This is a genomic window from Rhizobium sp. GW821-FHT14E12 (assembly GCF_058803745.1).
The window spans coordinates 1-115,343 of record NZ_JBXAPH010000002.1 but is presented as its reverse complement, the minus strand read 5'-3'; the positions used below and the strand labels follow the sequence as shown (position 1 = coordinate 115,343).

At 60.1% G+C, this 115,343-nt stretch carries 105 protein-coding genes (1 of these 105 running past the window's edge); 68 read left to right on the top strand and 37 right to left on the bottom strand.

Translation table 11 applies throughout. From position 1 onward, the window contains the following. A protein-coding gene (locus tag AC1RO0_RS08705) for an NAD(P)-dependent alcohol dehydrogenase (protein WP_498592506.1) crosses the window boundary here: on the bottom strand, window positions 1–251 show its start. Its footprint begins 796 nt before the window's first position; only the first 251 of its 1,047 coding nucleotides appear in the window; it begins with the start codon at window positions 249–251; the stop codon falls past the left edge of the window. Between the two features lie 277 nt (window positions 252–528). Between AC1RO0_RS08705 and AC1RO0_RS08700 the strand changes: the two genes are divergently transcribed. Further along, window positions 529–666 (top strand): hypothetical protein, encoded by a 138-nt coding sequence (locus tag AC1RO0_RS08700; protein WP_007694332.1) that lies wholly within the window; start codon window positions 529–531, stop codon window positions 664–666. A 39-nt stretch (window positions 667–705) separates the two neighbouring features. Here AC1RO0_RS08700 and AC1RO0_RS08695 read toward each other — a convergent pair whose 3' ends face one another. Then, window positions 706–2,169 carry a DHA2 family efflux MFS transporter permease subunit gene (locus tag AC1RO0_RS08695; protein ID WP_498592505.1) on the bottom strand — a complete coding sequence of 488 codons (1,464 nt, stop codon included), beginning with the start codon at window positions 2,167–2,169 and terminating at the stop codon, window positions 706–708. 383 nt (window positions 2,170–2,552) lie between these two features. Here AC1RO0_RS08695 and AC1RO0_RS08690 point away from each other — a divergent pair, with 383 nt between their 5' ends. Beyond that, window positions 2,553–3,347 carry a FadR/GntR family transcriptional regulator gene (locus AC1RO0_RS08690; protein WP_498592504.1) on the top strand — a complete coding sequence of 265 codons (795 nt, stop codon included), beginning with the start codon at window positions 2,553–2,555 and terminating at the stop codon, window positions 3,345–3,347. 42 nt (window positions 3,348–3,389) lie between these two features. Here AC1RO0_RS08690 and AC1RO0_RS08685 read toward each other — a convergent pair whose 3' ends face one another. From AC1RO0_RS08685 to AC1RO0_RS08670, 4 genes are all read right to left on the bottom strand, one after another. Then, window positions 3,390–4,886, bottom strand: coding sequence for an MDR family MFS transporter (locus AC1RO0_RS08685; protein WP_498592503.1), 1,497 nt, complete (start codon window positions 4,884–4,886; stop codon window positions 3,390–3,392). Window positions 4,887–5,133: 247 nt separating this feature from the next. Beyond that, the gene (locus AC1RO0_RS08680) at window positions 5,134–5,610 is read right to left on the bottom strand and encodes a nucleoside deaminase (protein WP_498592502.1); all 477 of its coding nucleotides are present in this window, start codon (window positions 5,608–5,610) and stop codon (window positions 5,134–5,136) included. Between the two features lie 130 nt (window positions 5,611–5,740). Next, complete coding sequence (locus AC1RO0_RS08675; RefSeq protein WP_498592501.1) at window positions 5,741–6,169, bottom strand: SRPBCC family protein; 429 nt, start codon at window positions 6,167–6,169, stop codon at window positions 5,741–5,743. Further along, window positions 6,162–6,497, bottom strand: coding sequence for an ArsR/SmtB family transcription factor (locus tag AC1RO0_RS08670; protein WP_498592500.1), 336 nt, complete (start codon window positions 6,495–6,497; stop codon window positions 6,162–6,164). The genes AC1RO0_RS08675 and AC1RO0_RS08670 overlap by 8 nt, the downstream gene beginning before the upstream one ends. A gap of 258 nt (window positions 6,498–6,755) precedes the next feature. On the opposite strand from AC1RO0_RS08670, the gene AC1RO0_RS08665 reads away from it, so the two are divergent. The 12 genes from AC1RO0_RS08665 (at window position 6,756) to AC1RO0_RS08610 (ending at window position 20,474) form a co-directional block, all read left to right on the top strand. Further along, a complete protein-coding gene (locus AC1RO0_RS08665) occupies window positions 6,756–7,889 on the top strand; it encodes an ROK family protein (protein ID WP_498592499.1) in 1,134 nt (377 codons plus the stop codon). Window positions 7,890–7,898: 9 nt separating this feature from the next. Next, window positions 7,899–9,341: a M81 family metallopeptidase gene (locus AC1RO0_RS08660; protein ID WP_498592498.1), complete on the top strand. Its 1,443-nt coding sequence runs from the start codon at window positions 7,899–7,901 to the stop codon at window positions 9,339–9,341. A 119-nt stretch (window positions 9,342–9,460) separates the two neighbouring features. Further along, entirely contained in the window at window positions 9,461–10,198 is a 738-nt protein-coding gene (locus AC1RO0_RS08655) for a FadR/GntR family transcriptional regulator (RefSeq protein ID WP_498592497.1), read from the top strand. A gap of 92 nt (window positions 10,199–10,290) precedes the next feature. After that, on the top strand, window positions 10,291–11,799 hold the full coding sequence (locus tag AC1RO0_RS08650; RefSeq protein WP_498592496.1) for an ABC transporter substrate-binding protein: 1,509 nt from the start codon (window positions 10,291–10,293) through the stop codon (window positions 11,797–11,799). Between the two features lie 62 nt (window positions 11,800–11,861). Further along, window positions 11,862–12,809: an ABC transporter permease gene (locus AC1RO0_RS08645; protein WP_498592495.1), complete on the top strand. Its 948-nt coding sequence runs from the start codon at window positions 11,862–11,864 to the stop codon at window positions 12,807–12,809. Continuing rightward, window positions 12,806–13,684 carry an ABC transporter permease gene (locus AC1RO0_RS08640; RefSeq protein ID WP_498592494.1) on the top strand — a complete coding sequence of 293 codons (879 nt, stop codon included), beginning with the start codon at window positions 12,806–12,808 and terminating at the stop codon, window positions 13,682–13,684. The genes AC1RO0_RS08645 and AC1RO0_RS08640 overlap by 4 nt, the downstream gene beginning before the upstream one ends. A 22-nt stretch (window positions 13,685–13,706) precedes the next feature. Then, complete coding sequence (locus tag AC1RO0_RS08635; protein WP_498592493.1) at window positions 13,707–15,494, top strand: gamma-glutamyltransferase family protein; 1,788 nt, start codon at window positions 13,707–13,709, stop codon at window positions 15,492–15,494. Between the two features lie 4 nt (window positions 15,495–15,498). Beyond that, window positions 15,499–16,257 (top strand): DUF1028 domain-containing protein, encoded by a 759-nt coding sequence (locus AC1RO0_RS08630; protein ID WP_498592492.1) that lies wholly within the window; start codon window positions 15,499–15,501, stop codon window positions 16,255–16,257. A gap of 48 nt (window positions 16,258–16,305) precedes the next feature. After that, a complete protein-coding gene (locus AC1RO0_RS08625) occupies window positions 16,306–18,156 on the top strand; it encodes an ABC transporter ATP-binding protein (RefSeq protein ID WP_498592491.1) in 1,851 nt (616 codons plus the stop codon). A 78-nt stretch (window positions 18,157–18,234) separates the two neighbouring features. Next, window positions 18,235–18,786 carry a glutathione peroxidase gene (locus tag AC1RO0_RS08620; RefSeq protein ID WP_498592490.1) on the top strand — a complete coding sequence of 184 codons (552 nt, stop codon included), beginning with the start codon at window positions 18,235–18,237 and terminating at the stop codon, window positions 18,784–18,786. Between the two features lie 176 nt (window positions 18,787–18,962). Further along, window positions 18,963–20,024 carry a class I SAM-dependent methyltransferase gene (locus tag AC1RO0_RS08615; RefSeq protein WP_498592489.1) on the top strand — a complete coding sequence of 354 codons (1,062 nt, stop codon included), beginning with the start codon at window positions 18,963–18,965 and terminating at the stop codon, window positions 20,022–20,024. A 300-nt stretch (window positions 20,025–20,324) separates the two neighbouring features. Beyond that, window positions 20,325–20,474, top strand: coding sequence for a hypothetical protein (locus AC1RO0_RS08610; protein ID WP_194291737.1), 150 nt, complete (start codon window positions 20,325–20,327; stop codon window positions 20,472–20,474). Between the two features lie 146 nt (window positions 20,475–20,620). Here the strand turns inward: AC1RO0_RS08610 and AC1RO0_RS08605 are convergent, their stop codons facing one another. Continuing rightward, a complete protein-coding gene (locus tag AC1RO0_RS08605; RefSeq protein WP_498592488.1) occupies window positions 20,621–21,412 on the bottom strand; it encodes an HpcH/HpaI aldolase family protein in 792 nt (263 codons plus the stop codon). 328 nt (window positions 21,413–21,740) lie between these two features. On the opposite strand from AC1RO0_RS08605, the gene AC1RO0_RS08600 reads away from it, so the two are divergent. The 5 genes from AC1RO0_RS08600 to AC1RO0_RS08580 all read left to right on the top strand — a co-directional run bounded on the left by AC1RO0_RS08600 (window position 21,741) and on the right by AC1RO0_RS08580 (window position 26,867). Beyond that, entirely contained in the window at window positions 21,741–22,940 is a 1,200-nt protein-coding gene (locus tag AC1RO0_RS08600) for an ROK family transcriptional regulator (RefSeq protein WP_498592487.1), read from the top strand. A 63-nt stretch (window positions 22,941–23,003) separates the two neighbouring features. Then, window positions 23,004–24,593 (top strand): gamma-glutamyltransferase, encoded by a 1,590-nt coding sequence (gene ggt / locus AC1RO0_RS08595; RefSeq protein ID WP_498592486.1) that lies wholly within the window; start codon window positions 23,004–23,006, stop codon window positions 24,591–24,593. A gap of 671 nt (window positions 24,594–25,264) precedes the next feature. Next, on the top strand, window positions 25,265–25,972 hold the full coding sequence (locus AC1RO0_RS08590; RefSeq protein ID WP_498592485.1) for a Crp/Fnr family transcriptional regulator: 708 nt from the start codon (window positions 25,265–25,267) through the stop codon (window positions 25,970–25,972). A 203-nt stretch (window positions 25,973–26,175) separates the two neighbouring features. After that, the gene (locus tag AC1RO0_RS08585) at window positions 26,176–26,421 is read left to right on the top strand and encodes a type II toxin-antitoxin system Phd/YefM family antitoxin (RefSeq protein WP_498592484.1); all 246 of its coding nucleotides are present in this window, start codon (window positions 26,176–26,178) and stop codon (window positions 26,419–26,421) included. Continuing rightward, complete coding sequence (locus AC1RO0_RS08580) at window positions 26,421–26,867, top strand: type II toxin-antitoxin system VapC family toxin (protein WP_498592483.1); 447 nt, start codon at window positions 26,421–26,423, stop codon at window positions 26,865–26,867. Before AC1RO0_RS08585 ends, AC1RO0_RS08580 begins: the two co-directional genes overlap by 1 nt. A 5-nt stretch (window positions 26,868–26,872) precedes the next feature. Here AC1RO0_RS08580 and rhaI read toward each other — a convergent pair whose 3' ends face one another. Together rhaI and AC1RO0_RS08570 are read right to left on the bottom strand one after the other, a co-directional pair. Further along, complete coding sequence (gene rhaI / locus AC1RO0_RS08575; protein WP_498592482.1) at window positions 26,873–28,165, bottom strand: L-rhamnose catabolism isomerase; 1,293 nt, start codon at window positions 28,163–28,165, stop codon at window positions 26,873–26,875. A 65-nt stretch (window positions 28,166–28,230) separates the two neighbouring features. Beyond that, window positions 28,231–30,327 carry a bifunctional rhamnulose-1-phosphate aldolase/short-chain dehydrogenase gene (locus tag AC1RO0_RS08570; RefSeq protein ID WP_498592481.1) on the bottom strand — a complete coding sequence of 699 codons (2,097 nt, stop codon included), beginning with the start codon at window positions 30,325–30,327 and terminating at the stop codon, window positions 28,231–28,233. Between the two features lie 206 nt (window positions 30,328–30,533). Between AC1RO0_RS08570 and AC1RO0_RS08565 the strand changes: the two genes are divergently transcribed. From AC1RO0_RS08565 to AC1RO0_RS08535, 7 genes are all read left to right on the top strand, one after another. Beyond that, the gene (locus tag AC1RO0_RS08565; protein WP_498592480.1) at window positions 30,534–31,346 is read left to right on the top strand and encodes a DeoR/GlpR family DNA-binding transcription regulator; all 813 of its coding nucleotides are present in this window, start codon (window positions 30,534–30,536) and stop codon (window positions 31,344–31,346) included. Window positions 31,347–31,400: 54 nt separating this feature from the next. Next, entirely contained in the window at window positions 31,401–32,396 is a 996-nt protein-coding gene (gene rhaS / locus AC1RO0_RS08560) for a rhamnose ABC transporter substrate-binding protein (protein ID WP_007694384.1), read from the top strand. Between the two features lie 73 nt (window positions 32,397–32,469). Continuing rightward, the gene (locus AC1RO0_RS08555; protein ID WP_498592479.1) at window positions 32,470–34,005 is read left to right on the top strand and encodes a sugar ABC transporter ATP-binding protein; all 1,536 of its coding nucleotides are present in this window, start codon (window positions 32,470–32,472) and stop codon (window positions 34,003–34,005) included. Between the two features lie 10 nt (window positions 34,006–34,015). Continuing rightward, a complete protein-coding gene (locus tag AC1RO0_RS08550) occupies window positions 34,016–35,020 on the top strand; it encodes an ABC transporter permease (RefSeq protein WP_498592478.1) in 1,005 nt (334 codons plus the stop codon). Next, window positions 35,017–36,030, top strand: a complete 1,014-nt coding sequence (locus AC1RO0_RS08545) for an ABC transporter permease (RefSeq protein ID WP_498592477.1) — start codon at window positions 35,017–35,019, stop codon at window positions 36,028–36,030. Before AC1RO0_RS08550 ends, AC1RO0_RS08545 begins: the two co-directional genes overlap by 4 nt. Next, complete coding sequence (gene rhaM / locus AC1RO0_RS08540; RefSeq protein ID WP_498592476.1) at window positions 36,027–36,353, top strand: L-rhamnose mutarotase; 327 nt, start codon at window positions 36,027–36,029, stop codon at window positions 36,351–36,353. The genes AC1RO0_RS08545 and rhaM overlap by 4 nt, the downstream gene beginning before the upstream one ends. Then, window positions 36,350–37,738: an FGGY-family carbohydrate kinase gene (locus AC1RO0_RS08535; protein WP_498592475.1), complete on the top strand. Its 1,389-nt coding sequence runs from the start codon at window positions 36,350–36,352 to the stop codon at window positions 37,736–37,738. The genes rhaM and AC1RO0_RS08535 overlap by 4 nt, the downstream gene beginning before the upstream one ends. Here AC1RO0_RS08535 and AC1RO0_RS08530 read toward each other — a convergent pair. Then, window positions 37,735–38,631: a LysR family transcriptional regulator gene (locus AC1RO0_RS08530; protein ID WP_498592474.1), complete on the bottom strand. Its 897-nt coding sequence runs from the start codon at window positions 38,629–38,631 to the stop codon at window positions 37,735–37,737. The genes AC1RO0_RS08535 and AC1RO0_RS08530 overlap by 4 nt on opposite strands. Window positions 38,632–38,759: 128 nt before the next feature. Between AC1RO0_RS08530 and AC1RO0_RS08525 the strand changes: the two genes are divergently transcribed. The 3 genes from AC1RO0_RS08525 (at window position 38,760) to AC1RO0_RS08515 (ending at window position 41,786) form a co-directional block, all read left to right on the top strand. After that, the gene (locus tag AC1RO0_RS08525; protein WP_498593354.1) at window positions 38,760–39,377 is read left to right on the top strand and encodes a glutathione S-transferase family protein; all 618 of its coding nucleotides are present in this window, start codon (window positions 38,760–38,762) and stop codon (window positions 39,375–39,377) included. 21 nt (window positions 39,378–39,398) lie between these two features. Next, on the top strand, window positions 39,399–40,391 hold the full coding sequence (locus tag AC1RO0_RS08520) for a flavin-nucleotide-binding protein (protein WP_498592473.1): 993 nt from the start codon (window positions 39,399–39,401) through the stop codon (window positions 40,389–40,391). A gap of 288 nt (window positions 40,392–40,679) precedes the next feature. Then, a complete protein-coding gene (locus AC1RO0_RS08515) occupies window positions 40,680–41,786 on the top strand; it encodes a branched-chain amino acid ABC transporter substrate-binding protein (protein ID WP_498592472.1) in 1,107 nt (368 codons plus the stop codon). Window positions 41,787–41,868: 82 nt separating this feature from the next. On the opposite strand, the gene AC1RO0_RS08510 is transcribed toward AC1RO0_RS08515, so the two are convergent. The 4 genes from AC1RO0_RS08510 to AC1RO0_RS08495 form a co-directional block, all read right to left on the bottom strand. After that, a complete protein-coding gene (locus AC1RO0_RS08510; protein ID WP_498592471.1) occupies window positions 41,869–42,693 on the bottom strand; it encodes a sugar phosphate isomerase/epimerase family protein in 825 nt (274 codons plus the stop codon). A gap of 30 nt (window positions 42,694–42,723) precedes the next feature. Then, window positions 42,724–43,899: a dihydrodipicolinate synthase family protein gene (locus AC1RO0_RS08505; RefSeq protein WP_498592470.1), complete on the bottom strand. Its 1,176-nt coding sequence runs from the start codon at window positions 43,897–43,899 to the stop codon at window positions 42,724–42,726. 12 nt (window positions 43,900–43,911) lie between these two features. After that, window positions 43,912–45,069 carry a Gfo/Idh/MocA family protein gene (locus AC1RO0_RS08500; RefSeq protein ID WP_498592469.1) on the bottom strand — a complete coding sequence of 386 codons (1,158 nt, stop codon included), beginning with the start codon at window positions 45,067–45,069 and terminating at the stop codon, window positions 43,912–43,914. Between the two features lie 128 nt (window positions 45,070–45,197). Further along, the gene (locus AC1RO0_RS08495) at window positions 45,198–45,905 is read right to left on the bottom strand and encodes a TetR family transcriptional regulator (RefSeq protein WP_498592468.1); all 708 of its coding nucleotides are present in this window, start codon (window positions 45,903–45,905) and stop codon (window positions 45,198–45,200) included. A 270-nt stretch (window positions 45,906–46,175) separates the two neighbouring features. Between AC1RO0_RS08495 and AC1RO0_RS08490 the strand changes: the two genes are divergently transcribed. Then, on the top strand, window positions 46,176–47,384 hold the full coding sequence (locus tag AC1RO0_RS08490; protein WP_498592467.1) for a TIGR03862 family flavoprotein: 1,209 nt from the start codon (window positions 46,176–46,178) through the stop codon (window positions 47,382–47,384). Between the two features lie 22 nt (window positions 47,385–47,406). Here the strand turns inward: AC1RO0_RS08490 and AC1RO0_RS08485 are convergent, their stop codons facing one another. The 4 genes from AC1RO0_RS08485 to AC1RO0_RS08470 form a co-directional block, all read right to left on the bottom strand. After that, window positions 47,407–48,360, bottom strand: coding sequence for an NAD-dependent epimerase/dehydratase family protein (locus AC1RO0_RS08485; protein WP_498592466.1), 954 nt, complete (start codon window positions 48,358–48,360; stop codon window positions 47,407–47,409). Window positions 48,361–48,581: 221 nt separating this feature from the next. Beyond that, complete coding sequence (locus AC1RO0_RS08480) at window positions 48,582–49,613, bottom strand: L-idonate 5-dehydrogenase (protein WP_498592465.1); 1,032 nt, start codon at window positions 49,611–49,613, stop codon at window positions 48,582–48,584. Window positions 49,614–49,677: 64 nt separating this feature from the next. Then, complete coding sequence (locus AC1RO0_RS08475; protein WP_498592464.1) at window positions 49,678–50,445, bottom strand: SDR family oxidoreductase; 768 nt, start codon at window positions 50,443–50,445, stop codon at window positions 49,678–49,680. Window positions 50,446–50,454: 9 nt separating this feature from the next. Next, window positions 50,455–51,660, bottom strand: a complete 1,206-nt coding sequence (locus tag AC1RO0_RS08470; RefSeq protein WP_498592463.1) for a mandelate racemase/muconate lactonizing enzyme family protein — start codon at window positions 51,658–51,660, stop codon at window positions 50,455–50,457. A 211-nt stretch (window positions 51,661–51,871) separates the two neighbouring features. Between AC1RO0_RS08470 and AC1RO0_RS08465 the strand changes: the two genes are divergently transcribed. Next, window positions 51,872–52,636 (top strand): GntR family transcriptional regulator, encoded by a 765-nt coding sequence (locus AC1RO0_RS08465; RefSeq protein WP_498592462.1) that lies wholly within the window; start codon window positions 51,872–51,874, stop codon window positions 52,634–52,636. A gap of 23 nt (window positions 52,637–52,659) precedes the next feature. On the opposite strand, the gene AC1RO0_RS08460 is transcribed toward AC1RO0_RS08465, so the two are convergent. From AC1RO0_RS08460 to AC1RO0_RS08445, 4 genes are read right to left on the bottom strand one after another with little or no spacing between them, the layout of a single operon-like run. Next, window positions 52,660–53,811 (bottom strand): ABC transporter ATP-binding protein, encoded by a 1,152-nt coding sequence (locus AC1RO0_RS08460; protein ID WP_498592461.1) that lies wholly within the window; start codon window positions 53,809–53,811, stop codon window positions 52,660–52,662. Window positions 53,812–53,828: 17 nt separating this feature from the next. After that, window positions 53,829–54,659 carry a carbohydrate ABC transporter permease gene (locus AC1RO0_RS08455; protein ID WP_498592460.1) on the bottom strand — a complete coding sequence of 277 codons (831 nt, stop codon included), beginning with the start codon at window positions 54,657–54,659 and terminating at the stop codon, window positions 53,829–53,831. Beyond that, window positions 54,659–55,576, bottom strand: coding sequence for a carbohydrate ABC transporter permease (locus tag AC1RO0_RS08450; RefSeq protein WP_498592459.1), 918 nt, complete (start codon window positions 55,574–55,576; stop codon window positions 54,659–54,661). Before AC1RO0_RS08450 ends, AC1RO0_RS08455 begins: the two co-directional genes overlap by 1 nt. 48 nt (window positions 55,577–55,624) lie before the next feature. Beyond that, window positions 55,625–56,863: an ABC transporter substrate-binding protein gene (locus AC1RO0_RS08445; RefSeq protein WP_498592458.1), complete on the bottom strand. Its 1,239-nt coding sequence runs from the start codon at window positions 56,861–56,863 to the stop codon at window positions 55,625–55,627. Between the two features lie 324 nt (window positions 56,864–57,187). Between AC1RO0_RS08445 and AC1RO0_RS08440 the strand changes: the two genes are divergently transcribed. After that, window positions 57,188–57,448: a hypothetical protein gene (locus tag AC1RO0_RS08440; RefSeq protein WP_498592457.1), complete on the top strand. Its 261-nt coding sequence runs from the start codon at window positions 57,188–57,190 to the stop codon at window positions 57,446–57,448. Between the two features lie 118 nt (window positions 57,449–57,566). Here AC1RO0_RS08440 and AC1RO0_RS08435 read toward each other — a convergent pair whose 3' ends face one another. Further along, window positions 57,567–57,917, bottom strand: coding sequence for a DoxX family protein (locus tag AC1RO0_RS08435; RefSeq protein ID WP_498592456.1), 351 nt, complete (start codon window positions 57,915–57,917; stop codon window positions 57,567–57,569). Between the two features lie 172 nt (window positions 57,918–58,089). Between AC1RO0_RS08435 and AC1RO0_RS08430 the strand changes: the two genes are divergently transcribed. Next, a complete protein-coding gene (locus tag AC1RO0_RS08430; protein ID WP_498592455.1) occupies window positions 58,090–59,199 on the top strand; it encodes an alcohol dehydrogenase catalytic domain-containing protein in 1,110 nt (369 codons plus the stop codon). 208 nt (window positions 59,200–59,407) lie between these two features. On the opposite strand, the gene AC1RO0_RS08425 is transcribed toward AC1RO0_RS08430, so the two are convergent. Genes AC1RO0_RS08425 through AC1RO0_RS08405 form a run of 5 tightly spaced genes read right to left on the bottom strand, consistent with a single transcriptional unit; the run spans window position 59,408 to window position 64,014 of the window. Then, window positions 59,408–60,640, bottom strand: coding sequence for an ABC transporter substrate-binding protein (locus AC1RO0_RS08425; RefSeq protein WP_498592454.1), 1,233 nt, complete (start codon window positions 60,638–60,640; stop codon window positions 59,408–59,410). Next, a complete protein-coding gene (locus tag AC1RO0_RS08420; RefSeq protein ID WP_498592453.1) occupies window positions 60,637–61,635 on the bottom strand; it encodes a branched-chain amino acid ABC transporter permease in 999 nt (332 codons plus the stop codon). The genes AC1RO0_RS08425 and AC1RO0_RS08420 overlap by 4 nt, the downstream gene beginning before the upstream one ends. Then, a complete protein-coding gene (locus AC1RO0_RS08415) occupies window positions 61,632–62,513 on the bottom strand; it encodes a branched-chain amino acid ABC transporter permease (RefSeq protein ID WP_498592452.1) in 882 nt (293 codons plus the stop codon). The genes AC1RO0_RS08420 and AC1RO0_RS08415 overlap by 4 nt, the downstream gene beginning before the upstream one ends. Continuing rightward, a complete protein-coding gene (locus AC1RO0_RS08410; RefSeq protein WP_498592451.1) occupies window positions 62,510–63,226 on the bottom strand; it encodes an ABC transporter ATP-binding protein in 717 nt (238 codons plus the stop codon). The genes AC1RO0_RS08415 and AC1RO0_RS08410 overlap by 4 nt, the downstream gene beginning before the upstream one ends. Further along, window positions 63,223–64,014, bottom strand: coding sequence for an ABC transporter ATP-binding protein (locus tag AC1RO0_RS08405; RefSeq protein ID WP_498592450.1), 792 nt, complete (start codon window positions 64,012–64,014; stop codon window positions 63,223–63,225). The genes AC1RO0_RS08410 and AC1RO0_RS08405 overlap by 4 nt, the downstream gene beginning before the upstream one ends. Before the next feature lie 218 nt (window positions 64,015–64,232). On the opposite strand from AC1RO0_RS08405, the gene AC1RO0_RS08400 reads away from it, so the two are divergent. The 14 genes from AC1RO0_RS08400 (at window position 64,233) to AC1RO0_RS08335 (ending at window position 77,342) form a co-directional block, all read left to right on the top strand. After that, entirely contained in the window at window positions 64,233–65,423 is a 1,191-nt protein-coding gene (locus AC1RO0_RS08400; protein ID WP_498592449.1) for a cytochrome P450, read from the top strand. After that, the gene (locus tag AC1RO0_RS08395; protein WP_498592448.1) at window positions 65,423–66,448 is read left to right on the top strand and encodes an amidohydrolase family protein; all 1,026 of its coding nucleotides are present in this window, start codon (window positions 65,423–65,425) and stop codon (window positions 66,446–66,448) included. Before AC1RO0_RS08400 ends, AC1RO0_RS08395 begins: the two co-directional genes overlap by 1 nt. 36 nt (window positions 66,449–66,484) lie before the next feature. Further along, window positions 66,485–67,393, top strand: a complete 909-nt coding sequence (locus tag AC1RO0_RS08390) for an ABC transporter substrate-binding protein (RefSeq protein WP_498592447.1) — start codon at window positions 66,485–66,487, stop codon at window positions 67,391–67,393. A 40-nt stretch (window positions 67,394–67,433) separates the two neighbouring features. Next, complete coding sequence (locus AC1RO0_RS08385; protein WP_498592446.1) at window positions 67,434–68,105, top strand: 4-carboxy-4-hydroxy-2-oxoadipate aldolase/oxaloacetate decarboxylase; 672 nt, start codon at window positions 67,434–67,436, stop codon at window positions 68,103–68,105. Then, complete coding sequence (locus AC1RO0_RS08380) at window positions 68,098–68,649, top strand: cupin domain-containing protein (RefSeq protein ID WP_498592445.1); 552 nt, start codon at window positions 68,098–68,100, stop codon at window positions 68,647–68,649. Before AC1RO0_RS08385 ends, AC1RO0_RS08380 begins: the two co-directional genes overlap by 8 nt. Before the next feature lie 4 nt (window positions 68,650–68,653). Next, window positions 68,654–69,895, top strand: a complete 1,242-nt coding sequence (locus AC1RO0_RS08375) for an NAD(P)/FAD-dependent oxidoreductase (protein ID WP_498592444.1) — start codon at window positions 68,654–68,656, stop codon at window positions 69,893–69,895. Window positions 69,896–69,938: 43 nt separating this feature from the next. Beyond that, window positions 69,939–70,259, top strand: coding sequence for a 2Fe-2S iron-sulfur cluster-binding protein (locus AC1RO0_RS08370; protein ID WP_498592443.1), 321 nt, complete (start codon window positions 69,939–69,941; stop codon window positions 70,257–70,259). Between the two features lie 100 nt (window positions 70,260–70,359). Then, window positions 70,360–70,638 carry a DUF3861 family protein gene (locus tag AC1RO0_RS08365; RefSeq protein ID WP_498592442.1) on the top strand — a complete coding sequence of 93 codons (279 nt, stop codon included), beginning with the start codon at window positions 70,360–70,362 and terminating at the stop codon, window positions 70,636–70,638. Window positions 70,639–70,836: 198 nt separating this feature from the next. Further along, window positions 70,837–71,460, top strand: coding sequence for a TetR/AcrR family transcriptional regulator (locus AC1RO0_RS08360; RefSeq protein ID WP_498592441.1), 624 nt, complete (start codon window positions 70,837–70,839; stop codon window positions 71,458–71,460). A 683-nt stretch (window positions 71,461–72,143) separates the two neighbouring features. Then, entirely contained in the window at window positions 72,144–72,557 is a 414-nt protein-coding gene (locus AC1RO0_RS08355; RefSeq protein WP_498592440.1) for a DoxX family protein, read from the top strand. 117 nt (window positions 72,558–72,674) lie between these two features. Continuing rightward, window positions 72,675–73,787, top strand: coding sequence for an S-(hydroxymethyl)glutathione dehydrogenase/class III alcohol dehydrogenase (locus tag AC1RO0_RS08350; RefSeq protein ID WP_498592439.1), 1,113 nt, complete (start codon window positions 72,675–72,677; stop codon window positions 73,785–73,787). 83 nt (window positions 73,788–73,870) lie between these two features. Further along, window positions 73,871–74,443 (top strand): S-(hydroxymethyl)glutathione synthase, encoded by a 573-nt coding sequence (gene gfa, locus AC1RO0_RS08345; RefSeq protein WP_498592438.1) that lies wholly within the window; start codon window positions 73,871–73,873, stop codon window positions 74,441–74,443. Window positions 74,444–74,899: 456 nt separating this feature from the next. Continuing rightward, on the top strand, window positions 74,900–76,285 hold the full coding sequence (locus AC1RO0_RS08340; protein ID WP_498592437.1) for an aminomethyl transferase family protein: 1,386 nt from the start codon (window positions 74,900–74,902) through the stop codon (window positions 76,283–76,285). A 166-nt stretch (window positions 76,286–76,451) separates the two neighbouring features. Beyond that, window positions 76,452–77,342 carry a methylenetetrahydrofolate reductase gene (locus AC1RO0_RS08335; protein WP_498592436.1) on the top strand — a complete coding sequence of 297 codons (891 nt, stop codon included), beginning with the start codon at window positions 76,452–76,454 and terminating at the stop codon, window positions 77,340–77,342. Window positions 77,343–77,521: 179 nt separating this feature from the next. On the opposite strand, the gene AC1RO0_RS08330 is transcribed toward AC1RO0_RS08335, so the two are convergent. Then, window positions 77,522–78,250, bottom strand: coding sequence for a GntR family transcriptional regulator (locus tag AC1RO0_RS08330; protein WP_498592435.1), 729 nt, complete (start codon window positions 78,248–78,250; stop codon window positions 77,522–77,524). A 185-nt stretch (window positions 78,251–78,435) separates the two neighbouring features. Between AC1RO0_RS08330 and AC1RO0_RS08325 the strand changes: the two genes are divergently transcribed. The 5 genes from AC1RO0_RS08325 to AC1RO0_RS08305 all read left to right on the top strand — a co-directional run bounded on the left by AC1RO0_RS08325 (window position 78,436) and on the right by AC1RO0_RS08305 (window position 83,336). Beyond that, the gene (locus AC1RO0_RS08325; RefSeq protein WP_498592434.1) at window positions 78,436–79,422 is read left to right on the top strand and encodes an ABC transporter substrate-binding protein; all 987 of its coding nucleotides are present in this window, start codon (window positions 78,436–78,438) and stop codon (window positions 79,420–79,422) included. A gap of 76 nt (window positions 79,423–79,498) precedes the next feature. Then, window positions 79,499–80,278, top strand: coding sequence for an ABC transporter ATP-binding protein (locus AC1RO0_RS08320; protein ID WP_498592433.1), 780 nt, complete (start codon window positions 79,499–79,501; stop codon window positions 80,276–80,278). A 4-nt stretch (window positions 80,279–80,282) separates the two neighbouring features. Next, window positions 80,283–81,206 carry an ABC transporter permease gene (locus tag AC1RO0_RS08315; RefSeq protein ID WP_498592432.1) on the top strand — a complete coding sequence of 308 codons (924 nt, stop codon included), beginning with the start codon at window positions 80,283–80,285 and terminating at the stop codon, window positions 81,204–81,206. Between the two features lie 13 nt (window positions 81,207–81,219). Continuing rightward, on the top strand, window positions 81,220–82,467 hold the full coding sequence (gene kynU, locus AC1RO0_RS08310; RefSeq protein WP_498592431.1) for a kynureninase: 1,248 nt from the start codon (window positions 81,220–81,222) through the stop codon (window positions 82,465–82,467). 38 nt (window positions 82,468–82,505) lie between these two features. Then, on the top strand, window positions 82,506–83,336 hold the full coding sequence (locus tag AC1RO0_RS08305) for a hormone-sensitive lipase (protein ID WP_498592430.1): 831 nt from the start codon (window positions 82,506–82,508) through the stop codon (window positions 83,334–83,336). A gap of 13 nt (window positions 83,337–83,349) precedes the next feature. On the opposite strand, the gene AC1RO0_RS08300 is transcribed toward AC1RO0_RS08305, so the two are convergent. Then, window positions 83,350–83,772, bottom strand: coding sequence for a VOC family protein (locus AC1RO0_RS08300; RefSeq protein WP_498592429.1), 423 nt, complete (start codon window positions 83,770–83,772; stop codon window positions 83,350–83,352). Window positions 83,773–83,928: 156 nt separating this feature from the next. On the opposite strand from AC1RO0_RS08300, the gene AC1RO0_RS08295 reads away from it, so the two are divergent. After that, window positions 83,929–84,306, top strand: a complete 378-nt coding sequence (locus AC1RO0_RS08295) for a hypothetical protein (RefSeq protein WP_498592428.1) — start codon at window positions 83,929–83,931, stop codon at window positions 84,304–84,306. Here the strand turns inward: AC1RO0_RS08295 and AC1RO0_RS08290 are convergent. Beyond that, window positions 84,295–86,370: a putative bifunctional diguanylate cyclase/phosphodiesterase gene (locus AC1RO0_RS08290; protein ID WP_498592427.1), complete on the bottom strand. Its 2,076-nt coding sequence runs from the start codon at window positions 86,368–86,370 to the stop codon at window positions 84,295–84,297. The genes AC1RO0_RS08295 and AC1RO0_RS08290 overlap by 12 nt on opposite strands. Before the next feature lie 273 nt (window positions 86,371–86,643). Between AC1RO0_RS08290 and AC1RO0_RS08285 the strand changes: the two genes are divergently transcribed. Further along, window positions 86,644–87,132 carry a pentapeptide repeat-containing protein gene (locus AC1RO0_RS08285; protein WP_498592426.1) on the top strand — a complete coding sequence of 163 codons (489 nt, stop codon included), beginning with the start codon at window positions 86,644–86,646 and terminating at the stop codon, window positions 87,130–87,132. Window positions 87,133–87,146: 14 nt separating this feature from the next. Here the strand turns inward: AC1RO0_RS08285 and uxuA are convergent, their stop codons facing one another. After that, on the bottom strand, window positions 87,147–88,349 hold the full coding sequence (gene uxuA, locus AC1RO0_RS08280; RefSeq protein ID WP_498592425.1) for a mannonate dehydratase: 1,203 nt from the start codon (window positions 88,347–88,349) through the stop codon (window positions 87,147–87,149). A 123-nt stretch (window positions 88,350–88,472) separates the two neighbouring features. On the opposite strand from uxuA, the gene AC1RO0_RS08275 reads away from it, so the two are divergent. From AC1RO0_RS08275 to AC1RO0_RS08265, 3 genes are all read left to right on the top strand, one after another. Beyond that, window positions 88,473–89,186: a FadR/GntR family transcriptional regulator gene (locus AC1RO0_RS08275; RefSeq protein ID WP_498592424.1), complete on the top strand. Its 714-nt coding sequence runs from the start codon at window positions 88,473–88,475 to the stop codon at window positions 89,184–89,186. Between the two features lie 30 nt (window positions 89,187–89,216). Beyond that, entirely contained in the window at window positions 89,217–91,688 is a 2,472-nt protein-coding gene (locus tag AC1RO0_RS08270; protein WP_498592423.1) for a glycoside hydrolase family 2 protein, read from the top strand. Window positions 91,689–91,771: 83 nt separating this feature from the next. Then, window positions 91,772–95,032 carry a GH36-type glycosyl hydrolase domain-containing protein gene (locus tag AC1RO0_RS08265; protein WP_498592422.1) on the top strand — a complete coding sequence of 1,087 codons (3,261 nt, stop codon included), beginning with the start codon at window positions 91,772–91,774 and terminating at the stop codon, window positions 95,030–95,032. 44 nt (window positions 95,033–95,076) lie between these two features. Here the strand turns inward: AC1RO0_RS08265 and AC1RO0_RS08260 are convergent, their stop codons facing one another. Continuing rightward, window positions 95,077–95,907, bottom strand: a complete 831-nt coding sequence (locus AC1RO0_RS08260) for an aldo/keto reductase (RefSeq protein WP_498592421.1) — start codon at window positions 95,905–95,907, stop codon at window positions 95,077–95,079. Between the two features lie 26 nt (window positions 95,908–95,933). Next, window positions 95,934–97,127 (bottom strand): MFS transporter, encoded by a 1,194-nt coding sequence (locus AC1RO0_RS08255; protein WP_498592420.1) that lies wholly within the window; start codon window positions 97,125–97,127, stop codon window positions 95,934–95,936. A 145-nt stretch (window positions 97,128–97,272) separates the two neighbouring features. Here AC1RO0_RS08255 and AC1RO0_RS08250 point away from each other — a divergent pair, with 145 nt between their 5' ends. From AC1RO0_RS08250 to AC1RO0_RS08225, 6 genes are all read left to right on the top strand, one after another. Next, complete coding sequence (locus AC1RO0_RS08250) at window positions 97,273–98,169, top strand: LysR family transcriptional regulator (RefSeq protein WP_498592419.1); 897 nt, start codon at window positions 97,273–97,275, stop codon at window positions 98,167–98,169. A 35-nt stretch (window positions 98,170–98,204) separates the two neighbouring features. Then, window positions 98,205–98,864, top strand: a complete 660-nt coding sequence (locus tag AC1RO0_RS08245) for a DUF2161 domain-containing phosphodiesterase (RefSeq protein ID WP_498592418.1) — start codon at window positions 98,205–98,207, stop codon at window positions 98,862–98,864. Between the two features lie 273 nt (window positions 98,865–99,137). After that, window positions 99,138–100,640, top strand: a complete 1,503-nt coding sequence (locus AC1RO0_RS08240) for a DegQ family serine endoprotease (protein WP_498592417.1) — start codon at window positions 99,138–99,140, stop codon at window positions 100,638–100,640. 276 nt (window positions 100,641–100,916) lie between these two features. Next, entirely contained in the window at window positions 100,917–101,552 is a 636-nt protein-coding gene (locus AC1RO0_RS08235; RefSeq protein ID WP_498592416.1) for a J domain-containing protein, read from the top strand. Window positions 101,553–101,686: 134 nt separating this feature from the next. Further along, window positions 101,687–102,400 carry a DUF899 family protein gene (locus AC1RO0_RS08230; protein ID WP_498592415.1) on the top strand — a complete coding sequence of 238 codons (714 nt, stop codon included), beginning with the start codon at window positions 101,687–101,689 and terminating at the stop codon, window positions 102,398–102,400. 219 nt (window positions 102,401–102,619) lie between these two features. Then, the gene (locus AC1RO0_RS08225; RefSeq protein WP_498592414.1) at window positions 102,620–104,341 is read left to right on the top strand and encodes an ABC transporter ATP-binding protein; all 1,722 of its coding nucleotides are present in this window, start codon (window positions 102,620–102,622) and stop codon (window positions 104,339–104,341) included. A 20-nt stretch (window positions 104,342–104,361) separates the two neighbouring features. Here the strand turns inward: AC1RO0_RS08225 and AC1RO0_RS08220 are convergent, their stop codons facing one another. After that, entirely contained in the window at window positions 104,362–105,921 is a 1,560-nt protein-coding gene (locus AC1RO0_RS08220; protein WP_498592413.1) for a B12-binding domain-containing radical SAM protein, read from the bottom strand. A 390-nt stretch (window positions 105,922–106,311) separates the two neighbouring features. Between AC1RO0_RS08220 and AC1RO0_RS08215 the strand changes: the two genes are divergently transcribed. Beyond that, window positions 106,312–106,842 carry a nucleoside/nucleotide kinase family protein gene (locus tag AC1RO0_RS08215; RefSeq protein ID WP_498592412.1) on the top strand — a complete coding sequence of 177 codons (531 nt, stop codon included), beginning with the start codon at window positions 106,312–106,314 and terminating at the stop codon, window positions 106,840–106,842. A gap of 172 nt (window positions 106,843–107,014) precedes the next feature. Beyond that, window positions 107,015–107,395 carry a hypothetical protein gene (locus AC1RO0_RS08210; RefSeq protein ID WP_498592411.1) on the top strand — a complete coding sequence of 127 codons (381 nt, stop codon included), beginning with the start codon at window positions 107,015–107,017 and terminating at the stop codon, window positions 107,393–107,395. A gap of 78 nt (window positions 107,396–107,473) precedes the next feature. Here the strand turns inward: AC1RO0_RS08210 and AC1RO0_RS08205 are convergent, their stop codons facing one another. Together AC1RO0_RS08205 and AC1RO0_RS08200 are read right to left on the bottom strand one after the other, a co-directional pair. Further along, window positions 107,474–110,500, bottom strand: coding sequence for an alpha-mannosidase (locus AC1RO0_RS08205; RefSeq protein ID WP_498592410.1), 3,027 nt, complete (start codon window positions 110,498–110,500; stop codon window positions 107,474–107,476). Window positions 110,501–110,839: 339 nt separating this feature from the next. Next, on the bottom strand, window positions 110,840–112,036 hold the full coding sequence (locus tag AC1RO0_RS08200) for an MFS transporter (protein WP_498592409.1): 1,197 nt from the start codon (window positions 112,034–112,036) through the stop codon (window positions 110,840–110,842). A gap of 120 nt (window positions 112,037–112,156) precedes the next feature. On the opposite strand from AC1RO0_RS08200, the gene AC1RO0_RS08195 reads away from it, so the two are divergent. From AC1RO0_RS08195 to AC1RO0_RS08185, 3 genes are all read left to right on the top strand, one after another. Continuing rightward, window positions 112,157–112,987 (top strand): AraC family transcriptional regulator, encoded by an 831-nt coding sequence (locus AC1RO0_RS08195; protein WP_498592408.1) that lies wholly within the window; start codon window positions 112,157–112,159, stop codon window positions 112,985–112,987. A gap of 788 nt (window positions 112,988–113,775) precedes the next feature. After that, a complete protein-coding gene (locus tag AC1RO0_RS08190; RefSeq protein ID WP_498592407.1) occupies window positions 113,776–114,678 on the top strand; it encodes a helix-turn-helix domain-containing protein in 903 nt (300 codons plus the stop codon). A 366-nt stretch (window positions 114,679–115,044) separates the two neighbouring features. Next, window positions 115,045–115,343 (top strand): autoinducer binding domain-containing protein (locus AC1RO0_RS08185; RefSeq protein ID WP_498592406.1); only part of this gene is annotated, 299 nt, incomplete at its 3' end.

Genomic DNA, 115,343 nt, shown 5'->3' with positions numbered 1-115,343 from the left:
ATCTTCAGATGCGAAACACCCGCGCCGATCTCAACCACCGTGCCGGCCGCCTCGTGCCCGAGCACCATCGGCTCATTGACGATGAATGGGCCGATGCGGCCATGGGTGTAATAATGCACATCCGACCCGCAGACGCCGACCGTGTGGATCTTGATCTTCACCTCGCCCGGCCCGACCTCCTGCTGCAGGTCGATATCGCGCAGCGCCAACTCATGCTGACGCTCCAGTACCAGGGCACGCACCTTGCTCATCACGTCTTTCCTCTTTCAGAAGTCAACTTCCGCCCCCGCATGGCCGCAAGGACATCCTCGTTCGTTATATAGCCACGACTGGCATCACAAAATGACCTTTCCGCGAAAACCAGACCAATTTGGCGCAATACAAGGGAAAATGGCGCGAACCGCCCATCAGTATATTAATATTAGAATATCATTTTAAAGAGACGTCCCAGAACTAATCATATTGGCAATATTGACTAGCGCTCCATTTCTTGCCCTTTTAGCAGTTACGGAACAGGAGGACGCTCAGATGGTATATGACTGGACCGGCCAGCGCACCCGCCGGACGAAGGTGCTGCGCGCAGCAAGCATCGCACTATTCCTTCTTTTTTTGATCACAGTTCCCGTTTTACTGCTGCATTACAACTTCATCCAATATCCTTATTGAGTCGCCGGACGGCGATTGCCTTCTGCTAGTCGCTGTTGATCACGCAGCCCTTTTCGCGCTCGGCTTCGGCTTGCGCGAGACGTTATCCCCAGCTTTCGGATCAAGTGGCAGGCAATCGAGAACGGCCAAGAGGGCGATGACGCCGAGCATGAGGAACGCCAGGCGAAATTCGATGGCGGTGATCCCGCCCATGCCGAGCGGCGCGCTGATGGCCTGGCCGATGCGGATGCCGATGGCGCCGACCGCGATCCCCATCCCCATGGTCAATTGAAAGGCCGTGCTGAACAGCGTGTTGGCGCCCGTCATCTGCTTCGGTGGAATGTCCGCGAAGGCGATGGTGTTCAGCGCCGTGAAATGCATCGAGCGGAGCATGCCACCGATGAACAGCACGGGGATGATGAACCAGATCGGCGTATCCGGAGAAAACAACGCACAGGCGGCGATGAAGATCGCATTGAGGATACCGTTGACGATCAACACCGGCTTGAAACCGAAGCGCCGCAGGATCGGCGTCGTACCCGGCTTCATCGCCAGATTGCCGGCAAAGACCGCCAGCGTCAGCATGCCGGCATGAAAAGCGCTCAGCCCGAAGCCGACCTGGAACATCAGCGGCAGCAGGAAAGGCACCGCGCCGATCGCGGTGCGAAACAGCGAGCCGCCCCAGATCGTCACGGCAAAGGTCGGTAGCTTCAATCCGGAGAGATCGATCAGCGGATGCTCGCTTCTGCGGAAATGGACTATAGAGACGGCAAGCAGCACAAAGCCGGTAATGACATAGGCCCAGGCTTCCAGCCAGACCGGATCGGGACGGCCGATCAATTCCAGCCCATACATCAGGCTCGCCAGGCCGAAACCGCTGATGACGAAGCCGATCCAGTCGAAGGGCGGCCTAGCTGCGCTCTTGGTTTCCGGGATCAATATAAGCGCAAAGATGAACGCCACGATGCCAAGTGGCAGGTTGAGGTAGAAAATCCAGCGCCAGCTCGCATGGTCGGTGATGAAGCCACCAAGCGGCGGCCCCAGAATAGGCGCCACCAGCGCCGGCCAGGTGATCGTTGCAATCGCCGAGATCAACTGGTCTTTCGGCGTGTTGTTGAGGACCACGAGCCGGCCGACCGGCACCATCATCGCGCCGCCGATACCCTGCAGGATCCGCATGGCGACGAAAGAACCGACACCGTTGGCCAGACCGCAAAGGACGGAGGCGAGCGTGAAGATGACGACAGCCGTGGTAAACACCAAGCGCGCGCCGAACCGGTCGCTAATCCAGCCGCTGATCGGGATGAAGATGCCGAGCGTCAGGAGATAGGCGCTCATGCCGATATTGAGATCGACCGGCCGGGCGCCAAAGGACGCGGCCATCTGCGGCAGGGCGGTGGCGATAACGGTGCCATCGAGGTTTTCCATGAAGAAGGCGCCGGCCACGAGCAGCGCAATCAGCAGCGGCCGGGAGCCGGACGCCTGCACTGCATCTTCCCGCTTGCGCGTGGACATATCATTCATTCCAAAACTGCTCCGAATCCGCCTCTTACCCCCGATCATCTAAACGGTTTCTCGCCGGTTCCGATAGGCTGAAATCGTCACACCATTCGATGAAGCGATCACATTTCGCTTAATCACCGGATCAGAATTTGATCGCAACGCCCTGCCCCATCGTCCTCGTTTATCGAGCAATCCGGGCATGGCCGTGCCAGTAGGCACGGCCATGCAAGACATGATAGAGTCTTCGTCAAGATATGGCGCAACGAGAACGGCCAAGACAAGGCCGACCAACTATGGAACCACCACGAGCGAGCCTGAACACACCAGCGTGAAGCCAGCTAGAGCCATTATAAGCTGACGATTTCACTCGCACCGCCTTACAATCAGACATAAGAGTCCAACGAATGAAACATGGCATTGATGCAATGATTGCTCCGGCGACCCCGATTTCGAAATTGATCATCACGCAATCGCCATTCGATGCTTATGTCCGCAAATATGGCACGACCCCCCGTCGAGGCGTCTTCGGCTATTTCGTCCATGAACTTGGCCGCCGTATCGTCGGCGGCAGTTACCCGGTCGGCGCGACGCTGCCGAACGAGCCCGATCTGGTGGAGCAGTTCGGCATCAGCCGCACGGTCATCCGCGAGGCGATGAAATGCCTGGCCGGCAAAGGACTGGTGGAAATCAAGACCCGCGTCGGCACCCGCGTCAAGGAACGCGCCAACTGGCATCATCTCGATACCGACGTCATGGTCTGGTACTACGAGACCGGGCCGTCGATCGAGATCATGCGCTCGATCAGAGATCTCCGGCGCGTGCTGGAGCCGGAAGCAACAGCGCGCGCCGCCACGCGCGGCACCGACGAGGATATCGCCGCTATCGCCGCCGCCTATGAGGACATGGTTTCCACTCTCGGCGACATCAACATCAATGCCGATGCCGATCTGCGCTTTCATACCGCGATCTTCGCCGCCACGCACAACATGGTCTACGCGCAGCTCATCGACCTGATCGCCATCGCGATCTACGCCAACCGCACGCTTTCAAGCCACGACGAAGTGGCCGAGGGCCAAAAACGCGCTTTGCCCTACCACAAGGCCATTCTCGACGCGATCGCCGCCCGCGATCCCGAGGCCGCACTCAAGGCCTCGCACCACCTGCTCGATTCCTGGGGCGGCAACGACTACGATTTCTGAGGCGCGACCGCCGCAAGAGCGGCAGCACTCCTCTTCACCTCGTTAGTGCGTCATCGCCTCCCGCGCATCCGTCTTCGGTATCTGCCGACGGCCGGCATCCTGCGCCACCGGAATGAGCCAGGTGGTCGCAAACGCCAGGATGGCGAGCACGACGACGCCCCAGAAGCTCCAGTGCAGCGCCGCGTCAAAGACACCGCGGATCGCCGGATCGGCAGCGAGATCGGAAAGGCCGGTCGGCTGGTTCAGCACCTCATGCAGCCTGGCTGCCAGATCGCCGCTGCCGAAATGAACGATACCGATATTGAGCACGGCGCCGAGGGCGGTCGCACCGAGCGTATTGCCGAGGCTGCGCGAAAAGATGATCGACGCCGTGGCGCTGCCGCGCATCGACCATTCGACGCTTTCCTGCACCAAGACGATACTGGTCAGGCTGATGAGACCCATGCCGAAGCCCATCAGGAACGAGCCGACGCCGGCCAGGATCGGGCTGCTCTCCGGTGTCAGAAACACGAGAAAGATCGCTCCGAAAGGGAACATGAAGCTGCCGGCACGCAGCGTCCTGCGGATGCCGAAGGCGCGGAAGAAACGGCTCGACAGCATCACGGCCAGCGGCCAGCCGACAATCAGCATGGTCAGCGTGAAGCCTGCCACCAATGGTGATCGGCCGAGCACGCCCTGCACATAGATCGGCAGGATGGTCGTCAATCCAATCAGCGCCATGCCGGCCAGAAGCGTGACCGCATTGCTGGTCGCTATCAGCCGTCGGCTCCAAAGTTCGATCGAGATGATCGGCTCCGGCGCGCGCCGCTCCTGCCAGATGAACAGCGCCCCAGTGACGACGAAGACGGCTGCAAGCGGACCGAGGACGCCGAGGCCAGAGTCGGTCTCGGTGAGGATCACCAGCAGCGAGATGATCGCGACGGAAAACAGGATCGTGCCGAGATAGTCGATCTTCGCCTCACGCGGCGTGATCTGCTCATGCAGGAAGAACGTGAAGCCGATGATGGTCAGCACGCCGATCGGCAGGTTGATCCAGAAGATCCAGGCCCAGGAGACATTGTCGACGATGATGCCGCCGACAAGCGGCCCAACGACGGCGGGCACCGCCCATACGCTGGCAAGCGCGCCCTGCACCTTGGCTCGCTCCTCCAGCTTGTAGAGGTCACCGACCACGGTCATCGTTACCGGCTGGATCGCGCCGGCGCCGAGGCCCTGCAGCAGCCGGAAGGCAATCAGTGAGGCCATCGACCAGGCAAAGCCCGCCAGCGCCGAGCCGACCAGAAAGATCAGGATACCACCGATCAGCATCGGCTTGCGGCCGAAAATATCCGACAGCTTGCCGTAGATCACCGTCGTCGTGGACTGCGCCAGAAGAAAGGCGGAGAAGACCCAGCTATAATAGGTAAAGCCACCGAGCTGACCGACGATGTGCGGCATGGCGGTGGCGACAATCGTCGCCTCGATCGCGACCATAAAGGTCGCCAGCATGATCGAGACAATGACCAACGGACGTCTCGAGCGATCGGCCGTGCTGGACATGACATTCCTTTCTGACAAGTCCACCCGACCGCAAACGCGTATAGGCCGTCAATACGGCCATGGGCGAACGATAAATTCTTGAGATCAACGTCGGAGGGTTAAGCAACTACAGGGGCGTTGGCCTGCTGGTTCGTGATGATAAGCATTGCATACTTACACCGGCGGATGTCAACCGTTTAACGAGGTTCGTGCATGATCCGACCGTATCACGTTTTGGGAAGGCATTTGCGCCAATAGAGATCCGGGATCACCAAACGCCGTCGTGCAGCGCCGTTGCTTCTTCGCAAAGCATCGGACCCACCACCTCGACCTTCCGCTGGCCCGCCTCGAAAACCACCCGGCAGGGCAGGTCGAGCGTCGGATTTTCCGGATGATTGCCGGTGATTGCCTTGAGCTGGCTTTCGCTGAGACCATAGACAACGCGGCCGACACCGGCCCAATAAGCGGCGCCGGCGCACATGGCGCAGGGTTCGGCGGAGGTATACATCGCGCATTGCACGAGAAAGCCCGGAGAGTATTGCTGCGACGCCCTGGTCATCAGCACCCGCTCGGCATGGCCGGTCATGTCCTGCGTCGGATTATAGGCATTTTCCTGCTCCATCAGCACGGTACCGTCTGGTCCGACCAGAACGGCCCCGAACGGATGATTGCCGTTCAACCGCGCTCGCGCCGCCACCTCGAAGGAACGGCGCAAAAAGACTTCGTCGTCGAGAGGTGCGGTCATGGTCCCTGCCCTGCAATGAAACGCGTATCGGCAACTTGCGCGATGCTCATCCGGCTGACAAGCCGCTATTTCAGGGCGGAAGCGAGAAATCCTCGGCCGGGCAGAATGACGGCCCGGCCGATGATCGATATCAGACGATACTTTGCTCAAGATTATCCAGGATCGCGTTCCAGCCCTTCGTATGGCCCTGCCGCGCCTCATCGCTGCGGAATTTCACCTGTCTCAGGGTGATTTCCGTCGTATCGGGATCCACCTCAGCAAGATCAATGGTCACCACGCTGTCGTCGAGGGAGTATGGCGACTCCCAGGTAAAGGACAGGCGTGAATGGGGATCGATCTCAAGATAGGTGCCGGCATGCGGGATCTCCCGCTCGGCGGTCACCATGACGATCGAAAATCGCCCGCCTTTGACCGGATCGGTCTTGACCTTGGACGCCACGCCGCCATCGGTGGGCGTTCGCATGAATTTCGCCAGCATTTCGGGCGAAAGCCAGGCATTGAACACTTTCTCGCGCGGGGCCGCAATTTTGCGGTTCACTGTCAATTCAAGCTCAGTCATCTCTTTCATCCTTCGAAACGAGTAGATTCTCCAGCGCCGCAAGGCGCAGCTCCCAAATCGACTTCAGTTGCGCGAACCAGCCCTCCGTCAGCTTCAGCGGTTCGAGCTCCGCGGCAATGAAATGCTCGCGGCCCAAGGTCTTGCGGGTGACGAGACCTGCCTCCTCCAGCACCTTGATATGCTTGGAGACGGAATTCAGGGACATCTCGAAATGCGCGGCGAGCGCCGTCACTCTCAACGCGCCCTCCTGAACAAGGAGCGTCAAGATTTGTCGCCGGGTGGTATCGCCGGCGGCCTTCAGAATTCGTGACAGAGCATCTTCGTCCATTTATTCACCCATACGGTTGAATATACAAAATCGCGCCGGATAGTCAACCATATGGGTGAATATTTTGTATCATCACCGGAGCCGATAATGGCCGTGGTGAGTTTGACCGAAGGTTTCTTGTTGAAAATCAATCCCGCGTTGCAGGTCCCTCACCCATCAGCCGCTGAATGGATTTAGGTCCTTGGTGCAAGCTATTGCGATTGATTTGTTCATTTTCTGAACTTACTGTCAGACTAAATACGCAGGCGGAATATCGAATTGCTCACCTCCTCGCAGCGGCAGCTTCTACGGGTCATCAGCGAATCCGGCCCTCTCAGCCGAACGGTTCTCGCCACGTCAATGGGGCTCAGCAAGGCGGCGATGAGCGGCATCGCCCGCGATCTGATCAGCCTTGGCGTTCTGCATGAGACCGAGACGATCTACGGCCAGGGCCGGCCATCGATCTTGCTGGACCTGCATCCGGAAGGGGCCTTTTTCGTTGGTATCTCCCTGCTCGAGGATCCGGCACCAATGATCCTCAGCGACCTCAACGGCAAGATCATCGCACGAGAGACTATGCCGCTGTCGCGTGATCCGGAGATCATCGCCGGCCTGATCGCCGATGCGCTGCCGAAACTGCTGGCTGGGAAGCCGGATGCAGCCGGCAAATTGTCCGGCCTCGGAGTCGCCCTCTCCGGTTTCGTCGACGAGAAGCAGGCCAATTGCCTGCAATCCACCCTGCTCGGCTGGCAGGATGTGCCGCTTGCCAGGATCATTCGTGAGAAGACCGGCATCGAGACCTTCATCGAGAACGATGCCAAGGCGGTGGCCGTCAGCGAAAAACTGTTTGGCAGCGCCCGCGACATCCTGAATTTCAGCGTCGTCTCGTTTGGCGACGGTATCGGTTGTGCCCATTTCATCGGCGGCAAGCTTTATCGCGGCAATCACGGCGGTGCCGGTGAAATCGCCCATTGCACCATCGAGCTAGAGGGTTCGCCCTGCCGCTGCGGCAAGCGTGGTTGCCTCGACACGGTCGCCTCGATGAAGGCAATCAAGGAGATGTCGAAGGCGGCAGGCCTTGTCTGCACGTCATTGACCGAACTGGAAGAAGAGGCCTCGGTCGGCAACGCCGCCGCCATCCGCATCCTGCACCGGGCCGGCGGCGCGCTTGGCCTGGCGATCGCGCACCTCATTCAGTTCAACGATCCCGGCATGATCCTGATCACCCATGTCGAAGGCAATTTCGACGGTCTGTTCAGCACCGTCATGCGGCAGGCGATCGAAGCCAACGTTTTGCCGCGCTATGCCGGCCAGACGCCGATCCGCACTCAGCGCGTCGACAGCGACGTCTGGGCGCGGGGCGCCGCCAGCATCGCCGCCCATAATTTCCTGATTGGTCCCAACCCGAATTAGAGGTTTCCCATGCGTATCGCCGTCGGTGGCATTCATACCGAATGCAGCACGTACAATCCCGTCCTGGCCGAAGAAAAGGATTTCCGCATCGTGCGCGGCGAAGCGCTGACAGCGGCACCCTATTTCGCTTTCTTGAGGGACTATGACGCCGAATTCCTGCCGACGATCCACGCCAGGGCTATCGCGGGCGGCCCGGTTGCCCGCCATACCTATGAGGCCTTCAAGACCGAGTTCCTCGAGCGGCTCAAACCGCTGCTGCCGCTCGACGGGCTTTACCTCGCCATGCATGGCGCGATGTATGTCGAGGGCATGGAGGATGCCGAGGGCGACTGGATCGCGGCTGCCCGCGCCGTCGTCGGCGACGATTGCCTGCTGTCTGCGAGCTACGATCTGCACGGCAACGTCACCCAGCGCATCATCGACGCACTCGACATGTATTCCACCTATCGCACCGCGCCGCATATCGATGTCGAGGAAACCATGCGCCGCGCGGTGAAGATGCTGACCGAGAGCCTGAAGACCGGCATAAAGCCGATCCTGCTCTGGGCGGCGATCCCGGTCGTTTTGCCCGGTGAGCGCACCAGCACGGTCGATGAGCCGGCCAAGAGCCTTTACGACCTGCTGCCCGGCATCGATGCCATCGATGGCGTTTGGGATGCCTCGCTGATGATCGGCTATGTCTGGGCCGACGAGCCGCGCGCCACCGCCGCCGCCATCATGACGGGCACGGATCGCGCCGTTCTGGAGCGCGAGGCGAAACGACTGGCGCAGGCCTATTGGGACGTTCGGAAGGATTTTGTTTTCGGCTGCGAGACCGGCTCGATCGAGGAATGTGTCGCCAAGGCGATCGCCAGCCCGACCGCCCCGGTGGTGCTGGCCGAATCCGGCGACAATCCAACCGGCGGCGGTGTCGGCGACCGCGCCGATGTTCTGGCGGAACTGATTGCCAAGAGTGCTGACGGCGTCGTTTTCGCCGGGATCGCCGACAAGGCCGCGACGGAGGTCTGCTATGACGCAGGCATCGGCGCCAGGCTCGACCTCACCGTCGGCGCTTCGCTGGACACCAAGGGCAGCAAGCCGGTGACTGCCGAATTCACCGTCAAGTTCCTGCTGCAAGCCGACGACGCCGCCGACCGGCAAGCCGTTGTCTCCATCGGCGGCATCGATCTGGTCCTGTCGGCGAAGCGCCGCCCATATCACAACATCGCCGACTTCACGCGCCTCAGCCTTGATCCGCATCGGGCCAAGATCATCGTCGTGAAATCCGGCTATCTCTCACCGGAGCTGGCCCCGATCGCCAATCCGAACCTGATGGCGCTCTCGCCCGGTGTGGTCGATCAATTCGTCGAACGCCTGCCACGACTGCGCAAACAGAAGCCGACCTATCCCTTCGACAAGGATTTTGCCTTCGTGCCCGAGGTGGCGCTCTCGGCACGTTCGAGCGGCCGGTAGCAGTCGCCACTGCGCAAACATTATGCATTGAGTGCGCCTGCACAAAAAAGAGCTTGACGCTGCGACCGAGTTGAACTTGTATCGGACCAATCAAACATTGGTTCGGACCATTTCACGTCATGGCAGCCAGCGGCCTTCCCGAAAATTCGACCCATGCCCTGGAGAAGCTCCGGGGGCTTTTGAGCTCGGATAGCCTGCTGCCGGATGGGAAACTGCCGACCGAGCGGGCGCTTTCGGACATGTTCGGCGTCAGCCGCCGCGCCATTCGCCGCGCGCTCGAAGTGCTGGAGACGGAAGGCCGCATCTGGCGACGTCAGGGATCCGGCACCTATGCCGGCCAGCGCCCGGATGACTGGAGCCAGCATGTCGGATCAATGGTTGCTGGCACCAATCTCATGGAAATCATGGAAGTGCGCCTGCGCGTCGAGCCGCAGCTTGCCCAGCTCGCCGCCATACGCGCCAAGCCGGACGATATCGAGCGCATGTACGAGCTGACAAAGAAGATCGTGGCCAGCGATGACGCCGATAGCCGCGAGCTTTGGGACGGTGCGCTGCATCGCCTGATTGCGCAGAGCGCCGGCAACCAGTTCTTCCTGACGATCTTCGACGTCATCAATCACGTCCGCCAGGACGAGGCATGGCAAACCATTCGCGAATTGGCCCGCAGCACCAACAACACGCGCCCGGCTTCCTACGCCCAACACATGGCGATCATCGACGCGATCGCGGCGCGCGATCCGATGAAGGCCGCCGAAGCCATGCGCCAGCATCTGTTGATGCTGCAGGAGAGCCTGATCCGCGTCACCTCGCTCGACGCCCAGCCGCTGCAAAAGGAGCTGACCGAGGTGTTTGACTGACCATGGCGGCGGCTTGCGCGCCTAAACTGACCGACCGGAGGGGAAACCGGCCGGAACCGTATTGAAGATAAAAATATAAACAGGAGAACAGGATGAAGATCGCCAAATTTCTGACATCGCTGGCCGCCGGCATGCTGATCGCGCTGCCCGCCTTCGCCGTCGAACTCAAGATCGGCCTTCAGGACGATGCGGACGTGCTGGACCCGGCACAGTCGCGCACCTTCGTCGGCCGCATCGTCTATACCGCGCTCTGCGACAAGCTGGTCGACGTCACGCCGGATCTCAAATTCGTACCGCAGCTCGCCACCTCCTGGAAATGGTCCGCCGACGGCAAGCAGCTGACGATGGAGCTGCGCCAGAGCGTCAAGTTCCAGGACGAAACGCCGTTCAATGCGCAAGCGGTGGTCGACAATATCCAGCGCTACCAGACCCTGCCGGAATCGCGCCGCAAGAGCGAGCTCTCCTCCGTCGCCAAGGTCGAGGCATCGGGCGAATACGAAGTGACCTTCACGCTGAAGGCGCCCGATGTCACGCTGCTTGCCCAGCTTTCCGACCGCTCCGGCATGATGGTCTCGCCGACGGCGGCCAAGGCGGCGGGCGCCAAGTTCGGCGATCATCCCGTCTGCTCCGGCCCGTTCAAGTTCGTCGAACGCGTGCAGCAGGACCGCATCGTGCTCGAGAAGTTCCAGGACTACTGGAACAAGGACAATATCTTCATCGACAAAGTGACCTATCTGCCGATCCCCGACACGACGGTGCGCCTCGCCAATCTGCGCTCCGGCGATCTCGACATGATCGAGCGCGTCGCCGCCTCCGATGCCGGCACCGTCAAGAGCGATAGCAATCTCGTCTATGCCGATGCGATCGGCACCGGCTGGCTGGGCGTCTACGCCAATGTCGGCAACGGCGCGCGCGCCGACAACCCGCTCGGCAAGGACAAGCGCCTGCGTCAGGCCTTCTCGCTGGCGATCGACCGCGATGCCGCCATGCAGATCGTCTATGACGGCACCGGCCTTGCCGGCAACCAGCCCTTCGCGCCAAACAGCCCCTGGTACGACAAGGACATTCCGGTTCCGACACGCGACGTCGACAAGGCAAAGGCGCTGATCAAGGAAGCGGGCTACGATCGGGTGCCCATCGAACTGGCGGTCGCCAACAACCCTGTCTCGATGCAGATGATGCAGATCATCCAGTCGATGGTGGCCGAAGCCGGCTTCGACGTGTCTCTGAAATCGACCGAATTCGCCACGTTGCTCGACGCGCAGACGGCCGGCAACTATCAGCTCAGCCGTTCCGACTGGTCGGGCCGCGCCGATCCAGACGGCAATATCCAGCAGTTCGTAACGACGGGCGCCGGCCTCAACGATTCCAAGTACAGCAATCCGGAGGTCGACAAGCTCTTGCTGGAAGCCCGCCAGTCGCAGGACGACGCAGTGCGCAAGCAGAAATACGATGCAGCCGAGGCGATCCTCAATGAGGACCTGCCGATCATCTATCTCGGCCATCAGGCCTGGATCTGGGGATACAACAAGAAGGTCACCGGTTTTGTAGCCTCGCCGGACGGCATGATCCGCCTCGTGGGCGTGAAGAAGAGCAGCTAGTTCGACAGCGGCCTGCGGGAGAGACATTTCCCGCAGGCCCTTCCCGAGATCAGGATGCGATCATGTACACCTACATCGGAAAAAGGCTGCTGGTCGCCATACCGACGCTGCTGATCATTTCCGTCTTCGTCTTTTCCCTGCAGAAACTGCTACCGGGCGACCCGATCCTCGCCATGGCGGGCGAAGAGCGCGATCCGCAGGTCATCGAGTTCCTGCGCGAGAAATACCGGCTGAACGACCCTGTCATCTATCAATACGGCTATTGGCTGCAGGGCGTGCTGAAGGGTGATCTCGGCATGTCGCTGCGCACCAACCAGCCGGTTCTGACGTTGGTCGCCCAGAAGCTGCCGGTGACGATCCAGCTCGCCGTGATGTCGATGATCTTCGCCTTCGCGATCGGCATTCCCATGGGCATCTTGGCGGCGGTGAAGAAGAACACTATTGTCGACTACCTCGCCAATATCGTTGCCCTGTGCGGATTATCCGTGCCGAATTTCTGGCTCGGTATCATGCTGATCCTCCTGGTCTCCGTGAAGCTGCACTGGCTGCCGGCCTCCGGCTACCAGCCGTTCTTCGAGGATCCCTGGCGCTCGATCCAGACCATGCTGATGCCCTCCTTCGTGCTCGGCAATGCGCTCGCCGCCACGTTGATGCGCCACACCCGCTCTTCGATGCTGAGCGTGCTCAGCGCCGATTACATCCGCACGGCCCGCGCCAAGGGCCTGTCGGAAGCTGTCGTGGTTTTGCAGCACACCTTCCGCAATGCCATCCTGCCCATCGTCACTGTCAGCGCGCTGCTCTTCGGCGAGCTTTTGGCCGGTGCCGTGCTCACCGAGCAGATCTTCACCATCCCCGGCTTCGGCAAGCTCATCGTCGATGCGGTCTTCAACCGCGACTATGCCGTCGTCCAGGGCGTCGTGCTCTGCACTGCCGTCGGCTTTATCGCCATGAACCTGATCGCCGATATTCTCTATGTCCTCCTCAACCCACGTCTGAGGGCCGCCCTATGAACGCGATCGTGCAGACGGCAGTCACCAACGCACCGGCCAAGCGTGCGCCGAACCGCGCCTGGCGCAAATTCAAGGCCAACAAGGGCGCGCTGGTCGGTATCTCTATCATCCTATTCTTTACCCTGGCTGCCATCCTCGCCCCGATCCTGCCGATACCCGATCCGGTCGCCACGAGCTGGTCGGCAATCCGCAAGGCACCGTCGGCCGCGCATTGGTTCGGCACCGACGATCTTGGCCGGGATGTTCTCTCGCGCATGATCTGGGGCGCGCGTGCTTCACTCATGGCCGGCATCTTTTCCGTCGCCATCGCAGTAGTGATCGGCGTCCCCCTCGGCCTCATCTCCGGCTACTACGGCGGCTGGATCGACCAGATCATCTCGCGCGTCACCGAGGCATTTCTGGCGATGCCCTTCCTCATCACCGCGATCGCGCTTGCCGCCTTTCTCGGGCCGAGCCTCACCAATGCGATGATCGCCATCGGATTTTCGGCAACGCCGGTCTTCGTGCGCCTGACGCGTGGACAAGTGCTGGCAGTGAAGACGGAAGATTATGTCGAAGGTGCCCGCTCGATCGGGCTTCGCCATTCCAGCATCATCATCCGCTACATCCTGCCGAACGTCTTCGCCCCGATCCTGGTGCAGGGAACGCTCACCATCGCCACCGCGATCACCGCCGAGGCTAGCCTCTCCTTCCTCGGCCTCGGCCAGCAGCCACCCGCACCGAGCTGGGGCTCGATGCTCAATGTCGCCAAGAACTATCTCGAGCAGGCGCCCTGGATGGCGATGTGGCCGGGTGCTGCGATCTTTCTGGTCGTCATCGGTTTCAATCTCCTCGGCGACGGCCTGCGCGATGCGCTCGATCCGCGCGAAGCATGAATCATCTGAAAGGACATCCGCAATGACCGCATTCACGACACGCCCGGAAATCCTCGGCACCTTCGGCGTCGTCACCTCCACGCACTGGATCGCCTCGGCTGTCGGCATGAGCATTCTCGAAAAGGGCGGCAACGCCTTCGATGCCGCCGTCGCAACGGGCTTCGTGCTTCAGATCGTCGAGCCGCATCTCTGCGGCCCCGGCGGCGACATGCCGGCGATCATCTATTCGAAGAAGAAAGATAAGGTCGAGGTCATCTGCGCCCAAGCCCCCGCCCCCGCCGGCGCGACGATCGAGCACTATACGAAGGAGGGCTTGTCGCTGATCCCCGGCGACGGCCTGCTCGCCACGGTCATCCCCGGCGCTTTCGACGGCTGGATGCTGATGCTGCGCGATTACGGCAAGCTCACCGTCCGCGAGGTCCTTGAGCCGGCGATCCACTATGCCGAGCGCGGCCATCCCATCCTGCCGCGCGTCGCCGCGACCATTGCCGGCCTCGCCGACTTCTATCGCAAGGAATGGCCAACTTCCTACGAAACATGGCTGCCCGGCAGCTCTGCCCCAGAACCCTGGTCGAACTTCAAGAACCCTGTCCTTGCGGAAACCTGGAAACGGGTCGTCTCTGAAGCGGAAAGCAAAAGTGGCCGCGAGGCGCAGGTCGAAGCGGCGCGTGACGCCTATTATCGCGGCTTCGTCGCCGAGGCGATCGATACCTACGTCCGTAAGACCGAAGTGATGGATGCCAGCGGCAGCAAGCACAAGGGCGTGCTGACCGCCGACGACATGGCCAACTGGTCTGCAACGATCGAGGAACCGCTGACCTATGATTATCACGGCTGGACCGTCGCCAAGATCGGCCCCTGGGGCCAGGGACCGGCCTTTCTGCAAACGCTATCGCTGCTGAAGGGCTTCGATATCGCCGCCATGAACCCGGCCGGCGCGGACTACGTCCATACCGTTACTGAGGCCATGAAACTCGCCTTCGCCGACCGCGAGGTCTATTACGGCGATCCGAACTTCTCGAAAGTGCCGCTCGATATCCTGCTGTCGGACGCCTATGCCACTGAGCGCCGCAAGCTGATCTCGTCGCAAGCCTCTTTCGACCTGCGTCCCGGCAAGATCGCCGGCTTCGAAAGCCAGTACGATCTCACCATGTCCATGCTGGAGGCACCGGAAGCCACGGCCGGCGCGGTCTATGAGCCGACCATGTCGCATCTGACCGAGAAACGCGGCGATACCGTGCATATCGACGTCATCGACCGCGAAGGCAATATGGTGTCGGTGACGCCATCCGGCGGCTGGCTGCAATCCTCGCCGATCATCCCGGGCCTCGGCTTCTGCCTGAATTCGCGCGCGCAGATGTTCTGGCTGAAGCCCGGCCTGCCTTCGTCGCTTGCTCCGGGCAAGCGCCCGCGCACGACGCTGACGCCCTCGCTCGCGCTCCACGAAGGCCGCCCGACGCTCGCCTTTGGCACGCCAGGCGGCGACCAGCAGGAACAATGGCAGCTCGCCTTCTTCCTTCGCTATGTCCATCACGGCCTGAACCTGCAGGAGGCGATCGACCGGCCGCTGTTCCACAGTACGCATTTCCCAAGCTCCTTCTATCCCCGCACGCGCGAACCGGGCGGTCTTACGGCCGAGGCCAATTTCAGCCCCGAAGTGCTCGATGCACTGCGCCGGAAGGGTCACAAGCTGACGGTTGCTCCGGAATGGACAGTCGGACGATTGACAGCCGCACGACGCGATACCAGCGGCCTCTTGCGCGCAGCCGCCACTCCGCGCTTGATGCAAGCCTACGCAATCGGGAGATAAGCCAATGACCTGGTCGATCGTTGCCCGCGAGCCTGAAACCGGCCATCTCGCCATCGCGGTCGCCACCCGCTTCTTCGCGGTCGGCAGCCTTGTGCCGCATATCCGCGGCGGCATCGGCGCAGTCGCAACCCAGGCCTTCGTCAGTCCGCTCTATGGCATTGACGGAGTTGCAATGCTGGCCGCAGGTCATGCGCCGGAGGAGATCGTCGCGACCTTGACCGCCCGCGACGACGGCCGCGAGCAGCGCCAGTTCCACCTGATCGACGCCAAGGGCAACAATGCCGCCTTCACCGGCGCCAAATGCATCGACTGGGCCGGCCATCTGATCGACGACAATGTTTCGGTTGCCGGCAATATGCTGGCCGGGCCGCAGGTGATTGCCGAGACGCTTTCGACCTTCAAGAAAACCAAGGGCAAACCGCTCGCCGAGCGGCTGCTTGAGGCCATGCGCGCCGGCGAGGATGCCGGCGGCGACAAGCGCGGCAAGCAATCGGCAGCACTGGTGGTCCATCGCGACCAGGATTACGCCTGGCTGAACATCCGCGTCGACGACAGCGCCGATCCGCTGGCCGAGCTCGAACGGCTCTACGCCGTGGCGCAGGAGCGCTATCTCTATTTCGCCGAGACCATGGCGACGCGGCAGAATCCTGATGGCATGATCGACCGTCGCGAGATCGACGAGAAAATCGCGGCGCTGGAAGCCGCAAGGATTGCCGAGGGACGTCCGTCCGCATCTTTCGCCACATTACCAAAACTGTCTTGAGCGGAAACAGATGCCTGATACGATGCGAAAAATCATAAAGGGGAACTCATGACGACCACAGCCGCGCAGCAGATGAATCCCGACGCAAAACCCGTCCTCTCCGTCTCCAACCTGACGACATCCTTCCTGGCCGATGGCGAATGGCGGCCAGTAGTGAAGAACATCTCCTTCGATGTCATGCCCGGCGAGACGGTGGCGATCGTCGGTGAATCCGGCTCCGGCAAGAGTGTCACTTCGCTGTCGATCATGCGCCTGCTCGCCAAGGGTAGTAGCCGCATCGAGGGCTCGGTCAAGCTCAACGGCCGGGAGATCCTGTCGCTCCCGGATAATGAGATGCGCAAGGTGCGTGGCAAGGATATTGCCATGATCTTCCAGGAGCCGATGACCAGCCTCAACCCGATCTTCACCATCGGCCGGCAGATCTCCGAGGCCCTCACCTGTCATGGCGATATCTCCAAGGTGGAAGCCAAGGCCGAGACGATCCGTCTCCTGGAAAAGGTACGTATCCCGAACGCCACCTCGCGCTTCGACGAATATCCGCATCAGTTTTCCGGCGGCATGCGCCAGCGCGTGATGATCGCCATGGCGCTGGCCTCGCGTCCGAAGCTCCTGATCGCCGACGAGCCGACGACGGCTCTCGATGTGACGATCCAGGGGCAGATCCTTGATCTCATCAAGGTGCTGCAGGAGGAGGAAGGCATGTCCGTCCTCTTCATCACTCACGACATGGGCGTCGTCGCCGAGATTTCCGACCGCACCATCGTCATGTATCGCGGGGAGGCGGTGGAGACCGGCAACACCGACGACATCTTCCATCGCGGCCAGCATCCCTATACCCGCGCTTTGCTTTCGGCTGTTCCGCGCCTCGGCTCGATGAAGGACCAACCGCAGCCGCTGCGTTTCCCGACTGTCGATATCAGAACCGGCGAGCGCAGCGAACCGATACCCCTTGCCGACACGATCGATCATCGCAGGACGCCCATCCTCGAAGTGAAGAACCTGGTGACCCGCTTTAACCTCCATGGTGGTCTGCTGGGTCGCACCACCGGCGCCATCCATGCTGTCGAGAACGTCTCCTTCGATCTCGCCCAAGGCGAGACGCTGTCGCTGGTCGGCGAATCCGGCTGCGGCAAATCGACGACCGGCCGCTCGATCATGCGCCTCATCAATCCCAATGCCGGCGAAGTCCGCCTCGACGGCTATGACGTGATGAAGCTCGATGCGCTTGATCTGCGCCGCATGCGCCGCAGCATCCAGATGATTTTCCAGGACCCCTTCGCCAGCCTTAATCCGCGCATGACCATCGGCGCCGCCGTTGCAGAGCCCTTCATCGAACATCGTCTCGGCACCCGCGCCCAGGGGCGTGAGAAAGCGGCCGATCTTCTGGAACGCGTCGGGCTGAAGGCGGACATGATGTCGCGTTATCCGCATGAGTTTTCAGGCGGCCAGCGCCAGCGCATCTGCATCGCCCGCGCGCTTGCCCTCGACCCGAAGGTCATCGTCGCCGATGAAAGCGTCTCGGCCCTCGACGTGTCAATCAAGGCACAGGTGTGCAACCTCCTGATGGACCTGCAGCAGAGCCTCAATCTCGCCTATCTCTTCATCTCGCACGACATGGCCGTTGTCGAACGTGTCAGCCACCGCGTCGCGGTGATGTATCTCGGCGAGATCGTCGAGATCGGCCCGCGCGCTTCGGTATTCGAGAACCCGCAGCATCCCTATACGAAGAAGCTGATGGCGGCCGTCCCCGTGCCCGATCCGTCCCGGCGTGGCATCAAGCGCAATCTCGCCGTCGAGGAGCTGAAGAGCCCGGTGCGACCGCTCGGCTACGTCACGCCGATGCGTCGGTATCGCGAGGTCACGCATGGTCACCTCGTCCAGATGGATGAGGCCGCTTAAGCCGGATCGTGACCTTGACTTCATCGAAAGCAGGGGATGATATCCGCCCCTGTTTCAAGATGATTTGGAGAGATTGCGATGACCGACAGCGTACTCGATATTCCGGTAAAGAGGATCGACGGTAGCGAGACGACGCTTGCCGACTACAGCGGAAAGGTCATCATGGTCGTCAATGTCGCCTCCAAATGCGGCCTGACGGTGCAGTATGAGGGGCTGGAAAAGCTCTATGAGGACAAGCGTGATGACGGCCTGGTTATCGCCGGCTTTCCGGCCAACGATTTCAAAGGCCAGGAGCCGGGCACGGATGACGAGATCCTGAGCTTCTGCACCCTGACCTACGACGTACAGTTCCCAATGTTTTCCAAGATCGCGGTGACCGGCGCAGAGCGGCATCCGCTCTACAACAGCCTGATCGGCTCCGGCGTCGAGATCACCGGCGACGGCCCGATGCGCGAGCGCCTCGCAAAGCACGGCCTGGAGACCGGCCAGGATGGCGGCGTCATCTGGAACTTCGAAAAATTCCTGATCGGTCGTGACGGCAAAGTTGCCGCCCGTTTCGCACCTGACGTGACCGCTGACGATCCCCGCCTGCTCTCCGTTCTCGAAAAAGAGCTGGCCCGCATCGGCTGACGCAACGCGCGGCACTCGATAAATATGATTTTATTTCAATGCGTTACTCTACCGTAGAGTAACTGTACAGGGCCTGCTCGGCTCCGTCGCGTCATTGCCTCCCTTCTTACCCAGGAGTATGCTCAGGCGTCCGATATATGGACGGAACGCTGCATCAATTCTGGGAGGAGGATGTCATGCGTGAACCTGATGTACAGAAACTCGACGCCCTGGTCGGGCGCTTGGTCGGCGATCTTGGCGCGGCGGTCTCCGGTGTGCTGGTGACCCTTGGAGACCATTTGGGCCTGTTCAAGGCTATGGCGGATGGAACGCCGATGACCTCGGCGGAATTGGCCAACAAGACCGGCGTGAAGGAGCGCTATATCCGCGAATGGCTGTCGGCACAGGCAGCGGCCGATTACGTCAGCTATGACGACAAGACCGAGCGCTTCTACCTGACGCCCGAACAGGCGATGGTATTTGCGGAGGAAAACAGTCCCGCCTTTTTCACCGGCGCTTTCGATGTCGTTCAATCCATGTGGCTCGACGAACCGAAAATCGCTAATGCTTTCAAGACCGGCAACGGTCTCGGCTGGCACGAGCACAGCGCCTGCCTGTTTCGCGGCACGGAACGGTTCTTCCGGCCGGGTTATAACAGTCATCTCGTCTCGGAATGGATACCGGCATTGAGCGATATGCATGAAAAGCTCCAAGCCGGCGCTGCCGTCGCCGATGTTGGCTGCGGCCATGGCGCCTCGACCATTCTAATGGCACAGGCCTATCCGAACTCGACATTCTTCGGCTTCGACTATCACCTTCCCTCTATCGAGCGAGCGAAAGCGGCGGCGAAGGAGGCCGGCGTCGACGGCCGGATCACCTTCGAACAGGCGACGGCAAAGGACTTCCCGGCGGCCGGCTATGATTTCGTGGCGATGTTCGATTGCCTGCACGATATGGGTGACCCCGTCGGCGCCGGCAAACATGTCAAGGAAAGCCTTGCCGATGACGGAACCTGGATGATCGTCGAACCCTTTGCGCATGATTGCCTGAAGGACAATCTCAATCCGGTCGGCCGCGTCTTTTACGGCGCATCGACGATGATCTGTACGCCGGCCTCGCTGTCGCAGGAAATCGGGCTTGGTTTGGGCGCGCAGGCTGGCGAGCTGAAACTGCGCAAGGTCGCCATGGATGCAGGATATTCGCATTTCCGCAAGGCGACCGAAACGCCGTTCAACATGGTCTTCGAAGTCAGGGTCTGAACCCGCGCCACGCACTGTCGAGTGCGCGAGAACACAGGCTAGTCTTCACGGATGTTGACCCGCCTTTGCCGAACAGGGACGCGAGTGCCGGTTGGAATGGACCGGCGGCTCGGGTCATTCTGCTTGAGCGATGATACCGGCTGTTGAACGCGACCAAGTACAATTCTTAGGCTGCGCAGGGCATGGGGCGAGTCCAATGGTCTTCGGCAACGCTGAGACGGCCCTGTGCATTTCCGGGTATTGACTTACATATAATCAACTTTAAAGTGTATTTATCGTATCCATCTACCGGGGAATATTATGGACAAATACACGAAAACCATTTTGACCGTCATCGCGGTGGCGCTGGTCGCTATCGCTGCCCAGAATGCCATTACCCCGGCAAAGGCCGTCGGCGGCGGCTGTGGTAGAGAGAATTACAATCCCTGCTGGGTTAAACTGGTAAACTAGCGCGCATCCGGCGTCGCCATCTGAGGACAGCCACCTCTGTTTGGGCCTAAAACGCAGGGTATCGACGACAAAAGGCTTACCCAAACCGGCGATCAGACAGAATTACCGAAACAGCGGCCAACTATAACCGCCGTTTCGGCAATCGATCAGGATGCGGCGAGTTTGCGCGCGGCGGCAATCGCGGTGCGGGCGCCGGTGCGCAGCTGTGCCGTCTCGGCGCCGGCGATGACCAGGTCGAGGCCGAGCTTCAGATATTGCCCGGCGCGGTCGCCATCGCTGCCAAAAGCGCAGATAAGCTTGCCATGAGCGCGGCAGCGTGCAAGCGCATGCGCCATCGCCTGGTCGATCGCGGCGCTATCGGGGGCAAGCCGCGCGCCGTTCGATAGCGCGATGGAAAGATCGGCCGGCCCGACGAAAATGCCGTCGATACCATCGACAGTGAGAATCTCGTCGATGGCGTCGAGCGCCGTGCGGGTCTCGACCATGGCGATCGTGACGGTCAGGCTGTTGCCGCGCTGCAAATAATCGTCAGGCGCTATGCCAAAATGATTGAGGGCGAGCGATGGTCCCCAGCTCCGCTCACCGAGCGGCGGATATTTCGTCGCCTTGACGAGGGCGCGGGCATCATCGGCGGAATTGATCATCGGCGCGATGATACCGGAAGCACCGGCATCCAGAAGTCGCGAGGCGGAGGCGAAATCGCCGACGGGGATGCGCCCGATCGCCGGTTTGCCGGCCAGCCGCACCTGGGCGATGCCGTTGGCGGCGGACGCCATATCCCACATGCCATGCTGCATATCGAGCACGACCGCGTCGAAATCCTCCTGCGACAGGTGATTGACGAGCAATGGATCGGGCGTGCCGATCCAGGCAGAAATCATACCGCCATTTTCCCGCCGCTTCAGACGTCCGGCGAAACCGTCAATATCAATCGTCATGGTGATTTTCCTCAATAATTACCAAGCCCGCAACGGGCGAGATACGTCCCTCCAGAACCTCCTTCGACAACACAAACAAGGCCCTCATCCCCACCGACAATACTCAATTCCAGCGCCCCGGCTACCCCGAAAATACAACCGGCGCCACATGCCGCGCGACGATTCAAAACCGTAGACAGCACCCAGCCGTCAAATTCGTAAAGAAAACTCACCAAAATATATTGCATGAAAACGATAGTCGACGAAATTCGCTGAAAATCGCGAAGAAAGACCTTGACGGCTTATTCGATCGCCGTAGTTTGTTCTGAAAATTGACGAATTGGCGACAATGGATATATCAACCTCTATTCCCCATACCCGGCAGGTCACATCGCGCGCGGTATTGCGCGTCATCTTCGAAACCGCCCCCGTATCCCGTGCCGAGCTGGCGCGGCTGACCGGGCTCTCGAAGCAAAGCATGTCCGAGATTGTTCGTGATCTGGAAGCGGAGGGCTGGCTGCGTGTCACTGGCCGCACCCAGGGCGCAGTCGGGCGGAGTGCGGTGACCTATGAGCTTGAGCCGCGCAAGGCCTTCGTCTTCGGCGCCGATGTCGGCGGCACCAAGATCCACGCGGCACTGGCCGGCCTTACAGGCGATATCATCGAGGAGGCCATAGAGGGCACGGATGCGCGCGGCGGCGAACATGTCATCGAGCAGATCGCGAGCATGCATGAAGCGCTCCTGCAAAAATCCAGCATTGCTGCGAAATCCGTGGCAATGGGCGCAATCGGCATTCCCGGCGCCATCCATCCGAAAACCCGGCGGCTGGCGATGGTGCCGAACATCCCCGGCCTGACGGAACTGACGCTTGAGGATAGTCTGCGCGACAGGCTGGGGCATGACATCCTCATCGACAACGACGTCAACCTGGCCGCGCTTGGCGAGCAATGGCGTGGCGATGGCCGCAACATTGATAATTTCGTCTTCGTAGCACTCGGCACCGGTATCGGCATGGGAATTATCAACGAGGGCCGCCTTATCCGCGGTGCACGCGGTGCAGCCGGCGAGATCTCCACATTGCCGATCGGCGCCGATCCCTTCGATTCCCGTAGTTTCGCGGCCGGCGCGCTGGAATCGTCGATCGGCAGTATTGCCATCCGTGGTCGCTATGAAGCACTCGGCGGCACGCCCGGCCTCAGCGTGCGCGACATGTTCGAGCGCAAGGATGACCCGGTCGCCACCATCGTGATCGACGAAGTGGCGCGTCTCGTCGCCACATCTGTTGTCGCCATCGCCGCCGTGGTCGATCCGGAAAGGGTGATTTTCGGCGGCAGTGTCGGAGCCCGGCCCGAGTTGGTCGAGCGGATCATCTTCTATCTGTCGCGCTGCGTGCCGGTGCCTCTCTCCTGCACCATCAGCCCGCTTGGCAGCAAAGCCGGCCTTATCGGCGCCATTGCCGCGGCACTTGACCGGTTTCGCGCTACGCTGTTCGAAATTCCTGGGCGCGGCGAGCACGGCAAGGGTTCCATGACGGAAAAAACACCTTAAAACGATAGAGAGACCGCGAGCGTTCGCGGAGGCACGCAAGACTGACAGAGGACGTTGAGAGACATGCAGCAGCGGGATTTTTTCAAGCCGGGCCGTTCGGTCGCCGTTTCCGACAGGGGCATGGCTGCAACCTCGCATCCGCTGGCAACCCTTGCCGCCGTCGACATCCTGCGCGCGGGCGGCAGCGCGGTGGATGCGGCAGTCGCCGCAGTTGCGCTGCAATCCGTTATCGACCCGCATATGACCGGCATCGGCGGCGACTGCTTTGCCCTCTATAGTGCAGTCGGCGGCAAACCTGTGGCGCTCAACGGGTCCGGTCGCGCGCCGCAAAAGGCGAAACTCGACTATTTCCTCGAAAAAGGCTTCACCGCCATTCCCGACGACAGCCCGCATGCGGTCACCATCCCCGGCGCCATCGATGCCTGGTGCCGGCTGATCGGCTCTTACGGCCGCTTCGACATGGGCCGCGTGCTTGCGCCAGCGATTGCGGCGGCCGAAGAAGGCTATTGCATCACGCCCCGCGTCGAGCTCGACTGGCACCGCTACAGCAACCGCGTTGCGAAACACGCGGCTTCAGCAGCCTATTTCCTCCCTAATGGCCGGGCGCCACGGACCGGCGAACGCATGACCAATCCGGCGCTCGCCGCCACTTTGAAAGCCATCGCCAGGGGCGGCCGCGACGCCTTCTATCGTGGAGAGGTGGCCGAGGAGATCACCCAGGTTCTGCAATCGCTCGGCGGCCTGCATGAGGAAAGCGATTTCGCCGACTACAAGGCATTCGAGACCACACCGATTTCCGGCAAGTTCCGCGGCCGCGACCTTGTGGAATGCCCTCCGAACGGCCAGGGCCTTGCGGCCCTGTTGATCACCCGTATCCTCGACGGCTTCGATCTGCGCGACCCCAAGCTCTCGGAGGCCGATCGCATTCATCTGCACGCCGAAGCCACCAAGGCCGGTTACGCCATGCGCGACCAGCTGATTAGCGATCCGGATTATCTGACCTTCGACATCGACGAATTGCTGTCCGACCGCTCAATCGCTGCCATGCGCGCGAAAATCAGCCTTGAACGCGCGGCCGATGCCTCTATCTGGGATGGGCCGACGCATAGGGACACGGTCTATATCTCCGTGGTCGATCGCGACGGCAATGCGATCTCGCTGATCAACTCGGTCTTCATGCCCTTCGGCAGTGGCATTTACGCGCCGCGCTCCGGTGTGCTGCTGCAGAACCGTGGCGCGGGCTTCGTCGTCAAACAGGGACACCCGAACGCCATCGGTCCCGGCAAACTGCCCTTCCACACCATCATCCCGGCGATGCTGATGGAAGGTGGCAAGGTGCGCATGAGCTTCGGCGTCATGGGCGGGCAATATCAGGCGGCCGGCCATGCCCATATGCTGACGCAGATCCTCGACCGCGATCTCGATCCGCAGCAGGCAAGCGACCAGCCGCGCAGCTTCTGCTTCGGCGGTAAGCTGTCGCTGGAACCGACGATTTCGGAAGAGACCAGGCGGGATCTCGAGCGGCGCGGGCATGTTACCGAATGGGCGGACGAGCCAATCGGCGGCGCGCAAGCGATCATGATCGATCACGAGCGCGGCGTCCTCCTCGGCGCTTCCGACCACCGCAAGGACGGAGTCGCACTGGGATATTGAGTCTGGTTGAGGGCGCGCCCACGAATTCGGCTGCGGTCGCTACAAAACAACTTCAGATAGTATCACTTGCCCAGCCAGAGCTGCTCTTATTGCCTGAACGCGGCACGCTTGTGAGCGCCTAGCACAGGGTCGCGCAATACGCGAATCGCTTTGAAAGGGTCTCAATGGCAGAGCCGTCTCCCCCGCCATTGCGGTGACGAAGGAGACCACCCTAAGCCTCCCCGCATAAGGCTCAGATTACCTTTGTCCGATACCGGACAAAAGTCTACCTTTTCGGCTGCATTTAAGTCCAATTGCACACATCAATTTGCAAATATGGCCGCCGGCAAGATTTTTTACTTCAGAATATTCTCAAAAACAGCAGCAAGCTCGATCTAAGTTACGTTGTTTCCTGGTATAGGGCGATTTATGACAGTGATATCAAGGGCAGTTGAGCCAAGTAAGCCCAAGCCCCACATCTCGCCGTCCGGGAATTTCACGTTAGCCACAGCCTCGGTCCGCCGACACCTTTTATGTTCGGTATCGTGCAGAGACACCACGCCAGCTTGCGCATCTTTTTCGATAAACATAAATCGAACACTATCAGAGACTAGGATTGTTTGATCGTCCGTAGACTTTATGGCGCGGCCGACTGGGAGACCCGATTGCTCTTGCCCTTACGAGGAGAGAGCATGTCCCCGCCTAAAAAATCAGAGATTCGCAATGCGCTTTTAAGGTCCTTGTCCGATCAGGACTACGATCATATTGCGCCTTATCTTGAAAACATTGATCTTCCAAAACGGTTCATGATCGCAACGCCTGATAGGATCAGCGACTATATCTATTTTCTCGAATCTGGGATCGGATCGGTCGTCGTGCGGGCTCCCGAAGGCAAGAGCGCCGAGATAGGCGTCTTCGGTCGCGAAGGGTTTTCCCCGACCGCAGTTCTTCAAGGGTCAGAATCGGCACCCTTCTCGATATTCATGCAGGTCGCTGGCGCAGGGTACCGCATCCAAAACGCGCATATTCTAGCAGCCGCAAGCGATAGGCTTGAGCTGCGCAATCTGCTTTTAAGATATGTCCAGGCTGCATCAATTCAAACGGCTTATACCGCATTCTCGAACGCGGCAGACCAGATCGAGCAGCGCTTGGCGCGCTGGCTTTTGATGTGTCACGATCGCACCGACGGAGACACGATCGACCTTACCCATGACTTTCTTGCCGTCATGCTTGCGGTCCGCCGGCAAAGCGTCACGACGACGCTGCACGTTCTTGAGGGAAAGCATCTTATCGTCTCTCAGCGAGGCTTCGTCGCCATCAGAGACCGCGTCGGGCTGGAGACCCTTGCAGGAAGCTCCTATGGAGTGCCGGAACGCGAGTATCGAAGGCTGATCAGTTAGGCCGGTTGAATCGGGCCAGGAAATAATTTTCGCTTCGTGCCCTATCCGTCCGCCGCGTCCCCTCCCTGGAAAATTCGGGCACCCATGGTCAGCCGGTGGATCATTTAATCACCGTCGGCACTCCCGAGGCAAAATCTACCGACGTATTGACGGCGCATCGGGTCAGTTTTACATTATGACCACACTAGTCATATAGGTGACCCATGAAAGAAATTCAGCTGAAGGACGCTAAGGCTACCCTTTCCGCCGTTGTCGATGACGCTCTTAGCGGCAATGCAGCCATCATCACCCGTCACGGCGAACGCACCGCCGTCATCATTTCCTACGATGAATATCAAAAACTGAAGCAGGTACCGTCTTTCGGCTGGCTGCTTACCAATGCGCCACTCGAAGATGACGACCTACCCGCGCGCAAACCGGGCCGATTACTGCGCGGTGACGATGTCTGATGTATCTTCTGGATACCAATATTATCTCCGCGACATCGCCTCTACGTGCGCAAGATTTGCTGTCACAGGCGGCTCGGGCATGGATCGCCGCCCATGCCGATCAGTTTTTCCTATCCACAGTAACCATCGCTGAAATAGAAACTGGGATCGCGAAAGCCCATCGGACAGGCGCCAGCAAAAAAGCCAGTCTACTTGGTGAATGGCTCGAACTCACCGTTCATCTCTATGGTGAACACATCCTATCATTCGACACGGCGACGGCACGCATCGCCGGCCGCCTATTTGACCAGGCAGTCGGCCGCGGCGGCGATCCAGGGTTCGAAGATGCAGCCATTGCCGCAACGGCGTTGCGGCATGATTACACGGTTCTCACTCGGAACCTGAGGCACTTCCGGCTGATGGACGTCCGCTCTCTCGATCCTTTCGCCAATCCGCCGGATCTATAGGCGCCTCAGACAATCCCGCCGCTACCGCCAACGGAAGCCGGACGCTCGCTCGCAACCTTCTTCCGATAGCCGCTAGCCCGATAGGCCGCGACGGGATCGATAGCACCGCCCGTGCGTCGGCGCGCTTCGGCGAGGATCGGTTCGACATCGGCGCGATAGGCGCGCTTCAGTGTCTCCGACGCCATCAGCGCGTCATTGGCATCCTGATAGCCCGCCAATGCCTTGCGGTCGACGATCAACGCTTGCGCGTAGGCACGGCGGATTTCATTGGCGCTGGAGATCAGGCTTTCGATCGGATCGGTGACATTGTGGGACTGGTCGATCATATGCGCCGGATTGAAGTCGTTGACGCCGCGCTGTTCCGCATCGATCAGTTCGTTGAAGACGAGGAACAGGCGGTACGGCTCGATCGCACCGGCATCAAGATCGTCATCGCCATATTTGGAATCGTTGAAGTGGAAGCCGCCGAGCTTGCCGAACTGGATAAGGCGGGCGACGATCATCTCGATATTGGTGTTCGGCGCGTGATGGCCGAGATCGACGAGGCACTGGGCTTTCGGACCGAGCGTCTGCGCGATCAGATAGTTGGTGCCCCAGTCCTGCACGACGCTGGAATAGAAGGCCGGCTCGTACATCTTATGTTCGGAAAACAGTCGCCAGTCGTCCGGCAGCGCCTTGTAGATGTCCGCCATGGCGGCGAGATAGCGCTCGAACGCCCTGGTGAAATTGCTTTGGCCGGGGAAATTCGAGCCGTCGCCGACCCAGACGGTCAGCGCCTTGGAACCGATGGCCTTGCCGATCTCGATACATTCGAGATTGTGCTCCACGGCCTGCGCGCGGGTTGCCGCGTCGACATGGCTGAGCGAGCCATATTTGTAGGAATGCGCCTGGCCGGGGGCATCGGAGAAGGTGTTGGAGTTCATGGCGTCGAAGCCGAGGCCGAGCGCATCGCCCTTTGCCTTGATCTCCCAAACATCCGCCTTGTCCCAGGGGATATGCAGCGAAACCGTCGGCGTCGCCCGCGTCAACTGGTTGATGACGGCGCAATCGTCGAGCTTGTCGAAAATGCCGCGCGGCTCGCCGGTGCCCGGAAAGCGGGCGAAACGTGTGCCGCCCGTGCCGACGCCCCAAGAGGGAATGGCGACGAAAAATTCGGAGACCCTCTTCGTCACGGCTTCGATATCGACGCCGCGACGGGCAAGCGTCGCGCCCAATGCCTCATAATCGGATGTCAGCGCGGCGGCGCGCTTGTCATTTTCCGCTGCCACGAGATCGGGGGCAATTCTAAACTCAGCCATTCTTTCCTCCCAAAAAGCGAAGGCTCACGCCGGCATTTGTCCCGGCCGGCGCAAGCCGAATGATATCAGCGCGTAAAGCTCTGCGCGTTGCCGGCGTCGACGTTGATGATATTGCCGGTCGACTTGGCGGAAAGATCCGAAGCCAGGAAGTAAATCGCCTCGGCAATGTCCTCCGGAAAGACATTGAGCTTCAGCATCGAGCGCTTGCGGTAATGTTCCTCCAGATCGTCCACCTCGATCTTCGAGGAGGCGGCGCGCTGTTCGCGCCATTCGCCGTTCCAGATCTTCGAGCCGCGCAGGACCGCATCGGGATTGACGGTGTTGACGCGAATGCCCGCATCCGCGCCCTCGAGCGCCAGGCAGCGCGCCAGATGGATCTCGGCGGCCTTGGCCGTGCAATAGGCGGCCGCGTTCGGGGACGAGGCCAGACCATTTTTCGACGCGACGAAGACGACATTGCCGCCGATGTTCTGGCGGCGGAAGAGCCGGAAGGCCTCGCGCGAGACGAGGAAATAGCCGGTGGCGAGAATGTCGATATTGCGGTTCCACATCGACAGCTCGGTGCTTTCGATCGGCGCGGAGGAGGCAATGCCGGCGTTGGAGACGAGGATATCGATGCCGCCGAATTCGACGCAAGCTTCCGCGAAGGAGGAAATGACCCCCTCTTCCTTGGTGACATCAAGCCTGACGCTGCGCACCGCATCGGCGCCGTATTTCTTGGCGAAATCCGCCTGCGTGTTCTCAAGCGCTGCCTGATCGATATCCGCCAGCACGACGCAGGCGCCCTCATCCACCAGACGCGCCGCCGTGGCGCGGCCGATGCCGCCGGCACCGCCGGTGACGAAGGCGACGCGGCCAGCCAGGCTCTTCGGCTTCGGCATGCGCTGCAGCTTCGCCTCTTCCAGCAGCCAATATTCGATATCGAAGGCTTCCTGCTCCGGCAGGCCCTGATATTCGGACACGGTGGAAGCGCCGCGCATGACGTTGATGGCGTTGACGTAGAACTCGCCGGCAATGCGGGCGGTGGCCTTGTCACGGGCAAAGGACAGCAGACCGACGCCCGGCACCAGGAAGATCACCGGATTCGGATCGCGCATGGCCGGCGAATTGTCGTGCTTGCAATCGTTATAGTAACGCGCGTAATCGGCGCGATAGTCTTCCAACGCCTTGTCGAGGCCGGCGATGATGGCATCGACATCCGGCTTGGCCGGATCGAAATCGACGATCAGCGGGCGGATCTTGGTGCGCAGGAAATGATCCGGGCAGCTGGTGCCGAGCGCACCAAGGGGGCGAAGATTCTTCGAATTGACGAATTCGAGCACGGCATCCTGATCGTCGAAATGTCCGAGCTTGCGTTCGGCCTTGCCGATGCGGCCGCGAATTTCCGGCATCAGTTTGGCGGCGATCGCGCGGCGCTCGGCTTGCGGCAAGCTCTGGACCACAGCGCCACCGAAAATCGTCTTGCCTTCCGTCTTTGCCGCAAACCATTGAATGGCCTTGTTGATGATCGCCAGCGTCAGCTCGTAGCAATCCTTGGCATCGTTGGCCCAGGTGAAGAGACCATGGCTTTCGAGCACGACGCCCTTGGCAGTCGGGTGCGCCTTGACGAAGGCTTCGAGATCGAGGCCGAGTTGGAAGCCGGGACGGCGCCAAGGCAGCCAGCCGATATCATCACCGAAGATTTCGCGGGTCAGTTCGCGGGAATTCTTGGCAGCGGCGATCGCGATGATCGCGTCCGGGTGCATGTGGTCAACATGGGTAAATGGCACGAAACCATGCAGCGGCGTATCGATGGAAGCGGCGCGGGCGTTGAGGTTATAGGTGCAATGCGGCAGGAAGCCGACCATGCGATCCTCGTCGGCGACACCCTTGTAGATGCCCTTGAGGCTGTCGAGCTTGTCCTGATAGAGCGTGGCGAAGCCGTCGAGCTTGATGGTGCCGACATCGCCACCGGACCCCTTGACCCAGAGGATCTTGACCTTCTCGCCGGTCAGCGGATCGGTTTCCATGACCTTGGCCGACGTGTTGCCGCCGCCGTAATTGGTGATACGCTTGTCGGCGCCCAGCAGATTGGAGCGATAGAGCAACTTGCCCGACTCGTCGAGCTTGGCCGCGTAGGCGTCATCCCAACGATTGTCCAGAAGTCGAACCTCAGCCGTCATGTCATCCTCCCATGGAATCATCATTTGCGAGCGCACCAAAACCACGGCGCCGCCCCGTTACGATCAGGATATCGCTCACAGAGAGTCGTTTTGTCAATCGAAAACGATCATAATTGATAATGTTGCGATGCAATATGAAAGTTTGTGATCGTTTGTGATTGACACTCTGCCATATTTACGGAATAACCGCCAACAAGGAGGAACCGATGCACGAACGCGAACGCCATCGCATCATTTTGAGCGCCGTACAGGAAAAACCTGTGGTGACGATTCAGGATATTTCTGAATTGACCGAGGCCTCTGAAGCGACGATCCGCCGTGATATCGCGGCCCTGCATGTGCAGGGAAAGATCCGGCGCGTGCGCGGTGGCGCCGAATCAATCCACCCTCCGCAGCTCGGCAATCTGGCCGGTCGACCATTCCGGGTTTCGGAAGGTGTCAATATCGATAAGAAACGCGCAATTGCGCGCAAAGCCGCCGAATTGTGCAATCCGGGCGACGCCATCATCATCAATGGCGGCACGACGACATTCCAGCTCGTGCACTATATCTCGGCCTTCCGGCTGCAGGTGATGACCAATTCCTTTGCGATCGCCGAACATCTGGTCAAGCACTCGAAGAATACGGTGACGATTCCTGGCGGCGCGATCTATCGCGAGCAAAGCCTGATCCTGTCCCCCTTCGACAACGACACGACGCGGAATTTCTACGCTCGGCGCATGTTCATCGGTGCGCAAGGCGTCGGCCCGCTCGGCCTTATGGAAGCGGACGCACTGCTGATCCAGAGCGAGCAGAAGCTGATGCGCCAGGCCGACGAGATGGTCGTCATGGTCGATTCCAGCAAGTTCAAGCAACGCTCCAGCCTGATCCTGTGTCCGCTCGAACAGGTGACGACCATCATCACCGACGACGGCATTTCGGCGGAGACCGTAAGAATGATCGAGGATGCGGGCGTATCCCTGATCATAACAAGCGTTTCGGCACAGGCCGAAGAGGAGGATTCCCCATCAGTCGCGTGAGGTGCGCGTCTATGGCGGAGTGAGCATAGACTATCAACTTTGGGAGGAAGAGACATGAATATTGCAAAGAAACTGGCGGTTGGCGTCGCGCTCGCCGCAGCATTGATGGCCGGCACGGCAAGTGCCAAGGACATCAAGATCGGCCTCGTGGTGAAGTCACTCGGCAACGGCTTTTTCGAAGCGGCCAACAAGGGCGCACAGGAAGCCGCCAAGGAACTCGGCGGCGTCCAGGTGATCTACACCGGCCCGACCTCGACGACGGCCGAAGGCCAGATCGAAGTCATCAATTCGCTGATCGCGCAGGGCGTTGACGCCATCGCCATTTCCGCCAATGATCCGGACGCTGTCGTCCCGGCCCTCAAGAAGGCAACACAGCGCGGCATCAAGGTCATTTCCTGGGATTCCGGCGTGGCTCCGGCCGGCCGCATCCTGCAGCTGAACCCATCCTCGAACGCGCTGATCGGCAAGATGTGCCTGACGCTCGCCAAGGATCATCTTGACGGCGGCAAGGGCGATTTCGCCATCCTGTCGGCCACCACCACCTCGACCAACCAGAACATCTGGATCGGCGAGATGAAGAAGCAGCTGAAGGACTTCCCGGGCCTCAACCTCGTCACCACCGTCTATGGCGACGACCTCTCGGACAAGAGCTACCGCGAAGCCCAGGGCCTCCTGACCTCGCATCCGGAAGTCAAGGTCATCGTCGCTCCGACGACCGTCGGCGTGCTCGCCGCTTCGCAGGCTGTCAAGGATGCCGGCAAGATCGGCAAGGTCTACGTGACCGGTCTCGGCCTGCCGTCCGAAATGGCCGGCGCCATCAAGTCGGGTGCGACCAAGGAATTCGCAATCTGGAACCCGATCGACCTCGGTTATTCGGCAACGCAGATCGCCTATCGCCTCGTCAAGGGTGAGACCACCGGCAAGCCGGGCAGCGAGATCAATGCCGGCCGCATGGGCAAGATCAAGGTCGGCGAAAACAGCGAAGCCGCCATGGCCGACCCCTTCGTCTACAACGCTTCGAATATCGACCAGTTCTCCAAGGTTTTCTGATCGAAGCCTTGTTCGCAGCCCTCCGGCGGCCTCGGCCGCCGGAACTGGTTTCACCCTATCCGGTACATTGCTGATGACCACAGTCCTTCAACGACCCGCCACAGGTACGCCAATGGTGGACAGCACAGCCATTCTCGAAATGCGCGGCATTTCACAGATCTTCCCCGGCGTGAAGGCGCTCGACGGCGTCAGCATTTCGCTCTATCCCGGCAAGGTCACGGCTCTGATCGGCGAAAACGGCGCCGGCAAGTCGACGCTCGTCAAGATCCTCACCGGCATCTACCGCCCGAACGAAGGCGAAGTCCTCATCGACGGCAAGCCGACCACGTTTCATAACGCCCAGGCTGCAATCGACGCCGGCGTCACCGCCATTCACCAGGAGACCGTGCTCTTCGACGAGCTGACGGTTGCCGAAAACATCTTTCTCGGCCACGCGCCACGCACGAAATTCCGCACCATCGACTGGAAGACGATGAACAGCAGGGCAAGGCTGCTGCTGGAATCGCTCGAAAGCACCATCGATCCGTCGATCCGCCTGAAGGACCTCTCCATCGCGCAGCGCCATCTTGTGGCAATCGCTCGCGCCCTGTCGATCGAGGCCCGCATCGTCATCATGGACGAGCCGACCGCGGCTCTCTCTCGCAAGGAGATCGACGATCTCTTTCGCATCGTCGGCAACCTGAAGGCTCAGGGCAAGGCCATCCTCTTCATCAGCCACAAGTTCGATGAAGTCTATGAAATCGCTGACAACTTCGTCGTCTTCCGTGACGGCCGTGCTGTCGGCCATGGCCGGTTGAAGGAAACGCCACAGGACGAGATCGTCCGCATGATGGTCGGCCGCGACGTCAAGGATGCCTTCCCGAAGGTACCTGTCACCATCGGCGACACCGTGCTCGAAGTCGCGAATTATTGCCATCGGACCGAATTCCGCGACATTTCCTTCAAGCTTCGTCGCGGTGAGATTCTTGGCGTCTACGGCCTGATCGGCGCGGGCCGCTCCGAGCTCTGTCAGTCCCTTTTCGGCATCACCAGACCGCTTTCCGGCAAGCTGACGCTGAACGGCGAGGACATCCGTATCCATTCGCCGCAAGATGCCATCCGTGCCGGTATAGTTTATGTCCCGGAGGAACGCGGTCGCCACGGTCTGGCGCTGCCCATGCCGATCTATCAGAATATGTCGCTGCCCTCGCTCGGGCGCACCTCGCGCAAGGGCTTCCTGAAGGCAGCCGACGAGTTCGCGCTGGCGCGCAAATATGCCGAACGGCTGGACCTGCGCGCGGCGGCCCTATCCGTACCAGTCGGCACGCTTTCGGGCGGCAACCAGCAGAAGGTCGTCATCGGCAAATGGCTGGCGACGCAGCCCAAGATCATCATCCTCGACGAGCCGACCAAGGGTATCGACATCGGCTCCAAGGCCGCCGTTCACGGCTTCATCAGCGAGCTGGCGGCCGAGGGTCTCAGCATCATCATGATCTCCTCCGAACTCCCCGAGATTCTCGGCATGTCGGATCGGGTGCTGGTGATGAAGGAGGGGCTATCGGCCGGACTGTTCGACCGCGAGGGGCTGACACCGGAAACGCTGGTGCGCGCCGCCACGGGAAATGCATAGGGAGGGTTGGATGCCACGCATCCTCAAAAGACGAGAAACGCTGCTCTTTGCCATCATCGTCATGATGATCGCCGGCTTTTCGACGCGCGCGGCCGGCTTTGCCGAGCCTAGCAATCTCGCCAATATCTTCAACGACACATCGATCCTGATCATCCTGGCGCTCGCGCAGATGACCGTCATCCTGACGAAATCGATCGATCTTTCCGTCGCCGCCAATCTCGCCTTCACCGGCATGGCCGTCGCCATGCTGAACGCCGCCTATCCCGACCTGCCGCTGATCGTTCTGGTGATCACTGCCATCGTCATGGGGGCGGCACTTGGCGCCATCAACGGCTATCTCGTCTGGGCGCTGGAAATCCCGCCGATCGTCGTGACCCTCGGCACCCTCACCATCTATCGTGGCATGGCCTTCGTGCTGTCCGGCGGCGCCTGGGTCAACGCCCATCAGTTCACGCCGGAATTCCTCAGCGTACCGCGCACGCCGCTGCTCGGCCTGCCTGTGCTCGCCTGGATCGGCATCGCCATCGTGCTGATGATGTATTTCGTGCTGCGCTATACGCGCTTCGGCCGCTCGGCCTATGCCAGCGGCGGCAATCCGGTCGCGGCCGTCTATGCCGGCATCGATGTGGGCTGGACGCGCTTCCTGGCCTTCGTGCTATCGGGTGCTCTGGCGGGCCTTTGCGGCTATCTCTGGGTGTCGCGCTACGCCGTCGCCTATGTCGACATCGCCAATGGTTTCGAGCTCGACAGCGTCGCTGCCTGCGTCATCGGCGGCATCTCGATTGCCGGCGGCGTTGGCTCGGTCGCCGGTACCGTGCTCGGCGCGCTGTTCCTCGGCGTCATCAAGAACGCCCTTCCTGTCATCGGCATTTCGCCGTTCACGCAGATGGCGATCTCCGGCACCGTCATCATCCTCGCCGTAGTCTTCAATGCCCGGCGGGAACGCAATCGCGGCCGCATCATCCTTAGGGATCAGGCGGCGAAGGAAGCCTCGATCAAGGAGGTCGCCGCATGAGTATCGCTTCAGAAGCAACCACGGAAAAGCGCAGCATTCCCGACCGTCTCGGCACGCCGTTCAAACGGATCCTGGCAAGCTGGGAAGTGCTGCTCTTCGGTGTCGCCATCGCGATCTTCATCTTCAATTCGCTGGCGTCGCCCTACTTCCTCGACCCCTATAACCTCTCGGATGCGACCTTCAATTTCACTGAGAAGGCAATGATCGCCTTTGCCATGGCGCTGCTGGTCATCGCCGGCGAAATCGACCTTTCGGTTGCCGCCATCATCGCGCTTGCCTCGACCGCCATGGGGGCGGCGGCACAGGCCGGTGTCGACACGGTTGGCCTCGTTGCCATCGGGCTTGGGGTCGGGCTGATCTGCGGCCTCTTCAACGGCTTCCTTGTCTCCGGGCTGAAACTGCCTTCGATCGTCGTCACCATCGGCACGATGAGCCTGTTTCGTGGCATTTCCTATATCGTGCTGGGCGACCAGGCCTACGGCAACTATCCCGACAGCTTCGCCTATTTCGGCCAGGGTTATGTCGTCTGGGTCTTCTCCTTCGAGTTCGTCCTTTTCATCGTGCTGGCGATCGTCTTCGCGATCCTGCTGCATGCCACCAATTTCGGCCGGCAGGTCTATACGATCGGCAACAATGATTTTGCCGCGCGTTTCTCCGGCATCCCGGTCGAGCGCGTCAAATTCATCCTCTTCCTGCTGACCGGTCTGATGAGTGGCATTGCCGCCGTGTGTCTCACCTCGCGCCTCGGCTCGACGCGGCCGTCGATCGCGCTCGGCTGGGAGCTGGAAGTCGTGACCATGGTCGTGCTCGGTGGTGTCTCGATCCTCGGCGGCTCCGGCACGATCGGCGGCGTCGTCATCGCTGCCTTCGTCATGGGGCTGGTGACCTTCGGCCTTGGCCTGCTCAACGTCCCCGGCATCGTCATGTCGATCTTCATCGGCCTGCTTCTGATCATCACCATCGCCCTGCCGATCGTCGCAAAACGCATCAAGACCATGAGCTCCAAATGACCGCATCTCTCGAACGCCACGCCTTCAAGATGAAGCTTAATCCCGGCATGGAGCTCGAATACAGGAAGCGCCATGACGAGATCTGGCCGGAACTGGTCGAGCTGCTGCATCAGGCCGGCGCCAGCGACTATTCCATCCATCTCGACCGCGAGACGAACACGCTGTTCGGCGTGCTGACGCGGCCGACAGATCACACGATGGCGAGCCTGCCCGATCATCCCGTCATGAAAAAATGGTGGACTCATATGGCCGATATCATGGCGACCAACCCCGACAATTCGCCCGTTCAGAGCGATCTCGTCACGGTCTTCCATCTGCCATGACAGCTACTCCAAATTATCACCGCATCGCCGTTCTCGACATCGGCAAAACCAATGCCAAGGTGGTGGTGCTCGACGCGCAAAGCGGCGCCGAAATCGCCACTGTGCGAACAACCAATACGGTACTGAAAACTGGTCCCTATCCGCACTACGACATCGAGCGGCTGTGGGACTTCGTCATCGGGGCGCTGAAGAGCTTTGCCACGACACCTGGCTTCGACGCGATATCGATCACCACCCATGGCGCCTCGGCCGTGCTTCTTGCCGCCGACGGCCGCCTTGCCATGCCGGTGCTCGACTACGAGCACGCCTATCCAGACGCGGTGCGCGACGCTTATGAAAACCTGCGGCCGCCTTTCAGCGAGACCTTTTCACCTGGGCTTTCGGGAGGGCTCAATGTCGGCGCGCAGATCCACTATCAGAAGAGCGTATTTCCTGATGATTTTGCCCGCGTCCGCGCCATCCTCACCTATCCACAATATTGGGCCTTCCGCCTGACCGGCGTCGCTGCCAACGAAGTCACCTCGCTCGGCTGCCATACCGACATCTGGAATCCGACGACCGGAGCCTATTCCTCACTCGTCGATACGCTCGGCATTCGTCCCCTGATGGCGCCGATCCGCTCCGCCTTCGACGCGCTCGGGCCTATCCTGCCCAGGATCGCCAGAGAGATCGATGTCGATACGCCGATTCCGGTCTATTGCGGTATCCACGATTCCAACGCCTCGCTGCTGCCCCATCTGGTGGAGAACGAGGCGCCCTTCGCCGTGGTGTCGACCGGCACCTGGGTGATCAGCTTCGCGGTCGGCGGCGATCTCGAGCATCTCGATCCCAAACGCGATGCGCTCGCCAATGTCGACGCCTATGGCCGCGCAGTCCCCTCTTCGCGCTTCATGGGCGGGCGGGAATTCGAGATTCTCGTGGGCGAGATCGGGCAGGCGAATCCCGATGCTATTGAAGCTTCGCTCGAAACCGTGATCGGCCAGGGCATCATGCTATTACCGAACGTGGTCGAAGGCTCCGGCCCGTTTCCCGGCAAGAAGATGCGCTGGATCGGCGACGCATCGGCAAGCCCTGCGGAACGCCTCGCCGCCGCCAGCCTCTATCTGGCATTGATGACGCAAGCCTGCCTCGGCCTGATCGGCGCCAAGGGGCCGATCTTCGTCGAAGGACCATTTGCCCTCAACCGAGCCTATCTTTCCGCACTTTCCGCACTGACGGGTTCCGACGTCGTGGCCCTGCCCGGCTCGACCGGCACCAGCCAGGGCGCCGCACTATTGACCGGTATCCGGCCGGCGGCCGCGACGGCGAGCCAGCCTATCCGGGCCGAGCTGCGGGGCCTGCAAGATTACCGCGAGGCTTGGCACACGGGGCTTGCCGGCGGCTAAAGAATCGCCGCGCCTCTGCGCAACTGCTCCACGGCAAAATCGACAAAGGCGCGTGTCTTCGCGGAGACGTGCCGGCCTTCGGGATGCACGACACGGATCGGCAGCGGCTCCTCCTCGAAATCCTCCAGAATGATACGCAACCGACCTTCGGCGACCGGCTTTGCAACCTGATAGGAAAGCGTGCGGGCCAGGCCCCAACCGCTCGATGCCGCCGAAATCGAGGCTTCGACCGAGTTGCAGAACAAACGCGGATGGAGAGCAGGGGAGAGCCTGCCCTCGGGGCCAAAATGCCAGTCGAGCGGCGCGGATGATCCGGTGTTAGCAATGATCGTATGGCCGGCGAGATCGGCGGGCGTCTCTGGCACACCATGGCGCTCGAAATAGGAGGGCGCGCCACAGACGACGCGGCGCACGGTGCCGACCTTGACGGCATTGTAGCTGGAATCCGGCAGGCGGCCGATGCGAACGGCGACATCGATCCCCTCTTCCACCAGATTGACGATACGGTCGAACAGCAGTACGCGGCCGGTGACTGCCGGATGCAGGGCAAGAAACGCGGTGACGATGGGCATGATGTAATATTGCCCGAACAGCACCGGCGCCGTGACCGTCAGCATGCCGGAGGGCGTCGCATAGGAGCCGCCGGCCGACGCCTCGGCCTCATCGATGTCGCCGAGAATGCGGCGGCAATCCTCGACATAGTGACGGCCCTGCGCCGTCAGCTTCACCGATCGCGTCGAGCGCAGGAAAAGACGCGCGCCGGTGACTTCCTCCAGAAACGCAATTGCGCGGGTTACGACCGGTGGGCTCATGTGCAGCTGCCGCGCCGCAGCAGCGAAACTGCCGGCGTCGGCCACTTTCACCAGCACTTTCATGCATTGCAGCCTGTCCAATCACCTCTCCTGCCATGAGCTTATTATTCCATTCAACGGAACAGTATCTTGCCTTTTATCACACTTCTGCTTTCCCAAAGAAACAATCATGTTTGGTCGGACGATTATCGATCTGGAGATCCGCCATGATGAAACTCTATTTCTATCCGCTATCCGGCCATGCCCATCGCGCCCGACTGTTCATTTCCCTGATCGGTGTCGATGCCGAGATCGTCGAAGTGAACCTTGCCGGAAAAGAACATAAGACGCCCGAGTTTCTGGCACTCAATCCCTTCGGGCAGGTTCCGGTGCTGGATGACGACGGCGTCATCATTCCCGACTCCACCGCCATTCTGGTCTATCTCGCCAAAAAATACGCTGAAAAGAGCTGGCTGCCGGAAGATGCGGCTGGCGCTGCCGCCGTGCAGCGCTGGCTTTCGGTGGCCTCGGGCCAAATCGCCTACGGACCCTGCGCCGCCCGCCTCGTCACCGTCTTTGGCGCGAAGTTCGATGCGGATGAAGTCATCGCTCGCGCCCATGCCATCCTGACGCTGATCGACGCTGAGCTTGCCAGTCGCCAATGGATCGCGGCCGATCATCCGACGATCGCCGATGTCGCGCTTTATAGCTACATCGCCCGCGCGCCGGAGGGCAATGTCGATCGCTTCCGGTACCACAACGTCACCGCATGGCTTGCCCGCATCGAGGCTTTGCCAGGCTTCTATCCCTTCCAGAAGACCCCGATCGGCATTGCCGACGCTGCCTGAGGCTCATCGAAAGGCCGGATCATGTTCACCGCCAACAAAGCTGAAGATGTCTCTCCCTGGCATGCCGGGGAAATCGCGCTGCAGAAAACGGTCGGTGTGGCGGAGCGGATGGGCGAGGTTGGCCAGCGTGTGCTGCGCGATCATCTGATTGACCAGCACCGCGACTTCTATCCGCAACTGCCCTTCATCGTACTCGGCAGCGTCGATGCAGATGGCAACGCCTGGGCGACACTGCGAGCCGCCCGTCCCGGCTTCCTGCATAGCCCCGATGTCCATACGCTGAGTGTCGACCTTGCGCGTGATCCGTCCGATCCCGCCGACGTGGGCATGCAGGATAGTGATGCTATCGGCATGCTCGGGATCGAGCTTCATACTCGCCGCCGCAACCGGCTGAACGGCACGATCCGCCGGCATGGAAATGATGGCTTTGATGTCTCGGTCGCTCAGGCCTACGGCAACTGTCCCAGATATATCCAGCTGCGGGATTTCACCTTTGTCCGCGATCCGTCCAAACAGACGGATCGGCCAGCGCAACATCTGATCGCGCTCGACGCCGAGGCAAAAGAAATGATCGCTGGCGCCGACACCTTTTTCGTTGCCTCCTATGTCGACCGCGAGGATGGGCAAAGACAGGTGGATGTGTCGCATCGCGGTGGCAAGGCGGGGTTTGTGCGTATCGGCAGCGACGGCGTGCTGACCATTCCGGATTTTGCCGGCAACCTGTTCTTCAACACGCTCGGCAATTTCGTCCTCAATCCGAAGGCTGGGCTGGTCTTTGCGGATTTTGAGAGCGGCGAGCTACTGCAACTCACTGGCGAGGTGGAGGTCATTCTGAATGCGCCGGAGATATCAACCTTTCAGGGCGCGGAACGACTGTGGCGCTTCACGCCGCGCAAGATCGTCCGTCGCCCGGGTGCCTTGCCGTTGCGCTGGAAATTCCGCGAGGACGGCTGGTCGCCTAGTTCGCTGATGACCGGGAGCTGGGATGCCACTGGCGGTGCCGAAGACGGTTAAGAAACGTCCGCAACCCGTCAAATTCCGGGGGCACTACTTCGACGAAAACGCCCTGAAAATCGCAAAAGTTGTCTTCGGGACGGTTATTTTCTTGCGGAATCGTACTAATATTCCTACAGAAACTACCCTTATGAGCGCTTTTGAGGTCAAAAATGTCCGAAAGCGCTCATCGGCCTCGATGTAACTTCCTGTCTCCATTTCAGGGCGCCTTGCGGCAGTTCGCGCGTCACGACAGGCCATTGCGGCGGGTTCAAAGGGCGCTGCCGTGCCCATCCGAGGAGAGAGAAAATGAGTCTGAAGACATTGACGGCCGCGACCTTCGTCGCCTCGCTGGCCTTTGCGCCGCTCGCGCATGCCGATATCACCATCGGCCTGATCGCGCCGCTGACCGGCCCCGTCGCCGCCTATGGCGATCAGGTCAAGAATGGCGCAGAGACCGCCATCGACGAAATCAACAAGAGCGGCGGCGTTCTCGGCCAGAAGCTCGTCCTGAAGCTCGGCGACGACGCCGGCGATCCGAAGCAGGGCGTCTCCGTTGCCAACGGTTTCGTCGGTGACAGCATCCGCTTCGTCGTCGGTCCCGTGACCTCAGGCGTCGCCATTCCGGTTTCGGACGCACTCTCTGAAAACGGTATCCTGATGGTGACGCCGACCGCGACCGCTCCAGACCTCACCAATCGCGGCCTGACCAACATCCTGCGCACCTGCGGTCGCGACGACCAGCAGGCGACTGTCGCAGCCGACTATGTGGTGAAGAACTTCAAGGACAAGAAGATCGCCATCCTTAACGACAAGGGCGCCTACGGCAAGGGCCTGGCGGACGCCTTCAAGGCTACCCTCAACAAGGGCGGCGTGACCGAGGTCATCAACGATTCCCTGACCCCGGGCGAAAAGGACTACAGCGCCCTGACGGCAAAGCTGAAGCAGGCCGGCGTCGAACTGATCTACTTCGGCGGCTATCATCCGGAGGCCGGTCTGCTTGCCCGTCAGCTGAAGGACATCTCCGTCAAGGCGACGATCATCGGCGGCGATGGCCTGTCCAACAGCGAATATTGGGCGATCGCCAATGAAGCCGCTGCCGGCACGATCTTCACCAACGCGGCCGACGCCCTGAAGAATCCGGATTCGCAGAGCGCCGTCGCTGCCCTGAGGGCACGCAACATTCCGGCGGAAGCCTTCACGCTCAACGCCTATGCCGCCGTGCAGGTGCTGAAAGCCGGCATCGAAAAGGCCGGCAAGGCCGACGACGCGGAAGCTGTCGGCGCCGCCCTGAAGACCGGCGAGCCGATCGACACCGCCATCGGCAAGGTCACCTACGGCGAAACCGGCGACCTGACCTCGCAGAGCTTCTCGCTCTTCAAGTGGGAAGGTGGCAAGATCGTTTCGGCCGAATAAGCCGCCGGATTCGAGTCTTGAATGTGTTGCCGGGCCATAAGCGGCCCGGCATTTTTATGTCTTTCGATATTGTCGGCCCTCGTCAGCAGACGGTGCGAAAGCGATCGACGCAGGTGGAGAGGACTTCTTCGCCAGGCCTTTTCCACCAGTTCGCTTCCGAGAAGATTTCCACTTCCTGCGCGCCGACATAGCCGGCCTTCTCGATGGCCGCGCGGATGCGCTTCAGGTCGACGACGCCGTCGCCCATCATACCGCGATCGAGCAGGAGATCCGTGGTCGGCACCAGCCAGTCACAAATGTGATGCGCCAGGATCTGGCCATTGGCGCCAGCGCGGGCGATCTGTTCGTAGAGCTTCGGATCCCACCAGACGTGATAGACGTCGATGGCGACGCCGACGCCCTCACCCAGCAGATCGCAAATGTCGAGCGCCTGCTCCAGCGTGTTTACGCAGGCGCGGTCGGCGGCATACATCGGATGCAGCGGCTCGATCGCCAGCGGAATACCGGCGCTGCGGGCATGCGGCAGGATTGTCGCGATACCATCCGCCACCATTTCGCGGGCTTGGCCGATGTCTTTCGACCCCTTCGGCAGGCCGCCAACAACAAGCACGAGGCAATCGGCATTCAGCGCCGCCGCCTCGTCGATCGCCCGCTTGTTATCATCGATCGCTGCCTTCAAACCCTCGGCGTCCGCTGCCGGAAACATGCCGCCGCGGCAAAGGCCGGTGACCTGCAGCCGGTTATCGGCCACGATCCTCGCGGCCTCCGAAAGACTGATCTTATGCACCTGATCACGCCAGGGCGCGATCGCAACGATATCCTGCTTCAGGCAGGCCTCGACCGCCTGGCGCATGTCATATTGCTGGCGCACGGTCGCAAGATTGATGGAAAGGCCAGATATAGCCATGCAGATGATCCTCCCAGATCCTATCCTCGATTAGGCGACGCCGACCGTTGCAAGGATCGTCTTCATCCGCTGCACGGCAAGATCAGGATCCCTCAGAACACGCGCCGTATCCGCCAGACGGAAAAGTTCCGAAAGGTGCACGACGGAGCGCGTGCTCTGCTGGCCACCCAGCATCTGAAAATGATCCTGAAAGCCGTTGAGATAGGCGAGGAAGACGACGCCGGTCTTATAGAAGCGGGTCGGCGCCTTGAAGATGTGCCGCGACAGCGGAACGGTCGGCGCCAGTATCTGGTGAAAGGTGTCGAGGTCATTCTGGGCGAGTTTGGACAGCGCAGCGCTTGCCGCCGGCGCAATGGCGTCGAAGATACCGAGCAGTGCGTGCGAATAACCCTGGCTGTCGCCAGCGATCAATTCGGCATAGTTGAAATCGTCGCCGGTATACATTTTGACTGAGGGATCGAGGCGGCGGCGCATGACGATCTCTTTTTCGGCCGACAGCAGCGAGATCTTGACGCCATCGACCTTGGAGGCGTTGTCGTTGATGATGGCGACTGCCGTTTCCATGGCGCGCATATCGTCCGACGAACCCCAGTAGCCCGCCAGCGCCGGATCGAACATCGAGCCGAGCCAGTGGATCATCACCGGTTGCTTCACCTGTCCGAGAATGCGGTTATAGACGCGGATATAATCGTCCGGCCCCTTGGCCGCAGCGGCAAGTGCGCGGCTTGCCATCAAGATGATGCGCCCGCCCTGCCCTTCGACAAAGGCGATCTGTTCTTCATAGGCGCGGATGACGTCATCGATGGTGACGTCGGGACCGGGAGCGAGATGATCGGTGCCGGCGCCATAAGCGATCAACGCGTCCGGGCGATTGCGGGCGGCCGACTGTGCGTGGGTGATCAACTCTTTGGCGCCGGCCCAGTCGAGGCCCATGCCGCGCTGCGCCGTGTCCATGGCTTCGGCCACACCGAGACCGAGGTCCCATAGATATTCGCGAAACGCGATACTCCGGTCCCAATCGATGTTGCGGTCGAGCCACGGATCGTTATCGGCCAATGGATCGACGACGACATGGGCGGCCGCATAGGCGACACGATTGAAGCGATGACCACCAGCCGGGCGCTCCGGCGGCGAAAGCGGTGTGTTAGCGACAGTGAAAGCGGCGAGCTTGCCTTCGGCGGTCGGCAAACGAAGGGTCTTCGTCATGGTCTCGACCTCCTAGCGGGCGGCAAGTGTGGGAACGTCGATCCAGCGGCGCTCGACCCAACTCTTCTGAGCAAGCTCGGCAAGCTGAACGCCCTTGGCGCCTTCGCGAAGTGTGAATTTCCACGGCGCATCCTCGGCGACATGGCGCAGGAAGCCCTCCCATTGCGCCTTGAACCCGTTATCGAAGACCTGCGTATCCGGCACCTCGTCCCAGGTGTCGAAGAAATTGATCGTCTGCGGCTGATCCGGATTCCATACCGGCTTTGGCGTGTTGACGCGATGCTGTGTCCAGCAGCGCATCAAGCCGCAGACCGCAGAGCCATGCGTGCCGTCGACCTGGAAAGTGACGAGATCGTCACGGCGCACGCGCACAGCCCAGGAGGAGTTGATATGGGCGACGATACCGCCCTCGAGCTCGAAGGTGGCATAGGCGGAATCGTCGGCATCGGCGACATAGGTTTCGCCGTTTTCATCGACACGGCTCGGAATATGGGTCGCGCCGTAGCAGCTCACGGCTTTAACTTCGCCGAAGAGATTGTCGAGCACATAGCGCCAATGCGGCAGCATATCGAGGATCATGCCGCCGCCCTCGGCCTTGCGATAGTTCCAGGAGGGCCGCTGCGCTTTCACGCCCCAATCACCTTCAAACACCCAATAGCCGAATTCGCCGCGCACCGAGAGGATCTTGCCGAAGAAGCCGCTGTCGCGCAGCATGGCGATCTTGCGCAGGCCCGGCAGGAAGAGCTTGTCCTGCACTACGCCATTCTTGACGCCGCGGCGCTCCGCCGAGGCCGCAACCGAAAGCGCCTCGTCCAGCGTCTCGGAAATCGGCTTTTCGCAATAGACGTGCTTGCCGGCGGCAATCGCCCGCTCCAGCAGGGAAACGCGCATCTGGGTCGAGCCGGCATCGAAGAAAATCGTATTGTTCGGATCGGCGAGCGCAGCATCGAGATCAGTGGTCGTCTTAGCGACGCCGTGCTTGCGGGCGATCTCCGCGATCTTCTCGGCGTTGCGGCCAACAAGGATCGGCTCCGGCATCAATTTGTCGCCATTGGCAAGCAGCACGCCGCCCTGATCGCGGATCGCCAGGATCGAGCGCACCAGATGCTGATTGTACCCCATGCGGCCGGTAATGCCGTGCATGATGATGCCGATCGGCTTCGTCGCCATAAGTCATTCCTCCCGTAAATAACTATATAGTTACATGACTGACACGACAAAGCGGCTCTGTCAACGATCGTCGTCAGCGATCGCGACGGCAGTTATGCAGATTTTCGTGAATTAGGTGATCCGGGCTATCAGGGGCGCAGGTAGGCGAAGATGACCTCGATGATATGCTCGCCCCAGGCATCGATTTCCGACTTTTCGGAGAGATTGCGCTGAAAGATCGTCGAGAGCGTCCAGCGGTTCGTCAGGAAGAAGGAGCCGAGCGCCGCAATGCTCATATAAATCTTGACCGGATCGCAGCCGGAGCGGAAATCGCCGGCGGCAACGCCACGGTCGAGCAGACTGGAAATCTCCGCGACCAACGGCGAATGCAGCTCGAAAATCCGGGCCGAGCGCTTCAGGAAGCGGGCCTTCTGCATATTCTCCGTGCTGAGAATGCCGAGGAATTCCGGATGATCCAGAAAATATTTCCATGTGAAAACAACCAGCTCCCGCATGCCCTCGCTGGGACTGCGATGCGACAGATCAAGCCGTGCTTCCGCCGACCGGATGGCAACATAACTGCCTTCGAGGACCGCGACATAGAGCGCGTCCTTGCCGCCAAAATAGTGATAGAGCATGCGCTTGTTGATCTTGGCGCGCTCGGCAATGGCATCGACACGGGCACCGCCATAGCCACGCTCAGCAAACTCCTTGGTCGCCGCCGCCAGGATCGCCTTGCTGGTACGCTCGGCATCCCGAAGCCGTGGCCGCTCGACGGGCGCACTCGACACCGCCGGATCAGCGGCCTCGGCATCAACGCTCTTCGATCGGCTCTTTGCGGTTTTGGCTTCAGACATCAAGGTTCTCGGCTGTATCAGGAAGGCCGATGCGGCCTTCTCGTCACCGACAAGTACCCGATCATCGCGCAAGTTGACAGTCTCCCAGAAATCGGACGCTTGAGTAACTACATAGTTATATAAATTTCTTCTTTCGCGAAAGCGATGTAGCTCGTCGGCCACCCTATCCAAGCCTATCCATCAGCCCCACGGACGAATAGCCGAAACCACCTTGCTTTCGACGGCCGCTCGGCCCAAGACAGCAAAAACGAACCAGCGTCGGACGGCTCCATGACAGAAAAACAGATCGCGATCATCGGTGGCGGGCCGGCCGGCCTGATGGTGGCTGAGGTGCTGTCTCTTTCCGGCCATCGGGTCAGCGTCTACGACAGCATGCCGACGGTTGCGCGCAAATTCCTGCTGGCGGGGAAATCCGGCCTCAACATTACCCATGCCGAGGATTTTGCCCGCTTTGCCAATCGGTTCGGCTCTGCCTCCGAACGGCTGCGCCCTGCCCTTGAGGCCTTCACGCCCGATGATATCAGGGGTTGGGCGGCAGGGCTCGGTACGGAGACATTCACCGGCACCTCGGGCCGCGTCTTTCCGAAAGCCATGAAAGCTTCGCCCCTGCTGCGCGCCTGGCTTGGCAGGCTGGAGGCGCAAGGCGTCAATATCCTGACGCGGCATCGCTGGTCGGGCTTCGCCGAAGGCGGCTTCGTTTTCGAAACGCCGGAAGGGCGTAAGACTATCCGATGCGATGCAGCCCTGCTTGCGCTCGGCGGTGCCAGCTATCCCCGGCTCGGTTCGGACGCCGGCTGGACCAGCTGGCTGCGAGATAAGGGTGTCGATATTGCCGATTTCCAGCCCGCTAATTGTGGCTTCGACGTCGCCTGGAGCGCAATCTTCAGGGAGCGCTTCGCCGGCGCGCCGCTGAAGGCGGTCACGGCAACGTCCGACGCCGGGACCTTTCCCGGCGAATTCGTCGTTTCCCAACACGGCATCGAAGGCAGCCTCGTCTATGCCCATGCCGCCTGCCTGCGCGACCGGCTTGCAAGCGACGGCAAAGCTGTGCTGCTGGTCGACCTCGCACCCGGCAGAACGGTGGAGCGGCTGTCGCGCGATCTCGCGCGGCAGGATGCGAAGGCCAGCCTTTCCAATCGCCTGCGCAAGGGCGCGGGGATTGAGGGCGTCAAGATGGCGTTGTTGCGGGAGCTTGTTCCTCCGGCTGCTCTCGCAGATCCGGAGCAGCTATCACGGCTGATCAAAGCCTTGCCGATCCCGCTGCTGCGGCCACGGCCCATCGCTGAGGCCATCTCGTCCGCCGGCGGCGTCCGCTGGGACGGCGTCGATGACGGATATATGTTAAAAGCCCTCCCCGGCGTGTTTGTTGCCGGGGAGATGCTCGACTGGGAAGCGCCGACCGGCGGCTATCTTCTCACTGCCTGCTTCGCCAGCGGACGTGCAGCGGCAAGAGGAATGGAAGCCTGGCTGCGGCGATAGCCTCCTGGATAGGCGAGCGCCGCTACCCGAGCCGCCCATTCGCCATCAGCCACGCCACCGACTCCTGCACGGCCTGTAACGAAGTATAGCGCGGCGCATAGCCGAGAAGACGTTTGGCCTTCGCGATCGAGCAGTTCGGGCTGCGGGCGATATGCTCCCAGGTCGCCGTCGCATCCTCCAGCGTCTGGCCTTCCGCCCACTTGTCGTAGGCAAGGAATTCCAGCTTCGGTTCGTGACCAAACCAGCGCGACATGGCTTCGGCATAGCCTCTGAGCGTCAGCGCGCCGCCCGAAACCGCATGAAAGCTCTCGCCGGTCGAGGCGCGCCAATTGGCGATTGCGCCCATGAACATCTGGGCGACATCGTCGGCATGGACATGGTGGACCGTTTCCAGGCCGAAATTCGGCAGCACGAGCGTTTCGCCACGCGCCAGCGTCGAAAAGGCTGAGAGATTGAAATGACCGGCCGGGTTAAGCGGCGCCCAGCCGGGGCCGACAATATGGCCGGGATGGATCAGCGTCGCCGGAAAACCCTTGTTGCGCGCCTCCGCCCGCAGATAGGTCTCAATGGCGGCTTTCTGAATTCCGTATTCGCCGAAGGGCCGCTTCGGCGCTTCCTCAAGCGTCGGCACGACGGTGGGATAGCCGTGCGTCCAGATGGTGCCTGTATGCAGGAAATGACCGACATGGCCGGTAAGAGCTTCGGCCAGATGTTTGGCGCTCTCCAAGGTGAAGCAGATCATGTCGATGACGATATCGGCCTTCAGCGCGCGGATGGCCGGCCCGAAACTGCCGTCCTTCTCCATAGTGGCTCGATCCATCGTCCGTTGCTCGACATCATCCCAGGCCCGGTTTGGCGAATAGGGTTTTGCCTGGCCACGGCTGATCGCCACCACCTCATGTCCAGCTTCCACCAGTCGCGGCACGAGATAGGTGCCGACATGGCCCGTCGCTCCAATGACCACTGCACGCGTCATGATGTCCTCCCAGGAATATTGTCAAAATTGGATGATGCCGGAATCCGGAATGAAGAAAATGATTGCTCCTAGAGAATAGGAGCATGTTCCGCCTTGTCATCCCCGAACGGAAGAAGACGGCATCTTTCTTTACATCTGCGTCTTCGTGGCAAATTCTCCGTCCGCGCAACGGGAAAATCCACCGAGGAAGGAACGACCACTTTGTCCTTCTCACCTGACAGTCAGAAGGAAAGCTGCACTTTCATTGCCTTGCTTTTGTCGGACGCCAGTTGGAAAGCTACGTCAGCCTCTTCGAAGGGAAGCGTATTGGTGATCAGCGGCTTGACGTCGATAAGCTTGCGCCCCATCAGATCGACGGCAAGCTGGAACTCCTCGTCAAAACGGAATGTGCCGCGCAACTGCAATTCCTTGGTGACGATCATATTGATAGGAATGCTGATATCGCCACCGAGACCAAGCTGGACGATGATGCCGCCTGCCCGGATTGCTGGCAGAGCGCTGTTAAGCGCGGCCTGATTGCCTGATGCTTCAAAGAGAACATCGAATGTTCCTTTGCCCTTCTTGTAGGGCTCGAGAGCGTCGGGTTCCCTAGATGTATTCATGGTCTTGCTAGCCCCGAGTGCCGCCGCCGTTTGCAGGGCAAAATCACCAATGTCAGTCGCGACGATTTCCTGGGCGCCGCTATAGCGGGCAACCAGCACAGCCAAAGACCCGATGGGGCCGGCGCCGGTGACAAGAACACGTTTGCCCATCAGGGATCCTGCCTGCTTCGCTGCATGCAGGCAGACGGCGAGCGGCTCCGCCACGGCTGCTTCGGCCATGGTCACGCTATCGGCAATCGGGATTGCCTGCGCGACGCTTACGGTGATGTTCTGCCTGAAGCCACCCTGCGCATGTGGCATTCGCATGGCACTTCCCATGAACTGCATGTCGAGGCACTGGTTATGGGCGCCCTGCAGGCAATATTCGCAGCGGTGGCACGGACCACTCGGATTGACCGCGACGCGCATGCCGGGAACCAGATGCGAGACGCCGCTGCCCACCTCTTCGAGGGTGCCGGCAATCTCATGGCCGAGCGCCATTGGCTGCTTGAGGCGGATCAGGCCGGTGCCGCCATGGTGATAGTAGTGAAGATCGGATCCGCAAATCCCGCCGGCATTGATGCGGATGCGAACCTGATCGGGGCCGGGCTTGACCACCTCGATCGGTTCGATCCTCAGATCCTTGGGCGCATGCAATATAACGCCAAGCATGGCGACCTCTCGCTGATGAGAACACGCCTCGAGCGAAGCGCGTCCATTAATTTCGTTGTGGACTTCAAAGGACGGACAGCATCCCGCCATCGACATAGATGATCTGACCGTTGACATAGCCGGATGCCTCGGATGCCAGGAAAACGGCCGTGCCGATGAGTTCTTCCGGGCGGCCCCAGCGCTTGGCCGGGGTACGACCCTTCACCCAGGCATCAAATTGCGGATTGTTGACCAAGGCTTCGTTCATATCGGTGAGCATATAGCCGGGGCCGATCGCATTGGCCTGCACCCCATGCTCGGCCCATTCCGCCGCCATTGCCCGGGTCAGCATCTTGATGCCACCCTTTGCAACGGTATAGGGGGCAACGGTGGCCCGCGCCAATTCGCTCGTCAGGGAACCGATATTGATGATCTTGCCGTGGCCACGGCCGATCATCCGCTTGGCGGCCTCGCGGCCGACCACGAAGGCGCTGGTCAGATTGGTGTCGATGACCTTCTGCCATTCGGGCGTCGTCAACTCCACCATCGGCTTGCGCAACTGAATGCCGGCATTGTTGACGAGGATGTCAACCGCAAGCCCCTCTTTGTCAAATCGCTCAAAAGCGGCAACGATGGCCGCTTCGTCGGTGATGTCGAATGGTGCCTCGTCGACGGCAAGCCCCTGGGCCCGCAGCTCAGTGGCGGCCTTTGAAAGCCTGCCTGCATCCGAGCCGTTGAGGATGAGGCGAGCGCCGGCGGCGCCAAGGCCGCTGGCAATCGCGCGTCCAAGGCCACGCGACGAACCCGTCACCAATGCGGTCTTGCCGCTCAGGTCGAAAAGTTTGGCTGACATGACTGTTCCTCAAGCTTGCGAATTGCGAACGATGAGGTCGGACCGCTCGAATACCGCCGGCAGCAGATCGACGCCAAGCCCCGGTCCGTCCATCGGATAGACATAGCCGTTTTCGATGCGCGGCACAGCGGTCACCAGTTCCTTGTACCAGCCGGTATAGAAGGCACGCACCGATTCCTGGATCAACGTATTCGGCTGGCTGAACGACATGTGGATGGCGGCGGCAAAGCCGACAGGGCCGATACAATCGTGCGGCGCAAACGGCCGATGGTAGGTTTCCGCCATCGAGGCGATCTTGCGGCCTTCCGTCAGCCCGCCCGTCCAGCATAGGTCGACCATGACGACATGGGCGGCATCGCGATCGAGCATGTCCTTGTAGGGGAAGCGCGAGCCGAGCGTCTCGCTGGCGCAGACCCAGACATCGGTCGAACGGGCATATTCGGCCAGCGCCTGCGGCGAGTTCATCCGGATCGGGTCCTCATACCACATCGGCGCATAGGGTTCGAGCGCACGGGCAATCTTCATCGCCGTCGGCAGGTTCCACAGCGAATGGAACTCGACCATGATATCCATCTTGTCGCCGACAGCCTTGCGGATCTGTTCGAAGGGCCGAATGGCCTGCTTCATCTGCTCGGCCGAGATATAGAGACCATGGTTCTCGATCGCCGCAGGATCGAACGGCCAGATCTTCATCGCGTTGATGCCGCTTTCCAGCAGATTTTCGGCCAATGCGCCTGCGTCCGTCATGAAACCTTCCAGATCCTCATAGGGACCGGCCGCTTCACTCTTGCTGAAATTCCAGTTCGAAACCGGCTTGATATTGTTCGAGCGCACATAGCCGTAACCGGCACAGGTATTGTAGATCCGCAACTTGTCGCGGCAAAGGCCGCCCAGCATCTGGTGTACCGGGAGATCGCAGACCTTTCCAAACAGGTCCCAGAGCGCGATATCGATTGCCGAGGCCGCCCGGTACTCGACGCCTGTCGATGATTGCGCCATCGGCAGGTTGAGCATTTCCTTGTGCAACGCTTCGATATGAAGCGGATTCTTTCCAAGAAGGCGGACAGACAGCGTGTCGTGAATATGGGCCTCGACGGCACCGGCGCCATAGAAGGTTTCGCCAAGTCCGATAATGCCGGCGTCCGTGTGGATGCGAACCCACAGGACATTGGCGAATTCCAAAGTCCGCAAGGTTTCGATGCGCGTAATAATCAAGGGATACTCCTCCTCGGCTTGAGCGACGGAGCCTTGCCGCTCTTCTCCACCAGCTTCATGCATTGACCCATCGGGGGCCTCACCAACGTCCTCACCGATCAAGCACATACAGCATATTTCTCTTTGTAAAATATCACAACATTTTTTGAAATAATTTTTTGCGTTCCGGTTGTTAGACGTTATGCTGCGGCAAAGAATTAGGGATGATGGAATGGCCGGAAAACGCAAACAGCTCAAAGTGGTCGAGAAGGTGGAGCCGACCAGCCCATCGAAGCGACGCAACTCCGTCAACCTCGTTGAATTGGCCTATGAGCAGCTTGAAAACCGGATCATCAGCTGCGAATTGAAGCCCGGCAGTTTCCTCGCGATCCAGGATCTGGTCGATATTACCGGCTTCAGCCGCACGCCGGTGCATCAGGCGGTGAGCAAGCTTGCGGCCGACACGCTGGTCATCATTCATCCACGACAGGGCCTGCAGATTGCGCCGATCGATCTGGCGCGGGAGCGAATGCTTCTGCGGCTGCGCCGCGACCTCGAGCGCTTCGTGGTCACGCTTGCGTCGGAACATTCGACGGCGACGCATCGCTCGCAGATGATGCACATAACGCGCGTCCTTCAGGAACAGCGCGAGACGATGACCATCAGCGACTTCAACGTCTTTGACCGGCGGATCGACAAGTTGATCCTGCTTGCCGCCGGCGAACCCTTTCTCGAACATACGCTGCGTCCGCTGCACACGCTGTTTCGCCGCATCGGACTCATTCATCACACCAACATCGGCGGCGCAGAGAGCCTTGCCGGGACGATCGACACGCATATCGCCGTTCTGGAAGCGATCGCCAAACGCAATGTGACGCAGGCTGTAGAGGCGACTGACGCACTGATCGGTTTTGTGGACGGCATGTTCGATGCCATCGAGCGCAAGATCGACCCATCGATATTGGACAGCAGCCTGGAGTCCCTGGTTACCTCGTAGTGACGGTAAAGATGTCAGCGCCCTTATCGAAGGCGCTGACCGGAATCGGCTGAAAACACGACAGCTTCCGCCAGATTGAAAGCCAGGGTGATAGCATCGCCCGCCTTGAGAGAGGTGTAGCCCGGCTGGGTTATCATAACGGCATCGAGCTCGCCGTCTTCCTGGTGCGCTGTCTTTGCCCCATTGAGCCTGACGGCAATAACGGATTCGGCACCGATGTGCTCGACCATGATGACCGATCCGGCGATACCATTTTCATTGGCAGGTTCACCGATCGAGATGGCGTTGGGACGAATACCCAGAAGCACCTTGCCTTGCTCCTTTGCGGCAGCAGAAGCCAGTGCGGCCGGCAACCCGATATTCGTTTGACCGATCTGCCCGTTTCGGTCCATCTCGATCAGGTTCATCGGCGGCGTGCCGATGAAGCGCGCGACGTAGACGTTTGCCGGGTCCGTATAAATCTCGCGCGATGAACCGAATTGCTGGACGACGCCATCCCGCATCAATGCGATCTTCGTGCCCATCGTCATCGCCTCCACCTGGTCATGGGTCACATAGACGAAGGTGCCGCCGATTTCCTGATGAAGCTTGGAGATTTCCGCACGCATCGAGGTTCGCAGTTTTGCGTCGAGATTGGACAGAGGTTCGTCCATCAGGAACACTTCCGGTTGGCGCACCATCGCCCGGCCGAGTGCGACGCGCTGACGTTGCCCACCGGAAAGCGTCCTCGGAAATTGCTCCAGCATCGGCGTCAAGGCGAGGATCTTTGCCGTTCGGTCGACAAGACCTTTGACCTCGGCGGAGGCTTCGATCTTGCGCTTGGCCCAGGAACCGATGACCGGCAGATGATACCACCAGCGGAACTGCTTCATGAGCAGGGGAAACGTAATGTTCCGGCGGACGTTGAGATGTGGATAAAGCGCGTAGGACTGGAAGACGAACGCCATGTCGCGCTCGCTCGGTGGCAGATTGTCGACCCGCCGCTCATCCAGCAATATCTGGCCGCTCGATATGGTTTCAAGCCCGGCAAGCATGCGCAGCAGCGTCGATTTTCCACAGCCCGATGGTCCAAGCAGCACGAGGAACTCGCCATCGGCCACCTCGAAATCGATATTCTTGATGACCTCTTTCGCGCCAAAGCTCTTGGTGATGCTGTCGAATTTGATGGATGACATTGATTTCAGACCTTGTCTCAACCCTTGACGCTTCCAGCGGTCATGCCGGCGACGACATAACGTTGAACGAGCAGGTAAAATAATACGGCGGGGAGCGTGTAGATGACGCCGACCGCCATCACCGCATGAACGGGGGTGGAAAGTTCCCCCACGAAACCGGCAAGACCAACCGAGGCTGTGTGCAAGCTCTCGCTGCTGGCCAGCGTCTGCGCGAATACGTACTCGTTCCAACCGTGGAAAAACGCGATCACGGCCGCGGCCGCAAGCGTCGGACCAATCAATGGGATAACCACCGCCAGAACGATGTCTATCTTCGAGCACCCGTCCATACGTGCGGCTTCCTCCACCTCGATCGGCAGGCTGTCGATCGACCCTTTGAGGATCCAGGTGATGACCGGAACGGTGAAAGCGGTGTTGGCGAGAATGAGGCCGCCGAGGCTGTTGAGCAAACCGAGTTTGCCGAAGATCGCATAGAGCGGCACCACCAGCATCGCCTCGGGCAGCATCTGGGTCGCGAACAGGATGAAGCCGACCAGCCCCATGCCCGCAAACTTGAACCGCGACAGCGCATAGGCTGGCAGGATGGACAGAACGATGCTCAAAACTGTGGTGCCCGCCGCGACGATCGCGCTGTTCAGCAGCCAGGTCGCGACCGGTATCGTCTTGAAGACATCGAGATAGATGCCGGCCTCAAAGAACGACGGCAGGAAATGCGGCCGGTCGGCGAAGAGATCTCCTGATGGTGTCAGGGACGTGACCAGCATCCAGTAGATCGGAAAGATGGCGACGCCCAGAAGCGCCAGAACGGCGATCATGCGCAATGCGTGTTGCCAGGGATTGGTTTTCATCAACGTTTCCCCTGCAGCTTTTCAGTGCGCTGCGTCACCTTGAAATAGACCACGGTCACGACGAGGGCGACCAACAGGCCGATCATGCCGATTGCGGCGGCGGTTCCGAGATCGCGGTAGACGAAGCCATTGCGGTAGAGCTCGATCACCAGCGTATTCGTTGCGCCGAGCGGGCCGCCTTGCGTCATCAGCCAGATCAGGTCGAACCTGCGCAGCGACCAGATGGTGATGAAGAGTGCAAGCAGCATCACGGTCGGTTGGATCGTCGGCCAGACCGCCGTCTTGAAGATATTGAAGCGATCTGCCCCGTCGATCATGGCCGCTTCGCGGATCTCCGGAGAGACGCCCTGGAGGGCGGAGAGGATGACCACCGAGGAGAACGGAAATATCTGCCAGATCGTCGTCATCAGGATGGCCGGCAACGCCAGGCTCGGATTGTCCAGCCAGTTCTCATTCCCAAAAGGCAGGCTCAATGCTCTCAGGGTGTGGTTGAAGATCCCGTATTGCGAGTTGAGCATCCAGGTGAAGATCAAGGCGACGGCCACCGGTGGTGCTGCCCAAGGGACGGTCACGAGTGCGCGGGCAACCCCTCGCCCCAAAAACGGGCTGTTCAACAGCAACGCAGTGCCAAGGCCCAGTGCGAGAGACAGGAAAACGCAGGCGACCGTGTAAATTGCCGTGACCCACAGCACCCCCATGAAATCGCCGGTCTCGAACAGGAAATTATAATTGTCGAGACCGACAAAGGTCTGGTCGTCCGGCGCCAGCAACGATGTCGATGTGAAGCTGAGCAGAAACTCCTGGATCAGTGGATAGACCTGAAACACCAGGAGGTAGACGACGATCGGCGCGACGAAGATGTAGGGCGCCCAGCGGTTGCCATCGAGCGAGCCGCCTCTCGGAGTTGTCTTTTGCATGATCTTGATCCGCCGTATTGGAACCAGATGTGAGAGGCTGCGCTGCGATCAGCGGCGCAGCACTCGGCGTTCGATCAGCTTCTGTGCGGCGTCCATGGCCTCCTGCGGATCCGTTCCGCCCTGGAGAACCTTGAGGACATTTTCGAGCACGATCTGCTGGATTTCCGGCGTCTTGGTTTCCATGCCCATGACGAGCTGCGGCACCGCGTTTTCCACCTGCTTGTCGTAGACCGCAAGCCATGGCTGCGCGGCATTCTCTTCCGGCGTCCGGTCGACGACTGTTCCGATCAGAGTGCCCATCGCCCTGCTCAATTCCTTCTGATTTTCCGGCTCAAGAGCCCATTTCAGGAAGGTGACGGTCGCGTCCTTATGCTTGGTGTTGGCGTTGATCGACAGCATCGTCATGATCAGGCCCTGTGCCGGCGTCGGGAACGGGGATGGCGCGGCAGCAAAAGCCAGATTGGGCGAGTTTTGATGGAAGATGGCCGCAACGCCGCCATTGTCGATCTCCATCGCCACCTTGCCTTCCCAGAACATGCGTCGGTAAGTGGCGGCGTCGGCCCCCTTCGGGGTTATGTCGAGATCGTAGGCTTTCTTATAGGCAGCAACGCCGGCCACCACTTCCGGGCTATTGACGGTCAGCTTGCCGTCCTTGCTCCAGCGCCCGCCGAAGCCATAGACGTAATTGCAAAGATCCTGCCAGAAGCCCGCGCGCTCCGCCATCGTGGCGCGGTAAGCATATCCAAACTGACCATTGCCGGTCATTTTCTTGGCGGCTTCCAGAAATGCATCGAAGGTGGTCGGCACCCCATCTTTCAGGAGACCCTTGTTATAGAGCATCGCGTAGCCGGTCGTGTCGAAGATGACGCCATATCGCTTGCCGTCGACCTTCAGATATTTATCCGGCGCGGTGAATTTGTAATCGCCATCCTTGATGACGTCGTTGAGCGGCAAGATCCTGCCCGACGGGACCGCGGCAAAATAGTCGATCTGGTCGAAGCGAATGATATCCGGACCGCCGCCGCCGCCCATCTGGGTGAACACGGTATTTGCAAAGCTCGAGAAGGGAATGGCGATCGGCTGGACTTCGACCTTGTCCTGGCTCTTGTTGAATTTATCGACCCATGCCTTGGCGCGGTCACCTCTCCCCGCCTCGGAGAACATCGCCGCCGCAAAGGTGATAGTTTCCTTTGCCTGGGCGAAGGCCGAACCCGCCATTGCGCCGAGCGCCAAAGCCGACACCACGAGACCAACCGATATACGCATGCCACCGGACAAAATTTGCATAAGATTTTCCCTCCCTCGTCTGTTTGCCGACCTCAGCGCCTCCCGCTCATGTCGTCCAGACCTCATCCTCACTTCATAGAATGTTGTGATATTTTACAAAAGTCAACAGCCTGCATTCTTGGTTCCGTCGCGAACTCGAACTAGAGACCCGGGAAGCTACCCTCCCGCATTCGCGGCGGTAGTATCCCAATCCCAATCAGATTCCACCTGCGAACCCGCCTAACCCGCCAGTCGTGTGAAATTGCCGAGGATGGACAAAGCGCACTTGCCGATCTCCAGCGCGAAGGCCTGACGAAAATCTGGTTCAAATGCGATCCGGCGGAGTTGGATACGCTCCCCGGCCGTCTGTCGGAGCGACTGGCGCGGATGATGGCGCTGCTGGAAGAAAGGCGGCAAATGATCGACCAGGCGCTTCCCTATATCGGAGTTGCGAAGGAATGGGCGCTCCGCCGCACCGAGCGCCGGTTGGAAGCAGAGGTCAAATATCTCGCCGATCTTGTTGCCGCGGTTCCGGCTGTCATTGCCGATGAGCGCCATCCCCGTCCACGTCAGGAAAAGCCGTTGGGTAAATCCCCCGGCACCTGAACCGCGTGGATATAGCAGTCGCTATTTTTCCTCGCGATTTCGAGCCATCCTTGCTGCCACCACGATCAAGCGGCGGCAGCGCCGGGCGAGACAGATTTCAAGAGGGGCGACGGCATCTCTACGCAACGGAAATTATGACGCATAACAACGCCCAGAACACCGGGAATTCCGGCCCCATTTTCTGCCAGCGCCAATTGAACCCATTGATTTTCACAATGGCGTAGCTTGCGCCGAGGAGAACCAGCCCGCCCAGCAGCGCGGCAATGCGCGGATAGATGCCGAATACCAATCCGACTGCCGCAACAGCCTCCATCGCGATCGTGACAGCGAGGAAAACCTTGCCGGGCCTGAATCCAGCGGCAATGAACGTGTTTGCCGCCTTGTCGAAATGCATGGCCTTTCCGGCCAGATGCGGCAGGAACCATATGCCGCACAAGATGCGCAGTAGCTCAACCGTGGTCCATTGCATTGAATTTTCTCCCTATAGGCAGCCTTGTGGCGCTCAGCCGTCTGCAGGACCGCTGATGAGCATTTGATGATTTCACGAACCGCATCTTGCATTTTCAGATACCAAATAGTATTCACAATCCTATTGGTATGTCAATTATTGACAGGGCCTGGCACCTTCAGGGAGGATTATGATGAGTTTGATGATGCGAGCCGCACGTTTGCATGCCGTGGGCGAGCCGATGAGGATCGATCTGGTGGAAAGTCCGGTCGCCAACGGCACGGACGTCGTGGTCGAAATCAAGGCCTGCGGAATGGTCCCCAACCTGGCCAATGTCCTTGCAAACTGGGAGACGTGGTATCCCCAAATGCCGCTTCCACCCCGACCAGCCATTCATGGACTTGATCCATCGGGTATCGTGCATCATGTCGGCGAACAGGTTGTGGGCATAAAGCCGGGCGACCGGGTCTATATAAATCCGGGACGGTTCTGCGGCGCATGCCATGCATGTTCTTCGGGACGGCCGCAATCATGCGAGTATTGGACGCTTGGCGGCTATTTTGGATATAATGCCAAAAGCCTGGAGATGTTCGAGCGGTACCCGTATGGCGGCTTCTGCGAGTACATGCTTGCTCCTCAGGCGCAAGTCATCAAGATACCGGACAATATGAGCTTCGTCGAAGGCTCGCGGATGGGCTACCTCGGCACATCCTATGCCGCGCTCAAGAAATGCGGCCCGCTGATGGGGAAAACCATCATCATCAATGGTGCCACTGGCACACTGGGCGTCGGAGCCACATTGTTCGCTCTGGCCATGGGGGCGGCGAAGATCTATGCGGTCGCGCGTGGCGCAGGCCTGCTGGCGCGTCTCAAGGCCCTTGCTCCCGACCGTATCGTCACCTTCTCCAATCTCACGGGTTCTTCAGGCGATTTCGTCAAGGCGCAGCAAGGCGGCATTGGCGCCGATCTGATGCTCGACACGCTCGGGGCAAAAGCGCCGCTGGAATCCATGATGGACGCGATGAAGGGCGTTCGGCGCGGCGGGCGAATTGTCAATATCGGCGGGACCGCGGGAAATCTGCCCGTGGACGTCAAATGGTGGATGGACGAACAGATGGAGCTGATCGGTTCTGTCTGGTTCAATGCCGCCGAGGGCATGGAAATTGCGGCCATGGTCGGCGCCGGGGTGATCGACCTTTCCGTTCTGGAACCTCGTGTGTGGCCGCTGGAGCGCATCAATGAAGCCATTTCCGGCGTCAGCAGCGGCGATGGCGGCTTCACCTATTACGCAGTGGAGATTTGAGCCTCCAGCACTGCCGGAACACCAGCCTTTTGACCTGGCCGGCTCCCTGCCTTGACCCGCCGCGCAACCGGCAACGTCACATAAAAGCGCCGCCCGTCAGATTTGACGAGCGGCGTTCTATCATTTTACATCTTCTGCGCCATCACCGGTTTGAGGATCTGCGCAGCTACCTCAGCGGTGCCACGCCGCTGGCAATGACAACAAGACGCTACTGCTTGGTCTTGCCTTCGAAGTCCAGAATGCCGCCCAGTGGCACATACTTCGCTCCGTCGAATTGATATAGTTGCAGGGACTCGATCGGATAAACGTCGGCTCCTGCCTTCGTGGTCAGTTTAATGCCTTGCGGCAGCAGCGGATTTTCCCAGCCGTCCATGTTGCGCACCACATCCATCAACGACTGCCGCGTCGGCTCCTTCATCTGCCCGAGCGCCCGGACAAAGGCGTCGCCGATCGCATATCCGGTCTGGCCGATCGTGTTGGCAAAGTTGAAATTGACCTTTGCAGCAGCAATAGCAGCGAGATATCCGTCGATGCCCGCATCACCGGTTTTCTGGTCGCTGACGATCGGTTTCAGGAAGTCGGAAGTGATAATCCCCTTTGCGTTCTCCAGCCCCACGGATTGCAGCACTGGATATGCGGACGAAAGGTTGGTCACCAGCGTCAGTGGCTTCCAGCCGCTTTCGGCCTGATAACGGATGGCCTCGCCGCCCTGTCTCGGCGCAGCAATGATTACCAGCGTATCGGCGCCTGATGCCTTCAGTTTGGAAAGCTGGGTTTCGACGGTCGGGTCCTGCGACGTCACCGGCTGCCGATCGACGACCGTGATCGTCGAGCCTTCGATCTCCCGGTCGAAGGCCTTCATGAAGGTTTCGCCGGTTTCCGTGTTGAGGAACAGGATCGCTACTTTAGCCGCCGGTTTCTGCTGTTTCAGATAGGTGGCAAATGCCGACGCTTCTGTCGAGAAAGCCGGCACGAAACCGATTTCCCACGCCGGCCCGTTGAGCTCATGCACGCCCGAATACATGAAGACATTGGGGATTTTCTTCGAATTGATATATCGGCCAATAGCAAGGTTGTTGGGCGTGGCAGCGGTGCCGAGAAGCGCGAATATATGATCTCGCTCGACCATCTGGCGCACGTTGGCCAGCGTTCTCTGAGGGTCGAGCGCATCATCCTTGATGATCAGGTCGATTTTGCGGGTCTTTCCGTCTCCCATTTTCACGCCGCCGGCGGCATTGGCGGCTTCGATTCGGGCGCGAATTCCCTCGGCAACTCCGCCAACGACCGCCACCGGGCCTGTCAGTGGACCCGTTACTCCGATGCGAACAGTATCATCGGTGATCCCGGGTGATGATTCCTCGCTCAATGCCGGCGAGGCGATCGTCAGAGCCAGGATGGCTGCCTGCAGAGCGACTTTGCCGACTCTCGATAAATAGTTCATGTGTTTCCTCCCTTTGTTGACATGCGCAGCGGGTTGACCCCTGACGGCCTTTCGGGCCGCAGGGAGATCAACTTTCCGATGAACCCCGTGATACCTTTCCGCGCGACCAGCATGATGGCGATGAGCGCGGAGCCGTAGATGATGTCTCCGAGTGCCAGGTTTATTTCGGACGCCCAGCTGGGAACGAAGACCATGAACAGTCCTCCCAGGAACGCGCCGATCAAGCTTGTTGAACCGCCGACAATGCTCCCGATGACCAAGTTGATGGACAGCACCGCCAGAAAGGACTGCGGGCTGATGTATCCGTTCAGAATGGCGAACACCCCGCCGCCGAGGCCGGCAAGCGCGGAGCTTACGGCGAACGCCCAAAGGCGTGTCTTCGTCAGGTTGACCCCAAGCGCCTCGGCGATCTGGGCATTGTCGCGCTGCGCCCGAAGCGAACGGCCGGTATCGCCTGACAGCGTCAGAAACACGATGAGTACCGCAATCCCGGCGCAGGCGAGCGCAATCAGATACAGCCACAAGTCCGAATTATCCCGGAGAAACGCGGGGGTATCGAGAAGATCGATGGAGAGACCGGATACGCCACCTGTCACCGATCCCAATTTCAGCAGCAATTGCGGAAACGCGGCGGAAACGCCGAACGTGATGATCGCAAGCTGAAGTCCCTGCAGACGCAGAGCCGGAAGCCCCACCGCCAGGCCCGCGATCGCCGAGATTACCATGGCGGCCGGCAAGGTCAGGAGAGGATGGATGCCGAAGTTGACATTGAGGATCGCGGTGACATAGGCGCCAACGCCGAACAATGTGCCTTGCGCCAGGCAGAGCTGCCCGGCAAATCCCATCAGGAGATTCAGTCCGAGGACAGCGATGCCATAGGCGATTGCGATACTGATCTGCGGCAAAAGCGAGCTCGGCAAAACAATCGGCAGGAGTATGGCAGCAGCTGCGCAGGCGGCCATTTTGATGACATTGGGATTGATCTTACCGCTCATAACTTTGTGACCTTGAAGGAGCCAAAGAGGCCGACCGGTTTGGCCAGCAGGATGACCAGCGTCAGCACGATCGGCACGGCGATACGCATGTCGGCGCCAATGAATGGGAGGTAGCTGGCGCCCAGGCTTTCGGCGACACCGACCAGCAAGCCGCCAACGATCGCGCCGAGCGGGCTGTCCCATCCACCCAGCGTGGCGGCGGCCAAGCCGTAAAACAGGATCGGCATCATCATTGTCGGGCTCAGGAACAGTCTTGGCGCGACCAGTACGGAGGCGATCATTCCGATAACGGCAGCAAAACCCCAGCCCAACATCAGCATTCGCTCGACATTCACGCCGACAAGAACGCTGCGCATGTGATCAAAAGCGGCGGCTCGCATCGCCAAACCCAGACGGGTGAAGTTGAAGATCAATCCCATGGCGCCGGCGATAACCAGCAGCGTGACGATCGTGCCGATCGATGATGCCAGTATCCGAATGCCACCGATGCTGAAGCCACCATCCGGGAAGACGCTGGGAAACGGCAGCTGCTCCGCACCCCAGAGCCACATGCATATCGCCTGGAAAACGACGAACAGCCCGAGTGTTACGACGACGACCGCCTCGGGCGGCGCTTTCAAAAGCGGCCTTATAAACAGGCGAAAGGTGACGACCCCCAATATGAAGGAGCCGATCAAGCCTACTGCGAGGGCTGCCCACAGCGGCAGGCCCCACTGCATACATTGCCAGGTGCAATATGCAGAAAACGTCGCCATTTCGCCCTGGCCGAAATTGACGACATTGGTCGCCCGGAAAATCAGAACGAGGGCAAGGGCAAGCGCGGCATAGATTGCCCCGGACGCGAGCCCGCCAACGATCAGCTCGACAAACAGGCTCATGACAAGACCCCCAGATAAGATTTCTTGATGCCTTCGTCGTCGAGCATTTCGCTTGCCATGCCGCTTGCAACGATATGGCCGGCCTCGATAACGAAAGCCCTGTCCGCATATTGCAGCGTCAGATCGACGTTCTGCTCCACCACCAGGAGTGTCAGGCCGTGGTCCTTGTGGAGCTTGCTGAAGATTTTGAAGATTTCATCGGTGATCGTCGGAGCGAGACCAAGCGAGGGCTCGTCGCACATCAGCAGTCTTGGACGCGACATCAGCGCGCGCGCAACGGCCAGCATCTGCTGTTCGCCGCCACTGAGATTTCCCGCCAGTTGCTGCCGACGCTCCCTAAGCCGCGGGAACGTCTCATACCAGAGGTCTTTGTCCCTCTTGATCTGCTTGTGATCCGATATGATCGTGGCGCCCAGCGACAGGTTGTCATCCACCGTAAACTCGCTGAAGGTGCCTCGCCCCTGGGGTATTTGCGCGATGCCGAGTGCCAGCCGCTTGGCCGGAGAGACCCTTTGAAGCGCGGCACCGTCGTAAGTGATGGTCCCCGTCGATCGCAGAATGCCGGAAAGAGCTTGCAGCATCGTCGTCTTGCCAGCGCCGTTCGCGCCAAGCAACGCAACGAATTCCCCCTGGCCGATGGCAAACGAACATTCGAACAGCGCCTGAACCTTGCCGTAACCGGCTGAAAGCCCGCTAACGTCGAGCAATGTCATGCGGCCCTCCCCAGATAGGCGGAGATGACCGCTTCATTCGTTCGGACAGCCTGCGGCGTCCCGTCGACAAGGTTACACCCGAGATGAAGGACATAGATCCTGTCGCACAGGCTCATGACGAGACCCATGTGATGTTCGATCAGCAATATCGAGAGATTGCGGCTCCGTCGGACTTCATCGACCATTTCGCCGAATTCGCCGACCTCACCGTGAGTCAGGCCGCCAGCAGGCTCGTCGAGCAACAGAACCGTCGGCTCGCTTGCAAGCGCACGCGCAATTTCCATGCGCTTTTGCAAGGGATAAGGCAACGCGCCCGCTTGACGATGAGCGAGTTGCGCCATGCCCAACTCGTCAAGGATTTCCAAGGCCCGGCTTCGAGCGGTACGCTCCTCTGACAGCGAGCGCATCGGATTGAAAATCGCCTGGGCAAACTTGCCCCCAAAACGATGATGCGCCCCCATCATCACGTTCTCGACAACCGTCATCGAGCCGTAGATGCCAACATTCTGAAACGTTCGCGCCACGCCGAGGCCGATCATTTCGCGAGGCTTTTTATGTTCGATGGACTGTCCCGAAAGACAGATCTTGCCCTGCTCGAAGGTCACAAGCCGGGTGACCGCGTTCAGGAATGTCGACTTGCCTGCCCCATTGGGGCCGATCAGGCCGCAGATCTCGCCCTGCCTCAAGGCCAGCGACACGGAAGTCAGCGCTCTGACCCCTCCGAACCGAACTGATACATCCTCCGCTCGCAGCACTATACGCGCGTTCAGCGTCTCACCTTCAATCACTGTTTCCTCCTCCCTGGGCGGCCCTCCAGCCGACTGTACGTTTTGGTATTGACAGCCGGCACCGCTTTAGATACCAAAACGTATCTGAAATCTTTCTGGTATGTCAAGTGGCCTGGAAACTTCGATGATGCGGGGAGCAGCGAAGTTGGAGCGGAGACCATCGGGAAGAGCGGTGCTGGAGAGAAAACCAGCATGGAGTTGCAGCTTGGGAGGAAAATATGGCGAGCGACGGAACGGAACTAACCGGCGAAAATCTCTACAGTGACCCCTATCCCGTCTATGCGCGGCTGCGCAGAGACCAGCCGGTCGCCCTTTTTGAGGGAACCAGAGAATATTTCATAACCCGGTTCGATGATTGTCGTATCGTCGGCGGCAACGACAAGATCTTCGGACCTTCCGGCGCGGCAGACCGACCGGAAGCTCGGGTGATGGGAATGCCCAATGTCCTCACCATGTCGGGCGAAGAACACAAATGCCTTCGCGAGGGCATCGATTCAAACCTGACGCAGGAACGCGTCCGCTCATTCGTCGAAGGGCTTACACGACCGGTCGCCCGCCGCTTCATCGAGCAGATCAAGCAGAAGGGCGAGGCAAATCTCACTACGGAACTGTTCGAGCCGGTCTCGGTGCGCTGCATCGGCGACGTTATCGGCTTGACGGAAACCTCGAACGACAATCTGGTGGAATGGTTCCACGCTATGGCGCTCGGCCTGCAGAATGTCTCCAACGATCCGGCTGTATGGAAGCGTCTGGATGCTGCCTTGGCCGACATCGACACCCAATTGGGCCTGCTTTATGAAAAGGCGCTGGCGAAACCCAACAATACCCTGCTGAGCCACGTCATGTATGGCGGCATGCCCGACGGGCAGGTCCGTTCTCTCGCGGAAATCTCTCCGACGATGCGCGTGATCGTTCTGGGTGGGTTGCAGGAACCGGGCCACGCGGCGGCGAATGCCTGTGCCGGCCTGCTGTCCAATCCCGATCAGGCGCAGGCAATGGCTGAAAACCCTAACGAGCATGCGCTCAGGGCATTCGACGAAGGTCTTCGCTGGATCGCTCCCATCGGCGTGACCCCGCGCGTCGCCGCACAGGATTTCGAGATTGCCGGAACGACCATACCCGCGGGCTCGTCAGTTGCGATTGTTATGGGCTCGGCCAACCGCGATGAAACGCGGTTCGAGAACCCTGACCAGTTCGACATGTTTCGCAAGAAAAAGCAGCATGTTTCCTTCGGCTTCCGCCCGCATTTCTGCTCCGGCCATTTCCTGTCACGGGCCATGGGCGAGATCGCACTGGAGGAGGCGTTTCGGCAATTGCCGAACCTGCGTCTCGATCCCGACCAGGAAATCAAAGCAAAAGGCTGGCGGTTCCGCGGGGTGAATGTCCTTCCGGCCAAATGGGATGCGTAATGACCCTTATCATCGACTGCCACGGCCATTTCACGACCGAGCCTCAACATCACCATGACTTTCGCGAAAGGCAGATTGCGTTTGCGGCGGGAATAACGCCGGAGCGGCCGGTCTATGCCGGCATATCCGACGAAGAGTTGCATGCGTCCATCACCACGAACCAACTGCGTCTGCAGAAGGAGCGTGGATCGGACCTGACGGTCATCAGTCCCCGTGCCTCCGGCATGGGGCATCATATCGGCAACGAGGAGGTTGCCGTCGAATGGGCGCGCATCTCCAACGGCAACATCAAACGCATCGTTGATATGTTTCCCGAGAACTTCGCCGCGGTTTGCCAGTTGCCGCAAACCGTCGATGGCGATCTGGATGCTGTCATCGCCGAGCTGGAACGCTGCGTGCAGGATGGTTTCGTCGGCTGCAATCTCAATCCCGATCCTTCGGGAGGTCGATGGAGTGCGCCGCCGATCTACGATCCATGGTGGGACCCGTTATGGGAGGCGATGGTTGCGCTCGATGTGCCTGCCATGATCCATGTGTCGGGGTCGTGCGAACGCTGCCTGCACACCACTGGCGCCCACTACATCAATGCGGACACCGCGGTCTTCATGCAATTGATCCAGGGCGATCTGTTCGAGCGCCATCCTGACCTGCGCCTGATCATACCGCATGGCGGAGGGGCAGCCCCCTATCACTGGGGACGGTATCGCGGGCTCTCCATCATGCTCGAAAGGCCGCCACTCGACAGGCATCTGATGAACAATCTCTACTTCGACACCTGCGTCTATCACCAGGCCGGTATCGAGACGCTGTTCAAGGTTGTCGACAAGAAGAACATTCTCTTCGGTTCCGAGCTGCTCGGAGCGGTCAAGGCGATCGATCCCGAAACCGGGCACAGCTTTGACGATACCAAGCGCTACATCGACGGGCTGAACCTGAACGGCGAGGAGCGACACGCCATTTTCGAAGGCAACGCACGCAAAGTCTATCCGCTGCTGAACAAAAGACTGCTGGCACAAAGCCGTTAGGCCGGATCACGCTGGCAATCACAAGGAGACATGCAAATGACGACCACCCTGAAACTGGCGGGCGGGGCGCAGGGATTCAACTGGCTTCCCGTGTTCATCGCCGAAGAACATGGCCTGTTCGAAAAGCAAGACCTGAAGATCGAGTATCTGCGCCTGGGTAGCGTGGACAAGGCGACCACGGCTGTTCTGGACGGCGAAGCCGATCTCGCCATCACGCCGCCCGAAGGCGCGGTCGCCAATTTCGTCGCGGGCGGCGAACTGCGCGTCGTCGCATCGAATTCCAATAGGCTGCCGATGTCGCTTGTGGCACGCCCATCGATCACCTCCATTGCGGAATTGAAGGGCAAGAAGATAGGTACGTCGTCGCTAACGGAAGGAACGGCCATCTACACCCAATTGCTGCTTGACCGCGAAGGACTGAAATATCCCGGCGACTATGAATTCGTTCTGGCCGGTATTCACACCAAGCGCTGGGACGCCCTGAAGAGCGGTGAGATCGATTGCGCGCCGCAGCCGGCGCCCTGGAACTTCCTTGCCCAGGACGAAGGCTTCGAGCTGATCGGGGAAATCAACGATGTAATTCCCGAAATCCTGTTCGCCGCCATCGTCGGAAAGGCGGGCTGGCTGGAAAAGAACGAAGACGCCGTTTGCAGATTTCTGCGGGCGTTGATCGCGGCTTATGCAATCTGCAACGATCCCCACCGGGAAGATATCACGCTTCCGATCTTCCAGAACATCACGACCAAGGACGATCCCGCACTGGCGCTGCGAGGTCTGCGCTACATGCGAGACATGGGCATGTGGCCGAACGGCCTCGCGATTCCCGGCAAGGCCCTCGAAACGACGATCGACCTGATGATACGGGCGAACCTTCTCGATGAGCGCGCGCGCGCAACCGCTTCGGGGGTCTTCGACCCGTCCTATCTGCAAAAGGCGCTGGCCTGATCACTTATCCCACTCGGCTTAGACCGTTAGGAGGAAAGAAATGGCAAAAGTTATCACAAAGACGGACCGGACGAGCCGTGCTGTTTGTGAGGCGCTGGGCGCTCTCGGAGTAGCCACGGTTCACGAGGCACAGGGCCGGACCGGTCTGCTGGCCCCGCGCCTGCGGCCAATCTATGACGGCGCCAGAATTGGCGGCAATGCACTGACCTGCGAAGTGGCTCCCGGGGACAACTGGATGATCCACGTCGCCCTTGAAATGGCGCAGCCCGGGGACATTCTCGTTGTCAGCCCGACATCTCCCTGCGACGACGGCTACTTTGGCGATCTGCTTGCGACCTCGTGCAAGGCGCGCGGCATCCTGGGACTGGTGATCGACGCGGGCGTGCGCGACGTCTCCGATCTGCGGCAGATGCAGTTTCCCGTCTGGTCGAAAGTGATCAGCGCGCAGGGAACAGTCAAGGAAACCCTTGGCAATGTTCAGGTTCCCATCGTTTGTGCGGGCCGCCATATCCGGCCCGGAGATGTCGTTATTGCCGACGATGACGGCATCTGTGTCGTCGCGCATGAAGAAGCCGAGGCTGTGCTCGAGAAAGCGACGGCGCGCGCGTCCATGGAAGCCGAAAAGCGAGCGCTTTATGAGAGCGGGCAGCTCAGTCTCGATATCAACAACATGCGTCCGCAGCTGAAGGCGAAGGGGTTGATCTATGTCTAAGCCCGAAGTCCCCTCGATCCCTCGCCGCGTGGTCACCGGCATCCGCGATGGAAAGTCGGTGTTCGTCAGCGACGGCCCCGTTCCAAACGCGCATCACTATCGCTCCATACCTGGCCACATGACCTCTGTCATTTACGCCACGGCCAGTGTTCCGCTCTTGCCGGAAGAACAGATCGAGCGTGCACGGCCCCAGCTTCATGTCCCGCCAGCACCGGGCGAAACCCGATTGATGATCATCGTCTTTCCGCCGGATTCTGTTTTTGCAACAGTCGATCCGCAGGGGGCGATCGCCGAACAAGCCGTCCACATTCCCGGTCTTATCGACGCATTCGAACCCGATGCGCCCGGAATGCACACCACCGACACGATTGACTATGACATCGTTCTCGACGGTGAAATCTGGCTGGAGCTGGATGACAACGTCGAAACGCACCTGAAGCAGGGTGATGTCGTCGTACAATGCGGCACGCGCCACGCATGGCGCAACAAAAGCGACCGGCCGGCGACGTTGTGCGCCGTTCTGATCGGGGCCGAGAGGAGATAGGCCCATGTCAGCCGATACCATCACCGAGAGCTTCGATTGCATCATCGTCGGCGCCGGCCACGGAGGCTCACAGGCCGCGGCATGTCTGCGCCAGTTCGGTTACAAGGGCACGATCGCATTGATCGGCGCCGAGCCCGAAATGCCTTACGATCGCCCGTCACTATCCAAGGATTACCTCGCAGGTAAGAAGACATTCGAGCGGATGTATCTTCGTCCAGCCGATTTCTGGGTATCTCGTGACATTGTGATTACGCTTGGAAGACGCGTTAACGGCATCGACCCCGTCACTAAGACGATCACCTTGGACGACGGGACGCGATATGCCTACGGCTCGCTGATATGGGCCACGGGAGGCGTACCGAGACGACTGACCTGCAAGGGCCATGACCTCTCGGGGGTATTCTATGTTCGCGACAAATCCGACGTCGATCTGCTCATGGCTGCCCTTCCGCAAGCAAAGGTCGCCACCATCGTCGGGGGTGGCTTCATTGGATTGGAGGCGGCCGCTGTCCTGCGAGAACAAGGCAAGGACGTGGTTCTCATCGAATCCCTGGACAGGGTTCTGGCCCGCGTGGCCGACGTTCCGATTTCACGCTTCTACGAAGAAGAACACAGACGCCATGGCGTCGAGATTCGCCTTAACAGCGCCGTTGCCTCGATAGCGGGGCGGGACGGAGCGGTTACAGGCATCGTGCTTGCATCCGGCGAAACGATCGCCACCGACATCGTGATCGTCGGCATCGGAATCGTGCCCGACATCGCTCCCCTGCTTCAGGCAGGTGCCGTTGGCGGCAATGGCGTCCATGTCGACGCATTTTGTCGTACCAACCTGACGGATGTCTACTGCATCGGCGATTGCGCGAGAATGATGGAAGGGGCGGCAATCCGCATTGAATCCGTCCAAAATGCATCCGACCAGGCAATGTCCGTCGCTCGTACCCTTTGCGACCAGGGCAAGCCCTACGACGCCATCCCCTGGTTCTGGTCAAATCAATACGATCTGAAGCTTCAGACGATCGGGCTGAGCGTTGACTACGATGATACGGTGCTGCGCGGAGATCCCGCCACCCGCAGCTTCAGCCTGATCTACCTCAAGAACGAGGCCGTCATAGCGCTCGACTGCGTCAATGCGCCCCGCGACTATGTCCAGGGCAAAAAGCTCGTCGAAGCTGCAATTAAGACCGAGCGAGCGCTTCTCGCAGACACATCCGTACCGCTCAAGGAGCACGTCCTGGCATCTGCCTGACGTCTGACCGATTTGCATGCAACGAAAAACAATGGTGAACGTGATGGCCCAAATCATCCTGAAGACTCGCGGCGGTTCGAAGCACGAATTCGACGGCCAACATGGCATGTCACTCATGGAAAACATCCGAAACGCCGGTTTCGACGAGCTTCTTGCGATGTGCGGCGGCTGTCTTTCCTGCGCGACATGCCACGTCTATGTCGAAAGCCTACCTCCCGGTGCTCAATTGCCCGAACCATCGCGGGATGAAACCGACTTGATGGACGGCTCGGACCATCGGCAGGACAATTCCCGATTGTCATGCCAGATCGCCTTCGGCCCGGATCTGGATGGCATCGTCATCGCTATCGCGCCGGAAGAATGATCGGCGGGTCCTGTGTGTTCGAGGAAGCGTCAGACCTGGCGACGTCGCCTGCCCCACGAAGCGCAGGCCTTCATTGCTGTGTTGTTTACAAGGAGCGGTCATGAACCGGCATTCCTACCGCCTTTTGGTTGAGGAGATCGATCCCGAGACGGGAGAAGCTGTTGGCGGCGCGGTCACCGTCAACTTCGACAGCCACGACCAAATCTTCGATATCGTGAAGCGTCTGAGTTCCCGACCGGAACTCGACGCGAATGAGGCGGCTGCGTTGACAATCGGATTGAAGATATTGGGGTGGTTAACCCTCAGACATAAGAAGGATCCGCTTTACGCGACACTACTTGCGAATGTCGGCACTTTCATAAAGTCGCTGAAGGCTTGAGGTTGGCTGGAGCCTCTTGCTCCATCGGCTCTCCAGCGGCGCTGATACGCTGTAGGCGACACCAGGCAGGTGCCGGAAAGCAGCATTGCGTCTGGCGGGGGCCAGCCCGTTGATTTTCGCTCTTGAACAATCCATGCCCGTTCGCATACTTTACCGTATCTGAATACGGGATATACGAAGTCATTCACGGAGAATTCAATGGCACGATTGACGCGAGAACAAAGCCAGGCGCTGACCAGGGAAAAACTCTTGGAATCGGCCTACCAGGTGGTGGCGCGCGATGGCTACGAAGGTGCGACAATCGAGCGAATCGCCGAGGAAGCCGGATTTTCGAAAGGCGCTTTTTACTCCAATTTTGCCAGCAAGGAAGAAATCGTCCTCCAACTGCTGGAGCGCAACGCTGGCGGTGACGTCGTGCAGCTGAAAGAGCTTCTGGACAGATACAAGAAGCCGCAGGATGTGATCAATGCTCTGGCAGAATGGTCCGCCGATCGCAGCAGCGAGCAAAAATGGGGTATCCTCGCCATCGAACTCCTGCGCCGGGCGCGGCGCGAAGACACATTGAGCAAGCGTCATCTCAATCTGTTCGTGGAACAGTGGCGTGGGCTCGGCAACATCCTGATTGACAAGCTGTTTCCAAACAGCAGCGAAATCATCGACCCGTTCACACTTGGCGGTATCGTGTTCGAACTCACCTATGGCGGTATTTCCAGCTTCCTCGAAGCACGATCTGCCGGCCGCATGGTCAAACAGGTTTTGACCGAGATGTACGAAAACCACAGGGCTGCGGCTGCTACAAAAGTCGACACGGCTATCAGCTAACCAATCCATAACATCTTGAATTCACGGCGAAGTCATCCGACATGAGCCATTGCAGCCCCGCACGTTATGTTTGGCGTGTGGGGCTTTAGCCGCGAGCTTGCCCGCGCCGTGAAGCAGCCCATTGCGCTGCTTTCGATGTGCGGCAACATTTTTCGCGCGGCATCGCTCCAACCTTCCGAACCAGCTTTCGTGAATTGAGGATCGCCTCGGCCGGCGCCTGAGAAGCCTGCCCCGATGCCGAGCATCAGCAGGCTGCCGCCGCCGAATCTCTGTTCTGTTGGTGCTGATAGTGACGGTGCACGCTCGCATCCATATTGACAGGCGCTCGCATTTAACATACCAAATAGTATCTGAAGTCATTTTGGTATTTTAGATTCCCATGGTCGGACAAGCTCGATACGGATCGGCAATTTCTTGCGGAGGAAGAACAAGGCGTGAGCCACTATTCACAACACTGCCTGCAATCTGGAAAGCTTTTGTATTCGCCTCCAGAGGCGGCAACGGTGCATGCGGATGTCAGCCGAACGGAAGCATTACACCATCTATCGAATGAACCGCCGGTGACGCTGTTTGCCGGATCTGCGTCCTGGCATTTCGAGATCGCATCGACGTTCTAACGCAGTGCACCGGAGACCCCGGAGCGGAAACCAACACTTCCCACTCAGTATTCAGGAACTATACCAATGGTCGATTTGCGAACCGCATCTTATGGCTTACTTCTACTCCGCGTGGCACTCGGAATACTGTTTCTCGCCCACGGGGGATTGAAGCTATTCGTCTTCACGCCGGCGGGAACAGCCCAGTATTTTGCGAGCCTCGGTCTGCCGCCACTGCTCGCCTATGTCATCATCGCCGTCGAACTTTTGGGCGGCGCGGCGTTGATCCTCGGCATTTTCGCGCGGGTGGCCGCACTCGTCCTCATTCCCGGACTGCTTGGCGCGATCATAAGCGTTCACGCCGCTGCCGGCTTCTTCTTCACAAACCCGAATGGCGGCTGGGAATTCCCGGCTCTCTGGATCGTCGGGCTTCTGGCCGTCGCTCTTGGTGGTGACGGTGCAATGGCCCTCATCCCGACAAGGAGCAAATCCGGGCGCTGATCGGCGCTCACATCCATCTCAACCGGGGCGGCAGTCGCCCCGGAACATCGGACAACGCATACAATCTCGTCGGCAGTGGCAATTCATTGCTGCACGGCCAAATCAAGGGTTTGCCTTATGAAATCGCGTGCTGCAGTCGCCTGGGCGGCGAATAAGCCACTGACGATCGAGACCATCGACATCGGAGGACCAAAACCTGGTGAAGTCCTCATCGAAATCATGGCGACGGGTGTTTGTCACACGGATGCATATACGCTGTCGGGTCTTGATTCCGAGGGGAAGTTTCCCGCCATCCTCGGTCACGAGGGCGCCGGCATCGTCCGGGAGGTGGGCGCGGGCGTTTCATCGCTGAAAGTTGGCGATCATGTAATCCCGCTCTACACGCCGGAATGCCGGGAATGCAAGACGTGCCTGTCCCGCCGTTCCAATCTGTGCACCTCGATCAGATCGACCCAGGGCCAGGGACTGATGCCGGATAGAACCACCCGCTTCTCCTGCGATGGCGGCGACATCTTTCACTACATGGGCTGCTCGACCTTTTCCAATTTCACGGTCTTGCCGGAAATCGCGGTCGCCAAGGTACGTGAAGATGCGCCCTTCGATAAGATCTGCTACATTGGTTGCGGCGTAACAACCGGCATCGGCGCGGTTCTTTATACCGCGAAAGTTTGGCCCGGTGCCAATGTCGTGGTCTTCGGCCTCGGCGGCATTGGCCTGAATGTCATTCAGGGTGCACGCATGGTCGGTGCCAACAAGATCATCGGCGTCGACCTCAACCCTTCGAAAGTTGCCATGGCACGCAAGTTCGGCATGACTGATTTCGTCAATCCCAGCGAGGTCGGTTCGGACAAGGTTGTCCAGGCAATTCAGGACCTGACCGACGGCGGCGCCGATTTTTCCTTCGACGCCACCGGAAACACCAACGTCATGCGCCAGGCGCTTGAATGTTGCCACCGCGGCTGGGGTGAATCGATCGTCATCGGCGTTGCCGAGGGCGGCAAGGAAATCTCGACCAGGCCATTCCAGCTCGTCACAGGCAGGGTGTGGAAGGGGACCGCATTCGGTGGCGCGCGAGGCCGGACCGATGTTCCAACGATTGTCGATTGGTACATGGAGGGTAAGATCAACATCGACGATCTGATCACCCACACCATGCCACTGGAGGAGATCAACACCGCATTCGATCTGATGCATGAGGGGAAATCGATCCGCTCAGTCGTCGTTTTCTGAAGAAGGTCGGCAAAGCCCGATCCGCTGATGGCGCGCGAGCCGGCGCGTGCGAGCCCAACAACGTCCGGCAATGGAGGAAAAGCATGACAACTTCAGTTGTGATCCATCCACTGCTGGATGGCGGCTTGCCGGCCAGCACGAATTTCGAGGGCGGAACTCTTGTTTGCGCTTGTCACGACCATCCCGTGAAGGTCAGGATCGAGGGCGCGATCGCACACAATCATGCGTGCGGCTGCACCAAATGCTGGAAGCCGGAAGGCGCGAATTTCTCGATTGTCGCCGTCGTACCGCATGACAAGGTGACCGTGGCCGAAAATGGCGACAAGCTCGCGGTTGTCGATCCGACGGCACTCATCCAGCGCTATGCCTGTACCCAGTGCGGCGTGCATATGTACGGACCAGTCGAGCGGGATCATCCGTTCAAGGGCCTCGATTTCATTCACCCGGAGCGGTTCGAGCAAACCGGCTGGCAAGCCCCGGAATTCGCGGCATTTGTTTCCTCGATCATAGAGGCCGGGGCAGACCCCGATACCATGGGCGCCGTCAGGCAGCGGCTGACCGAACTCGGCCTGTCGCCATATGACTGCCTTTCACCGGGATTGATGGACTATATCGCCACTTGGACGGTGCAAAAGAACGGCGTGCTTCCCCATTGAATATGCCGGTCGCGCACCGGCTCTGACATCGATAACTGCGAAACATCGAGTGGGCGACCGTAGATACGGTCGCCCACTTCGCTCTCCCCGCAACGGTGGAGGCGGAGATGAAATTCCAGACTATTCCCACGACATCGGCTGCTCGCTCCCCACTTATGGTTTGGCGGCTGCGAGAGCGTCAAGCATGCTTTCAGCTTGCAAACGCCTGCGGCTGACAGAAACCATTTGACATACCAATTAGTTTCTTAATACTATTTAGTATGCGAATTTGATCGCAAACGCAGGCGTTCGGGAGGGAACGCTGGGCAGCGACAGCGGCACGCTGTTGGCGATCGGAATTCGCTGTCGGATGTAGGGAGAAACGCAAACATCGGTATCTGGTCGCGCCGTCAGGCGCGGATGCGTGTCTTGCGCATGGGGAAAATGAAATCCGGAACGTTCAGGGAGGAACTGTGTATGGGTATTTCAGCAAATAGAACGCCGAAAAGTCTTGAGGCGATATTGAATGAAAGCGGAGGCCCCGTAAAACTGCTGCGCGGCTCCAATATCGGGCCATATACCTTCCCGGTTATCCCGCCGGAATTCACGAACTGGCGCGACGAGGCGCGGTCTTGGAAGGACAGTGTCGCCCTTCTCGAACTCTCCTATCACATGACGGAGCTGCATCTGCACGGCCCCGATGCGATCAAGCTTCTTTCCACCCTGGCCACCAACAAGTTCGATCCCTATCCCGTCTTGCGCGGCAAGCAGCTGGTGCTGGCCGGCCATGACGGCAATATGATTGGTGACGCCATCGTTTTCCGGGAATCGGAAGACTTTCTCCGTATCGTCGGTGCCCCATTTGCCAGCGATTGGGTTCAGTATAATGCCGAGATCAGCGGCATGAACGTGACTGCGACCAGGGACGACAACTTTTCGATCCGGTCCGGTACCCGCGATGTCTTCCGCGTGCAGCTGCAGGGGCCGAATGCTCTCGCCCTGATGCGCGAGGTGACCGATAACACCCTGCCCGATATCAAATTCTTCGACATCGGCGAATTCAAGATTGCTGGGCATAGGGTGCGCGCGCTGCGTCATGGGATGGCCGGCGAGCCCGGCTTCGAGATCTATGGCCCCTGGGCCGTCCAGCAGGACGTTCGTGCGGCACTTGAATCCGCCGGCGAGAAATATGCCATGCGCAAGATTGGCGCTCAGGCCTATTCGACAACCGCGCAGGAATCCGGGTGGATGCCCATGCCGATGCCGGCGATCTACCACGGCAGTGCGATGAAGCCTTATCGCGAATGGCTGAACCAGTATTTCCTCGAAACAGTTGCCTCGCTGGGTGGAAGCTTCGTTTCCGACGATATCGTCGACTATTACGTGGATCCGGTCGAGGTCGGCTACAAATCCCTCATTGACTTCAACCATGACTTCATCGGCCGCGAAGCCTTGCGTGAAAAGGTCTCCAATCCCCGCCGCCGGAAAGTCACGCTCGAATGGAACAATGACGATGTCCTGGCCTGCATGGCCTCGTCGCTCGTCGCCCCGCCCGGCGAAGGCGGAATGTTCATGAAGCTGCCAAACCCGATGTACGCGACATTCCAATCGGACTCGGTGATAAAGGGCGGACATCATGTCGGGGTCTCGCAATGGCTGGCGTTCTCAGCGAATGCCAACCATGTCATCTCGCTAGCACTCGTCGACATCGAACATGCCGAACCGGGAACCGAGGTCAGCGTGCTGTGGGGTGAGCCGAATTCGACCCGTCGACCCGTCGATAAGCATCAGGTGCGCGAGATCCGCGCCAGGGTTGCTCCTGCTCCCTATTTCGAGAAGGTGATCAAGACACGCGCCGTTTGATCACGCGCCTGTCATGAACCGAGTACCCAAGACACCAGGGGCCGCCGCGAAACATCGGCAGCCCCAAGGGCTTCGCGTGGGCCGAAACCAAAGGAGATCGATCTCCATGGCAACCGGCGGCACTGGACTGTTTCGGCTCATCTTCAAGCAAACAGGAAGCAACTGCATGTTGAGACACATCGACGCGACCGACGCTGAACCCAAACCTGCCCTTTCGGCAAGCTCCGGCCTGCGGGAAGACTACTCTCTGGAAATTACCGCAAAAGATATCGACAGCCTTGAAAGCGCCAGCCGGAAACTCGCGCCGGGAACGCAGGTATCGATCGCCTTCCTGGCTGGAGAAACGATGAACGGCCGCATTGCTGCGGCGACTGCCGTTCGCCGTCTCGGCTTTGAACCTGTCCCGCACATTTCCGCCCGGCGGCTTGAATCGGCGGCGGCACTCGATGCCTTCCTGGGCGACCTGGTCGCAAAGGCGGCGGTCAAACATGTGTTCGTCGTTGCAGGCGATCCCGACAGGCCGGCCGGTCCCTATCGCGATTCAGTGGATCTGATCCGCTCGGGCCTCCTCGAGCGGCACGGGATCAACAAGGTGGGAATTGCCGGCTATCCTGAAGGCCATCCGCAGATAGGCCAGAAGGAGCTCTGGAACGCGCTTCAGGAAAAGATCGCGCTGCTGACAGCCCGCGGTTTCGACCATGACATCACAACGCAATTTTGCTTCGACCCGCAATCGATGATCCAATGGATCCAGCGGGTAAAGGAGAGCGGCATCACCGCGCCCCTGCGGCTTGGCGTGCCCGGACCCGCGGGCCTGAGGACACTGTTGCGTTTTGCCGCGCGCTGCGGTGTCGGAGCCTCCGCCAACGTGATGGCAAAATACGGACTATCGCTCGGACAATTGCTATCCACGGCAGGGCCGGACAGGCTGGTATCCACCCTCGCCCGTGTACTGGATGCATCGCGGCATGACCGGATCCATCTGCATTTCTATCCATTCGGCGGACTTGGCAAAACGGCAGAATGGATTGACGACTTCATAAAAGACAAATCCTGAGGGCCGGCTGAACAGCCTATAAACACCGCATCCAGCCTTGGAAATCGATCTCCTATTCATGAACGATCGTTGCGGTCGCTATGCAGCCGCGCTTCGATGAACAGATGCGGCTTAAGCGTGATACACAGTATAATACATTGATATTATATGATAATTTTCATCGGCTGGATACCGTGGCGTTACCCAGTCTCATCCTCCGACCGAATATAGACCTGCAATGTATAGCCGATATGCTCAGTCATCAGCACGCGCGCGCGCTCGACATCGCGGTCGAGCGCCGCTTCCATCAACTCTGTGTGGTGCTCGATCGCCATCGCATCGCGCAAGGCCACCACCGCCGTCTCGTAGCCGATCGTCAGGCCGGCCGCGGCGCGCTGCGTCGGTGCCAAACCGAGGAAGCGGTGATGGCGGCGGAGCTGGTCGGAAATCGTGCTTTGGAAGCGTTGAAGCCAGTTCGACGATGCCGCGCTGATCAGCGCGGCATGAAAGGCCGTGTGCTTGTCGTCCCATTCGTCGGCCATTTCCTCGGAAGCGGCATCGGGGACGATCTTGCAGCGTGACAGACGGTAATGAGCGGTGACGACGGCGGATTCCCAATCCGGACCGCCCTTCTCGATTGATTCCAGCAGCAACGGCAGTTCGACGACCATGCGCGCCCGCATCAGATCTTCCAGCTCGGCGCGCGACACTGGGGCGACGGCAAAGCCGCGATTGCTGACGGCTGTCACAAGCTTCTCGGCCTCCAGCCGCGACAGCGCCTCGCGCAGGGGCGTCCAGCCGACACCATACACATCCCGCAAGGTGCTGAGTTTCAACGACGCGCCGGGCCTCAGCTTGGTGTTGAGAATATCCCGCCGCAGCAGCCAATAGGCCGCTTCCGTCTTGGTCAACGAGTCCTTGTCCTGCATGACGTTCGTCCCGGTCGTCGTCGCTCTGAAATTATATATAAAACGGCTTTGACGCAAAAATATATATCAAAGGTTCTGATGGTGCATATCATATATCAGAAATTGACAGAGACACGGCAGGCGCTATGATCCGCCGCAACAAGGCCGATCAAACACGGCTGCCTACAACATCCGGGAGGGAAATCATGCGCAAATCCACGTCCAAATGGCTGTCCGGGCTCGTTCTCGCGGGCACCTTCATGGCGAGTGTCGCGACCGCGGCGGCCGAGCCGATCAAGGTTGCCATCGCCAATTTCGGCGAACATCCGCAGCTCAATGCATCGATCGCCGGCTTCAAGAAGGCACTGGCCGATAATGGCTTCGTCGAGGGCAAAGACGTCGTCTACACCGAAAGCAACACCAGCTTCGACGCTTCGCTGGTGCCGCAGATGATCGCCAAGCTACAGTCCGACCATCCGAAGCTGATGTACACCGTTACCACGCCGGTTTCGCAGATCGCCAAGAAGGCGCTAGCCGGCTCGGGTATCCCGATCGTCTTCTCGGCCGTGACCGATCCGGTCGCCGCCAAGCTCACGCCTTCTTGGGATGCGGGCGACGAGGGCATCACCGGCGCATCCGACCTGCAGGATATCGCCGCCATCATGACCTTCACCAAGAAGCTGCTGCCCAACGCCAAGCGCTTCGGCCTGCCCTACAATCCGGGCGAGGCCAACGATGTCGCCCTGCTTGAAAAGGTCAAGGAAGCAGCTCCGGCTGCAGGCTTCGAAGTCGTTCCCGTCGGCGTCGACAGCGTCAACGACATCCAGCAGCGCATCGCATCGCTGGCCGGCAAGGCCGACGTGATCTACACGCCCGCCTCCAACCTGCTGCAGCCGGCGATCACCGCCGTTTCCGCAGCTGCTCGCCAGGCACAGATCCCGGTCGTCAATTCGGATGACGCCGCCGTTCGCAGCGGTATCGTACCGGCAAGCTTCGCGGTCAATTACGAGCAGGTCGGCGAAAATGCCGGCAAGATCGCAGCGCAGATCCTGAAGGGCGCGGATCCGAAGACGATCGCCCCGGTGCGCCCGGCCTATGCGGACCATGCACCGCTGATCAACAAGACGGTTCTGAAGGCCTTCGGCGCCGAGGTGCCGGCTGGACTTGCCGATTGCAATTGCTTCGTCAACTGACAAGCGGCATCTTCGACAGACAATTCAGCAGATATGGCGGCGTGGCCAACGCCGCCATTTTTTCAAGGAGGCACGGATGCTGGACATCAAATCCGCGCGCAAGGTTTTCTACAAGGGGCTGCCGGACGAGAAGGTCGCACTCGACGGCCTTACCCTGTCGCTCAAATCAGGCGAATTCGGCGTGGTTATCGGCTCGAACGGCGCCGGCAAGAGCAGCATGCTCAATGCCATTTCCGGCGCGCTCACCCTCGATTCCGGCCAGATCATCATCAATGGCGCCGATGTCACCGGCACGCCGGTGCACAAGCGCGCGGCGCGCCTCGCCCGCGTCTTCCAGGACCCGATGAAGGGCACCGCCGCCAGCATGACCGTCGCCGAAAACATGCTGCTCGCCGAATTGCGCGGTAAGAAGCGCGGCCTGCGCCCTGGGCTCAATGCATCTAGGCTTGCCACCTACAGGGAACGGCTGTCGGTTCTCGCCCTCGGCTTGGAAAACCGGCTGGATACGAAAGTGGAGCTGCTGTCCGGCGGCCAGCGGCAATCGCTGTCGCTGATCATGGCCGTCGGCGGCTCGCCGGACGTCCTGCTACTTGACGAACATACCGCGGCGCTCGATCCGCGCACTGCCGATATCGTCATGCAGGCGACGGTGCGTACCGTCGAGGCGCTGAAGCTGACGACCCTGATGGTGACGCACAACATGCAGCACGCCGTCGATTTCGGCGACAGCATCATCATGCTCGATGCCGGCCGCGTTCATCTCGAAATCACCGGCGAGGGAAAACGTCGGATCACCGTGCCCGAGCTGATCGGTCATTTCGCCGTCAAGACCGACCGCATGCTGCTGGTGAGCTGATATCATGGATTTCATTCAGACAACCGTTTCGAGCTTCATCTCGCTGATCCCGGTGACGCTAGCGCAGAGCTTCATTCTGAGCTTCGTCGTGCTCGGCATCATGATCCCCTTCCGCATGCTGAGCTTTCCGGATCTGACCAGCGAGGGCGCCTTTCCGCTTGGCGGCTGCATCTGCGGCATCTTGCTCGCCGCCGGCGTGACGCCGCCGCTTGCGATCGTCGCCGCCTTCGCCGTCGGACTTGCGGCCGGCTGCTGCACGGCCTTCATCCACTTGCGTTTCCGGATCCATACGCTGCTGGCCGGCATCCTGATGTCGACCATGCTCTACAGCATCAACCTCGGCATCATGGGCAAGTCGAACCTCTCGGTCTTCGGCGCGCCGACCGTGTTCGACTGGGTGCCACTGACGCAACCGGGCTTTCCAGCAAGCAAGATCGTCATTGCCGGCCTGATCGCCCTCATCGTCCTCATTGCTCTCAACCTCTATTTCAAGACCGAGAAGGGCACGGCGATGCGCGCCGTCGGCGCCAATCCTGATATGGCCGAGGCGCAGGGCATCAATGTCTGGGCCGCGACCATTGGCGGCGTCGGTGTCGCCAGCGCCTTCTCCGCCGCCAGCGGCGCGCTGATGGTGCAGTCGCAAGGCTTTGCAGACGTCAACATGGGCATCGGCATCCTCATCAACGGCCTGGCAGCGCTGATGATCGGCGAGGCCTTCACCGGCAAACAGTCCGTGTTGCGACAGCTGCTCGCGCCCTTCGTCGGCTCGATCATCTACTACCAGCTGGTGTCGCTCTGCCTTGCCGCCGGCTTGCCGCCGTCGAACCTGAAGCTCGCCACCGGCTTGTTCGTGCTCATCATGCTGGCGCTGCCGAGCATTCGCCGCAGCCGTGGCGGTGCGCCCTCCCGGGAAACCATTCGCGAATAAAGAGGCCGATACCATGGACAGCCTTCCCGATCTCGCCGCCATCGAGGCTATGGACGAGGCCGATCCGCTGCGGATTTTCCGCAGCCGCTTTGCCCTGCCCCACGGCGTCATCTATCTCGACGGCAACTCTCTCGGCGCCGCCTCGCATGATGTCTTCACCGAACTCAAGCAGGCGATGATGGAAGAATGGGGCAACGGCCTGATCCGGAGCTGGAACAGCGCCGGCTGGTTCCAGCTGCCGCTCGAACTCGGCGACCGTATCGGTCGGCTGATCGGCGCGGCATCCGGCCAGACTGTCGTCGCCGACTCCACGTCGATCAATATCTATAAGGCCTTGCACGCAGCGCTCACCATGCGCCCCGGCCGCAGCGTCATCGTCGCCGAGGGCGACAGTTTTCCGACCGATCTCTACATGGCCGAAGGTGTCACTTCCACGCGGCCGGGCACTACGCTTCGTCTCGAGGGCCGGGATGCCGACGATATCGAGAGCCTGATCGACGACCAAACCGCCGTCGTCCTCGTCAACCACGTCAACTACAAGACCGGCGCGCTGCGCGACATGGCGGCGCTGACGCGCAGGATTCACGAGGCCGGCGCGCTGGTCATCTGGGATCTCTGCCACAGCGCCGGCGCATTGCCGGTCGATCTCGATGGCGCCAACGCCGATTTCGCGGTCGGCTGCACCTATAAATATCTGAACGGAGGCCCCGGCGCGCCAGCCTTCATCTATGCCGCCCGCCGCCATCATGGCTCAATCGTCCAGCCGCTCAGCGGCTGGTGGAGCCATGCCCGGCCTTTCGCCTTTGAGCAGGGCTTTGCCGAGGGCGACGGCATCAAGCGCTTCCTTTGCGGCACGCCTCCGGTCCTGTCGCTGCGAGCGCTGAAGGGTGCGCTTGGCATCTGGGACGAGGTCGATCTGGATATGCTGCGCCGGAAGAGCATCGCGCTCAGCGACCTCTTCATCCGGCTGGTGGAAGAAAAATGCGGCCAATATGGCGTCGTGCTGGACACCACGCGCGACGGCGAGAAGCGTGGCAGCCAGGTCTCCTTCACCCATGACAACGGCTATGAAGTGATGCAGGCGCTGATCGAGCGCGGCGTCATCGGCGATTTCCGAGCGCCTTCGACCCTGCGCTTCGGCTTCACGCCGCTTTACGTCAGCTACCGCGATGTCTGGCAGGCAGCCGGTGTGCTGGAAGATATTCTGAGCAGCGGATCATGGCAGGACGCACGCTTTGCCGTGCGCTCCGTCGTGACCTGATATTCGACAGTTACTGGCAAGAACCGGGAGATCGGGCAATGAGCTATTTCAGGGTCACCGATTGGGACGTTGCCTATACCAACGGCGCCTATGTCGTTGATGGAGACCGCTGGCCGGCGGCCTGGGTGGAACCGGCACAGGCCTTCCGCGACAGTCTGGCTGCCGCCGGACGAGCCAAGCTCGACCTTGCTTACGGACCACGCCCGCGCAATCGCTTCGACCTCTTTTTACCCTCGGCGAGGCCGAAGGGATTGGTCGTCTTCGTCCATGGCGGCTACTGGTTGGCACTCAACAAGAGCTATTCGTCGCACCTCGCAGCAGGCGCAGTCGCTGGCGGCTACGCCGTCGCCATGCCCTCCTACACGCTTTGCCCGGAAATACGCATCACCGCCATCGCAAAGGAGATCGCCGCGGCGATCGGTGCCGCGGCCGAGATGATCGATGGTCCGTTGATACTCACCGGGCATTCGGCCGGCGGCCAGCTCGCCACCCGCATGGTTACCGCCACCTCTCCGCTTGCCGCATCGGTCCAGACCCGCATCCGCCATGTGCTGTCGATATCAGGCCTGCACGATCTGCGCCCGGTCATGAAGCGGACCATGAACCAGCAGCTAGGCATCGATGCCGCGGAAGCCATGGCCGAGAGCCCGGCGCTGCTGGAGCCGATGGACAACCTCCTCCTCACCTGCTGGGTCGGCGGTGCAGAGCGCTCCGAATTCGTCCGCCAGAACGCCCTGCTCGCCAATATCTGGACCGGCCTCGGCGCGGCGACAGCAACCGTCGTCGAACCGGACCGGAACCATTTCACCATATTGGATGGCCTTGCCGATCCAACCCATCCGCTCACGCGGACGCTGCTCTCCGACTGAAGGGAAGGAGGACTTATGGCTTCACAGGTGCGTTGATCGCCCAGATAACGCCGAAGGGATCGCGAAGCTGACCCCAGCGATCGCCCCAGAACATCACCTGCGGGGCCATGATCACCTCTGCTCCGGCCTCGACGGCGCGCGCCCACCAGGGGTCGAGATCGTCGACAAGCAGTTGCAGCGAGAAAGCCTGCGGCTTTTCCACTCCAAAGCCATGTTCGGGATAGAAATCGCCGAGCATCAGCGAGCTGCCATTGACATAGAGATGGATATGCATCGTCCGGCCCTGCTCATCGGCCGGATACATGAAGGCACGCTCTGCGCCGAAGGCGCGCTCATAGAAATCGGCCGCCTTTACGGCGCCATCCACCATCACATAGGTCACCAGGCCGCCCTTGGCCGGGATATTGGGCTGGGATGATTGTTCTGTATCGGTCATGATCGTCTCCTCGGAACAGGTTTGGACATTGCGCCCGTCGACGGGCTGCCCCAAGGACGATGGCTGATCACGTTTCCCGACAGGCGAGGTCAAATATTTTTCATTTGATGATTTCGTGGCAAAACACTTTGCATCCGAATGAAAGGCGAGAAGCATATGGATCGACGGCGAACAGTGTTGCTCTCCCTATGCCTGCTGGTTACGACAGCCCAGAATTGTTCGGCATCCGAAACCGTCTATCGCGGCATAGAGGATGACAGGACGAACGGCGTAAAGCACGGTCTGTTCGAGATCCGGGAAGAGGCGAGACAATTCATCGCCACGGAAAATCTGTCTCGCGGCACCCATTGGATGGCGCTTGACCCAAATCTGAAGATTCAGGTGCCGAGATGCGCCGTTCCGCTGACAGTCAAGTGGGTTCCCAAAGCCTATGGCCTGTCCGCACCGAATGTCACGGTAAGCTGCGGCAGGACGGTCAACGGCAGTTGGGAAAAACACTGGAACGTCTTCGTTCCCGTCACGTCAAAGCGATGAAAGCCGTTTCATCGGATGCTTTTCGCCGAAGATCAGTGCTTCGGCATCCTGTCGCGGCATCGGCCGGCCGAGCAGGAAGCCTTGAACTTCGCTGTAGCCCTCGGCCCGCAATTTCCCCAACTGCTCTTCCGTCTCGATGCCCTCGGCCAATGTCATGGCATTGAAGCCGGAGGCGATGCCGACGACGGCGCGCACGATGGCGAGATTGCCGGGATCGGTCTCGATGCCGGCGACGAAGCTGCGGTCGAGCTTGATCTTGTCGAAGGCGAAGGAGCGCAGATAGCTCAATGATGAATAGCCGGTGCCGAAATCGTCGATGGCGATGCGGATGCCGAGTTCCTTCAGGGCGCGCAGCAAATGCAGGCTCTGCTCAACCTCGGAGAGCAGGACGGATTCGGTGATTTCGATTTCCAGCCGTTCGGGGCGCAGCCCTGTCTCGTCCAGCACCGAGACGACGGTGGCGAGCAGGCTTGCATGCCGGAATTGATAGACGGACAGATTGACGGCGATCTTCAGATGGCTCGGCCATTGCGAGGCGGTGCGGCACGCCTCCCGCAGCACCCATTCGCCGATCGGCACGATCATGCCGGTCTCCTCGGCGACGGGGATGAACTCCATCGGCGCGATCAGCCCACGCTCCGGATGCCGCCAGCGGATCAGCGCCTCGAAGCCGGACAGGCCGTCATTGTCCAGCCGGATGATCGGCTGGTAATAGAGCTCGAATTCGCCGTTCTGCAACGCCTCGCGAAGCTCGACGGTGAGTTGATGACGCCGCTCCGCCTCAAGCCGCATCTCGGTCTGGTAAAAACGATAGGTCGACCGGCCGCTGCCCTTGGCCGCATAAAGCGCCAGATCCGCGTCACGCATCAGGACATCGGCATCGTCCGCATGGTCCGGCGCCATCGCAATGCCGATGCTGCAGGTGACATGTTCGCGAACGCCGTCGAGATCGAAGGGAGCCGCAAGCGACAACAGCAGCAGATCGGCAAAGCGCTGTGCCCGGCCGGCATCGGTCATCCTCAGCACCAGCGCGAATTCGTCGCCGCCAAGACGGGCGACAAGATCGCTTTTCTCGGCAAGCCGCAGAAGCCGCTGCGCGACCTGGCGCAGAAGCGTGTCGCCGGCGGCATGCCCCTTGCTGTCGTTGATGTGCTTGAAATGATCGATGTCGATGTAAAGCAGAGCAATCGGCGTTTCCGGAGTAGCGGTGGCCACCTGCCGGATGATGCTCTCGGAGAAGAAGGCGCGGTTCGGAAGACCGGTCAGAGAATCGTGCATGGCGAGATGCGCAAGTTTTGCCTCGACGCCGCGTTCCTCCGTGACATCCTGGGAAATGCCCAGAAGGTAGCGCGGTGCTTCGCCCTTCGGTGCAGGCAGTGCCCGCTTCGCTGTCCTCAGGATGCGAGAGACGCCATCCATGCCCCGGATTGTTTCTTCGAAATTGATGGTCGAAGCCGTTTCGAAAGCGCGTTCATCCTGCTGACGGAATGCCGCGATCTGCTCCTCGTGGAAAACCGCCGGGTCGTTCTTGCCGACAACATCTTTTGCCGGACGCCCGATGGCGGCCGCGCAGGCCTCGTTGAACAGGATATAGCGACCGTCCTCCGCCATGTCCTTGACGAAAACGCCGACGGGCAGATTATCGACGATACTATCGAGCAGCGAGCGCGTATCGGTGACCTGGCGCCGTGCGGCGTTGACCTCCGTGCGATCCTGGACGATCGCCAAAATCGCCGCCTTGCCGTCGAAATGGATCTCCCGGCCGTAGGTCAGCACCTCGAATGTCTCGCCGTCGGCTTTCAGATGCGTCCAGCGCTCCGCTCTCTCCACATCCGTTCGGCGCCGAATGGCATCAAGCATGCGCTCGCGCTCTTTCTGCGGGCGGATGTCGAGAACGGTCATGCCGACATAGTCCTCATGGCGATAGCCATAGAGATCGCGCGCGGCGTCGTTGACGATCAGGAATTTCAGCGTCTCGGGATCATAGACCCACATCGGCGAGGGATGCGTCTCAAATAGCGACCGAAAGTCATCGTTCGGAGTGTCGGGCCAAACGGAATTCATGTGCGGGTCGACCTAGCCAATTTGCGTTGAAATGATACGGAACACGATAGTCATAATGAAAAAAGTTAAACAAAATCAAAATGCTAAACCAGCTTAAACTTTAAGCAAAAGCTCAACAAATACGCAACCATGCGCTTTGTTTTCAGCGAGTTGCCGATAAAACAGAATATCGCCTTGAATGACCGGGGCGATATTGATTTTGGCTGCCGATCAGCGGGCTCAAATATGCCGAACCTTGCTAAATCCTGATATCAACGTCATTTTCCGGTGATCATGAAGAAAATCTCCCAACAGGATCTCGAAGCCAATCTCGCCGCTCAGGCACGGGCGGACGGTATCGACCTGAGCAATGCCGATCTCTCGGACATTGCGTGGCATGGCCTCGATCTGAGCGGCAAGACCATCGCCATGTCGGTTTTGCGGGGCGCGCATTTTTCCCCAACAGAAACACTGCATGGCTGCACCTGGATCGGCAACAGGATTGAGAACTGTACGTTCGAGTCGGTATTGGCCTCGAAGTCCGAGATTCTGGATTGCGAATTCAAAGGGTGCACGATGCACGCGATGCGGCTCTTCAGGGCCGACCTGTCCCGGACGATTTTCTCTTCCTGCCGCTTTGTCGATGTCGATTTTTCGGAAGCCGTCACGATCCGGTTGCGGTTCGAAAATTGCAGTTTCGTTGGCACCCGATTGACCAAGGACTTTCTATTCACCGGTCTCGGCAACTTCGAATTTTCCGCTGAAGGCACATTGGCCGTATAAGCTTCGCCCGATTTCTAAAATCGCCGCCAATGTCGCGAGAACTCATCCGTCTTGCCGATGGCATGGATGACACCATGCAGCTCCGCCAATCCCTTCAGACGTCCGATCAGGGAATAGCCGGGATTGGTCGGCTTATCGACATCATCCCCGATCAGGTGACCATGGTCGGGGCGCATGGGGATCAGATGATCCGGCCGACCCTCGGCCCGACGCCTGGCCTCTTCCGCCAGAAGCGTGCGCAGGATGGCGTACATGTCGCTGCGGCCCTCCAGATGGGATGCCTCGACAAACGAGCCATCCGGCTCGATCGCCACATCGCGCAAATGGGCAAAATTGATGCGCGGCGCGAATTCCCGGGCAATGGCGAGCACATCGTTGTCGGTGCGCGAACCGAGTGAGCCGACGCAGAGCGTCAGGCCGTTGGCTGGGTGATCGACACTGGCGAAGATGCGGCGCAGATCCTCAGCCGTCGAAACCACGCGCGGCAGGCCGAACAGTGAAATCGGCGGGTCGTCGGGATGGATGGCAAGCCTTGCGCCAACCTCCGCCGCGACCGGCACGACCTCGCGCAGGAAACTGTCAAGGTTCGCCCGAAGATCGTTGGCCGTCACTCCGTCGAAGGCGGCAATCTCATCGCGAATGGCCTCCCGGCCATAGCTGTCCTCGCCGCCGGGAAGTCCGGCGATGATATTGCTTTCGAGCCGCTGAACCGCTTCCTCGGAAAGCCCCTTCAGGCGCGTCTCGGCACGCTGCACAAGCGCCGGCGCGTAGTTCGCTTCAGCACCTTTCCGGCGCAGAATGAAGACGTCGTATGCGACGAACTCCACCATGTCGAACCGAAGTGCCAGCGCCGTCGTCGGCATCTTGAAACGCAGGTCCGTGCGCGTCCAGTCGACCACCGGCATGAAATTGTAGCAGACCGTGCTGATACCGGACCGGGCGAGATTGACCAGCGTATCCTTCCAGACGCCGATCGCCTTCGCAGCACCAGCACCGCCGAGTTTGATGGCGCTCGGGATCGGGATCGATTCACAGACGCTCCAGCGCATGCCGGCGGCCTCAACCAGGGCCTTGCGCGCCTCGATCTCCTCCAGCGTCCAGATACGGGAATAGGAGATTTCGTGAAGTGCGGTCACGACGCCCGTCGCTCCACCCTGACGGGCGTAAATGAGTGGAACGAGATCCCTAGGCCCGAACCAACGCCAGCAACTCTCCATGTGATATCTCCTAATTTGTTGGTCAACATAATGCCAGATACGCGATTGTCCATTCCAATAGCCCCGCTATCACGCTTGACATCTCTTATTGACCAACAATATCTTTCTGGAGACGGAGGATGCATGGCGACGAAAACCGCAGAGGTCGAGGACAAGGGGTCTGCGGTAGACCAGGTGGTCGACGCGATCCGGCGGCTGATGCGCGAGCGCAATCTCGGCCTCGGCGATGCCCTGCCCTCGGAAATCGAGCTGGCGGCAATGTTCAACACCAGCCGCAACACCGTACGCGAAGCGATCCGCATGCTGAAGGCATACGGCATCGTCGAAAGCAGGCAGAAGGTCGGGGCCGTCATAACGGACCGGCGTCAGCAGGCACTGATGGAGCTCTTCTCCTTCGCGCTCGATATTTCCACTGAGAACTTTCTCGATATCCAGGGTTTTCGCCGGCTGATCGAGGTCAATCTCTCCGATCTGCTGTTCGAACATATCGACGATGCCGGCATTGCCCGGCTGGAGGCGATCAACGATGCCATGACGCTGGCGCCAGACCTTTCGGACGCCGCCGAATTCGACTTCAAATTCCACGCCGCGCTGGTGGGCCTTGCCGGCAATCAGACGGTGTCACAAGTCTATGGCATTCTGCAGCCATTGTTGCAGCGGCTGATGGAGGCGGGAAAACGCTCCCGCGCCGCTGTCGACAGTGCCTATGACGACCATCGCGACATCATCGCCGCGCTAAAGCAGCGCGACCGCATTGCCTACGCCTATCACATGAACCGTCATCTTCACGCCGGATTGCAGTTCATCCAGCCATCCAAAGAGCCGCGGCAGATCTGACACAATCCATCCTATGACGGACCGACAAGCATGAAGACACTGGCACTCGATACCGGCTGGACCCTCTCCCGCCTTCGCGCACCCTCCACCGCCCCCTCCCTGCCCGCAACGATCCCGGCCACCGTGCCCGGCAATGTGCATGTCGATCTCCTGTCCGCCCGGCTGATCACCGACCCCTATCTCGATGTCAACGAGATCTCCCAGGACTGGATCGGCCGCTCGGCCTGGCGCTACCGGCTCGCCTTCGACTGGGATAGCGACGACGCGGATCGGGTCGACCTTTCCTGCCTTGGCCTCGATACGGCCGCGCGCCTGGAGCTGAACGGCACCCTGCTCGGCGAAACGCGCAACATGCACCGCAGCTACCGTTTCGACATTCGCGAGCATCTTAAGGATGGCCGCAACGAGCTGATCGTCGATTTCGAGTCCGCCTATGCCCATGGCGAGGCCGTGCGCGCAGCACTTGGCACGGCCGCCGACATCCCGGCCAACTATCCCGGCCCGAGCCACCTCATCCGCAAGGTGGCCTGCAATTTCGGCTGGGACTGGGGTCCGACCGTCGTTACCGCCGGCATATGGAAACCGATCGCCATCGAGAGCTGGTCGAAGGCGCGTCTCGGCACCATTCGCCCGGAAATTACCCTGCAGGGCAGCGACGGCGTCGCCCGCGTGCGTGTCGAGATCGAATGGGCCGCCGAGGGCATGGATAGCGCCGCACTCGTGATGTCGGTCGGCGGCAAGCGATCAGAGGTACGCATTGCGCAGGGCGAAACCCACACGCTGGTGGAATGCCGGGTCGATAATCCGCAAGTCTGGTGGCCGCATGGGCTCGGCGACCAGCCGCTCTACGATCTCGACCTACAGCTTCTGGGGTCCGATGGCGCGGTGCTGGATCGCTGGCAGCGGCGCGTCGGCTTCCGCTCCGTGCGGCTCGACACGACGCCGGATGAGATCGGCTCCGCCTTTACCCTCGTCGTCAATGACGTCCCGGTCTTTGCCCGTGGCGCCAACTGGATCCCGGACGATTGCTTCCTGCCACGCGTGACGCGAGAGCGCTATCGCGAACGGATCGCCCAGGCGCGCGACGCCAATATGAACATCCTGCGCGTCTGGGGCGGCGGTATCTACGAGACCGATACCTTCTACGAGGAATGCGATGCCGCGGGCATCATGGTCTGGCAGGATTTCCTCTTCGCCTGCGCCGCCTATCCAGAGGAAGAGCCGGTCTATAGCGAAATCGCGGCGGAGGCGCGCGAAGCGATTACCCGACTGATGCCCTATGCATCGCTCGTGCTCTGGAACGGCAACAACGAAAATATCTGGGGCTATTTCGATTGGGGCTGGCAGGATGTGCTCGCCAATCGCCCCTGGGGTGCCGGCTACTATCTCGACCTCCTGCCCAAACTCGTCGCCGAGATCGACCCGACGCGGCCCTATTGGCCGGGCAGCCCCTATTCCGGCTCGATGGATATCGCGCCGAATGCCGACGAACATGGCTGCAAGCACATTTGGGATGTCTGGAACGAGGTCGGCTATGAGACCTACCGCAACTACATCCCGCGCTTCTGCTCCGAATTCGGCTGGCAGGCGCCGCCGACCTACGGGACGCTTGCCTCATCCGTGCGAGAGAAAGATCGGGCGCCCGCCTCGCCCGGCGTTCTCCATCACCAGAAGGCGACCACCGGCAACGACAAGCTGCTGAAGGGATTGGAGGGCTGGTTCCCCGCGCCGGAAAATTTCGATGACTGGCTCTTCGTCACGCAGCTCAACCAGGCGCGCGCCATCAGCTTCGGTGTCGATCACATGCGCTCGCATCGCCCCACCTGCATGGGCGCGATTGTCTGGCAGCTCAACGATTGCTGGCCAGTAACCTCCTGGGCGGCGATCGATGGCGGCGGGCGGAAGAAGCCGCTCTGGTACGCGCTGCGCAACAGCTATGCCCCGCATCTCCTCACCATCCAGCCGCGCGGCGACGGCCTTGCCGCCATCGCCGTCAACGATGCCACCCTGTTCTGGCGCGTGCCGTTCACCGTCGAGCGCTTCGATTTTAACGGCAAGCTTCTCGCCCACCATTCCGTCTGGCGCATCCTCTGCGACCGCTTCGAAAATGCCGAGATATCGATCCCCAGGGACGTGGCAACGCCCGGCGATCCGCAGCGCGAATTCCTGCGTGCCCGGCTTGGCGATTCAGAGGCCTGGTGGTTCTTCGAAAAGGATATGAAGCTGCAATATCCGCAGCCGCGCTTCGAGATCGAGACCACGCAAACCACCGATGGCGTCGCCGTCACGGTCACGGCGCAAACCTTCCTGCGCGACCTCTGCCTGTTTGCCGACCGGATCAGCCCGAATGCCGAAATCGATGATATGCTGGTCAACCTGATGCCGGGCGAGAGCAGGACATTCCGCATCAAGGGCCTGTCGAAAGAGGCGTGGGATGATGCCGATCTTTCCTCTGTCGTGCGAACGGCCAATCAGGTCGCGAGCACGCTTCACCATCGTTGAGACGGCAAATTGCCGCCTATGATCGGGCGGCGCCTTGTGATCTAGTGCGCCGACCCGACCCATGAATCAGCGAGACACCGACTATGCCTTCGGAATCCAATCGCAGCTTTCAGACGCCTCGGCGCGAAGAACTCGGTCTTTCCACGCTTACCAATGGCGCTGGCCTGTCTGCATCGGCTCTGCCGAACGGCACGCTGTTTGCCATCGATTTTGCCGACCAGCAGGGCGGCGTCATGATCAACCAGGTGCTGGGATCGCCTGTCTATGGCGGCATCGGGCGGCTCTATCTGCGCATTGGCGGCTCAAAGCCTGAAGTTACCGAAATCGTCGGCCCGAAAGCCGCGGTGCGCTTCGGCCATGACGAAACGAGTTTCTGCTGGAGCGGCGAGACCGCAGGTATCCGGCATACAGTGCGGCTACAGCTCCATCCCGGCGACACCGCTTGGTTCTGGCGGGTTTCGCTTGAGAATACGACGAGCAAGACGGTTCCGGCCGATCTCGTGCTGATTCAGGATGTCGGCATCGGTGACCGTGGCTTCCTGATGAATAGCGAGGCCTATGCCTCGCAATATATCGACCATCACATTGCCGCTCACCCCGCCTTCGGGCCTGTTGTGATGAACCGGCAGAATCTCAAGCAGGGCGGCGGGCGCAATCCGTGGCTGGCGCAGGGCTGCCTTGATGGCGCGGCCGCCTATGCCACGGATGCGATCCAGCTGATGGTGCCGGCTCCAAGCGGCGATGCACCCATGGTGCCGGGTTTCGGCGAAAACCTGGCGAGCACGCGCCGGCAGCATGAGGTCGCCTGCCCGACGATCCAATCGAAGCCGCTGACGCTCGCGCCAAAGGCCGTCGCGACCACGACCTTTTTCGGCCTGTTCGCTGCCGATCACCCCTTGGCCTCCAGCGACAGCGACCTCGCGCGTCTCGATGCCTTGCCGCAGGCGCTCGGCCAGTTGACGACGACGGATATTGCCTCGGAGACACCGGTTCGCAGCCTGGTGCAGGACGCACCGCTGTTCGTGACCGAGCAACTGGATGACGCGACCATCGACCGGCTTTATCCCAAGCGAATTCTGGAAGAGCGTATCGACGACAAGATCTATTCCTTCTTCGTGCCGGAGGGATCGCTGAACCGTCATATCGTGCTGCGCGAGAAGGAACGCCTCGTGGCACGTCGTCACGGCGCCATCGTCCGCAGCGGCCAGAACATGTTGCTCGACGATCAGACTTTGGGTGCAACCTGCTGGATGCAGGGCATCTTCGCGGCGCAACTCACCATCGGCAATACCTCCTTTCACAAGCTGTTCTCGATCTCCCGCGACCCGTACAATCTGACACGGGCAAGCGGGTTGCGCATCCTCGTCGATCTCGACGAAGGCTGGCGCCTGCTCGGCGTGCCCGCCGCTTTCGACATGGGTCTCAGCGATATCAGGTGGATCTACAAGCTCGCCGGCCGCACCATCACCGTGACGGCAGCCGCCTCCGGTGACGACCCCGCCATGCAATGGAACGTCACGGTCGAGGGCAAGGCCTGCCGCTTCCTGGTGTTCGGCCATATCGTGCTCGGCGAGCGCGACTATGAAGCCGTCGCAGATATCGAGATCAACGATGCGGCCAAGCAGATATCCTTCCGCCCACAATCCTCCTGGCTTTGGGATCGCTACCCGCAAGCCGCCTATCATCTCGTCACCTCGACGCCGGATGTTTTCGAGGCGATCGGTGGCGACGAGCTTCTCTATGGCGACGGCATCTCCCGCAACGGTCCCTTCATCGCGCTGAAGTCGCGCCCGACCCAATGCTTCAGCTTCGCCGTCACCGGATCGATGACCGAAACGGCGGCAGGCGAAGCCCTTGCCGCACGTTACAAGGCGGGCGTCAGCGCTGAGGACATGCTCGCGCCGGCGCAGCACTTCTGGAGCCATGTGACGCGCGGCTTGCGCATCGAGGGCAGCGGACCGGATATCACCGAGCAGGCGGTCATGCTGCCCTGGCTGGCGCATGACGCCATCATCCATCTCAGCGTGCCGCACGGCCTCGAACAATATACCGGGGCGGCCTGGGGAACCCGCGACGTTTGCCAGGGGCCGGTGGAATTCCTGCTTGCCTATGAGCACGATGCCGAGGTGAAGCAAGTCCTGAGCACCGTCTTTTCCGAGCAATATCGCGACCGGGGCGACTGGCCGCAATGGTTCATGCTGGAGCCCTATGCCAATATCCGTGCCGGCGAGAGCCATGGCGATATCGTCGTCTGGCCGCTGAAGGCGCTCTGCGACTATATCGAGGCAACCGGTGATATCACCTTCCTCACTGACACCGTTCCCTGGCGAGCCGATGACACCATGCAGCGGACGGAAGAAACGGCGACGATTTCCGACCATGTCGAAAAGCTGCTCGAGACCGTCCGCAGCCGCTTCGTCCCCGGCACCAGCCTGATCCGCTATGGCGAAGGCGACTGGAACGACAGCCTGCAGCCCGCCGATCCGCATCTGCGCGACTGGATGGTCAGTAGCTGGACCGTTTCGCTGCTCTACGAACAGCTGATGCGCTATGCCACGATCCTGACGCTAGCAAGCCGGGACGAAGAGGCACAGTCGCTGAAGGACACCGCCGCCGCCATGCGCAGCGATTTCAATCGCCTGCTGATGCGCGACGGCATCGTCGCCGGCTACGGCGTCTTTGATCCGAGCCATGACGGCGTCGAGCTGCTGCTGCACCCAGCCGACACCCGCACCGGCCTACATTTTTCGCTGATCGCGATGACGCAACCGATGCTGGGCGGCCTGTTCACGCCGGAGCAGCGGCAAGACCATAGGAAGCTGATCAGCGCGAACCTGCTCTTCCCGGATGGCGTCAGATTGATGGAAAAGCCGGCAACCTACGCCGGCGGGCCGGAGACACTGTTCCGCCGCGCCGAATCCTCGTCCTTCTTCGGGCGCGAGATCGGGCTGATGTATGTGCATGCCCATCTGCGGTACTGCGAGGCACTGGCCTTGGATAGCGATGCCGAAGGTGTCTGGAGCGCGCTGGCGCTCGCCAATCCGATCTCGGTCAGCGGTAGGCTAGACCATGCGTCGCTGCGCCAGCGCAACACCTATTTCAGCAGCAGCGATGCCGCTTTCGATGATCGCTATCATGCGTCGTCCGATTGGGATTGCGTCAAGGCCGGCGATATCGCCGTCGATGGCGGCTGGCGCATCTATTCGAGCGGCCCCGGCCTCTACACCAAGAGCCTGATCAACAACGTCTTCGGTTTCAAGCGGCATTTCGGCCAGCGTGTCCACAAGCCGCTATTGCCGGCATCGGTTACCGTTTCCAAGGTCGAACTGGATTTCAAGGCGTAATCAAAAAGGGGCCGCATGTAGCGGCCCCTCTCCAGATTTTGTAATTAAGCAGCCGCGTCCCAGATCGGCGCGAGGCCATCGGGGCTGACGATCCGCCCCTTGGGCTCGGCAAGCGCATGGATCGCTGCCATCTCCTCCGCGGTCAGCTCGAAATCGAAGATTGCTGCATTTTCCTGGGCGCGAGCCTCGGAAACGGTCTTCGACAGTACGATCAACCCTTGTTGCACGATCCAGCGCAGGACGATCTGCGCAATGGACTTGCCATGCCGGCCGGCGATCGCCCTCAGCACCGGATTGCTCAGCACCTTGCCATCCGCCATGGCGTAATAGGCAGTGGCGGACATGCCGAGGCTCTTGGCGGTGTCGATCACCGGTGACTGGTCGAGATAGGGGTGATACTCGACCTGATTGGTGACGAGCGGCAGTTCGCTGAGCTTTGCCGCCTCCGTCATCAGCGCCCGGTTGAAGTTCGAGACGCCGATGTGGCGGACCTTTCCAGCCTTTGCAACCTCGTTCAAGGCGCCGATCTGCTCGGCAAGCGGCACGGCGTCGTTCGGCCAATGGAGGAGGAGCAGATCGACATAATCGGTCTTGAGCTTCTTCAGGCTTTCATCGACCGAAGCGACGAAGGCCGCATGCTTATAGTTTTCGACCCAGACCTTTGTGGTCAGGAAGAGATCGGCGCGAGCAATGCCGGAGCGCAGGATGCCGTCCCCAACCTCGGCCTCATTACCGTAAATCTGGGCGGTGTCGATATGCCGATAACCGTTGTTCAGCACATACGACACCATGCGTTCAGTATCGGGACCTGGCACGCGGAAGGTGCCAAAGCCGAGAGCGGGGATCGATGCGCCATTGGCATTGACGAGGTTCATGGGATTTCCTTTCGATTGCAGAATGATCAGGCGGCGCGAGAAACGGTTTGCGCCACAGGGGCCGAGCGGCGGTCGAGCGCGCCACTCCAGAGGGTGAGGACAAGGGCAGCGACGACCAGGATCGCGCCGACCCAGGGCGTGGCACCGAGGCCAAGCGAGGATTCTACCACCAGCCCGCCGATCCAGGCACCGGCGGCAATGCCGAGGTTGAACGCGGCGATGTTGAGTGCCGAGGCGACATCGACGGCTGCCGGGCGTACCTCGCGGGCAAGCTGGACGACATAGAGCTGCAGGCCCGGCACATTGGCGAAGGACAGGAAGCCGAGGGCGGCCAGCGTCGGAATCGCGAGCCAGGGCGAAACGGCCGTGAAGCTGAAGAGCACGAGCACGATCGCCTGGGCGAGGAAGAGCCATGTCAGCGCCTTGACCGGATTGCCATTGGCAAGCCGTCCACCGACGACATTACCGATGGCGATGGCGATACCGTAGAGCACCAGGATCAGGCTGACGGCGGAGGCGGCAAAGCCGGTCACGTCCTGCAGGATCGAGGCGAGGAAGGTGAAGGCGACGAAGGTGCCGCCGTAGCCAAGTGCCGTCATGGCGAAGACGATCAGCAACCGCGCGCTTCCAAGCACGCGAAGCTGTTCGCCGATACCGGCCGCCGGCGCCTTCTTCAGGTTCGACGGCAGCAACAGGGCGATGCCGGCAAAGGCGATGACGCCCAGGACCGCGACGGCGGCAAAAGTTGCGCGCCAGCCGAAGGTCTGGCCGATGAGCGTGCCGAGCGGCACACCGGTGACGATCGCGACCGTCAGGCCCATGAACATCATGGCGATCGCAGACGCACGGCGATTTTCCGGCACGAGATCGGCCGCAATGGTCGAGCCGACGGAGAAGAAGACACCATGGGCGAAAGCCGAAAGCACCCGGGCGACGAGCAGGAACTCATAGCCGGGGCTCAACGCCGCCATACCGTTGCCGACAATGAAAAGCGCCATCAGCCCGAGCAAGAGCGGCTTGCGCTCGATGCGGCCGGTGAGCGCCGTCAGGATCGGCGCGCCGAAGGTGACGCCGAGCGCGTAGACGCTGACGATGAGGCCGGCAAGCGGCAGGGTGATGTGAAGATCATTCGCGACGGTCGGCAGCAGGCCGACGATGACGAATTCGGTGGTGCCGATCGCATAGGCCGCGATCGTCAGGGCAAAGAGAGCGAGTGGCATGAGATGACCCGATCGAAAAGGCATCCGGAATCATCCGGCTGCACTGGTTCTTGTTCGGACAGAATATGGGCTCAAGACATTCTTTCGATAATCACCTATATAAACTCAACACTTGTGAATTGAATTCAAAGTTGCGAGGCAAAGGGTGGATAATCGCGCCGGAGAAATGGATGTCTTCGTCCAGGTGGCTGAGCTTCGCAGCTTCTCGGCCGCCGGCCGGAAGTTGCGCCTGTCGCCCTCCGCCGTCAGCAAGCTCGTCACCCGTCTCGAAGACCGTCTCGGCACGCGCCTTCTGGTACGCACCACCCGCTCTCTGCAATTGACGCCGGAAGGCGAGGTCTATCTCGAGCGGGCGCAGGCGATCCTGGCGGATATTCAAGAGGCCGAGCGCCTGGTCGCCGCGGGCGGAGCGGCAGTGCCCCACGGCCGGCTGCGCGTCAGCGCCTCGGTTGCCTTCGGCGTATGCTATGTCGTGCCGCTCATTCCCGAATTCCTGACGCTCTACCCGGAGGTCGAGCTGGAGATATCGCTGAGCGACAGCGTCATCGATATTGTCGGCGAGCGCGCCGATGTCGCCATTCGCGTCGGATCGCTGCGCGACAGCTCGCTGAAAGCCCGCAAGCTGCTCGAAAGCCGCCGCGTCATCGTGGCGTCCCCGGCCTATATCGCCAGCAAAGGCCGGCCGGCGACGCCGGATGATCTCGATCATCACAATTGCCTGACCTTCAACTTTCGGCCGACCGCCGAGGGCTGGTCATTTCGCGATCCGCGCACCGGCTCCGTATTCGTGAAGCCTGTATTCGGCAATCTCCAGGCCAATAACGGGCCGACGGTGCGCAGCCTCTGCCTCGCGGGCGTGGGGCTTGCCCGTGTCGGCCAATTCCATGTCCAGCCGGATCTCGACGCCGGGCGTCTGGTGCCGGTGCTGGAAGACTTCAATCCCGAGGATATCGAGATGATCCACGCCGTCTATGCCGGCCACGACCATCTCGCCGCCCGCATCCGCGCCTTTATCGACTTCCTGGCCTCGCGAATCGCGTAAAACGACCCTGAAATCCTCAAGCCAGAGAGCAAGATTTGGAAACGGCGCTTTACCTCCCGATCAAGACCTTCCTTGAGAAGGCCGGCTATATGGTGAAGGGCGAGATCGGCAATTGCGATCTCGTCGGGCTCAGCGACGGCGAGCCGCCTGTTGTCGTCATCTGCGAGTTGAAGCTGAGTTTCAATCTCGAACTCGTACTGCAGGCCGTCGACAGGGCTGCGGCCAGCGACGAGGTCTGGATCGCTGCCCGTGTCTCGGCAAAGGGCAAGGGGCGGGAGAGCGACCGCCGCTTTCGCGATCTCTGCCGCCGGCTCGGCTTCGGCATGCTGGCGGTCTCTGATAGCGGTCTGGTCGACATCATCGTCAGCCCGGTCGCATTGATGCCGCGCAAAAATCTCCGCAAGCGCTCGCGTCTTGTCGAGGAACATCGGCGGCGCAAGGGCGATCCCGCGCTCGGCGGCAGTACGCGCTCGCCGATCATGACCGCCTATCGGCAGCAGGCGCTTACCTGCGCCGCCGCCATCCAGAATGGCCTGCAACGCCCAAAGGATATTCGCGCCAGCGCGCCAAAAGCCGCCCAAATCCTGCAGGATAATGTCTATGGCTGGTTTGAACGCGTCGATCGTGGGATTTACGCCTTGACCGTGCTTGGTGTGGAAGCGTTGAACCGCTGGCCACAGACAGAAGCCTCTTGAGCAGAAAGATGGAATAATTCCGGCAAACCCACATTAAATATTGGTAATATTCTTAAATTTTTGCAATAAAAACATGATCAATATTTAATTTGTAAAATTCAATTGGCGGATCATATTAATCATCAGCGCCAATTCTTTTTATACTTTGCGTTCCTCAGTAAAACCTGGAAGCAAAGGCTCCCGGAAGGAGTTGGCGCCCATCCATTCGACGCCTGGTCCCTGACATGGACCCAAGACGCCATATCGCCAACGATCTCGTAAGGGACTTTTGCCATGTCATCTCTTCTCCGTAAACATCGCACTGCCGCCATCGTCGGAGCCGCCATCATCGTCGGCGCCGGCGCCCTGCCCTTCGCCTTCAACACCACCACCGTCGCCTCAGCCGCCGAACCCAGCGGCATCATTGCGCCCGGCGGCTCCTTCGCGCCGATCGTCGACGCCGACAAGCCGGCCGTCGTCACCGTCACCACCACGATGAAGGCGACCGACACCAGCGCGGATACCAGCAATTCGCCGATGGACGAGCAGTTCCGCCAGTTCTTCGAGAACCAGGGCATTCCCTTCCCGCAGCAACAGGCACCGCAGCGTCATCAAAGCCAGAGTGCCATGGCGCTCGGCTCCGGCTTCATCATCAGCCCGGATGGCGTGATCGTCACCAACAATCACGTCATTCAGAACGCCACCGATATCAAGGTGACCCTGGACGACGGCACCGAACTGCCCGCCAAGCTCCTCGGCGCCGACCCCAAGTCCGACCTTGCCGTGCTGAAGATACAGGCACCCAAACCGCTCGCCACCGTCGCCTGGGGCGATTCCGACAAGCTGAAGCTCGGCGACCAGATCCTGGCGATCGGCAACCCCTTCGGCATCGGCACGACGGTCACCGCCGGCATCGTCTCGGCTCGCGGCCGTGACCTGCATAGCGGCCCCTATGACGACTTCATCCAGATCGACGCCCCGATCAACCACGGCAATTCCGGTGGTCCGCTGGTCGACCGCGAGGGGAATGTCGTCGGCATCAACACCGCCATCTATTCGCCGAACGGCGGCAGCGTCGGCGTCGGTTTCGCCATCCCCTCGGACGAGGCCAAGGCGATCGTCGCCAAGCTGGAAAAGAACGGCTCGATCGATCACGGCTATCTCGGCGTTGCCATCCAGCCGGTCACGTCCGATATCGCCAATGCCGTTGGCCTGTCGCAGGCGCAAGGCGCCCTGGTCGCCAGTGTTAACGACGATACACCCGCCGCCCGCGCCGGCGTCAAGAGCGGCGACATCGTCACAGCCGTCAATAATGAGGCCGTGAAGACGCCCAAGGATCTGTCTCGCCTGGTCGCCGATCTTTCACCGGGCGACAAGCGCTCGCTGACCGTCTGGCGCGATGGCAAAAGCATGGACGTCAATGTTACTATCGGCGGCAATGACGACGGCAAGCAGGCCGCCAACGACAGCGGTGACGGCAAAGTCCAGCCCTCCAACCAGCCGAGCATCGGCGTCGGCCTCGCCAACCTGACCCCTGATCTGCGCGAGCAGCTGAACCTGCCCCACGGTGTCCAGGGCGCCGTCGTTGCCAGCGTCAACCCGGACAAGTCGGCCGCTGCCGTCGGTATCCAGACCGGCGATGTCATCGTCTCGGTCAACGACCAGCCGGTCCATAGTGCCCATGACGTTCAGAGCGCGGTCGCAGAGGCCGGCAAAGCGGGCCGCAAGTCCGTGCTGCTGCTGATCGAACGCGGCGGCGACAAGACCTTCGTGGCCGTGCCGTTCTCGGCCGCTTGAACCCAAGCAAGTCATCGATAGCCCCGCTTCCGGCAACGGAAGCGGGGCTATCTCTTTTTCTGGAATCGTCGATAGCGATGGGCGATGATTTCCACGGAAGACATGTTTCCGCCTCACACCCCGATCTTTTTGTCCAAACTCTGCCTTGGTGATGATAAAGAAGGAAGAGAGCGGCGGATATCAACCGCCCGCTGGCGGACCAATGTCCTACCGGCGATATCTATGACATAAGGGCTTCAGGACTTTGGTCGGGGCTGAGCGGCAGCAGGAGTTGGAGTGACCGATCCATACGACATTCTCGGCGTCGGGCGCGATGCGAGCGACGAGCAGATCAAGGCGGCCTATCGCAAGCGGGCAAAAGGGGCACATCCCGATTCCGGCGGTGATACCGAGGCCTTCGGGCGGTTAAAGAAGGCCCATGAGCTGCTTCTGGATCCCGTGCGCCGCAAGGTCTACGACGATACCGGTTACGATGTCGAGCTGACCGACGCCGTCGATCTGCAGGCGCTGGTCGCCATCGAGAAGCTGATCACCGACATGGTTCTAGACGAGCGCGAACCGGGAACCTTCGATCCGGTCGCCCGCATGCGGGCCAGCCTCCTGGAAGAAATCCGCAAGGCGAATTTCAGCAAGAGCGAGCTGGAGCGCCATTCCGACCGCATCCGTCTTCATCTGGACCGCCTGGGAAAGCGTCCCGGCAAGGATGTCGTCGGCCATATGCTGCGTGCCCGCATCAAGGCTATCGCCACGGCGATCGGCGAGACGGACGCCAAGATCGGTGCCACCGAGCGCGCCTGCGACATGCTCGACGGCTACCTTTATGTGATGGACACGCCGATGCTCGAGGATGAGGCGGAGGACCCGGAAATCGAATGGGATGAGGCGGTCGAGGCCCGTTCCGCCGCCCAGTAATCTCCCCAGGTGATATGCCTCCTCCGCTGCCGGAACTTTCGACCGGCAATCGGGTTTTCCTTCCATGTCGTTGTCGAAATCCGATGGCGCCGTGCGACCAGCATCGGCCCCACGGATTACACAGGGAGGATATCATGATCAACGAAGACGGTTATGTGCCGGCATCCGAGCTGGCGCAAAGAAATGGCGTGCGGTTTCCGAACGAAAGCATCGAATACCGGCAGGCGCGTGACGCGCTCCTCGCCGAGGAGATCGAGCTTCGACGCCATATAGAGCGCGTCGCGGCGCAACGGCGGGCGCTGCCGCCGGGCGGCATCGTGAAGAAGCATTACCAGTTCATCAGTCCCGACGGCCCCCTCGACTTCGCCGAACTGTTCGACGACAAGGAGACCCTGCTAGTCTACAGCTTCATGTTCGGCCCCGAGCGAACACAACCCTGCCCGATGTGCACATGCCTGCTTTCGGCGCTGGAGGGCGAGGTGCTCGACATCGAGCAGCGGATGGCCATCGCCGTCGTGGCTCGGTCGCCGATCGACAGGCTTATGGATTTCAAGCGAGAACGCGGCTGGCGCAACCTGCCGCTCTATTCCGATCCAACGGGAGAATACAGCCGCGACTATCGGGCGCTCGGTCCCAACGGCAGCGACGACGCAGCCGTCAATGTCTTCACGCGACGGGACGGAACCATCCGGCATTTCTGGGGTGAAGAGATGGGGCCGGTGACGGCCGATCCCGGTCAGGACCCGCGCGGCGCCCCGGACCTCATGCCACTGTGGACGATCCTCGACATGACCCCTGAAGGACGGGCAAGGGACTGGTATCCGAAGCTCTCCTACGGACGCGCGTGACCGGCGCATACTAGCCGTCGACCAAGCCAACCGACTAGCGACGGAGGGGATGACAGCGGCGGGCGTGTCGGATATAAAACCGATGCGACTCATGAAGGAGGCTCGTTCGATGAGAAATTTCGGCACCCATAAACGCTGAACAGCGATGCCGGATGTGGACTGCTGTTCTGTCCATTCTTATCTGATCCCGTCTTCTCCCCATGCCCATGGAGGGCATTCATGCTTCGTCGCTTCTTCTCCTATTATGCGCGTTACAAGACGCTGTTTTTCCTTGATTTCGGCTGCGCTGTCGTCGCCGGCCTGCTTGAGCTGGGCTTTCCGCTGGCGGTCAAGCTCTTCGTCGATCAGCTGTTGCCGGGCCGTGACTGGGGCCTGATCGCAGCAACCACCGCCGTGCTCCTGATGGTTTATGCGTTGTCGACCGGCCTCTCGGCGATCGTCAACTATTGGGGCCATGCGCTCGGCATCTCGATCGAATCCGACATGCGCCGCCAGGCCTTCGAGCATATCCAGAAGCTCTCCTTCCGCTACTTCGACAACAACAAGACCGGTCATCTGATCACCCACGTCACCAAGGATCTCGAGGAAGTGGGCGAGATTGCCCATCACGGTCCCGAGGACATGTTCATCGCGATCATGACCTTCATCGGCGCCTTCCTGCTAATGTTCTCGGTGCATTGGAAGCTGGCGCTGCTGACGACGACCATCGTACCCTTCATGACCTGGCTGGTCAGCCGCTATGGCGCCAAGATGACCAAGAATTCGCGCAGCCTGTTCGGCAAGGTCGGCGACTTCAACACGCGCATGCAGGAAACCGTTGGCGGCATCCGCGTGGTCAAGGCTTTTGCCAACGAGACATACGAAAGCCAGCTATTTGCCGGCCATAACGAGGATTACAAGGCCACCAAGCTGGATGGCTATGCCTATATGACGGCGGGCATTGCGCTGAGCTATTTCAGCACGCGCGTGGTGCAACTCGTCGTCATGATGGCCGGAACCTGGTACGTCATATCGGGAGAGCTGAGCTATGGCGGCTTCATCAGCTTCCTGCTTCTGATCAACGTTTTCTTCCGCCCGATCGACAAGATCACGTCTGTGATCGAAACCTACCCAAAGGGTATTGCCGGCTTTAAGCGCTTCCTGTCGCTGATCGACACGCAGCCTGACCTGGCCGATCGGCCGAATGCGACGGAGGTCAAACATCTCAAGGGCAATATCGCCTACAAAGATGTCAGCTTCGGCTATTCGGAGCACGGCATGATCTTTGAGGGCCTGAACCTGACGATCGCGGCCGGCGAGACCGTGGCCTTCGTCGGCGCGTCTGGAACGGGCAAGACGACGATCTGCTCGCTGCTGCCGCGCTTTTACGACGTCACAGGCGGCAGCATCACCATCGACGGCATCGACATCCGCGACATGACGCAGGCTTCCCTGCGCAGCCAGATCGGTATCGTGCAGCAGGACGTGTTCCTGTTCGGATCGACCATTCGCGAGAACATCGCCTATGGGCGGCTCGGCGCGACCGATCAGGAAATCATGGAGGCATTGCGCCGCGCGTCGCTCGATGAATTCGTGTTGTCCCTGCCCGCTGGTCTCGACACGCCGACCGGCGAACGCGGCGTGAAGCTGTCGGGCGGACAAAAGCAGCGTCTGGCCATCGCCCGCATCTTCCTCAAGAACCCGCCGATCCTGATCCTGGACGAGGCGACTTCGGCGCTCGACACGGCCACTGAATATGCCATCCAGCAGGCGCTGGCCGACCTGTCGGCGGGGCGCACGACCCTGGTGGTAGCGCACCGGCTTGCCACCATCCGCAACGCCGACCGCATCATCGTCATGGGACCGAACGGCATCCTCGAGCAAGGCACACATGCCGAACTTCTGGCCCGCAACGGCGCCTATGCACGGCTGCACAACGCCCAGTTCGGAGCCTTGGTATAGGGGCGACCTGGAGCCAACCTTCAGAACGAATTGACGATATCACCGCCGGTCCGCATTTGCTGAACCATCAGGTGCGCGTGGTAGTGCATGGCGCATTTGATGGCATAGATTTGCAGGACGACAGGGGAGCGGCGGCGCAGCAGGAGCTTCCAGAGGCGCTGCCGATAGATGTTGCGCAAGTCCGCCTCCGGCACCCGCCGCATCAATCTTAAGAAGATGCCGACGGCTTCCAAGGCCCACACCACATTGAGGGTCACCAGACGGACAGGATGGCGGCGCAGATGTCGCAGGCGCGTCCGCTCCGGCTGGATACGGGCATCGAGGTAGAGCGCATCCAGCCGGTCGAAATAGGCGGTCGGCTGGTGAAGGTCGCTGAGCACGGAGAGATAACCGTCGCGCAGGGTCTCGCGACTGAGATTGAGCGGGATGACATTGGTGCCGTAGGCCGGGGGATCGGCGTGATCGAGCCGTCCCTCCTTTTCCAGGCGCGTATAGAGCGGTGTCTTTGGGATCGCGGCCAGCATGCCGATCATGGCATTGACGATGCGTGCATCCTTGATGAAGACGCGCTGGGCCTCGAAGATCGTCGCATCGTCGCTGTCGAAGCCGAGGATCATGCCGCACCAGACTTCCATGCCGGTCTGCTGGATCGCGTGGATCTTATCCAACATCGTCCCGCCTTTTCTCAAGTTCTGGAGCTTCTTGGTCTCGCGCAACGCCTCCTCGTTCGGCGTCTCGATGCCGACGAAGACGACGCGGATATTGGCGTCGACCATAAGCTGCATCAGCTCGGCATCGTCAGCGAGATCAATCGAGGCTTCGGTGAGGAACGTCATCGGATAATGATGGCGCGTCTGCCAGGCGACGACTTCGCGAAGGACCTCCTTGATCGCCTTCTTGTTGCCGATGAGATTGTCGTCGACGATGAAGGCCGTATCCATTCCCACCGCCAGCAATGCCTCAATTTCAGCGATGATCTGCTCGCTGGTCTTGATCCGCGGCTTTCGCCCGAACACGACGATGATGTCGCAGAAGTCGCAGGTGAACGGACAGCCCCGCGAGAACTGGATGCTGCCGACCGCATAATCATCCATCTTCAGAAGATCGAAGCGCGGAACCGGCACCGTGCTCATATCCGTCTTGCCGGACTGTTCGTAGCGTTCGGCGTGACACCCATCCTTCCATTCGAGAAGGAATTGCGGCCAGGTTTCCTCCGCCTCACCGATGAATTTGACGTCGACAAGCCCGTCGAAATAATCCTCCTTCACCGTCACCCACGGCCCTCCAACAACAACGAAGCAATGGCGCTGTTTGAGCGCGGTGAGGATTTCCGTCATCCGGAAACGCTGAACGATCATGCCCGTCAGCGCGACGATGTCTGCTTGAGCACAGAGATCGTAGTCGATTGGCTCGACATTCTCGTCCACCAGCGTGACGGTGTGCTCGGCAGGCGTGAGCGCCGCCAAAAGCGGGAGGCAGGCAACGGGAAGATTTGCCTTCACATCGAACAGCGGAAGCGCGTGTTCAAGCCCCCAATAGGAGATTTCGAAGCGTGGATTGATAATAACGATATGAGCCATGAATTACACCGTCCCATGAGCTTGAAGACCCTGATCGGCATTTGCGAAGGCTGCATTTCAACGCAGTTACAGAGCCCCAAATCAAACGGGACATATGTTCGGCACTGTCGCGTCGAGCATTAGCAGCCGTAGATGAGCCCAGGATTAAATTCGAAGGGAGGCCGCGAAACGGAGAATTCCGGTATTGGATAGCAAATGCTACCGACGGCAGTTTTCGGCGCAAAGTGGGCTTTGACGTCGCAGACTTCTGCACCGTGCAAGCCGCTGGAATTGAAGCGTCGGAAATCTGTCTGTAATTCTTGCTTTGTACACCGTATCCGCTCTGCGTCATAAGGCGATAGGGTTACTGGCCATCGCCAAAGAGTGTGCGGTTCATCGAACGAGAGCGAAATGGGCATCAGGAACTATTTGATCGAAGGCGTTTCTGGAACTGGCAAGACCTCAGTCGCCACCGAACTACAGCAGCGCGGTTACCACGTCATTCACGGTGACCGCGAATTGGCTTATCAAGGCGATCCTGAGACCGGCAAACCGCTGGATGTCTCGGCGCATAGGCAGCACATTCCGGATGTGGCCTTTAGACACGAGCACCACCTTTGGGATGTCGACAAAGTCAAATGCCTGGTGGCCGATCGAAGCCACGCGATTTCCTTTTTCTGCGGCGGCTCAAGGAATTCCCGTCACTTTATCGATCTGTTTGACGAGGTTTTCGTTCTCGAGGTCGATCTGGACACCTTGAAGAGGCGACTTGCCAACAGACCGGAAGACGAGTTTGGCGGAAAACCAGCCGAACGAGACTTAGTTGTGCGACTGCATGCAATGCAAGAAGACACTCCCAAGAACGCCACGACCATTGATGCCACTGCGCCGCTCGCCTCCGTTGTCGACGATATTCTATCAAAATGCGGAGAGCTCGGCTAAAGGCCGGCGCCCGTAAGTTTCGCAACAAATGAGAACACACCGCAAAAAACGCTTGGGTATCATCGTCGGGCTATGTGCCGCACGAGAATCAAGGTTAGCGGTTGCGACCTGGCCAACTTCAAGCATCTCCCCAGGAGATTGCACATGTCAGGAACGGATAAAGGATATGCCAATGAAGATCGCCTTCATCGCGCTGGGTATGACAGCAGTCATGACGATGGGTCTCATCACGCCCGCCATTGCTCAAGTCGTTATCTATAACGATCAATCACCGGATGGCGATTCCGACCAGAGCGATGGCCAGACCGAGACCAATTTTCTTCATGCGTGGAACCGTCATCACGACTCGTCCAATCGTTGGGGAGAGCCCCGCGGCAATTACGGCCCAAACGATGTCATCCAACTCCTGGAGAGACGCGGTTATAGAGTGAGAGACGTCAATGACGTCGGTGAGCGCTTTCTGGTCAGGGCAACGCGCGACGGCGACAAGCTCCTGGTGAGCGTGTCCCGGAGGGGCGAAATCATGGGTGTCGTCCACGATCGCGAGTATTGACGCGGAGCAGATACTGCTGCCGCAGCAAGGCGCTGCGGCAGCAGAGACCCGAAGAACGGCAAAAGCGACGCGCGGCCGTTACCCCCTCGTCAGTTTCCAGCTTCTGACCTCGAAGGGCAGGATATCGGGACCGGCGTCTCGCTTGGCAGGCTCTTCCATCAGATTGACGGCCTCGGCGACATGCCAGCCGCTTGCGGGTTCGATGCTCAATCCACCGCGCCGACCGGCCGGCTCGTAGACGCGCAGCACAAGCCCATCCCCTTCTTCAGCCGGCTTGACGGCAGACAGCGCGACCGGCGTACCCGTTATCGTGACCAGAGCAACCGTCGTTCCCGCAAGATTGGCGGCAGTGGTCACCACTAGCGGCTGGTTCAGATCGTCCGCCTCCTCGCGCACGCCGCCGGAATGCCACTCGCCGGTATGTGGTAGCAGCGCATAGGTGAATTGCTGCTCGCCCTCGTCCGCCAGCGGATCGGGATAGATCGGCCCACGCACCAGGCTGATGCCAAGCACATTGCCACGAGCGCTATGGCCGTATTTCGCATCGTTCAACAGTGCAACGCCGAAATCCGGCTCGCTCAAATCGACGAAGCGATGGGCGACCGCTTCGAACATCGCCGCGTCCCAGCTCGTATTGGTGTGCGTCGGGCGGCTGACGACACCATAGGCGCATTCGAAGGTCGCCGTGCGAGCCCGGACCGCGACCGGGTTCAGCGCGCGCAAGAAGGTGCGGCGGTCGTGCCAGTCGATATGCGTCTCGATATCCAGTCTCCTGGCGTTGGCGGTCAGCACATAGCGCTGCACGATGCTGGAATCGCGGTAGCGGTGGACGACCTTGATTGCGACCCGATGCGGACCGCTTTCGACAAGTTCTATACTCTCTGGCCGATCGAGACGGACGCCCTTCTCCGGATAATCGGCGTCGATATCCCAGGCGTCCCAATTGCGCGGCTTGTCGACGGGGTAGATCCAGAGCTGATTGGCCGGCTCGGCCAGCGCCTCGCGGCCGGTCGCCTTATGCACGAGGCTCTGGACCGCGCCATCGGTGCCGATGACGACGACCAGGTGCTCATTTTCCAGCCGGTTTGCGTCCGCGCGCAATCCGCCGGCCGGCTTCAACGCGGCACGATCCAGCACCTGGACGGAGAGTGGCGCGATGATATCGCCGGTGGACAGAACCGTGCCATCGGCGAGCGTGGCACGCAGCAGCCGGGCATCCAGCGACGGATTGGCGACGACCAGCGCATCCCCGATACCGCCTTTCGGCAGAACTGCAACGACAGCATCCATGGCCTGCTTTTGAGCCACCTCGGCGTGGTCGATAACCTCGGAAAGTTCGCGCTCGGCATCCTGATAGACCTCCCGGATGCTCGATCCCGGCAGGATGTCGTGGAATTCGTTCTTCAGCGTCACGCGCCAGTCCGCCTCGAGGCTCAGCGGAGCGACAGCTCCCGCCATATGGGCGATCGAGCCCAGTGTTTCGGCGGTGATCAAGGCGCGTTCCGCCCTGCGGTGCAGCCGCTTGACGCCGCTCTGGCTGGTCAGCGTCGCACGATGCAGTTCGAGATAGATCTCGCCCGACCACGCCGGTAGTTGCTTTTCCCTGGCTGTACGGTGGGCACTGGTGAAGAAATCGCCGACCTTGCCCCAGCGCGCCTTGGGAATGGCCGGAAAGTCACGCAATTGCGCCTCGCGCTCCACCATCTCCGGCGTCACGCCGCCGCCGCCGTCGCCGTAGCCGACCGCCAGAAGCGACGTGTCGTGCAGCGTCTTGGCGCGGAAGTTCTTCCACGTCGGCAGATAGCAATCCGGTCGCACGAAGCCGTTATACCCTTCCATCGGATTGTCGAAGACATGCGCCAGCACGCGGCTGCCGTCGAGCCCCTCCCACCAGAAGAGGTCATGGGGAAACTTGTTGGTCTCGCTCCAATTGACCTTGATGGTGAAGAAGCTCTCGATACCGCCCTGACGCAGCAGTTGCGGCAGGGCTCCGGAGAAGCCGAAGCAATCCGGCAACCAGCAGACCTTGTGCCGCGCGCCAAAAGTCTTCTCGAAATAACGCTGGCCATAGAGGATCTGCCGCACCAGGCTTTCGCCCGTCGGCATGTTCGTGTCCGGCTCGACCCACATGCCGCCGATCACTTCCCAGGTACCGTCGGCGACCTTCTCCTTGATCCGCGTCAGCAGAGCGGGATCATCGGCCTCCATCTGCGCATAATAGTGCGCTGTCGACTGGTTGAAGCGGAAATCGGGCGAGCGCTCCATCAGCGACAAGGCAGTGTGGAAGGTGCGGCGCATCTTGCGGCACGTCTCGTCATAGGGCCACAGCCAGGCAAGGTCGATATGGGCATGGCCGGTCAGCAGCAACTCGCCATTCTGCGGATAACGCTCCTGCAACGCCTTAAGTTGGGCAAGCAGCACATCGTGGGCGGCAACCACGGTCGCACGCTCCCCCTCGGATAGTCCTGCCGGGCTTTCGGTGAGTTCCGGCAACTCCCAGATCTTCTGTTGTTGAACGGCGTCCGCCGTGCGCGCGATATAGGGAGCCGTTGCGGATGGCCAATCGAGGCTGCGCAAAGCCGCCTCGGCGGCATCGAGCATATGCGGCACGACTTCATGATCCCCAAGCGCTTCGATAGCCTCGACAATCTGCCGCAGCAGCAGATGCAGCCTGTGCACTGGCAAGTCGATCCAGCCGAGCTGGGCACGATTCAGCTTCGGCTGCCGGTTCTGTTCACCGAACGGGAAGCGGGCAACGCTGTCGGTCGCGATCGAAAAACTGCGGCCTTTCAGCGGAAACTCCTGGTGATAGGGATCAAGACCGAAACTCTCACTCTCCCCTCCCGCAAAGGCCAGCGTGATCAGGCTCTCACCGCCAAGATCGAGTTGCAGCCGCGTCTCCTCCAGCGGCCAGTCGGCGGGCACCGTCGCCTTCGAGGCAAAATGCACCACGCCGTTACGATACGGCCAGGCCTGGCCGATGGTGATTTCCGCGCCTTCAAAGGTCCAGTTGTCGATAGCGAGTGCCATACGCACACGCCAATGGCTGAGTTCGGCGGTACGGACCTTGAGACGGTCTAGGCGCTGGGCAGTGGTGAGCGGCATGGCATGTCCTACATGGTTGATATCAAGCCGAGACCGCGCCGGCGGTCGTGGCGTCGAAATGAGGCATTGCAAGGCAAGAAGAGTGGGAATGGCCGTCCCGATCGGGATCAGGCGCGCGTGATCGGCAAAGGCGAATGGAGAGAGCCGACGGGATTGCGTTCCTCGGCTGGGGCCTTGATGGTGATGCTCATTCGACAGTCTCCTCCTCCTGCATGAAGCAGGCATAGACTATGGCGAAGACCTGCCCGATGACCAGTCTCAAAATGGAGGTAAAATTTTAGACTTGGCGATGTGCGCGGAAGGTATTCGGCGGGGCGCTAAAGGCCCCGCCTTTTTTGCTCAATGCCTTGGGATGCGCGGCAGGAAGATCGTAAACAGACCGAGCAGCGGCAGATACGAGCAGATCATGTAGACAAAGGGGATCCCGTGCGTATCGGCGAAATCGCCGAGCAATGCCGCACCCAGCCCACCGGCCCCAAAAGCGAAGCCGAAGAAGATGCCGCCAATCAGCCCGACCCGCCCCGGGATCAGCTCCTGTGCGAAGACCACGATCGCCGGGAACGCGGAGGCCAGCACCAACCCGATCACCACCGTCAGCACGCAGGTCCAGAACAGGTTCGCATAGGGCATCAATAGCGCGAAGGGGATAACACCGAGGATCGAGAACCAGATCACGAAGCGTGCTCCGAAACGGTCTCCGAACGTGCCACCCAGGATCGTTCCGGTCGCGACGGAGCCGAGGAAAAGGAACAGCATCAGCTGCGCGTCGCGCACATCGAGATGGAACTTATCGATGACATAGAAGGTGAAATAGCTGGAGATGCTTGCCATATAGACGTTCTTCGTCGCCGTCAGCAGAATCAGGATCGCCAGCGCCCAGATCGCCTTGTTGCGCGCGATCGGCAAGGCGCGGCTGGCCGCCGGACGCGCCGCGTGCTGGCGGCGGTGGTTGACGTACCAGGTGCCGACCCAGCTCAGGACGATAAAGCCAATGACCGCCAGGATCGAAAGCCAGGCCACGCTCTTCTGCCCATGCTGGAGCACGAAGAAGGCGGCGATCAGCGGCCCGATGGCCGATCCGGCATTGCCGCCGAGCTGGAAGAACGACTGCGCCAGGCCATGACGTCCGCCGGAGGCCAGCCGCGCCACGCGCGAGGCTTCCGGATGAAACACCGCCGAGCCGAAACCAATGAGGCTGGCGGCAACCAGCAGCATACCGAAACTGCCGGCATAACCGAGCATGATGAGCCCGAGGAAGGTGCTGATCATGCCGACCGGCAGGGAATAGGGCATCGGCCATTTGTCGGTGACGATACCCACCACCGGCTGCAGCAGCGACGCCGTGATCTGGAACATCATGGTCAACAGCCCGATCTGGACGAAATCGAGCGCGTAGTTTTCCCGGAACATCGGATAGAGCGATGTCAGCAGCGATTGCATGATGTCGTTCAGGAGATGGCAGCCGCTGACTGCCACTACGATCGATATTGTCGTCTTCTGAAATCGTGCCGGCGTGCCGGAAAATGCCGCAACCATTGAGGTTTCCTTCCTGAGCCGGCCGATTCTTTTCAGCCGTGCTGTTTGATTAGTCTTGTACACGGCTTGCGGGTGACCTTCTTTCGTGTTTTGGTCCACTTCTTTCGCGATCGGGCCAAAATGGAAAAGCTCTCTCAACAATTGCTGGCAACCGTCGACAACAGCCATGAGCAAAACATGCACTGGACGGAGGCATCGAATGCGGATGTACTCGTGCACAGCTCAGAGCCGCGGCAGGGCTATACCGTGCCGTGGCATCATCATCGCCGCACGCAATTGCTCTGCGTCTTCGCCGGTGTCATCTTGATCCTGACGACCCGAGGCCGGTGGATGGTGCCGCCCGGCCATGCCTTGTTCATTCCCGCCGGCCTGGAACACTCCGTCGAGATGCTGAGCGATGTCAGTATGAAATCAGTCTATGTGATGCCGCGAGATCCCATGCCATCGGACGAAGCACCCCGCGTCGTTGAAGTGACGGATCTTGCCCGCAGCCTGTTGCTGGAAGCCATTCGGCTGCGGGAAGCGCCGATCGGAAATCGCAAGGCCGAACTGGTTCTTTCTCTCCTCCTCGAAGAGATTTCGACGCTCGAGGAACGCCCGCTCGGGCTGCCCTTCCCGTCCGACCGTCGGCTGGCAGTGCTCTGCCGCGCCTATCTGGCTAACCCGACGCCGAACGCCCGCCTGGATGACTGGGCCGAGAAGCTGGCAATGAGCCGCCGGACCTTTACCCGGCAATTCCGCAAGGAAACCGGCATCAGCTTCACCACCTGGCGGCAACAGGCGAGCGTTTTTGCCTGCCTGCCCCAACTCGCGGAAGGCCAGCCGGTCACCAACGTTGCGCTGGAAGCCGGTTATGAAAGCGCCGCCGCCTTCACCACCATGTTCCGGCGCATGCTCGGAACCTCGCCACGCACCTATATGGTCAATCGCTGGTCTTTCGACCGGGCGTGAGCATCGCAGATGTTACCTGACGCGCTGAATGATAAGCGGCCAGGCTCACATCGGCTTGCAGAGAGACCGTTCCTATATACAGCGACGTCCAGTTTCATAATCGCTGCTACACCAGGAATTGCTCGTCCGATAATTCAATGGTTCGATCTACATCCTCGACAACATCGAATCTCGTCTTCGACGTTCCGCGCCGTCAGAGGTATGGAGCGGCCAAACCATCGAGCTCATTCTTTGGTGTTTTGACCGCACCTGACATCCACAAGATCCGGATCGATGAAATTGATCTATCCGCGCTTACAGATTACAATAATTTATTTGTAAATCTGAAGTTGAATAGTAATTCACTCGTACTCCTCAACGCCAGCAGCGTCATGCGCTTTCTATGCCCTGTTGCAAGACACCGATCCACGCAAGGCGGGTACAAGTCGCCTACCGTGCGCCGTTTGGCGGCATCTGCGCCCAATCTCTCGATACGCGACACCTGTCCAGCACACGCATCCCTATCCAGAACGCGCATCTATATTGAAAGAACGAATAGCTTCTCCTTTTTATGGCCATTCTTTCATCGAAACAGGAGTTAATCTTCAAAAAATTCTATCGCAGTCTGTATACAAAATACGCACAACCTGAATTACGCCCCCCGCATTTTCCCGAGCACCGTTTTCATTGGATATTCCGCCTTTTTGCTGACCGGACCAGCTAATCCCATGCCCTGACGCCCAATTGCCCATGCCACCCACGAACGGCCATTCGCCTTGGTCCCGGTTATATCAATGGAGTTGAGGCTAATGGCCAAGCCAGACAGCTATGGTCTTGTTGAGCTGGACACAAAGAACGAGGAAGGCATATTTTCGGCCATTCCCGAGGAGATAGGCCCCCGGGCGCAAACAGTCCTGGGCGGTTTCATGAAGGTTTCACGACCGGCCGGATCGATGAACTTCAAGACCAATGCGGAATTTGCCTCGATCGCTCTTGCCCCCATGCCCGAAATGGAAGCGGCCTTTGCCAGCGACAAGCTTCACAAGTTCCAGGTGCCCGTCGGCATGCTTGTCATTAATCCGGCCGGCGTCGACAGAACCCTCAAATGGCCGAGCTTGAAACGGAATGCGGCCATTGCCTTCAGCCCGGTCGCTTATACAAATCTGGCGAATGCCGAGCTTGAAGGGGGAAGCTGGGAATTGCAGCCGCCTCGTTTCGGCCAAGTTGATCTCGCAGCACTTCGGATCGCCCGGGTCATGATCGCGGAGATAGCGAGCATGTCGATCAACGAACTTTATATAGACTCGTTGCTGACGATCCTCGGCGTTCATCTCATCCGGAATTATTCGACGGCGAAGTTAAAGGCGACGAAGGCACAAAATCGGCGCATGTCCCCGCAGACATCCAAGAGGGTGCTGGACTACATGAACGAGCATATGGCCGAGAGACTGTCGATCGAAACGCTCGCCAATATCTGTCTGATGTCGCCCAGTCATTTTATCCGGGCCTTTTCAATGACGTTCGGCATACCGCCCTACAAATACCTTGTGAGCATCCGTCTGGAGAAGGCCGAACGATTGCTTCTGGGCTCGACACTGCCGATCTCGGACATAGCCTTGCAGACGGGCTTCTCAAGCCAAAGCCACCTGACGAATGCCATGATGCGCCACAAGCAAACAACCCCCGCCAAATTCAGGGCCGAACACAGTTAGAACACCTGCAACAGCCATCTGCCGGAGCCCATGGACGATCAGTATCTCGTGTAACCGCTTGCAAACGCTCGACATAAACTCAACTCAAGGGAGCGCTTAATAAAAGCAGAAAGCTGCAAGCGTAGCGTTTCCATGAAAGACTCCTGGAAAAAACTATGCCTCAATTCCCCATGTTTTTAATGGAGAACCGTGCCCTGGGAATTGGTCAACGACGGCAAGGTTTGTCGTTAGCTCATTGCCACCCTAACGAGATCGCCACAGCCGGAGATCAGCAAAGCGGCGACTATCGCGAAGACGTCTATCGAGGAGAAGACACCTTCGTGCACCCGCTTCAGATATCACACACATGTTGGGGGAATGTCACTGATGTCAGAGTACAATACGATCTACGCTGAAGTGGTCCAACCGTTTCTTCATCAACTCGAATTGTGTACCGACATACACTCTCTCGAAGCTCTATTTTCCAAGACGCTGTCGAACCTCGGATTTCCGATGTTCGCCTATAATATTCACCGGATGAGTGCTTCGTTCATCATGAATGAATCCACGGTGGACCCGCAAAACTTTATCATTTCAAATTTTCCAAACAAATGGCTCACCCACTATTTTCACCAGAAGTACAAGGAAATCGATCCGACCTTGAAATGGGTAGGCACCGGCCAAGG

Coding starts and splice junctions, on each gene's coding strand:
- AC1RO0_RS08455 (WP_498592460.1), bottom strand. CDS start 54,659: ATGAAAACCAATCCCTGGCAACACGCATTGCGCATGATCGCCGTTCTG.
- AC1RO0_RS08260 (WP_498592421.1), bottom strand. CDS start 95,907: ATGAACCTCGTCAATGCCAATGGCGCATCGATCCCCGCTCTCGGCTTT.
- AC1RO0_RS08635 (WP_498592493.1), top strand. CDS start 13,707: ATGACCGCATTCACGACACGCCCGGAAATCCTCGGCACCTTCGGCGTC.
- uxuA (WP_498592425.1), bottom strand. CDS start 88,349: ATGGAGAGTTGCTGGCGTTGGTTCGGGCCTAGGGATCTCGTTCCACTC.
- AC1RO0_RS08295 (WP_498592428.1), top strand. CDS start 83,929: ATGGATCGACGGCGAACAGTGTTGCTCTCCCTATGCCTGCTGGTTACG.
- AC1RO0_RS08385 (WP_498592446.1), top strand. CDS start 67,434: ATGGCAAAAGTTATCACAAAGACGGACCGGACGAGCCGTGCTGTTTGT.
- AC1RO0_RS08625 (WP_498592491.1), top strand. CDS start 16,306: ATGACGACCACAGCCGCGCAGCAGATGAATCCCGACGCAAAACCCGTC.
- AC1RO0_RS08700 (WP_007694332.1), top strand. CDS start 529: ATGGTATATGACTGGACCGGCCAGCGCACCCGCCGGACGAAGGTGCTG.
- AC1RO0_RS08390 (WP_498592447.1), top strand. CDS start 66,485: ATGACGACCACCCTGAAACTGGCGGGCGGGGCGCAGGGATTCAACTGG.
- rhaM (WP_498592476.1), top strand. CDS start 36,027: ATGACCGCATCTCTCGAACGCCACGCCTTCAAGATGAAGCTTAATCCC.
- AC1RO0_RS08555 (WP_498592479.1), top strand. CDS start 32,470: ATGACCACAGTCCTTCAACGACCCGCCACAGGTACGCCAATGGTGGAC.
- AC1RO0_RS08495 (WP_498592468.1), bottom strand. CDS start 45,905: ATGTCTGAAGCCAAAACCGCAAAGAGCCGATCGAAGAGCGTTGATGCC.
- AC1RO0_RS08290 (WP_498592427.1), bottom strand. CDS start 86,370: ATGAATTCCGTTTGGCCCGACACTCCGAACGATGACTTTCGGTCGCTA.
- AC1RO0_RS08190 (WP_498592407.1), top strand. CDS start 113,776: ATGGCCAAGCCAGACAGCTATGGTCTTGTTGAGCTGGACACAAAGAAC.
- AC1RO0_RS08505 (WP_498592470.1), bottom strand. CDS start 43,899: ATGACGAAGACCCTTCGTTTGCCGACCGCCGAAGGCAAGCTCGCCGCT.
- AC1RO0_RS08445 (WP_498592458.1), bottom strand. CDS start 56,863: ATGCAAATTTTGTCCGGTGGCATGCGTATATCGGTTGGTCTCGTGGTG.
- AC1RO0_RS08285 (WP_498592426.1), top strand. CDS start 86,644: ATGAAGAAAATCTCCCAACAGGATCTCGAAGCCAATCTCGCCGCTCAG.
- AC1RO0_RS08220 (WP_498592413.1), bottom strand. CDS start 105,921: ATGGCTCATATCGTTATTATCAATCCACGCTTCGAAATCTCCTATTGG.
- AC1RO0_RS08380 (WP_498592445.1), top strand. CDS start 68,098: ATGTCTAAGCCCGAAGTCCCCTCGATCCCTCGCCGCGTGGTCACCGGC.
- AC1RO0_RS08395 (WP_498592448.1), top strand. CDS start 65,423: ATGACCCTTATCATCGACTGCCACGGCCATTTCACGACCGAGCCTCAA.
- AC1RO0_RS08620 (WP_498592490.1), top strand. CDS start 18,235: ATGACCGACAGCGTACTCGATATTCCGGTAAAGAGGATCGACGGTAGC.
- gfa (WP_498592438.1), top strand. CDS start 73,871: ATGACAACTTCAGTTGTGATCCATCCACTGCTGGATGGCGGCTTGCCG.
- ggt (WP_498592486.1), top strand. CDS start 23,004: ATGCAGCAGCGGGATTTTTTCAAGCCGGGCCGTTCGGTCGCCGTTTCC.
- AC1RO0_RS08400 (WP_498592449.1), top strand. CDS start 64,233: ATGGCGAGCGACGGAACGGAACTAACCGGCGAAAATCTCTACAGTGAC.
- AC1RO0_RS08670 (WP_498592500.1), bottom strand. CDS start 6,497: ATGGACGAAGATGCTCTGTCACGAATTCTGAAGGCCGCCGGCGATACC.
- AC1RO0_RS08675 (WP_498592501.1), bottom strand. CDS start 6,169: ATGACTGAGCTTGAATTGACAGTGAACCGCAAAATTGCGGCCCCGCGC.
- AC1RO0_RS08375 (WP_498592444.1), top strand. CDS start 68,654: ATGTCAGCCGATACCATCACCGAGAGCTTCGATTGCATCATCGTCGGC.
- AC1RO0_RS08520 (WP_498592473.1), top strand. CDS start 39,399: ATGTTCACCGCCAACAAAGCTGAAGATGTCTCTCCCTGGCATGCCGGG.
- AC1RO0_RS08515 (WP_498592472.1), top strand. CDS start 40,680: ATGAGTCTGAAGACATTGACGGCCGCGACCTTCGTCGCCTCGCTGGCC.
- AC1RO0_RS08335 (WP_498592436.1), top strand. CDS start 76,452: ATGTTGAGACACATCGACGCGACCGACGCTGAACCCAAACCTGCCCTT.
- AC1RO0_RS08640 (WP_498592494.1), top strand. CDS start 12,806: ATGAACGCGATCGTGCAGACGGCAGTCACCAACGCACCGGCCAAGCGT.
- AC1RO0_RS08300 (WP_498592429.1), bottom strand. CDS start 83,772: ATGACCGATACAGAACAATCATCCCAGCCCAATATCCCGGCCAAGGGC.
- AC1RO0_RS08660 (WP_498592498.1), top strand. CDS start 7,899: ATGCGTATCGCCGTCGGTGGCATTCATACCGAATGCAGCACGTACAAT.
- AC1RO0_RS08415 (WP_498592452.1), bottom strand. CDS start 62,513: ATGAGCCTGTTTGTCGAGCTGATCGTTGGCGGGCTCGCGTCCGGGGCA.
- AC1RO0_RS08645 (WP_498592495.1), top strand. CDS start 11,862: ATGTACACCTACATCGGAAAAAGGCTGCTGGTCGCCATACCGACGCTG.
- AC1RO0_RS08205 (WP_498592410.1), bottom strand. CDS start 110,500: ATGCCGCTCACCACTGCCCAGCGCCTAGACCGTCTCAAGGTCCGTACC.
- AC1RO0_RS08490 (WP_498592467.1), top strand. CDS start 46,176: ATGACAGAAAAACAGATCGCGATCATCGGTGGCGGGCCGGCCGGCCTG.
- AC1RO0_RS08615 (WP_498592489.1), top strand. CDS start 18,963: ATGCGTGAACCTGATGTACAGAAACTCGACGCCCTGGTCGGGCGCTTG.
- AC1RO0_RS08225 (WP_498592414.1), top strand. CDS start 102,620: ATGCTTCGTCGCTTCTTCTCCTATTATGCGCGTTACAAGACGCTGTTT.
- AC1RO0_RS08485 (WP_498592466.1), bottom strand. CDS start 48,360: ATGACGCGTGCAGTGGTCATTGGAGCGACGGGCCATGTCGGCACCTAT.
- AC1RO0_RS08305 (WP_498592430.1), top strand. CDS start 82,506: ATGAGCTATTTCAGGGTCACCGATTGGGACGTTGCCTATACCAACGGC.
- AC1RO0_RS08590 (WP_498592485.1), top strand. CDS start 25,265: ATGTCCCCGCCTAAAAAATCAGAGATTCGCAATGCGCTTTTAAGGTCC.
- AC1RO0_RS08240 (WP_498592417.1), top strand. CDS start 99,138: ATGTCATCTCTTCTCCGTAAACATCGCACTGCCGCCATCGTCGGAGCC.
- AC1RO0_RS08350 (WP_498592439.1), top strand. CDS start 72,675: ATGAAATCGCGTGCTGCAGTCGCCTGGGCGGCGAATAAGCCACTGACG.
- AC1RO0_RS08210 (WP_498592411.1), top strand. CDS start 107,015: ATGAAGATCGCCTTCATCGCGCTGGGTATGACAGCAGTCATGACGATG.
- AC1RO0_RS08265 (WP_498592422.1), top strand. CDS start 91,772: ATGCCTTCGGAATCCAATCGCAGCTTTCAGACGCCTCGGCGCGAAGAA.
- AC1RO0_RS08610 (WP_194291737.1), top strand. CDS start 20,325: ATGGACAAATACACGAAAACCATTTTGACCGTCATCGCGGTGGCGCTG.
- AC1RO0_RS08475 (WP_498592464.1), bottom strand. CDS start 50,445: ATGTCAGCCAAACTTTTCGACCTGAGCGGCAAGACCGCATTGGTGACG.
- AC1RO0_RS08320 (WP_498592433.1), top strand. CDS start 79,499: ATGCTGGACATCAAATCCGCGCGCAAGGTTTTCTACAAGGGGCTGCCG.
- AC1RO0_RS08355 (WP_498592440.1), top strand. CDS start 72,144: ATGGTCGATTTGCGAACCGCATCTTATGGCTTACTTCTACTCCGCGTG.
- AC1RO0_RS08690 (WP_498592504.1), top strand. CDS start 2,553: ATGAAACATGGCATTGATGCAATGATTGCTCCGGCGACCCCGATTTCG.
- AC1RO0_RS08465 (WP_498592462.1), top strand. CDS start 51,872: ATGGCCGGAAAACGCAAACAGCTCAAAGTGGTCGAGAAGGTGGAGCCG.
- rhaS (WP_007694384.1), top strand. CDS start 31,401: ATGAATATTGCAAAGAAACTGGCGGTTGGCGTCGCGCTCGCCGCAGCA.
- AC1RO0_RS08650 (WP_498592496.1), top strand. CDS start 10,291: ATGAAGATCGCCAAATTTCTGACATCGCTGGCCGCCGGCATGCTGATC.
- AC1RO0_RS08315 (WP_498592432.1), top strand. CDS start 80,283: ATGGATTTCATTCAGACAACCGTTTCGAGCTTCATCTCGCTGATCCCG.
- AC1RO0_RS08535 (WP_498592475.1), top strand. CDS start 36,350: ATGACAGCTACTCCAAATTATCACCGCATCGCCGTTCTCGACATCGGC.
- AC1RO0_RS08435 (WP_498592456.1), bottom strand. CDS start 57,917: ATGCAATGGACCACGGTTGAGCTACTGCGCATCTTGTGCGGCATATGG.
- AC1RO0_RS08255 (WP_498592420.1), bottom strand. CDS start 97,127: ATGCCACTCGCTCTCTTTGCCCTGACGATCGCGGCCTATGCGATCGGC.
- AC1RO0_RS08230 (WP_498592415.1), top strand. CDS start 101,687: ATGATCAACGAAGACGGTTATGTGCCGGCATCCGAGCTGGCGCAAAGA.
- AC1RO0_RS08420 (WP_498592453.1), bottom strand. CDS start 61,635: ATGAGCGGTAAGATCAATCCCAATGTCATCAAAATGGCCGCCTGCGCA.
- AC1RO0_RS08510 (WP_498592471.1), bottom strand. CDS start 42,693: ATGGCTATATCTGGCCTTTCCATCAATCTTGCGACCGTGCGCCAGCAA.
- AC1RO0_RS08500 (WP_498592469.1), bottom strand. CDS start 45,069: ATGGCGACGAAGCCGATCGGCATCATCATGCACGGCATTACCGGCCGC.
- AC1RO0_RS08565 (WP_498592480.1), top strand. CDS start 30,534: ATGCACGAACGCGAACGCCATCGCATCATTTTGAGCGCCGTACAGGAA.
- AC1RO0_RS08605 (WP_498592488.1), bottom strand. CDS start 21,412: ATGACGATTGATATTGACGGTTTCGCCGGACGTCTGAAGCGGCGGGAA.
- AC1RO0_RS08545 (WP_498592477.1), top strand. CDS start 35,017: ATGAGTATCGCTTCAGAAGCAACCACGGAAAAGCGCAGCATTCCCGAC.
- AC1RO0_RS08570 (WP_498592481.1), bottom strand. CDS start 30,327: ATGACGGCTGAGGTTCGACTTCTGGACAATCGTTGGGATGACGCCTAC.
- AC1RO0_RS08600 (WP_498592487.1), top strand. CDS start 21,741: ATGGATATATCAACCTCTATTCCCCATACCCGGCAGGTCACATCGCGC.
- AC1RO0_RS08215 (WP_498592412.1), top strand. CDS start 106,312: ATGGGCATCAGGAACTATTTGATCGAAGGCGTTTCTGGAACTGGCAAG.
- AC1RO0_RS08425 (WP_498592454.1), bottom strand. CDS start 60,640: ATGAACTATTTATCGAGAGTCGGCAAAGTCGCTCTGCAGGCAGCCATC.
- AC1RO0_RS08340 (WP_498592437.1), top strand. CDS start 74,900: ATGGGTATTTCAGCAAATAGAACGCCGAAAAGTCTTGAGGCGATATTG.
- AC1RO0_RS08360 (WP_498592441.1), top strand. CDS start 70,837: ATGGCACGATTGACGCGAGAACAAAGCCAGGCGCTGACCAGGGAAAAA.
- AC1RO0_RS08695 (WP_498592505.1), bottom strand. CDS start 2,169: ATGAATGATATGTCCACGCGCAAGCGGGAAGATGCAGTGCAGGCGTCC.
- rhaI (WP_498592482.1), bottom strand. CDS start 28,165: ATGGCTGAGTTTAGAATTGCCCCCGATCTCGTGGCAGCGGAAAATGAC.
- AC1RO0_RS08430 (WP_498592455.1), top strand. CDS start 58,090: ATGAGTTTGATGATGCGAGCCGCACGTTTGCATGCCGTGGGCGAGCCG.
- AC1RO0_RS08580 (WP_498592483.1), top strand. CDS start 26,421: ATGTATCTTCTGGATACCAATATTATCTCCGCGACATCGCCTCTACGT.
- AC1RO0_RS08680 (WP_498592502.1), bottom strand. CDS start 5,610: ATGACCGCACCTCTCGACGACGAAGTCTTTTTGCGCCGTTCCTTCGAG.
- AC1RO0_RS08685 (WP_498592503.1), bottom strand. CDS start 4,886: ATGTCCAGCACGGCCGATCGCTCGAGACGTCCGTTGGTCATTGTCTCG.
- AC1RO0_RS08370 (WP_498592443.1), top strand. CDS start 69,939: ATGGCCCAAATCATCCTGAAGACTCGCGGCGGTTCGAAGCACGAATTC.
- AC1RO0_RS08655 (WP_498592497.1), top strand. CDS start 9,461: ATGGCAGCCAGCGGCCTTCCCGAAAATTCGACCCATGCCCTGGAGAAG.
- AC1RO0_RS08330 (WP_498592435.1), bottom strand. CDS start 78,250: ATGCAGGACAAGGACTCGTTGACCAAGACGGAAGCGGCCTATTGGCTG.
- AC1RO0_RS08480 (WP_498592465.1), bottom strand. CDS start 49,613: ATGCTTGGCGTTATATTGCATGCGCCCAAGGATCTGAGGATCGAACCG.
- AC1RO0_RS08630 (WP_498592492.1), top strand. CDS start 15,499: ATGACCTGGTCGATCGTTGCCCGCGAGCCTGAAACCGGCCATCTCGCC.
- AC1RO0_RS08325 (WP_498592434.1), top strand. CDS start 78,436: ATGCGCAAATCCACGTCCAAATGGCTGTCCGGGCTCGTTCTCGCGGGC.
- AC1RO0_RS08450 (WP_498592459.1), bottom strand. CDS start 55,576: ATGCAAAAGACAACTCCGAGAGGCGGCTCGCTCGATGGCAACCGCTGG.
- AC1RO0_RS08195 (WP_498592408.1), top strand. CDS start 112,157: ATGGAAAAGCTCTCTCAACAATTGCTGGCAACCGTCGACAACAGCCAT.
- AC1RO0_RS08525 (WP_498593354.1), top strand. CDS start 38,760: ATGAAACTCTATTTCTATCCGCTATCCGGCCATGCCCATCGCGCCCGA.
- AC1RO0_RS08270 (WP_498592423.1), top strand. CDS start 89,217: ATGAAGACACTGGCACTCGATACCGGCTGGACCCTCTCCCGCCTTCGC.
- kynU (WP_498592431.1), top strand. CDS start 81,220: ATGGACAGCCTTCCCGATCTCGCCGCCATCGAGGCTATGGACGAGGCC.
- AC1RO0_RS08550 (WP_498592478.1), top strand. CDS start 34,016: ATGCCACGCATCCTCAAAAGACGAGAAACGCTGCTCTTTGCCATCATC.
- AC1RO0_RS08275 (WP_498592424.1), top strand. CDS start 88,473: ATGGCGACGAAAACCGCAGAGGTCGAGGACAAGGGGTCTGCGGTAGAC.
- AC1RO0_RS08585 (WP_498592484.1), top strand. CDS start 26,176: ATGAAAGAAATTCAGCTGAAGGACGCTAAGGCTACCCTTTCCGCCGTT.
- AC1RO0_RS08200 (WP_498592409.1), bottom strand. CDS start 112,036: ATGGTTGCGGCATTTTCCGGCACGCCGGCACGATTTCAGAAGACGACA.
- AC1RO0_RS08365 (WP_498592442.1), top strand. CDS start 70,360: ATGAACCGGCATTCCTACCGCCTTTTGGTTGAGGAGATCGATCCCGAG.
- AC1RO0_RS08460 (WP_498592461.1), bottom strand. CDS start 53,811: ATGTCATCCATCAAATTCGACAGCATCACCAAGAGCTTTGGCGCGAAA.
- AC1RO0_RS08410 (WP_498592451.1), bottom strand. CDS start 63,226: ATGACATTGCTCGACGTTAGCGGGCTTTCAGCCGGTTACGGCAAGGTT.